Raw genomic sequence first — 89,758 nt, forward strand, 5'->3', positions numbered from 1 at the left:
CGCCTCAGCAGCACCCAGGCGAGCTTCCGGCTCCGGCTCGGCGCCCCGGTCGAGCCGCTGATCGAGACCCCGGTCGGACTCCTGTCCACCGGCGCCGCCTTCGGCGACCCCTACGCCAACCAGGGCCTGATCCGCCGTCCCCTGGTCACCCCGCAGGTCGTCGTACCCGCCTCCGCCGTCCCGGCGCTGGCCGGGGCGGCCGCCGGGGCCGGCGGCGTCGCACCGCGCCGCAAGGGCCGGGTCACCCCGGTCACCTGGACCGGCCAGGCGGACCCCGGGGACCTCGCGGCCACCCGGCTGCTGGAGGCGGTGCGGACCAACGGCTCCCCGGCGGGCACCGACCTGGACGAGGCCGACACCCAGGTGCTCCCGGCCTACGCCGGCGCCCGGACCGTCCCCCGCCAGCCGCGCGAGGGCACCGGCACCGCCACCGACGCGGGCATCGGCCCGGTCGGCGAGCCGCACGGCTGGACCCCCAGCGGCGAACTGCCCGAGGTCTCCGCCACCGACGCCGAGGGCAGGCAGCCCTGGTACCCCGGCCGCCGGGTCGACCTCGGCCTGGTGCTGCTGCCGCTGCGCGCCGTACTGGGCTCGCTCTCCGTCTACGCCGGGTTCAGCAAGCTCTGCGACCCGGTGTACTTCGACGGTGGCGAGCGCGGCTCGATGGTGCGCTGGCTCTCCTCGCTGCACCCGTGGAAGGTCGCCGAGCCGCTGCTCGCCTTCGCGATGGCGCACCCCGTCGGCTCCGGCCTGGTGGTGTCGTTCACCGAGATCGTGGTCGGCGTGCTCACCGTCCTCGGCCTCTGGCAGCGGCTCGCGGCCGGAGCGGCCATGCTGCTCTCCGCCGCGCTGCTGTTCACCGTCAGCTGGCGGTCCGTGCCGGTCTACGACACCCCCGACCTGATCTTCCTCGCGGCCTGGAGCCCGCTGCTGATCGCCGGGGCGCCCTTCGCCTCGCTCGACGGGCGGCTCAACCTGGAGGCCTGGCGGCGGATCGGCTCCGGCGCGCCGGGCGCCCTGCGCCGCCGGGTCCTGCGGCGGGGCGCGGTGGTCACCACCGTCGTGGTCGGCCTCACCCTGCTGCTCGGCTCGATGCTGGGCGCGGCCGTCCGCACCAGCGCCCGGCCGCACCAGGCACCGGGCCGGCCGGCCGGCGACTACGGCACCCCGGTCTGGCCGTCGGGCAGCCCGTCCGGTGCCCCGGGCGGACAGGGCACGTCCACCCCGCCCCCGTCCGCCGCGCCGCGCCCGGCCACCCCGACGCCGAGCGCCACCACGCCCTCCAGCGCCCCCGCCAAGCCGGCCGGGGCCTCGCCGAGCGGCAAGCACTCCGGCAAGGCCGAGACCGGCGGCTCCTCGCCGGCGGCGTCCGCCCCGTCCGCCGGGTCCGGCTCCGCGCCGACCCAGCGGACCCCGGCCCCCGGCGGCTCGGGCACGGCGCCCAAGCCCAGCCCGAGCAGCGGCTCCGGGCTGCTCGGCGGGGTGCTGGGCAGCGGACCGGTGCTGGGCAGCGGGCCGCTGGCCGACCTGTCCGGCGGGCAGTCCTCCCGTCCGGGGACGCCGACGGCCACCTGAGGCCGCCGGACGCGCTACGGCCGGGTGCTCCGTGGGGGAGCACCCGGCCGTAGCGCTTTGCCCGTTTTCCTGCCCGGGCTTTTGTCTCCGGTTGCGCCTGCGCGTCCGGCTGCGCTTGCGCCTGTGCCCTTCCATGCGCCTGCGCCCGGGCCTGTGCCCGCGCGTTCGTTACTGGGCGGCGCTTTCGCGGTAGGCGGCGAGCTCCTTGGCCGCCTCGGTGAGGTCCTTCGCCGTGTCGATGGCGCGCCAGTACACACCCAGTGCCAGCTGGTAGCCGGCGAGCCGCTTGCCGCGGGCGAGCTGGGGGAAGGTGGTCCGCTCGTGGTCTCCCACGTCCGGCAGCAGCTCGGCGAACTCCGGGCTGAACACGTACAGGCCGGCGTTGATCAGGAAGGGCGAGGGCGGGGACTCGATGAAATCCAGCACGTTGCCGAACTGGTCGGTCTCCACGGCACCCCACGGGATGCGCGGCCGGGCCAGCGCGAGCGTCGCGACGGCGTCCCGCTCGTGGTGGAAGGCGGCCATGTCGCGCAGGCTGAAGCGGGTCCAGATGTCGCCGTTGGTGGCGTACCAGGGCTCGTCCGGGCGCGGCAGCGCCTTCGCCGCGAACTTCAGGCCGCCACCGCGCCCCAGCGGCTCGGCCTCGACCACCGTGCTGACCCGCAACGGCAGGTCCGCCCGGCCGAGCCACTCCTCCAGCACGTCGGCGAGGTGGCCGCAGGACACCACGACGTCGGTGACGCCCTCGGCGGCCAGCCAGGCCAGCTGGTGGCCGAGGATCGGGATGCCCGTCCCGGGGATCTCGACCAGCGGCTTGGGGCGGTCGTCCGTGTAGGGGCGCAGCCGGGAGCCCTGGCCGCCGGCCAGGATCACGGCCTGGGTGACGGGCGTCGTGGTCGGCCGGGGCTGGTGGGGCGGGGAGGACGCGAGGTCGGCGGTGGGGCCGGAGTCAGCGGTCATGCCTGAACAATAGGACGCCAGGCGGGGGTTGACGCCGTCCGTCGCTCAGCCGCGGTCGACGGCTCGCGGTCGACGGCCGCCGCTCGACGGATCCCGGTCGACAGCACCGGGGCGACAGCACCCGGTCGGCGGCCGGCGTCACCGGCCGCCGACCGGCGGCCGTCAGCCGGTGACGCCGGCCGCGAAGGAGCCGTCGCAGACCGGGCGGGCGAAGGACCGGGCCCGCTGTACGTCGCCCTGGTACTTGCGCACCGCGGCCTTGCCCAACTCGGTGGCCAGCGAGGTGCAGTACGGCGTCAGAGAGGGCTGCTCGCGCATCGAGCGCTCCAGCAGGTCCAGCGCGGCCGACGGGTTCTTGGCGCGCAGCTCGTCCAGCAGCGCCACCCGCAGCGAGTCCTGCGGGGCGAGCCCGTCCGTCCTGGTGGTGGCGGTGGCGGAGCGCCCGATCCCGGCGCCGTCGCCGCTGGACGCCGCCACGACCTGCTGGTCGAGCCCGGTCGGTGGGGCCCACGGGACGCGGGTCACGGCGAGGGTGCCGGTGGTCACCAGGACGACCGGCAGGGTCAGGGCGACGGTCTGGCCGATACGGCGCACAAGCTGCTTCACCCTCAGGAGAGTAGCGGTGGGTACGGGCCGGATCGCCCTCGGTTACACCATCGAGTGACAGGTGTCCGGGTTCGTCCCTGCGCGGTGTTGACGTGGGGGTGTACGGACGGAGCCCGCCGGACCGGAAGGGTCCGACGGGCTCCGTCGCGGGTGTCAGCCGTCTCAGTCGCAGACGCTCAGGCGCACGCCGCTGCTGGCGGCGAAGACGTGGGTCTCCTGGGCGATCGGCACCACGTGGATGGTCTCGCCGCGGGTCGGGATCTGGCGGCCGGGCACCCGGACGACCAGGTCCTTCTCCACGCCGCCGATCTGGGTGGTGCCGTAGACGAAGCCGTCCGAGCCGAGCTCCTCGACCACGTTCACCGTCACGGCGACGCCCTCGATGCCGCCGGCGTCGACGATCTGGAAGTGCTCCGGGCGGATGCCGACGATCACCGTCTTGTCGGTGCCGGCGCCGGCCAGGTTCTCGCGCGAGATGTTGACGACGGAGCCGCCGAACTTCACCCCGCCGTCCACCAGCGGCACCTCGACCAGGTTCATGGCCGGCGAACCGATGAAGCCGGCCACGAACAGGTTGGCGGGCTTGTCGTACATGTTGCGCGGGGTGTCGACCTGCTGCAGCAGACCGTCCTTGAGCACCGCGACCCGGTCGCCCATGGTGAGCGCCTCGGTCTGGTCGTGGGTGACGTAGACGGTGGTGATGCCCAGGCGGCGCTGCAGGCCAGCGATCTGGGTGCGCGTCGAGACGCGGAGCTTGGCGTCCAGGTTCGACAGCGGCTCGTCCATCAGGAAGACCTGCGGCTGGCGGACGATCGCGCGGCCCATCGCGACGCGCTGGCGCTGACCGCCGGAGAGCGCCTTCGGCTTGCGGTCCAGGAAGTCGGTGAGGTCGAGGATCTTCGCCGCCTCCTCGACCTTGGTGCGGATGTCCGCCTTGTTCACGCCGGCGATCTTGAGCGCGAAGCCCATGTTCTCGGCGACGGTCATGTGCGGGTAGAGCGCGTAGTTCTGGAACACCATGGCGATGTCCCGGTCCTTCGGCGGCAGGTGGGTGACGTCCCGGTCACCGATCCGGATCGCGCCGCTGTTGACGTCCTCCAGGCCGGCCAGCATGCGCAGGCTGGTCGACTTGCCGCAGCCCGACGGGCCGACCAGCACGAGGAACTCGCCGTCCGCGATCTCCAAGTCCAGCGCGTCCACCGAGGGCTTGGTCGCCCCCGGGTAGATGCGGGTCGCCTGGTCGTACGTGACAGAAGCCATTGGTCGTTCTCTCCTTCACCGGCAGGAACGTGCCGGACGATCCGAGTAAAGGGGGATTGTTCGTCTCCGTCGGCCCGTCAGTGGTCTGAACCACTACCAGAACCAACTCCCGGCGACGCTACCCGCGCTCCCGTTGCTTGTCAGCCCCCCTCCGCCCGATTTCGGCATCGGTTCCATCACGCCCACCCCGCACCGACCCCCCGCCCACCCCCTGTCAACCCCCGGATATCCCCCCACCTCGCCACCCCGGCCCGGTAGACTGCCCCCGGTGCCGCCGTGATCCTTCGCGGACGGCCACCGTGCCTCCTTAGCTCAGCTGGCCAGAGCACCGCTCTTGTAAAGCGGGGGTCGTCGGTTCGAACCCGACAGGGGGCTCAGCGGAGGAAGGGCCGGCCCGATGGTGATCGGGCCGGCCCTTCGGCGTTGGTGGGGGCGGGAGTCAGTCCGGGGGGAGGGTGAGGGTGGCGAGGGCGCCGCCGGTGGGGTGGTTGGCGAACGTGAGGGTGGCGCCGATGACGCGGGTGTGGCCGGTGGCGATGGTGAGGCCGAGGCCGTGGCCGCGGCCGCGTTCCGGGGCGTTGGTGCGGAAGCGCTGGGGGCCGTGGTCGAGGAGGTCGTCCGGGTAGCCGGGGCCGTGGTCGCGGACGGTGATGCGGCGGCCGTCGACGTGGAGTTCGACCGGGCCGGCTCCGTGGCGGTGGGCGTTGAGCAGCAGGTTGCCGAGGATGCGGTCGAGGCGGCGCAGGTCGGTGCGGACCTCCTGGTCGGAGGTGATCCCGATCTCGACGTCGAGGCCGGTGAGGGTGACGGTGCGGCGCACCGCGCGTTCCAGGGGCACGGCGGAGATGTCGGGGGACTCGACGTCCGCGTCCAGGCGGGAGACCTCCAGGAGGTCCTCGACGAGCGCGCGCAGGGCCTGGACCCGGTTCTGCACCAACTGGGTGGGGCGGCCGGGCGGTAGCAGTTCGGCGGCGGTGACCAGGCCGGTGAGCGGGGTGCGCAGTTCGTGGGCGACGTCGGCGGTGAAGCGCTGTTCGTCCGCCAGGCGGCGGTGCAGGGTGCGGGACATCAGGTCGACGGCGGCGGCGAGGTCGGCGACCTCGTCCTTCCCGTCGACGAGTTCGCCGATCCGGGTGTCGGTGCCGCCGGCCGCGATGCCCCGGGCGGCGGTGGCCGCGGTGCGCAGGCGGCGGCTGATCCGGTCGGCGACGAGCACGCCGGCCAGCACGGTGGTGAAGACCGCGGCGATGACGGTGAGCAGGATGATCCGGTCCAGGTCGGCGATGGCCTGACGGTCCTGGGTGAAGTCCACCCGGACGGAGAGCACGCCGCCCTGGACCGGGGCCGCCGCCCACATGGACTCGCCCTGCCGGTCGGTCGCGAGCAGCGAGCCCTGTCGTCCGGCGGCGGCGAGGTCGTGCAGCCGGGCGGGGAGGGCCGGGTCGTCGAGGGCGCCGACGGGGTTGTCGAGGTTGCGCCCGTAGTCGGTGAGTGCGGAGTTGAGGGCGGTGAGCGCCGAGGCGCGCGCCTGGTCGACGTGCTGACGGATCATCGCCTGGTGGACCAGGAGGCCGACGGCCACCGCGACCAGGACGGAGATGGCGGCGACGGCGGTGGCGATCTGGCGGCGCAGCGTCATCCGGCGCAGCGTCAGTCGGGGGCGCGAGGGTCGGGGGCGCGGGGGTCGGGGGCGCGGGGGTCGGGGGAGGCGCACGGTCATGCGGGACGCCGCAGCTTGTAGCCGAAGCCGCGGACGGTCTCGATCCGGCCGGAGCCGATCTTGGCGCGCAGCCGTTGCACGTGGACGTCGACCACCCGGGTGTCGGCGCCCCACTCGTAGTCCCAGACGCGCTCCAGCAGCGCGGAGCGTTCCAGCACGATGCCGGGCGCCGCGGTGAACTCCAGCAGCAACCGCAGCTCGGTGGGGGTGAGCGGGACGAGGCTGCCGTCGACCCGCACCTCCATGCTGTCGGTGTCCACCTGCAGACCGTCGAAGTTGCGGACGGCGGGCGAGGGGGAGGGGGACGGGGCGGCGGGGGCTGCCGGGGCGTCGGGGGAAGGGGAGGAGGGAGTAGCAGGAGAGGCAGCGGCAGGAACCGGCGGGACGGCCGCCGGCGCCACCCGGATGCGGCGCAGCACGGTACGGATCCGGGCGACCAGGACGGCGCTCTCGAAGGGCTTGACCACGTAGTCGTCCGCGCCCGCCTCCAGACCGGAGACCACGTCAACCGGGTCGGTGCGGGCCGACATCATCAGGATCGGCAGCTGGCTCTCCTCCCGGATCCGGCGGCACAGCCCGACCCCGTCGAGCAGCGGCAGCATGACGTCCAGCAGGAGCAGGTCGGGGCGGACGGCGTGGAAGGCCTCCAGCCCCTCCAGGCCGTCGGCGGCGGTGGTGACCGGGAAGCCGTAGCGCTCCAGGGCCATCCGGGTGGCCTCCCGGATCACCTCGTCGTCCTCGACGAGCAGGATGTGCGGCTGGGCGGGGACGGTTGCGGTGGTCATCGCTTCGCTTCCGGGACGACGGCGGGGCCGGACGGCTGGACCGTCCGGGCGGGCTGGGGCTGGGGTCGGCCGGGGCGCGCGGACGGGACGGCCGCGCCGGCGCCCGGCTTCGCCTCGGCGGAGGGGCGCATCGGGAGGGGCACCGCGCCGCCGGGGCCGCCGCCGGGACCGCCGCCGGGACCGGTGCCGGTCGCCGGGTCGGCGCCCGTCTCGGTGGGCTGGAGCAGGCCGATGCCGTCCACCCGTCTCTCGACCAGGGCGAGCCTGGTCCCGTCCCATCGGTAGTGGCTGGTGGTGCGGGTGGTGACGGTGGTGGGCTCGAACAGCCACAGGTCGGAGTCGAGTGTCTCGGCGCCGAAATCGGGCTTGATCTTCACCTGCAGGATCGGCAGGACGCGGTCGCCGGAGAGGGTGTAGACGTGCAGCACGACCTGTCCGGGAGTGGTGACGGCCGTGATCAGCTCGGGCTGCCCGTCGCCGGTGAGGTCGCGGAACTCGGGGGCCCGCACCTCGCAGTCGGTGCAGGAGCCGAGCGCGCGCCGCTCCTCCGCGGTCACTGCCGGGTCCTGGGCGAGGAGACCGTGGACGTCGACCGCGCTGAGGTCGTGCCCGGGAACGGTCAGGTCGGGTACGGGCTGCGGCGGCGCCTGGGTGGTGGACCCGGTTGCGGACGTGGCGGGCGGCGGGGCGGTGGCCAGCCCGGGCCAGAGCGGTTTGGCCGACGGCGGCCGGGTGACGGCCGCGTGCGGGCCGTCGTCCCGCAGACCGCCGGGGGCGAGACGGCCGAAGGCCAGGACAGCGAGGACGGTCAGGACGGCCAGGGTGGCGAGGGCGGCCGCGGGTACGGCGCCGGGGCGGCGGCGGAGCGGAGTCGGTGGTGCCACGGTCGGTCCTCCTCCTGGTTCGCGGTGCGCGCGGTGGGGTGTGGGCTCGTCGTCCCTCCGGCCGTCCTGCTGCTGTGACCGTTGTAGCCGGTCCGTCCTGGTGGCCGGTCCGGTGGGTAGGTCGTGCGGACGGTGACCGGCGGTTCCGCCGCCGCTGTCGGCGGCCCGGTCAGGCCGGGTCCGCCAGCACGATGATGTTGTCCGTCCAGTGGCCGTCCGGGCCGATCCGGCCGCCGCAGGTGATCAGTCGCAGCGTGGGCCCGGGAGTGTCGCCGTACACCGTGTCGGTGGGGAAGCGGTCCTTGGCGGCCTGGAGCAGGCTGCGGACCCTGAAGTCCACGCTGCCGCCGTCCGAGCGCCGGATCCGGATCAGGTCGCCCGGGTGGAGTTCCGGCAGGCGCCGGAAGACCGCCGGGCCGTTCCTGGTGTCGAGGTGGCCGATCAGGACGGCGGGTCCGGTCTCGCCCGGGGTGGGGCCGTTGCGGTACCAGCCGACCTGGTCGGCGTGGTCGGCCGTGGGCACCTGGACGCTGCCGTCGGCGTTCAGGCCGAGGTCGGTCACCGGGGCGTCCACGCCGATGGAGGGGATCAGCAGCCGGGTGGGCGGCGAGGCGGCGAGCGTCCCGGCGCCGGCGGTCGGCGCGCCCACGGGAGTGGTACGGCCGGACGCGGTCGGGGCGGGCGCGGCGGCCGCCGGGTCGTGGCCGGAGGTCTCGATCCGCACCACCGGGGCGTCCCGGCCGGACAACGCGAGCGAGGTGCCGAGCACCACGCAGAGCAGGCCGGCGGCGCCGAAGACGCTCCGGCGCAGGATGCTGGGGCCGGGCCGGGCGGCGCGCCGCCGCCCACGGCCGCCCCGCTCGGCGGTCCCCGCCGCCCGGGGCGCCCCGGCGCCGCTTCCCCGCCCGGCCGGGTGCGGAGGAAGGGCGCCGGGGTGCCCGGCGGACTCGGGACCGGTGTCAGCCACGCGCACCGGAGCGGCGGCGCAGCAGGGCGAAGCCCAGCGCACCGGCGCCGACGGCCGCGACGGCGCCGCCGCCCGCCAGCATCAGGCCGTTGCCGTCGGTCTCGCCCGAGCCGTCACCGGCCTGGGCGGCACCCTTCGGCACCTCGCGCACCTGCGGCTGGGAGCCGGCGGTGGCGGGCTGCGCCGCGGGCGCGGAGCCGGCCGGGCGGGCGGGCTTGGCGGACGCGGAGGCGGAGCCGGGCGCGGCTTCGGTGGCGGGGGCGGCGGAGGGACGGACCGCGCCCGCCGGCGCTGGGTTGGCGGGGGCGTGGGCGGTGGGGGTGACGGCCTGCGGGGTTCCGTCGGCCCATGCCTGCCCGCCGGTGACGACGGTCACCAGCGCGGCGCCGGTCAGCGCGCAGACCGCCAGCATCCGGCGGGCGGGCGAACGGTGGGTACGGCTCTTGCTCATACGGTGGTGCTCCTTCGAGGACGAAGACTTCGGTGAACGAACGCGTCAGTGGCGAGACCGCGGCTCTCGCGAACACCTGCGGCCCGTACGGCCGGCCGGTGAGGCCGGGCCGTGCGATTGACCGGTGCGTCGTCGGTGACGGTAGGGGGGCCGTGTCGCGGTGCCCGCCCGGTCGCGTCACGGTCGTCCATCGGCTGGGTAACGGTCCCCGGGCCAGCGGAACGGGCCCGTGACGGAGGCCGTGACGGCGGAAGCCGTGGCGGAGGAATGCCGTGACGGAGGCCGTGACGGCGGAAGCCGTGGCGGAGGAATGCCGTGACGGAGGCCGTGACGCGCGCCGGAACACGCACGCTCGGTGACACCGGACACACCCGGTGACATGCGCGCGGAGCTGAGTACTTCCGCCTGCCCGTCCGTACATTCCGGTGGGGGACAAACCAAGAGAAAGGTGGCAGTGATGAGCATCCTCGCCAATCTCCTCCCGACCCTGCGCCGCGACCGCGGCGACGGCGGTGGCCGTGGCTACGGTCGCCGTGGTGACGGCGACCGCGGGGACTTCCGTGGCGGCCGGGACGACTTCGGCGACGGCGACTACGGCGGCCTTCGTGGCCTCCGCGGCCTGCGCCGCTGGAACCGGTGCTGACGGTCACGGACCGGTGATGGTCCCTGGCTAGGACGAACTGGTGTGGTCCCTGCGGCGGTTGACGGCCGTCGACACGGGTGACGGCGACGGCCGGGCGGACCCGGTCGTCGCCCCGGCCCCGGCCGTGCCGCTGCGGCGGACCTTCCGGCAGTTCTGGCCCTACACCCGAGGCGGGAGGCGCTGGCTGATCCTCCTGGTGGTGATCGTCCTGCTCGGCCCGGTGGTCGACGCGGCGATGATCTGGCTGTTCAAGGTCGTCGTCGATGACGTGCTGGTGCCGCGGAGACTCGGGCTGTTCCTGCCGGTGGCGCTCGGTTACGCCGGGCTGACCCTGCTGGCAGGAGGGCTGGGGTTCGCCGACGAGACGCTCTCCGCCTGGGTCAGCGAGCGCTTCCTCCTCAATCTGCGCACGGACGTGTTCCGGCACCTCCAGTGCCTCCCACTGGGCTTCTTCGAACGGCGGCGGCTCGGCGACGTGCTGTCGCGGCTGACCGCGGACGTCGAGGCGGTCGAGACCTTCCTGCTGTCGGGCGTCCTGGAAGCGGTCGCATACGTCGCCGAGCTGGCCGTCTTCCTCGGCCTGTTGTTCTACCTGCGCTGGGACCTCACGCTCACGGCCCTGGTGGTCGCCCCGCTGTTCTGGATCACCGCCCGGCGCTTCTCGGGGAAGGTGAGGGCCGCGTCCCGCGAACGGCGCCGCCGCAGCGGCTCGGTGAGCGCCCTGGCCGAGGAGACGCTCGGCAACATCGCCCTCGTTCAGGCGTACAACCGGCAGGACTGGGAGCAGCAGCGCTTCCTGGGGGAGAACCTGGCGCGGTTCCGCGCGACCATGGCGGCGACCCGGCTGCGCGCGCTGTTCGCCCCGATCGTGGAGATGCTGGAACTGGCCGGCGCGCTGATCGTGCTCGGCCTGGGAGCCTGGGAGCTGACCCAAGGCCGCCTCACTCTGGGTGAACTCCTCGTCTTCGTCGCTCTGTTGAGCCGCCTCTACGGCCCGGTCAAGGGGATCGGGCAGCTCAGCAACAGCTTCTTCTCGGCCGCGGCAGCCGCCGAGCGGATCATCGAACTCCAGGACCAGCAGCCGGACGTGGCCGATCCGCCGAAACCGCTGCGTCCGGCCCGGGTGCGTGGAGCAGTGGCTTTCGAAGGGGTTCGGTTCCGCTACCCGAACGCGTCCCGGTTGGCGCTGAACGACGTCTCCTTCCGTGCCGAACCGGGCGAGACGGTCGCGCTGGTCGGGGAGAGCGGGGCGGGCAAGTCGACCGTCGCCAAGCTGCTGCTGCGCTTCTACGACCCGGAGCGCGGTGCCGTTCGGCTGGACGGCATCGACCTGCGCGACCTGGCGCTGAGCGATCTGCGCGAGCACATCGCGGTGCTGCTTCAGGAGACCCTGGTCGTCCACGGCACCGTCCGGGACAACATCGCCTACGGCCGGCCGGGGGCCACCGACGCGCAGATCGTGGCGGCCGCCCGGGCCGCCGACGCGCACGAGTTCATCAGCCGGCTGCCGGAGGGCTACGGCACGGTGGTGGGCCAGCAGGGGCGGCTGCTGTCCGGCGGCCAACGCCAGCGGATCGCGATCGCCCGGGCGATGGTCCGGGACGCACCGGTGCTGCTGCTCGACGAGCCGACCACCGGCCTGGACTCGGAGTCGGGGCGGCGGATCCTGGAGCCGCTCGGGCGGCTGATGAGCGGGCGGACGACGATCATCATCTCGCACAACCTGCTCACCGTACGGAAGGCCGACCGGATCGTCCTGCTGCGCGGAGGCCGCGTCGTCGCCTGCGGCAGCCACCGGGAACTGCTCAGCCAGGACGTCGGCTACGCCCGGCTCGACCGGGCCGCGACCCCGACCTGGGCAACCGGTTGAACCGTCGGGAGCCGTGGCCGCGTGCCGCTCCGACAGACGACCCCTGCCACCCCTCCCACCCCTCCCGCCCCTCCCGCCCCTACCGCAGCTGCCACCCCTACCGCCCATCCCGCAGCTGCCGGAGGGTCCAGCCCGGGCCGAGGGTGCTGGTGTGCGCGGTGAAGAGTTCGGCCGCCCGGCGGTAGGAGAGGCGGGCGCGGCCGGTGTGGGGGCAGCGGTCGGCCGCGGGGGTGCCGGCCGGGGCGCGGCGGTCGGTGAGGAAGAGCGGGCCGCCGGAGCGGCCGGCGATCAGCAGCGGGAGCAGCCGGGCGGTGCCGGTGCCCCAGTGCAGCCGGGCCCGGTCGGAACGGGGGTGGGCGCAGCGGCCGGGGAGGTCCAACCGGTCGGTGTCCAGGGCCAGTACGGCCTCGATGGCGGCGCCGGACTCGTGCAGCAGGTGCCAGAGCGTCTGCTCGCGCAGGGGTGCGCGGCGGGCGAACAGGGCGCGCAACTGCTCAGCGGTCAACGGAGCGCCGGCCCCGGCCGGTTCGGGCAGCGGGGCGGGGCGCAGGCCGGCGCTCGGGTCGCCGTCGATCCAGCCCCGGGCCCGCCACCAGGCCACGGCCGCGCGCAGGGTGGAGAGTTCGCGGTTGAGCGTGCGCGGGTCGGTGGTGGCGGCGCGCCGGGCGACGGCGGTGCGCAGCCGCTCGGCGGCGTCCGGGTGGTCGAGCAGGGCGAGCGGCAGCACGGGCGGGCGGGCGCTCCGCCGTTCGGGGCCGGTGGGGGCCGGCCGGTCGGCGAGCGCCCAGGCCCAGGTGCTGAGGGCGATCCGGTAGATCCGCCGGGAGCCCTCGGCGAGCCCGGAGGCGGCCAGGTAGCGCTCGACGGCGACGCCGTACTCGACCGGGGGGAGTTCCGTCATGTCCGCCTTCTTCCGCAGTAAACGGGCCGAACCAGCACCCTGGAAATATATCCGCGCTCCGCAGTAAAAGCAGTTCAGGTGCCTTTCGGGCGGCAATTTACTGCGGCAGGTTCCATTGCCGTGGAATTGATGCCGAAGGGCTCAGGTTTTTTCCCGGAAACCCTTGAGTCCGGTTCCCCCGCGAGCGCAGACTGACTGCCCATGGCAGTGGAAACAGAACGGATCCCGGCCCCTCCGCGGCGCCTGGGAGACCGTCTCGCCGTGCTGGGCGAGCGCGAATTCACCCGCTTCTTCATCGGGTACACCACCTCCCTCCTCGGCTCCTCGATGGCGCCGGTCGCGGTCGCCTTCGCGGTGCTCGACGGCGGCGGGAGCGGCACCGAGCTCGGCTGGGTGCTGGCCGCCCGGATCCTCCCGCTGGTACTGGTCCTGCTGGCCGGCGGGGTGATCACCGACCGGCTGGGCAGCCGCCGGCTGATGCTGGGCTCGGACGTCCTGCGCGGCCTCGTCCAGGCGCTGTTCGCCGCGCTGTTGGCGGCCGGGCACGCGCCGGTCTGGGCGATGGTCGCGCTGGTGGCGGTCTGGGGGATCGGCGAGGGGCTGTTCACGCCCGCGTTCGGCGCGATCCTGCCCGACCTGGTGCGCCGCCGGGAGCTGCTGGCGGACGGCAACACCCTGCTGGGCCTGGCCCGTTCGGTGTCCACGGTGGCCGGCCCCGCGCTGGCCGGCCTGGTCACGGCGGTGCAGGGCCCGGCGGCGGTGCTGCTGATCGACGCGCTGACGTACGGCGTCGGCGCCGTGGCGCTGGTCGGCCTGCGGCTGCCCGAACGCCCGGAGGCGGGCGGCGGGGACTCGGTGTTCGGGGAGCTGCGGGCCGGCTGGGCGGAGTTCGCCGCCCGCCCGTGGCTGTGGATCACCACCGCGCAGGTGGGCCTGTTCAACCTGCTGGTCTGGGCCCCGTTCCTGGTGCTCGGCCCGCTCCTGTCGCAGCGGGAGCTCGGCGGTGCCCGGGCCTGGGGCCTGGTGATGGGCGGGTACGGGGCCGGGGCGGTGCTGGGCGGGCTGCTGATGCTCGGCCGCCGCCCGCAGCGGCCGCTCGCGGTGGCCACCGTGGCCGCCTTCGGCTGGGCGCTGCCGTCCGCCGCGCTGGCGACCGCGGCGCCACTGGTCGGAGTGGCGGCCGCCGCGTTGGTGGCGGGGGTCGGTTCGGCGGTCTGCGGGACGCTGTACGGCGCCACGATGCAGCACTGGGTCCCGCCGGAGCTGCTGGGCCGGGTGACCTCCTTCGGCTCGCTGGGCGCCTTCGTCGCCGGCCCGCTCGGCCTGGCGGCGGCCGGCCCGCTGTCGGACCGGTTCGGCGCCGGTGGCGTGCTGTTGGCCGGAGCGGTCTGGCAAGTCGTGGCCGGGGCCGTAGTGTTGGCCCTGCCGGCCGTACGGGATCGCCGCTGGGAGGAGGGCCCGGACCACTGACCCACCCCTCGGACGGCTCCGGGGCGCACCCCCGGCCGGTACCGGTGCGGCCCACCGCGCACCGCACCCGGCCGGCCCCGGAGCGCAGCCGGTCGCTCCGCCCACGCGTGCGTGCCTCCGCGGCGGGCGGGGTGGCCGGGTCGGCCGTACCGTGGACGGAGGGGGTACGGAGGAGGTGCACCATGCCCGGTTCGCTCACCATCAGCCACCACCAGGCCGCGGCCACCCTGGACCACGTGGACGCGGAGCGGCTGGCCACCGTTCTGGCCGACCTGGCGTACCTGCTGGAGATCCCGGGACCGGACCGGATCACCGACGCCCAGGTCGCCGTGCTCTGCGAGGGCCGCGCGCCGGACCGCGCCGAACTGGTGCACTTCTGCGCGTCGACCGCCCGCAGCCTGAAGGGGCAGCTCTGACCGGACCGACCGATGGCCCGCCCCGCCCGCCGTACGATGGCGCGCGGGGCGGACCGGTCCGGAGCGCCCCGCGGTCGCCGGGCTGGCCGGCGGCCGGCCCGGTGGAGGGTGGGGGCCCGAGCGTGCCGCAGTCCCGGTCGTTGTCCTGGCTGACCGTGCCGACCCCGCTGCCCAGCGGCCCCATGCACATCGCGGTGACGCCGCTGGGCGTGGCTGCCGCCGGTTACGGCGGACGGGACGGCGAGACCCCGCCGTGCACCGACCCCGCGAAGATCACCGCCGTCACCGAGCGGATCGGCGCCTACCTGGCGGGCCGCAGCCGGGAGTTGGGCCTGCCGATCGACTGGAGCCTCAGCTCCGGACCGCACCGCGCCGTGCTGCGGACGCTCTGGGAGCAGGTGCCGTACGGCCGGACCATCACCTACGGCGAACTGGCCGCCCGCAGCGGGGTGTTCGAGGACGTCACCGAGCCGGGCCTGGCCGCGCGGACGGTCGGGCAGATGATGGCCGCCAACCCGGTGGCCCTGCTGGTGCCCTGCCACCGGGTGGTGGCGGCGGACGGGATCGGCGGCTTCGGCGGCGGCCGGGTCGGGATCGACGTGAAGCGCTGGCTGCTCACCCTGGAAGGGGTGCTGGAGCCGACCCTGGACTGGAACGGCCCGCTCTAGAACAGTTCGAATGAACTGTCGAACAAATATCGACCAGGCGATCTATTCGTACTATTTGTTCGGTTATTCAGAACCACTCGAACGAGTGATTGCGGGTCGCCCCCGAACGGGCCCACCATGAAGCTGCAGCAAGAATGTGCAAGGCGACACTTCATCGGGCATGCGAAGGGCTCCCCCTATGTCGACCGAAACCAATGCCGGAATTCCTGCGCCGGGCGCGCAGCCGGAGATCCGGCAGCAGCAGTCCCTGAGCACGGCGGGCGCGCGGAACCTCGCCACGACCACCAAGTCCGCGCCCCAGATGCAGGGCATCAGCCCGCGCTGGCTGCTCAGGATGCTGCCCTGGGTGCAGGTCTCCGGCGGCACCTACCGGGTCAACCGCCGCCTGCGCCACAAGGTCGGCCGCGGCCGGGTGAGTTTCGTCAAGACCGGTTCCGAGGTGCGCATCGTGCCGCAGACGCTGGCCGAGGTGCCGGTGCTGCGCGGCTACGAGGACGAGGCGGTGCTGGAGGAGCTGGCCGGCCGCTTCGTCCAGCGGCATTTCGACGCGGGCGACGTCCTGGTCACGGCCGGCACGCCGATCAGCGAGGTCTTCCTGATCGCGCACGGCAAGCTCGAACGGCTCGGCACCGGCAAGTACGGCGAGGAGACGGTGGTCGGCACCCTGGCCGACGGTGACCACCTGGGCGACGAGGCGCTCCAGGAGGAGGACGGCAGCTGGCCGTACACCGTCCGCGCCGCCACCGCCGGCACCGTGATGGTGCTCGCCTGGCCGTCCTTCCAGGAGCTGCACGACCGCTCCGAGTCGCTGCAGCTGCAGATCATGGAGTACCTGAACGGCTTCCAGCAGGCGCAGAACAAGCACGGCGAGGCCGCGATCGACCTCTCCGCCGGCCACCAGGGCGAGTACGACCTGCCCGGCGCCTTCGTGGACTACGAGCTCAAGCCGCGCGAGTACGAGCTGAGCGTCGCCCAGACCATCCTCAAGGTGCACAGCCGCGTCGCCGACCTCTACAACAAGCCGATGAACCAGACCGAGCACCAGCTCCGGCTGACCATCGAGGCCCTGCGCGAGCGCCAGGAGCACGAACTCATCAACAACCCCGAGTTCGGCCTGCTGGAGAACGCCGAGTACGACCAGCGGATCCAGACCCACTCCGGCCCGCCCACCCCGGACGACATGGACGAGCTGCTCAGCCGCCGCCGCAGCACCAAGATGTTCCTGGCGCACCCCAGGGCCATCGCCGCCTTCGGCCGGGAGTGCAACAAGCGCGGCCTCTACCCGGGCACGGTCGTGGTCGAGGGCAAGCAGGTCAGCGCCTGGCGGGGAGTGCCGATCTTCCCGTGCAACAAGATCCCGGTCGTCGGCGGGAACACCAGCTCGATCCTCGCGATGCGCATCGGCGAGGACAACCAGGGTGTCATCGGCCTGCACCAGACCGGAATTCCGGACGAATACCAGCCGAGCCTTTCGGTGCGGTTCATGGGAATCGACGAGAAGGCCATCATTTCCTATCTGGTGAGCGCCTACTATTCGGCCGCGATCCTGGTTCCGGACGCCGTCGGCGTCCTGGAGAACGTGGACGTCGCCCAGCGCTGACGACAGCCGCCGGCTCGGCTTCCGAGCCGAAACCGCGCCGCCCGGCCGGGGAGAGCAGCCCCGGCCGGGCGGCGCGCCGCGGCGCGTACGGCCACCGGCCCGCCGCCCCGGCGCACCCGGCCGCCCCGACGGGCCGGCCGTCCCACGCACGCGCCCTACAGGGGGAGGAACCCATGACGAGCTCCACGCTGGAGCGGGACCACAAAGAGGGCCACGAGGCGGCCGACATCCTGGCCCGCGCCCGCGGGCTGGTCGACCCGGTCCTGCGGGCCGCCGTCGACTCACTGCCCGGCACGATGCGCAAGGTGGCCGGCTACCACTTCGGCTGGTGGGAGGCGGACGGCACGCCCTCCGAGGCCTCCTCCGGCAAGGCGATCCGCCCCGCCCTGGTCCTCGCCGCCACCCAGGCCCTCGGCGGCACCCCGGGCAGGGCCGTCGCCGCGGCCGCCGCGGTGGAGCTGGTGCACAACTTCACCCTGCTCCACGACGACGTCATCGACCGGGACGACACTCGCCGCCACCGGCCCACCGCATGGCGGGTGTTCGGCACCACCGAGGCCATCCTGGCCGGCGACGCGATGCACTCCCTCGCGCTGCGCCTGGTCGCCGAGGACGCCCACCCGGCCGCCCGCGGCTCGATCCGCCGGCTCGCCGACTGCGTGGTCGAACTCTGCGAGGGCCAGCAGATCGACTGCGCCTTCGAGCAGCGCAACGACGTCTCGCTCGCCGAGTGCCTGGCGATGGCCGAGGCCAAGACCGGCGCCCTGCTCGGCGCCGCCTGTGCGATGGGCGCGCTGTACGGCGGCGGCACGGAGGAGGCGGCGCAGGCGATGGACGGCTTCGGCCGCGAGATCGGCCTGGCCTTCCAGCTGATCGACGACCTGATCGGCATCTGGGGGGATCCGGCGGTCACCGGCAAGCCGGTCGGCGCCGACCTGGTCGCCCGGAAGAAGTCGCTGCCGGTGGTCAAGGCGCTCGGCTCCGGCACCGCCGAGGGTGCCCGGCTCGCCGAGCTCTACTCGCTCGAACGTCCGCTCAGCGCCGAGGAGTTGGCGCGGTGCGCGGCCGCCGTGGAGGCGGCCGGCGGGCGCGGCTGGGCGCAGGGCGAGTCCTGCGAGCGGATGGCCGCGGCGATGGCCCAACTGGCCGTGGCCGTACCGGAGCCGTCCGCGGCCGACGAACTGCTGGCCCTCGCTGAGCTGGTGACCCGCCGCAGCCACTGAACCGCGTCCGGCGCTCCCGGCCCGGAGCGGGACGCCGGCCCGGCCGACGCTCCCGCCCCGACCGGTCACCGGCCGCGCGCGGCTCATCTGAGCGCGACTCGCCGGGGCGCGTTTCACCTGCGCGCGTCTCGCCGGGACGCGCCTCGCCTGCGCGCGTCTCGCCTGCGCGCGGCCGATCTGGCGCGACTCATCCGTGCGCGGCCAACAGCCGTTGCTCCTTGGCCGGTTCGATGCCCTGCTTGAACGGTGACCCCGGCGCGCCCTTGCGCCCCTCGGCGTCGGTGTCCTCGACCGGCCCCCGGGTGCGCAGCCACTCCCAGGTGTCCCGGGCGGTCTCCGCGAACGGGCGGCAGCGCAGCCCGGCCGCCCGGGCACGGCTGCTGTCGACCTGCCAGATGTACGCCCAGTCCGGCAGGTCCGGTGCCCAGAAGGGCAGTTCGGACCAGGGCTCGACCCGGTCCGGACCTTCGGCCAGCAGCGGACCGTCGTCGATCCGGACCAGTTCGGTGCCCGGGGCGCCCGCGACCTCCCGGCAGGTCTCCAGCCACTGTCCGAAGGTGAGCCGCCCGGGCGGCGCGGTGGTGAGGTAGCGCCCCGCCGTCCCGGCCGTCAGCAGGTCGAGCCCGAACGCGGCGAAGTCCCGGACGTCGATCACCTGGATGGTCCGCCCCGGATCGCCGGGGGCGAGCACCCGCCCGCCGCGGGCCATCCGCTCCAGCCACCAGGGCAGCCGGCCGCCGACCTCGTACGGTCCGACCAGCAGCCCGCTGCTGAGCACCAGCGTGCGGTCGGCGCCGAAGCCCGCCGACGCCGCGCGCTCGCACCCCGCCTTCAGCTCGCGGCCGAAGGGCCGGCCGGGCGGGGTGTCGGCAGGGCAGGGGAGGAGCGGGGAGTCCTCGGTGATCACCTGGGTGGCCCAGTCGGCGCAGGCGTGCACCGAGGAGACGAGGGTGTAGTGGTCGGCCCGCTCGCGCAGCAGCCGTACGGAGAGTGCGACCTGTGCGGGCTGCTGGGCGGAGGTGTCGACGACGGCGTCCCAGCGGCGGCCGGTGACCAGCCGCGCCAGGTCCTCGGCGCTGTCGCGGTCGCCCCGGACGGCTTCGACCCCGGGCACGTCGGGGGCGCGGCGGCCGCGGTTGAAGGTGGTGACCTGGTGGCCGCGGGCGAGTGCCTCGACGGCGTAGGCGCGTCCGAGGAAGGACGAGCCCCCGAGCAGAAGGATCTTCATACCGCCCAGCCTGTCCCGGCGGCCCCGCCCGTACGCCCGGCTTAGCGCTGAGCAGAGCGCCGGAGCAGGCGCGTCGACCGGACCGCGGGTCGGACCGCCGGCCGGAACGCCCGCCAGGGGCTGCCCGAAATGGGGCCCGATGCCGCTCGGCGTGCCGCTCGGCGTGCTGCCCGAAGTGCCGCCCCACCCGGCCCCACTTAGCATCCGAAATGTACCGATATGAGTCGATCCATGATCTGATCCGGCCTGGGAGAGCGACAGCATGGTCAACCCGGCACTCGTCGATCCGGCCACCATCCGCGCCACCGCGGCCGAGGCCTGGATCCGCGGCCACCCCCTGCTGCGGACCTACCGCGCCCTCTACACCCAGGCCCTGGACGACGCGGACCCCGGCTACGTCGGCGGCTTCGGCGTCTTCCACCACACGACGCGCCCGGCCACCCCCGCCGACACCGACCTCGTCACCCCGGACAACGACACCCTCCCCTCCCGCGCCTGGCTCGACCTGCGCACCGAACCCTGGGTGCTCTCGGTCCCCGCCCAGGACCGCTACCACGTCCTCGCGGTGCGCGAACTCGACGCCCTGCCCGCCGGGTTGATCGGCTCCCGAACCACCGGCCAGGACGCAGGGGAGTACCTGGTGGCCGGCCCCGACTGGCAGGGCGAGCCCCCGCCCGGCCTCAAGGGCGTGATCCGCACCGCCACCCGCCTGGTCGGTCTGGTCGGCCGCACCCGCCTCACCGGGAACACCCCCGACGACCTCGCCGCCCTGCGGGCCGTCCAGGACCAGTACCGGCTGCGCCCGCTGCACGAGTACGCCGGCACCCCGGCGCCCGCCCCCGCCCCCGAACCGGTCTGGCCGGTCTGGCGCGACGAGGTCCTGGAGGGCGTCGAGTTCCTGACCTACCTGGACTTCCTGCTCGGCTTCTTCCCCCTCACCGACGGGCTCCCGCCCGCCGAGACCGAACTGCGCGGCCGCCTCACCGACCTCGGCGTCGACGGTCGCGGCGAGTTCGAGCCCGCCCTCCTCCCGCTGGAGGTCCGTGCCGAACTCGACCGCGGGATCGCCGACGGCCGCGCCCGGCTGACCCGCGCGCTCGCCGAACTCCGCGACTCCGCAGGACTGTTCGGCACCCGCGAACAGCTCGGCGGGGACTTCGTCCGCCAGGCCGTCGGCGCCGAGCTCGACCCGTACGGCCTGCCCGCCGAGGAGGTCTGGTACGGCCGCTGGGCGGCGGACAGCGAGGGCCGCCGCCCGCCGAACGCCAGCGACCGCGACCACCTGATCCGCTTCGCCCCGGACGCCCTGCCCCCGGCCCGCTTCTTCTGGTCCGCGACGATGTACGCGCTCCCGGGTCACCGGCTGGTCGACAACACCCTGGACCGCCACTCGATCGGCGGCGACACCCCCGGCCTGGTCCGCGACGGGGACGGTGGTCTCACCCTCTACGTCCAGCACAAGCGCCCCGCCGACGCCGACCACTCCGCCAACTGGCTGCCCGCCCCGGACGGGCCGTTCGCCGTCGTGCTCCGGATCCACGGCCCGGAGGCGTCCGTCCTGGACGGCCGCTGGCAGCCCCCGCCGCTCTCCCCGCACTGACCCGCTCCGCCCCGGGCACCACCCCAGCCACAGCCACAGCCCCCCGCCCCGCGCCCCGGGCCCCGACCCGATCCGACGAAGGACCCCTCGATGAACCTGCCCGAGCTGGAGGCCCTGGCCGCCGACGCCTACGTCTACGGCTACCCGCTCGTCGCCGGCCTCACCATGGTCGAGCGCTTCGCCAAGGGCGGCCTGGGCACCCTTCCGGCAGCGCCGCCCAACCACTTCAGCCACGCCACCCGGCTGGCCGGTCCCGGCGACCAGTTCGTCTCGGTCAACAACGACACGATCTACTCGATCGCCCAGCTCGACCTCTCCGAGGGCCCGCAGGTGCTCCACGTCCCGGACACCTCCGGCGCCTACTACGTGCTGCAGTTCATCGGCGCCTGGACGGACAACGTCGCCTACCTCGGCAGTCGCGCCACCGGCACCGACGCGCAGACCTGGCTGGTCGTCCCGCCCGGCTGGCACGGCACCGCCCCGCACCCGGACCGGGTGATCGAACTGCCCACCACCGTGGGCACGATCGTCGGCCGCTTCGCCTGCAACGGCCCGCGCGACCTCCCGCGGGTCAGGGCGCTGCAGGCCGGCCTCCGCCTGGAGCCGCTGGAACCCGGCGGCCTGGTCGCCGGACTGCCCGAGCCGGACCCGGACGTCCCCGAGCGGCTGGCCTTCTTCGAGCGCCTGCGGGTGTGGATGCAGGCCTTCCCGCCGGCCACCCCGGACATCGAGTACCAGCGCCGCTTCGCCCCGCTGGGCCTGCTGGACGACGGCACCTCGCCGTACCGCTCGGCCGCCGCGGAGTGGACCCTCGCGCTCGCCAAGGGTCTGGCCGCCGGACGCGAACGGGTCGAGGACGCCACCCGCCCGCCCGAGGAGCACCCACGCGGCGAGTGGCGCTGCGCGCTCCACCTCTTCGACTACAACCTCGACCACCTGGGCCCCGGCACCCTGGACGACCCCGAGTGGCGCATCCCCGACCGCCGCGCCGCCTACCTCAGCCGCGCCTCCGCCGCCCGGGCCGGTCTCTGGGGCAACCACGCCTACGAGACCTCGTACGCGGTGACCTACGACGACTCCGACGGCCGCCCGCTCAGCGGCGCCAACAGCTACACCCTCCGCTTCGAGGAGCCGCCGCCGGTCGAGGCCTTCTGGTCCGTCACGATGTACTCGGTCCCGGACTACTACCTGGTCGAGAACCCGATCAACCGCTACTCCATCGGCGACCGCACCCCCGGCCTGGTGTACGGCCCGGACGGCTCGCTGACCGTGACGCTCCAGCACGAACCGCCTGAGGACCCGACGGCCGCCGCCAACTGGCTGCCCACCCCGCTCGGCGAGTTCCGCCCGATCATCCGGCTCTACCGGCCGAAGCCCGAGGTGCTGGACGGCAGCTACCAGGTGCCCCCGATCCGCCGCACCTGACGCCCGGCCACCCGGCGGCGGCCGGGCCCCTCACCGCCCCGACCCCGTGGCCGCTCCCGTCGGGTGCGGCGACGCACCGCCCGTCGGAGTCGCCGAGGGCGCGGCCGTACCGCCCGGCGTTCCCGAGGGCGCGCCCGAACCCGACGGCGACGGCGCGCCCGTACGGCTCGGCGTCGACGAAGGTGAAGCCGTGGCGGGGGCGGTCGCCGACGGGCCCCCGCTCGGTGCCCCGCTCGATGGCGACGAAGATCCCGACGGGGGTCCCGACGGGGATCCCGACGAGGGCGCGGGGGCGGACGAGGGCACGGACGAGGACTCTGCCGAGGAGGGCGTCGACCCGCCGCGGTTCTGTGGCCCGCCCTCCAGGGTGACCACCGCCTGTGAGGGCGGCAGCGCGATCCGGGCGGTCCAGCGGGCGGTGGGCGCGAGATCCTCGTCCACGGTGACGATCACGGTGATCCGCTGCCCGGGCGCGAGGGTCCCAGAGTCGCGGCTGAGCCGGAGCCAGCCGGCGTCCGTCACGGCGTGCCAACGGATCTCCGTGGTACCGGAGTTGGTGAGGGTGAGCACCGTCCGGCTGCCGTACTCCCCGGCCTCGACGGTGAGCAGTCCGGCCGCAGCCGGGTCGCCCGCACCCGGGGCGGAGGCCCGTTCGACCATCGGGGCCGGGGCGGCGACCAGGGTCGGGCTGCCGAGCGGGGTCGACCCCCGGCCCGGTACCGGGACCACCGGCCCCTGGAAAGTGAGCCGCGGAAAGCCGGGAAGCAACGTTTCTGCACCACCCGCGCCACCCGCGCCACCCGCACTCCCTGGCCCCGCACCCGCCAGCTCCAGCACCCCCGCGCCCGCGGTCGTCTCCGCCCCGCCCGCCGCCCACGGCGGCCGCTGCCCGGCGTCCCGCCCGGCCTCCTCCACCCGCACCGCCGAGACCGAGGCCGCCGACCCGGACCCGCCGCCCCGGTGCCCGGCCCACAGCGCGACCACCGGCGCCGCCAGGACGGCCGCGAGCACCCCGGTGGTCACCACCCGCCGACGGACCGCCAGCCCCCGGCCCGCGTCCGGCGTCCGGTGCCGGGGGAAGCCGCCGTGGTCGAACCGCAGCCCCGGCTCGGCCGCCGCCGAACCCCGCCGCCCCGCCACCCCGGCCGCCGCGACCCCGGCCACCGCGACCCCGGCCACCGACGGCCGCGCCTCCCCGGACGCCGTCCCGCCCACCGGGGAGGGCGCCGTCAGCAGCGGCAGCCCCGACAGCCCCGCCGCTCCCTCGGCCGCCTCCCCGGCGGCCACCCGCTCCGCCGTCCCCCGGCAGGTCGGGCAGTCCACCACGTGCTGCACCAGCTCGCGCCGCAGGGCCGGGCCGAGCACCCAGTCCCGCCAGGACTCCGCCCCGGCCCCGCCCAGCCGGTCCAGCTCGGGGCAGCTGCCCACCCCGAGCACCAGCAGCGCGGCCCTGGTCCGGGCCACCTCGGCCTCGGCGGTGGCGAGCAGTCCGCGGGTCCGGTCGAACGGCAGTCCCAGGACGGCCGCCACCTCCAGCGGGGTCAGCCGGTGCCGCACGGACAGCTCCAGCGCCTCGCGCTGCTCCGGGTCCGTACCGGCCGCCTCCGGCCAGGCGAGCGAGGCCAGCTCGCGCCGCCGCCGGACCGCCTCGGCCTCGGTCAGCTCCGCCTCGCGCCCGGCCCCCGGCTCCGCCCCGGCTGCCACTCCGGTGTCCCCGCCCGTCCCGTCCGCCAGCCGCCGCAGGCAGCAGTACCGGGCCAGCGAGAACAGCCAGGCGCGCACCAGGCCGGGTTCGGCCAGCCGGGCGCCGTGCCGCCGGGCCAGTTCGCGGACCTCGCGCAGGGCGTCGGCGGCCGCGTCGTGCTCGCAGAGCACCGAGAGGCAGTAGGTGAACAGGCCGTCCACCTGCCGGTCGTACGCCGCGAGCACGGCGTCCGGCGCCCCCACGGGCCCAACAGTTCGCGTTGTCACCCGTCCGACGGTAGGGACAACGGGCCGCCCGTCCCCGCCATTCGCCGCGTATGTACTTCTTTCGGGTAACAACATCGCCCATCTGTGTGGACGCGCGGCGCGTCCGGTCGCGGTCCGGGACTGTCACCCCCAGGCACTACCGTGGGCCGCATGCCTCCGCGTTCCAAGACCACCGCCAAGCCGCGCCCGGCCTACCGCTGCACCGAGTGCGGCAACCAGCTGCCCAAGTGGGTCGGCCGCTGCCCGGAGTGCAACGCCTGGGGCACGGTCGAGGAGTACGGCGCGGTGCCGATCCGCACCACCGCGGCGGGTCCGGTCAGCGCGCCGGCCCGTCCGATCGCCCAGGTGGACGGCCAGGTCGCGACGGCCCGCTCGACGGGCGTGCCGGAGCTGGACCGGGTGCTCGGCGGCGGGCTGGTCCCCGGCGCGGTGGTGCTGCTGGCCGGCGAGCCCGGCGTCGGCAAGTCCACCCTGCTGCTGGACGTCGCCGCCAAGGCGGCCACCGGGCAGCACCGCACGCTCTACGTCACCGGCGAGGAGTCGGCCGGCCAGGTCCGGCTGCGCGCCGACCGGATCAACGCCCTCTCCGAGCACCTGTACCTCGCCGCCGAGCAGGACCTGGGCGCGGTGCTTGGGCACATCGAGGCGGTCAACCCCGGCCTGCTCATCCTGGACTCGGTGCAGACCATCGCCTCCGCCGAGCTGGACGGAGCCCCCGGCGGCCCGGCCCAGGTCCGCGAGGTGGCGGGCGCGCTGATTCGGGCCTCCAAGGAGCGCGGCATGGCCACCCTGCTGGTCGGCCACGTGACCAAGGACGGCCAGATCGCCGGTCCGCGCCTGCTGGAGCACCTGGTGGACGTGGTGCTGAGCTTCGAGGGCGACCGGCACGCCCGGCTGCGGCTCATCCGCGGGGTCAAGAACCGCTACGGCGCGACGGACGAGGTGGGCTGCTTCGAGCTGCACGACGAGGGCATCGTCGGCCTGGCCGACCCGTCCGGCCTCTTCCTGACCAGGCGTGACAAGCCCGTCCCCGGCACCTGCCTCACCGTCACCCTGGAGGGCAAGCGCCCGCTGGTCGCCGAGGTGCAGGCGCTGATGGTGGATTCGCAGATCCCCTCCCCGCGCCGCACCACCTCGGGCCTGGAGTCGCCCCGGATCGCGATGATCCTGGCCGTGGTCGAGCGGCACGGCGGGGTGAAGCTCGGCAAGCAGGACATCTACACCGCGACGGTCGGCGGCGTGAAGCTGACCGAGCCCTCCGCCGACCTCGCGGTCGCGCTCGCGGTGGCCAGTTCCTCCACCGACACCCCGCTGCCCAGCAACCTGGTGGCGATCGGCGAGGTCGGCCTGGCGGGCGAGGTGCGGCGGGTGACGGGTGTGCAGCGCCGGCTGGCCGAGGCGCACCGGCTGGGCTTCACCCACGCCCTGGTCCCGCCGGACCCGGGCAAGGTGCCGCCGGGCATGAAGGTGGTCGAGGTGGCCGACATCGGCGAGGCGCTGCGGGCCATCCCGGGCCGTCGCCGGGCCGCCGCCAAGCCGCGCGGCGAGGGGCGTGGTGAGACCCCGTCGGCCCCGCCGGCGCCCCGCGCGGCGAAGGTCCCGGCGTACCCGGAGGAGCTGATGGACGGCTGGGAGCCGCTCGACTCCGACGAACTGCACTGACCCAAGCCCTGCCGAAGCCGCACGCAGTTAGACTTTCCCCAGTCTCATTGGCCAGAAGGCAGTACCGAAGCGGTACTGAGCGACAGAGCAACAGACCGCGGACCGGCGCACGGCGCGAGGCGCGGCACGGGGTCGACCGGAGGAGTCACGTGGCAGCCAGCGACCGGGGGGCGGACAAGGCCTCCCGTGAGGAGGCCCTGCTGCGGGCCTCCCTCACCGCCATCGCGCCCGGTACCGCGCTTCGTGACGGCCTGGAACGGGTCCTGCGGGCCAACACCGGCGGCCTGATCGTGCTGGGGTTCGACCGGACCGTCGAGTCCCTCTGCACCGGCGGCTTCGTGCTGGACGTCGAGTTCAGCGCGACCCGGCTGCGCGAGCTGTGCAAGCTGGACGGCGCGGTGGTGCTGGACAAGGACATCACCAAGATCGTCCGGGCCGGCGTCCACCTCATGCCGGACTCCACCATCCCCACCGACGAGACCGGCACCCGCCACCGCACCGCCGAGCGGGTCAACCGGCAGACCGGCTACCCGGTGGTCGCGGTCTCGCACTCGATGCGGCTGATCGCCATGTACGTCAACGGCACCCGCCGGGTGCTGGAGGACTCCACCACCGTCCTCTCCCGCGCCAACCAGGCGCTGGCCACCCTGGAGCGCTACAAGCTGCGCCTGGACGAGGTGGCCGGCACCCTCTCCGCCCTGGAGATCGAGGACCTGGTGACGGTCCGGGACGTCACCGCCGTGGCCCAGCGCCTGGAGATGGTCCGGCTGATCGCCACCGAGATCGCCGGATACGTGCTGGAGCTCGGCATCGACGGCCGCCTGCTCTCGCTCCAGCTGGACGAGCTGATCGCGGGCGTGGAGCCGGAGCGCGAACTGGTCGCCCGGGACTACTTCCCGGAGCGCGCCGCCAAGAAGGGCCGGACGGTCACCGAGGTGCTCGGCGACCTGGAGGCGCTGACCCACGCCGAGCTGCTGGACCTGCAGACGGTCGCCAAGGCGCTCGGCTACTCCGGCTCGCCGGAGTCCCTGGACGCCGCCGTCTCGCCGCGCGGCTACCGCCTGCTGGCGAAGATCCCGCGCCTGCCCAACACGGTGATAGAGCGGCTGGTCGAGCACTTCGGCGGCCTGCAGAAGCTGCTGGCCGCCAGCATCGACGACCTGCAGACGGTCGAGGGCGTCGGCGAGACCCGGGCCCGGTCGGTCCGCGAGGGCCTGTCCCGCCTTGCCGAATCGTCCATCCTGGAACGCTACGTCTGACCGGTGCGCGGCAGACCGCGGACGGCCCCCGGCGAAACGCTTCCCCGGGGGCCCGTTCCGCGCCCCGGGGGAAGCGCGACACAACGGCCCCCGCAACGCAACGGCCCCGCAACGCAGGAGCCCCCGGCCGCGCGCTGCGGCCGGGGGCTCCGAACGAAGTGACGGCGGTTCAGCTGTCCAGGCGGATCGAGGTCCGTGCCGAGACCTTGTCCCCGGAGAGCCCGGTGAGCTCCGCGAGCACCACGTACGTGCCGCTCGCCGGTGCCGTCTGGTCGGCGGTCGCGCACTGCGGCTTGCTGCGGCTGCGGTCCCAGGTGAAGGTCTCGGTCTGGCTGCCGTTCGCCGGGATCTGCACCCAGATGCTGCCCTTGTCGGGCGGGCAGTCGCCGGAGGACCAGACCCGGTCGTTGTTGCTGCCGCTGCTGACCGTGATCACGGAGGCGGTGCGGCCCAGGTCCACCCGGCAGTTGGCGCCGGAGGAGTTCCTGACCGTCAGGGCCAGCTTCGGCTTGTCCTTTGGCTGGTAGGAGTTCTGGGTGCCCGCCAGCTCCAGGGCGACCTGCGAGGAGGAGCAGACCGGAAGCGCCATCACCTCGGGGGTGTTCACCGCCGGGGCTCCGCCGCCCGAGCCGCCGGACCCGCCGGCCGAACCCCCGCCGGATCCACCCGCCGGAGCCGGGTTGCCCCCGCCGGAGCCACCGGAGCCACCCGAGCCACCGGAGCCACCCGAGCCGCCGGAACCCCCGGAGCCACCGGCACCGCCACCGCTGAGACCGACCTCGCTGCCGCCGCCGCTGGCCACCGGCCCACCGCCGGTGCCGCCGGTGGCGGGGTGCGCCGCGGGGCCGCTCGGCGAGGCGCCGGGCGTGATCGTCTGAGCCGGCGTCTGGCTGTCGGACTGGGAGGGTGCGGCCTGGGCGGCCTTGCCCGGTGAGCCTCCGTCACCTCCGCCCTGATCGGTCATCAGCCAGGCGATCAGGGCGACGACCGCCGCGGCGGCGATGAGCACGACGACGCGCCGACGCCAGTAGATCGAGGCCGGCAGCGGTCCCACGGGTTGACGCAGAGAGGGCACGATCAAACTCTACGAGACTGTGTGTGGCGATTGACTCACCAACACCGCACAGTCGCCCCTTCTTTCACATGATCCGCCATTTGATCCGTTCGAGGGAGACCCCGAACCGGGACTTCCGGACCATTTCGCCCCAACCGGAACACGAGCCTCCACTTCGGCCGCGTCCACCGGCCGTGGGAGGATCGAAGGGCCATGACTGCCATCACCGCCACCGAAGCCCCCTCGCCGCCGATGCCCCTGCCGCTGCTGCACTCGACCGTCATCGAGTGGTACGAGTCCAGCAAGCGCGACCTGCCCTGGCGGACCCCGGACGCGACGCCCTGGGCGGTCATGGTGAGCGAGTTCATGCTCCAGCAGACCCCGGTGAAGCGGGTGCTGCCCGCCTGGCAGGCCTGGCTCACCCGCTGGCCGACCCCCGCCGACCTCGCCGCCGAGGCGCCCGGCGAGGCGGTCCGGATGTGGGGCCGGCTGGGCTATCCGCGTCGCGCCCTGCGCCTGCACGCGGCCGCCGTGGCGATCACCGAGGAGCACGGCGGCGAGGTCCCGGACGACCACGCCACGCTGCTCTCGCTGCCCGGGGTGGGGGAGTACACCGCCGCCGCGGTCGCCTCCTTCGCCTTCCGCCAGCGGCACGTGGTGCTGGACACCAACGTCCGCCGGGTGTTCGCCCGCGCGGTGACCGGCGTCGAGTACCCGGCCACCGCCACCACCGCCGCCGAGCGCCGCACCGCGACCGCGCTGCTGCCCGAGGACGCGGGGACGGCCGCCACCTGGGCGGTCGGCGTGATGGAGCTGGGCGCGCTGGTCTGCACCGCCCGCGGCCCGGAGTGCGGGGACTGCCCGCTGTTCTCCGTCTGCGCCTGGCAGCGGGCCGGCCGCCCGCCGTACGAGGGCCCGGCCCGGCGCGGCCAGACCTACGAGGGCACGGACCGCCAGGTGCGCGGCAAGCTGCTCGCGGTGCTGCGCGAGGCGCACGGCACGGTGCCGCAGGCCCGGCTGGACGCCGTCTGGCCGGATGCGGTGCAGCGCGCCCGGGCCCTGGACGGCCTGGTCGCCGACGGCCTGGTGGAGCCCGTCGAACAGGGCGTCTACCGGCTTCCCCAGTAGGCGCGGCGACGACAGCACGACGGCGCCCCCGGAAGGCTTCGAGCCTCCCGGGGGCGCCGTGCGTACGAGGGGGACCGTCAGACGGCCGCCGCCTCCAGCGAGGCCTCGGCCGGCTTCTCGCCCTTGCCGGTGCCGCGCAGCGGCACCTCGCGCAGGAACACCGCGGCGGCGATGGCGATCACGGCCACCCCCGCGCCCCACAGGAAGACGGTGTGGATGCCGTTGGACACGGCGTGGTGGAAGGCGTCCTGAACGGGTTCGGGCAGCTTGCGCAGGTCGGCCGGGCCCATCTCGCCCGGGTCCTTCCCCCCACCGGCCGAGGCCTGAGCGCCCAGCCGCGCGGTCATGGTGTCCGTGACCCGGTTGTTGAACAGCGCGCCGAACAGCGCGACACCGAAGGATCCGCCGATGGTGCGGAACAGGGTGGCGGTGGAGCTGGCCACGCCCATGTCCTTGAGCTCGACGCTGTTCTGCGCGACCAGCATGGTGATCTGCATCAGGAAGCCCATGCCCGCGCCGAGCACGACCATCCAGCAGGCCGAGGTGAAGCTGCTGGTGCCGACGCCCATAGTGGAGAGCAGGATCAGGCCGCCGGTCATCACGATGGTGCCGATGATCGGGTAGATCCGGTACTTGCCGGTCCTGGTCACGGCTTGGCCGACCACCAGCGAGACGACCAGCATGCCGAACATCAACGGCATCAGCAGCAGACCGGAGTTGGTCGCCGAGGCGCCCTGGACGATCTGCTGGTAGAACGGCAGGAAGAAGGTCGAGCCGAACATCACGAAGCCGACGATGAAGCCGATGATCGAGACCAGGGTGAAGTTCAGGTTCTTGAACAGGCTCAGCGGCAGCATCGGCTCCTCGACCCGCTGCTCCACGTAGCAGAAGCCGATCAGCGAGGCGAGGGCGAGCGCGGCCAAGCCGAGAATCTCCTTGGAGCCCCAGGCGTACTGCTGGCCGCCCCAGGTGGTCAGCAGCACGAGCGAGGTGATGCCGGTGGTGAGCAGGATTGCGCCCCAGTAGTCGATCCGGGCGGTGCTGCGGACCTTCGGCAGCTTCAGGGTGACGATGACCACGGCGAGCGCGACCACACCGAGCGGCAGGTTGATGTAGAAGGTCCAGTGCCAGTTCAGGTGGTCGGTGATGAAGCCGCCGACCAGCGGACCGCCGACGGTGGCGAGGGCCATCACGGCGGCGAACATGCCCTGGTACTTGCCGCGGTCGCGCGGCGGGACGAGCGCGCCCATGATCGACATGACGCCGACCATCAGACCGCCGGCGCCCAGGCCCTGTATGGCGCGAAAGCCGATCAGCTCGGTCATGTTCTGCGACAGGCCGGACAGTGCCGATCCCACCAGGAAGATCACGATCGAGGTCAGGAAGCTGCCCTTGCGGCCGTACAGGTCGCCGAGCTTGCCCCAGATCGGGGTGGAGGCAGCGGTGGTCAGGGTGTAGGCGGTGACCACCCAGGAACGGTGCTCGGCGCCGCCGAGGTCACCGACGATGGTCGGCATGGCGGTGCCGACGATCAGGTTGTCGAGCATGGCCAGCAGCATCGTGACGACCAAGCCGACCATCACGAGGCGGATCTCGCGGGGTGACCGCGGCTGTTCCTCCTCGGCCGACTTGTCCTCCGGTACCGGGCCGGCGGTCTTGGACTGTGACATGGGGTGGGGTCTCCCGGAGGTGGTTCGGACGAGCGTCGCGCCAGGCGGCGGCTCACTTACTTGTCGCCCGGCTAGTTTATCGATCGTCGGCACGGTAGGTTGTTTCCTAGCCGGTCGTCAAGCCAGTTTTAAGACCGGCCCCCTGGGCAGGGAGAATGGGCCCGGGGCGGACTCCCACCCTGGGGTCCGCAGCAGTCACCGACGCAGTCATGAGGCAGGCCATGGGCACTCCGCACAGCCCCCGCAGCGACACCCGGGCTCGCATCATCGAGGTGTCGCTGGAGCTCTTCTCGGAGCATGGCTACGAGCAGACCTCACTGCGCGAGATCGCCGACCGCCTGGGCGTCACCAAGGCCGCGCTCTACTACCACTTCAAGACCAAGGACGACATCGTCCTGGGCATCGTCGAGCGGATGGCCGCGCCGATCGACGAGACCATCGCGTGGGGCCGGGAACAGGAGTGGAGCCCGGAGACCCGCGACGAGCTGATCCGCCGCTTCGCGGACGGGATGGCCGAGCGGGCCCCGCTGCTGCGCTTCTTCCACGAGAACCAGCCCGCGCTGCGGGAGTCCCCGGCCGGACTGGCCTTCCGGGAGCGGATCATCACCATGATGCAGCTGGTGCACGGGCCGGAGGCGAGCTTCCAGGACCGGCTGCGCGCCGCGATGACGCTGTTCACCATCCACTCGTCGATGTTCCTGCTCCAGCAGGACGGCAAGGACCCGGTCCCCGCCGAGAACGTCTGGGGCGAGAAGGTGCCGGTGGCCGATCTGGACGAGGCGCTGGAGGCGGCCCGGACGGTCGCGCTGGAGATCGGCGGACGGATCAGCCACCCGGCCCGGGCGGCGGCCGGCTGAGGCGCCGGGCCTCGGAACGCCGTGACGACCTGCCCGGAGCGGTGGGCGACCGGGTCGACCACCGCGCCGTAGCGGTTGCTGGTGCGGATCTGGAAGTGCAGGTGCGGACCGGTCGAGCCGTCGGTGTTCCCGGGGAGTCCGACCCGCTCGCCCGCCGGCGCCCGCTCGCCCGCTAGACCGACACACCGGTCTGCTAGGGCTGGCCGTCCCGGGCGGAGCCCCTGTGACCACCGCCACCCGGCGGCGGCCTTCGAGCCCTCGCCGGGAGCCGCGCAAGGGGCGTGGAAAAGCGTCCGGCCCGCCCCCGCGGGGTGGCGGGGGCGGGCCGGACGTGGAGACTTCAGTGCCGCGCGATCACGGCCTGACCGTCAGGACGATCAGTTGTCGACCGGGCGGACCCGGATCCAGGTCTCCAGGTAGTTCGCGGACTCGTTCTCGACCTCGATGCTGGTGCCGGTCTTCGGCACGTCGACACCGGCGTACTGGTCGTCCTTGGACCACCAGGACTTCAGGTCGTTGAACTCGTCGACGCCCTTGGACTTCGGGATGACCGTCTCGACGTCAGCCTTGTGCAGCGTCAGCGCCGGGACGCGGCGCGAACCGAAGGTGGAGTCGAAGCCCTGCATGCGAGGACGCATCAGGCTGCCGTCCGACCACTTCATCGGAGCCGGGTGCGAGTCGACCGGCAGGACGAGGCCGTGGCCCGGGTGGGCGCTGACGTTGTTGTCGGTCTGCGACTCGTCCCAGTACCAGATCAGCAGACCGGGCTGGTAGGAGTAGTGCTCGACCCAGTTGGGCTTGGCGGCCGAACCGAAGTTGTACGGGCCGGTCTTCAGCGTCTGGTCGAACGACACGTACTGCTTGTTCTCCGCGATGTAGTACTGCGCGTAGTCCTTGGTGTACGAGCCGCCGAAGCGGGTGAAGCCGGCGGCGGTCCAGCCGTTGTCGCCGTTCTCCACGTCGTCGCTGAACACGGTGGCGCCGTCGGCGACCACCGAGATGTTGTCCAGCGCGAAGCCGCGGTAGTGCAGGCCGCCGTCCGTGGTGTTGCGGTAGCGGAACTGGATCTTCTTGCCCGCGTAGGCGTCCAGGTTGAAGGACAGGTCGCCCCAGGCGGCGGTGAGGCCGCTGAGGGCCGGGCGGCCGTTCTCCTTGGGCAGGGCGGCGCCGTTCCAGGTGCCGTCCACGACGGTCCAGGTCTTGCCACCGTCGGTGGAGACCTCGCCGAAGGCGTAGTCGAAGTCCTGCTCCAGCTCGTACCAGGCCTTGGCGTTGATGTTGGCCTTGGTCCTGCCGGTCAGGTCGATGTCACGGGTGAGCGTGACGTTCAGGTTGTCGGCGCTGCCGCTCCACCACTCGCTGTTGCCCGCGAAGGGCTTGTTGATGTCGGTGGTGATGCTCTTCTTCGGCAGGTCGACGATGAGCGCCTGCGGCAGGTTGGAGTTGTACTCCACCGGGCCGATGTGGTGCGTCGACTCGGTGCCCGCCTTGGCGCGGTCCACCTTCAGCCAGCCGAGCTGGTACTTGCTCCAGGCGTCGAGGTCGTTCGGCATGTCGCCGATGCTGTCCTTGCCCTCGCCGAGCCAGGAACCGGAGGACATCAGCGACCAGAAGCCGACCGAGTTGTCGATGCCCTTGCCGGCGGTGTCGTAGAGGTCCGGCAGACCGAGGTCGTGGCCGTACTCGTGGGCGAAGACGCCGAGGCCGCCGTTCTCCGGCTGCATGGTGTAGTCGCCGATCCAGAGGCCGGTGTTGCCGACCTGGACGCCGCCGAGCTTGTTGCCCTCGGGGCCGGCCTGGCCCGTCAGGTTGCCGTAGACGTACGAGCGGTGGGCCCACAGGGCCTTGCTGCCCTGCTTGCCGCCACCGGCCGACTTGTCCTCACCGGCGTGCACGATCTGGAAGTGGTCGATGTACCCGTCGGGCTGGTTGAAGTTCCCGTCGTGGTGCGAGCCGTAGCGGTCCCACTGGTCGTACTGGGCCAGGGTCGCCTTGATCTGCGCCTCGGTCTGACCCTTCGCCAGCTGGTCCTTGTACCAGATGTCGACGGCGTCGCGGATCAGGTCCTGGGCGCTGGCGCAGACGTTGGATCCGCAGTAGTCGGAGCCGTACCGGGCCTCGTTCCACGGCACCCGGACCCAGTCCGAGACCACGCCGTCGACCGAGTAGCGGCCCGAGGACTGCTTCTCGTAGAAGGTCTTCAGCGAGGGCTTGTCCTTGGAGAAGTACAGGTCCTGGTAGTGCTGCTGGTTGTAGTCGGCCTGCCAGGCGGTCGAGTTGTTCGTGGCGCGGTCGGGCGCCGCGATCTCGTTGTGCTTGGGGCCGGCCTCGCCGCCGTACTTGACCTTGCCGTCGGCGGTCTTGGTGGTGTTGTCGACCTGGTCGCCGAAGTCGACCAGGATCGTGAAGATCTTGTCCGTGCGCTCACGGGCGAGCTCGACGTACTTGTCCTTGCCGAGCTTCACGCTGGTGCTGCCGTTGTGCTGCTCGACCTGGGCGGTGCCGTTGAGCAGCTGCTCGGTGGCAGCCTTCTTCTCGGCGTCGACCTTGGCGGTCAGCGGGCCCGGGATGTTGTGCTCGGTGTTGACGGCCTGGACCGCGTCGGCCGGGTCCTTCGGAACCGGTGCCGAACCGGCCGCCACGGCGCTGCTCGGGAACAGCCCCGCGCCGAGCGTGACGATGACCGCCGCCGCGGTGGTGACCGCTGCGGCTCTCCTGGTGGTCTTCAACGTTGTGACGCCCTCCCCGACCGAGCCGACTCTTGGCCAAGGCCCGGTAAACCAATATGAAAGACAGGTGGACGTCATTTGACCGAAGTGGGGCTGGAAAAGATAGACCTTGACCCTGACATGGCCACGGCGCTATGCTCGCCGATTTTCCGTCAGTTGACGGACAGTTGGAAAACCGCAGGTCGGGGGCGTTTGCGGGGAGGCGGAACGCACCGAGCCCCCGGCGCGAACGCCGGGGGCTCAGTGGATGTGAAGTTGTCTGTTAAATGTTGCCTTTACTTCGTCAGGTCGGGACCGGACGAAGCGACCGCGGCCGGGGTGTCCGCGACGGCCGACTTCTCCTCGCCGCGGAAGGTGAACTTGGCGTCCTTGCCCTCGCCCTCCACGTCGACGACCACGATGTGGCCGGCCCGCAGCTCGCCGAAGAGGATCTTCTCGGAGAGGTGGTCCTCGATCTCGCGCTGGATGGTGCGGCGCAGCGGACGGGCACCCAGGATCGGGTCGTAGCCGCGCTTGGCCAGCAGCTTCTTGGCCTCGACGCTGAGCTCCAGGCCCATGTCCTTGTCCTTGAGCCGCTCGTCCACCTTGGCGATCATCAGGTCGACGATCTGGATGATGTCGTCCTCGGACAGCTGGTGGAACACCACGATGTCGTCGACACGGTTCAGGAACTCGGGGCGGAAGTGCTGCTTGAGCTCCTCGCCGACCTTCGCCTTCATCCGCTCGTACCCGGTCTGGGTGTCACCCGTGGCCGCGAAGCCCAGGTTGAAGCCCTTGGAGATGTCCCGGGTGCCGAGGTTGGTCGTCATGATGATGACGGTGTTCTTGAAGTCGACCACGCGGCCCTGGGAGTCGGTCAGTCGACCGTCCTCCAGGATCTGCAGCAGCGAGTTGAAGATGTCCGGGTGGGCCTTCTCGACCTCGTCGAAGAGGACGACCGAGAAGGGCTTGCGGCGGACCTTCTCGGTCAGCTGGCCGCCCTCCTCGTAGCCCACGTACCCGGGCGGGGAGCCGAACAGCCGGGAGACGGTGTGCTTCTCGGAGAACTCGGACATGTCGAGCGCGATCAGCGCGTCCTCGTCGCCGAAGAGGAACTCGGCGAGTGTCTTGGACAGCTCGGTCTTACCGACGCCGGACGGGCCGGCGAAGATGAACGAACCACCGGGGCGCTTCGGGTCCTTGAGGCCCGCACGGGTGCGCCGGATGGCCTGGGAGAGCGCCTTGATGGCGTCCTTCTGGCCGATGACGCGCTTGTGCAGCTCGTCCTCCATGCGCAGCAGCCGGGAGGTCTCCTCCTCGGTCAGCTTGAAGACCGGGATGCCGGTGGCGGTGGCCAGGACCTCGGCGATGAGCTCCTCGTTGACCTCCGCGACGACATCCATGTCGCCGGCCTTCCACTCCTTCTCGCGCTTGGCCTTGGCCTGCAGGAGCTGCTTCTCGTCGTCGCGCAGGGACGCGGCCTTCTCGAAGTCCTGCGCGTCGATCGCGCTCTCCTTCTCGCGGCGCACGTCGGCGATCTTCTCGTCGAACTCGCGCAGGTCCGGCGGCGCGGTCATCCGGCGGATGCGCATCCGGGAGCCGGCCTCGTCGATCAGGTCGATCGCCTTGTCCGGCAGGAAGCGGTCCGAGATGTACCGGTCGGCCAGGGTGGCGGCGGCGACCAGGGCGGCGTCCGTGATGGAGACCCGGTGGTGGGCCTCGTAGCGGTCGCGCAGACCCTTGAGGATCTCGATGGTGTGCGGCAGCGAGGGCTCCGCGACCTGGATCGGCTGGAAGCGGCGCTCCAGCGCGGCGTCCTTCTCCAGGTGCTTGCGGTACTCGTCCAGGGTGGTGGCACCGATGGTCTGCAGCTCGCCGCGGGCCAGCATCGGCTTGAGGATGCTGGCGGCGTCGATGGCGCCCTCGGCGGCGCCCGCGCCGACCAGGGTGTGCAGCTCGTCGATGAACAGGATGATGTCGCCGCGGGTGCGGATCTCCTTGAGCACCTTCTTCAGGCGCTCCTCGAAGTCACCGCGGTAGCGCGAGCCGGCCACCAGGGCGCCCAGGTCCAGCGTGTAGAGCTGCTTGTCCTTGAGCGTCTCCGGGACCTCGCCCTTGACGATCGCCTGCGCCAGGCCCTCGACCACGGCGGTCTTGCCGACGCCGGGCTCCCCGATCAGGACCGGGTTGTTCTTGGTGCGGCGGGACAGCACCTGCATGACCCGCTCGATCTCCTTCTCGCGCCCGATGACCGGGTCGAGCTTGGCCTCGCGGGCGGCCTGGGTCAGGTTGCGCCCGAACTGGTCCAGGACCAGCGAGGTCGACGGAGTGCCCTCGGCGGGGCCGCCGGCCGTGGCCGACTCCTTGCCGCCGCCGGTCTGGTAGCCGGAGAGCAGCTGGATGACCTGCTGGCGCACCCGGTTGAGGTCGGCACCCAGCTTGACCAGGACCTGGGCGGCGACGCCCTCGCCCTCGCGGATCAGGCCGAGCAGGATGTGCTCGGTGCCGATGTAGTTGTGGCCGAGCTGCAGGGCCTCCCGGAGCGACAGCTCCAGGACCTTCTTCGCCCGGGGGGTGAAGGGAATGTGACCGGACGGGGCCTGCTGCCCCTGGCCGATGATCTCCTCGACCTGCTGGCGTACGGCCTCAAGAGAAATCCCGAGGCTCTCCAGGGCCTTGGCGGCGACGCCCTCGCCCTCGTGGATCAGACCCAGGAGGATGTGCTCGGTGCCGATGTAGTTGTGGTTGAGCATCCGGGCTTCTTCCTGAGCCAGGACGACAACCCGCCGCGCGCGGTCGGTGAACCTCTCGAACATCGTTTATCGCTCCTCAGAGCGGTCGGGCAGTTCGGGGTCCGTCCCCGCCCTGTCCTTCCGCATGCTAGTCCCGCTCAGCGGCGCGGCCCACGGATTCACTCCCCGGTAGAGGAGCGAGATGCTGCGCGACCAGCCGACACCAATCCCAACCTGATGCTGGGAATCGGTGTTCCCACAGGTGGGCCGGATGCACCGGAAACCGCTACGCCATCGGCGAACAAGAGCCGCCGGGGCGGAGCCGGACCCTCTTCGGCCGGTCGTACATGCTGCCCCTGGACGGGTCGAAGAACCCGGCCACCTGCATTCATACCCGGTATCGGGGCGCTTCTCGCGCAGTTTCCGCGGTGGCGGTGTTCGCCTGGCGAGAAGTCGGGCCGCGGTGACGGTGGTTCGACGGCGGTCGGGTCGGTCGTACGCCGTCCCGGGGTGGCCGCGTTACCGCTTCGCTCCTACAGCGTTGCACAGCTCGTGATTGTTCCGCCGCCCGAGCCCGCCGCCCCGGCCGGTCGTTCCGGCCGGGGTCCCGGCGCCGGTGGCGCGGCCCTCCGGGCGCGCGCCGCGGGGCGCGGAGGGGTTCCCTCCGCGCCCCGCGCGTGTGTCGCCGGTGCCGTACGCGGCCGCCGGGGCCCCGCATCCGCTCCGGCGGGCCGGCGGCGCCGGGCTCAGGACGCGTTGGCGTCCTCGTAGGCCTGGCGCACGTTGCTCGGCACGCGGCCGCGGTCGTTGACGTCCATGCCCTGCTCCTTGGCCCACGCGCGGATCTTCGCGGTGTCGGGAGCGCTGCCGGACGGGCGCGCCGCCGTGCCGCGGCCCGGGCGGCGGGCACCCGCCAGCCGGCCGCTCTGCTTGCGGCCCTTCTCCACGTACGGCGCCAGCAGACCGCGCAGCTTGTCCGCGTTGGCGCTCTTCAGGTCGATCTCGTAGGCAACGCCGTCGAGCGCGAACGTCACCGTCTCGTCCGCCGAACCGCCATCGAGATCGTCTTCAAGAATGACCTGCACCCTCTGTGCCACGGGCTTCCCTTTCCGCTAAACGACCCATTGCCTAAGGAAAGGAAAGCGCCTTTCTCCGGAAAACACAAACCCTTGACCGGTCCGGACCCGCTCAGAGGTGCAGCAGCATGCGCGAGTTGCCCAGTGTGTTGGGCTTCACGCGCTCCAGGTCAAGGAACTCGGCGACACCTTCATCGTACGAGCGGAGGAGTTCTTCATAGACATCCGTAGCGATCGCCGCCGGGTCTGTCGTACCATCATCGGTTTCCTGAACCTCGCCGATCTCGACGAAACCGTGTTTCGCGAAGAACGGCACCTCGAACGTCAAGCAGAAAATCCGACGGACGCCCAGCCAGCGCGCCGTCTGCACCAGCTTCTCCAGCAGCAGGTGCCCGATCCCGAAGCCCCGGCAGGACGGATCGACCGCGAGCGTGCGGACCTCGGCGAGGTCCTCCCACATCACGTGCAGGGCGCCGCAGGCCACCACCGCGCCGTTGTCGTCGCGTTCCGCGACCCAGAACTCCTGGACGGATTCGAACAGTGTGACTGTGGGCTTGTCGAGCAGAATGCCGTCGCGCGAGTAGGCGTCGATGAGCCCGCGTACGGCCCGTACGTCCGTGGTCCGCGCGCGGCGGATGGTGACCTCCATGGCGGGACGTTATCGCGTCGCGCCAGGTGAGGTCTCCCCGGTATCCGCTCCGCCGGTATCCGGGCCGTCCTCGGCGGATTCCGCGCCCGGCGGATCGGACGGGAACAGTGCGGCCACCCGCAACGCGTCCCGCAGCGCCTCGCGTTGCTCGGGGGACATCAGGCCGAAGAAGTGCACCAGGGCCGCGGCCGGATTGTCACTGGTGGCCCAGGCGTCGTTCATCAGGGCCGCCGTGTACGCCTCGCGCGAGGACACCGGTTCATATCGATAGGCCCGGCCGGCCCGCTCGCGGCGCAGCCAGCCCTTTCGGTGCAGCTTGTCCAGGACGGTCATCACCGTGGTGTACGCGATTTCGCGTTCCGACTGCAGATCCAGGAGAACCTCGCGAACCGTCACCGGTCGGTTCCACCGCCACACCCGGGTCATGATGGCGTTCTCAAGTTCGCCGAGTTGCCGGACCATAGTGCGGCCAGGATAGGGAGTGAATGGGGCAAAACTTGTGAAGTGCGCCAAACCGGCGCGCCGCCACCCCCGGGAAACGGGAATGGCGGCGCACGGGTGGTTCGGAGCGGCGGACGGCGTCAGTCGATCAGTCGACGTCTTCCTTGGCCTTCTGGGCCCCGCCCTGGCTGCGGATGATCGCCCGCACCAGGAATCCGAAGCCGATCGCCATGACCAGCGGCGGCACGATCGCGCTGACGTAGTCCATCAGGTCACTCCTCCTCGGTCTTCTCCGCCGTCGCGGCGGCAGCCTTCGGCTCCGGCTTCACCAGCGGGAAGAGCACGGTCTCCCGGATGTTCTTGCCGGTCAGCAGCATGATCAGGCGGTCCACGCCGAGGCCGAGGCCGCCGGTCGGGGGCATCGCGTACTCCAGGGCGCGCAGGAAGTCCTCGTCCAGCTGCATCGCCTCGACGTCGCCGCCGGCGGCCAGCAGGGACTGTGCGGTGAGGCGGGCGCGCTGCTCGACCGGGTCGACCAGCTCGGAGTAGGCGGTGCCGATCTCGGTGCCGAAGATCACCAGGTCCCACTTCTCGGCCACGCCGGCGACCGAGCGGTGCTGGCGGGTCAGCGGGGACACCTCGGTCGGGTAGTCCTTGATGAAGGTCGGCCGGACGGCGTTCTCCTCCAGCAGGCGCTCGACCATCTCCAGCACGATCTGGCCGTGGCCCCAGTTCTTCTCGAACGGGATGCCGTGCTCGGCGGCCAGCTTCCGCAGTTCCTCGACGGTGGTCTCCGGGGTGACCTCGACGCCCAGGTGGGCGGAGATGCCCGGGTAGACGCTGACCTCCTCCCACGGCTCGGCCAGGTCGATCTCGTGCTCCACCCCGTGCGGGTCCAGGCCCCGGATCACGGTGGTGCCCAGGGCGTCCCGGGCGGCGTTGACGATCGTCTCGCGGATCAGCTCCGCCTGGGTGTTGTAGTCGCCGTAGGCCTCGTACGACTCCAGCGAGGTGAACTCCGGGTTGTGGGTGGAGTCCGCGCCCTCGTTGCGGAAGTTGCGGTTGATCTCGAAGACCTTCTCGGCGCCGCCGACCACCAGCCGCTTGAGGTACAGCTCGGGGGCGATGCGCATGTACAGGTCGATGTCGTACGCGTTGATGTGCGTCCTGAACGGACGGGCGTTGGCGCCGCCGTGCACCGGCTGCAGCATCGGGGTCTCGACCTCGATGTAGCCGCGGTCCTCGTAGGTGCGGCGGATCGAGCGGACGACCTTGCTGCGCAGGTGCAGGATCTCCCGGGCCTCGGGGTTCACGATCAGGTCGACGTAGCGCTGGCGGACCCGGGCCTCCGGGTCGGTCAGGCCCTTGTGCTTGTCCGGCAGCGGGCGCAGGCACTTGGCGGTGAGCTCCCAGCGGTCCACCATCACCGACAGCTCGCCGCGCTTGGAGGTGATCACCTCGCCCTCGACACCGACCTGGTCGCCGAGGTCGATGTCGGACTTCCAGGCCGCCAGCCGCTCGGCGCCGAGCTTGTCCAGGGAGAGCATCACCTGGAGGTCGCCGGTGCCGTCACGCAGGGTGGCGAAGCAGAGCTTGCCGCCGGTGCGGGAGAGGATCACCCGGCCGGTGATGCCGGCGCGCTCGCCGGTGGCGGTGTCGGGTTCGAGGTCCGGGTGCTTGGCACGCAGGTCCGCGATGGTGCTGGTGCGGGGGAAGCCGACCGGGTACGGGTCGACGCCGGCCGCCCGGAGCCGGTCCAGCTTCTCGCGCCGGACGCGCATCTGCTCGGGAAGGTCGTCGGTCGCGGGAATCACGCTCTGATCGCTCACCCCACAAGGGTAGCCAGCCGTACACCGTGCTCCGCGTCGGGATTGCCACCGGGGGGAGACCGCGACCGCGGTCTCCCCCCGGTGGGTCGACTCAGCCGTTCCGGCGGGCCCGGAACCGGCGGGCGGTGACCACGCCGGCGGCGCCGAGCACCACGGCGGCGGCACCCGTCGCCGCCAGCGGCAGGGTGGCGGAGCTGCCGGTGCTGGCCAGGCTGCCACCGGCGGCCTGGGAGCCGGTGGAGCCGCCGCCGTTGCCCGTCGAGCCGGCCGCAGCGGTCGGGGACGCGGAACCGGTCCCGTTGCCGCCGGCCGGGGTGGTGGCGGACGGCGCGGCGGTGGTGGGCTTGGTGGCGGGCGTCCCGGTGCCGGTCGGCGCGGGGGCGCCCGTGCCGCCGTCGCTCGGACCGCCCCGGAGGGTGACCTTGACCAGGTCGTTGGCCGGGTTGTGGTCCCAGGGCATGACGGCGCTGGGGTGGCCGTCCTGGAACTCGCTCTGCTCGTTCTGCAGCGAGACCGTGGCGGTGAGCGCGCCGGTGCCCGCGGGGAGCTTGAGGCCCAGCTTGTGGGCGACGGTGGCGCCGGTGGGCATGAAGCTGCTGCCGATGCCCTCGCAGGCGAACTTGTTCAGGGGCTTGTCGGACTTCTGGCCGTGGACGTAGTCGTTCGCCTTGCAGGTGGCGGGCAGGTCGGTGACGGTGACGCCCTCGGGGAACTGCACGACGACGTTGGGGGCGGCCTCGCCGCCGCTGCGGTCGAAGATCGAGGCCGGGCCCCTGCTGCCCATCCCGACGGTGAAGGTGCCGGCCGCGCCGGAGGCGCCGGGGGCCCACGCGCCGGTCGCCTCGAAGTCCGCGCCGTTGTCGGCGACGACCTCCTGCTCGGTGCTGTAGCCGTTCACGTCGAGCCCGGCCGGGATCCCCTCGCCGGTGGACTTGACCAGGGTGGCGGGCGCGCCGGTGCCGTGCTGGAACGACAGCCGCTTGCGCAGGTCCGCGCCGTCGTTGCCGTAGGCGTCCTCGGCGGCGAACACCGAGTAGCCGGCGATGTCGTAGTAGGCCTGCGATCCGATGCCGAGGTCGAGGCCCGCGAGCTTGACGGCCTGCCCGGGGGCGATCTCGCCGTCGATGGCGCAGATCGCGTGGGTGGTGGGCATCGGCTGGCCGAAGCCCTTGTTGCCCCAGTCGCCCTTGTCGAAGGCGTACTCGCAGTTGGAGGGCCAGGTGTCGACCTTGAGGCCGGGCGTCAGGTAGACGTCGACGATCGCCCGCTTGGCGGGCAGCGCGCCGTGGTTGGCGAACTCCAGGGCCGCGGGGAGCTTGCTGCCGACCTTGACGTCCTTGTTCTCGGAAGGCGCCTTGGTGCGGAACACGGCCGCACCGACGTCCACCCGGAAGTCCGCGGTCCCGTTCTGGGCACCGGGGGCGCTGAGGGTGGCGTGGACCGTCCCGCTGGCGCCCGGCTTGGTGCCGGGGAGGGCGCTCAGCCACAGGTTGCCGGTGATGTTGATCTTGTCGTGGTCCAGCCGGCCGATGTCGCAGGTGATGGTCTTGCCCGCGGTGGTGCAGCTGCCCTTGGCGCTCAGCGTGGCCACGTTGTCGAGGCCGGAGACGTCGAGCGTGAGCTTGACGCCGTCGACCGGCCCGGTGCCGGTGCGGCCGACGTTCATGAAGACGTTCTCGCCCCACTGGGGCTGCGCGACGGGCTCGGTCGACAGCTGGTAGGAACCGGCCACGAAGATCTTGAGCTGGTGGTCGGCGGCGTGCGCCGGAAGGGCGGCCGTGCCGACGGCCAGGGCGGCCACGACGGCGGCCGAGCCCGCCCCGAGTGCCCGGCGCGTGCGTGTCGAGTTCACGTGGATCCCCCGTGTCGAGTGATGTGACCACGCGACTTTTGGGGACGGATTCCCGAGCGTCAACCAGGGTGATCCCGCATCAATTCGTACAGTCCGGGACCGAACGGCCCTGCATGTGAGGGAAGGTTATGAGAATGTGACCGACATTCCGGGTTGGAATCACGGGATTGTCGATACATGGACGGCCGGGACACGGACGAGGGGAGGCCGTCGGGGCGACGGCCTCCCCTCCGGGGTCCGGCGGGGTCAGCCGGTGCCGGTGCGCAGCTCGACCTCGTCCGGGGTCTCCTCGGCCGGTTCGGCCGGGCGGGAGGGGGGCTTGGGCCGGCGGCCGAAGAGTTCGGCCGGGGTGGGCATCCGGTGCGGGCGGGGCGGGGTCGGCGCGGCGGCGGGCTGCTCCGGGCGGGAGTCCCGGGAGTCGGTGCTGCTCATCGTGGTCCGTCCTCCTACAGGGGTGGGGTGACTGCTCGGGGGTGCGGCGGGGTTCGGTACGGCCACCAGGTGGCGCGGGGGCCCGGCGGTGAGGGCGAGCCACTCGCGCACGGCTGCCTCGGCCAGCGCGTGGCAGCGCCCGGCCAGCCGGGAGCGGCGGGCCCGTTCGCCGTGGCCGCAGGGCTGGCGGGTCAGCCCGCGCAGCGCGGTGAGGTCCTCGGGCCCGGGCAGGTAGCCGTCGGTGACGGCCTCCTCCAGCCGCTCCAGGTACCCCGGGGCGCTGCCGGGCAGGGCGGAGCGGTAGCGGCCCAGGTCGGCCAGCAGGAAGGCGCGCAGCCGGCCGCCCTCCTGGACGGCCTCGTCGATCGCCTCGGTCAGGCGCAGGGCGTCCTGGACGTCCTCCGCCCACAGCTCGGCGCCCGGCCCGGCGAACGCCGTCCGGTCGGGCCCCTGGAGGTGGACGGGGACGGCGGGGTGCAGGGCTTGGGCGAGGGCTCGGCGCAGCACGCGGACTTCGTCGGCGCTGAAGGCCATGCCGCCGCGCGATCCGTGTGGCGTAGGCATGGGCTGACACTACGTGAGGAATATCCGATTTGTCGGTAACGTCGCGCGGAATTCCGCACGATCGGCCCGACGGAACGAGCCGGTCAGCTGGGCCGGTTGCGCTCGTACACCAGGCGCAGGCCGATCAGGGTCAGCCAGGGCTCGTGGACGTCGATGGTGGTGGCCTCGCCGAGGACCAGGGGCGCGAGGCCGCCGGTGGCGATCACCTGGACGTCGTCCGGGTCCTTGGCCAGCTCCCGGGCCATCCGCTCGACCAGGCCGTCGACCTGTCCGGCGAAGCCGTAGAGGATGCCGGACTGCATGCCCTCGACGGTGTTCTTGCCGATCACGTTGCGCGGGCGGGCCAGCTCGATCTTGCGCAGCTGGGCGCCGCGGACCCCGAGCGCCTCGACGGAGATCTCGATGCCGGGGGCGATCGCGCCGCCGACGTAGTCGCCGCGGGCGTTGACGGCGTCGAAGGTGGTCGCGGTGCCGAAGTCGACCACGATGCACGGGCCGCCGTACAGGTGGTTGGCGGCCAGCGCGTTGACGATCCGGTCGGCGCCGACCTCCTTGGGGTTGTCCATCAGGACGTGCACCCCGGTCTTCACGCCGGGCTCCACGATCACCGCGGGGACGTCGCCGTAGTAGCGGCGGGTCACCTCGCGGAGCTCGTGGAGCACGGCGGGGACGGACGAACAGATCGCCAGGCCCTCCACCGCGGCGTCCCGGGCCGCGGGGTGGTTGCCCATCAACCCCTGCAGCAGCACCGCCAGTTCGTCGGCCGTGCGGCGCGGATCGGTGGAGATCCGCCAGTGTTCCACCACTTCCTCGCCGTCGAACAGGCCGAGCGTGGTCTGGGTGTTGCCGACGTCGATGGTGAGGAGCACGGGGACGCTTTCTGCGAGTCGGGACGGGGCCGGGGCAGGGACTGCTCGCGACCTGACGGTCAGGCGCGCAGGTCCAGGCCGATGTCCAGGATCGGCGAGGAGTGGGTCAGCGCGCCCACGGCCAGGTAGTCGACACCAGTCTGGGCGACCTCGCGCGCGTCGGCCAGGGTCAGTCCGCCGGAGGCCTCCAGCTTCGCCCGGCCGGCCACCAGCGCGACGGCCTCCTTCAGCTGCTCGACGGTGAAGTTGTCCAGCAGGATCAGGTCCGCCCCGGCGTCCAGCACCGGCGGGATCTGCTCCAGGGCGTCCACCTCGACCTCGACCGGCAGCTCCGGGTACGCGGCCCGGACGGCCCGGAAGGCCTCGGCCACGCCGCCGGCCGCCACCACGTGGTTGTCCTTCACCAGGGCGGCGTCCGAGAGCGCCATCCGGTGGTTGGCGCCGCCGCCGCAGCGCACCGCGAACTTCTGCAGCGCGCGCAGGCCCGGGGTGGTCTTGCGGGTGTCCCGGACGACCGCACCGGTGCCCTCCAGGGCGTCCGCCCAGGCCCGGGTCGCGGTGGCGATGCCGGACAGGTGGCAGAGCAGGTTGAGTGCGCTGCGCTCGGCGGTGAGCAGGTCGCGGGTGCGCGAGCGCACGGACAGCAGCACCTGGCCGGCCTCCACCCGGTCGCCGTCCTCGACGTGCCGCTCGACCTCGAACTCCTCCTCGCAGACCAGCGAGACGACGGCCTCGGCGACCCGCAGACCGGCCACCACGCCGGCCTGGCGGGCGGTGAAGTCGGCGGTCGCGACGGCGTCGGCGGGCACGGTGGCCACCGAGGTGACGTCCTCGCCGCCGGCCAGGTCCTCGGCCAGCGCCAGGGTGGCGATGTCCTCGACCTCGATCGGGTCCAGCCCGGCCTGCTCCAGCAGCTCGGCGAGCTGCGGGTCCAGGCCGGTCTCGTAGCCCTCGCCGTCCCCGCAGGCGCAGCCGTCGCCGCAGCCGCCCTGGTCGGCCAGGGGGAGTTCCTCGTGGGAGTGGGTCATGGTTCTACTGCTCCTCAGGGGTGCTGACGGGGTCGCCGGAGGCGGCGAGGGTGGTGATCAGGTGGCGCCGCCAGTGGGCGTCGTCGCGCTCGGGGAAGTCCTCGCGCCAGTGGCAGCCGCGGGTCTCCTCGCGCTGCGCGGCGGCCGCGACCAGGGCGGTGGCGACCAGCAGCAGGTTGGCGGCCTCCCAGGTCTCCACCCGGGGGTCGGCCGGCTTCTCCTCGGCCACGTGCGAGCGGGCCTGCTCGGCGATCAGGGCGAGCCCGGCGGCGGCGTCGGCCATCGAGGCGGCCGAGCGCAGCACGCCCGCGCCGCGCGACATCAGCCGCTGGATCTCGGCCCGCGCCTCGGACGGCGGCAGCGGCACCGGCCGTGCGGCCCGGGCGGCGGCGACGTCCACCGTGCGCTCGGGCAGCTCGCCGGCCGCGTGCCGGCCGGCCAGGTCGGCGGCGATCCGCTCGGCGAAGACCAGGCCCTCCAGCAGTGAGTTGGAGGCCAGCCGGTTGGCGCCGTGCACCCCGGTGCAGGCGACCTCGCCGCAGGCGTACAGGCCCGGGACGCTGGTGCGGCCCCGCGGGTCGGTCCGCACGCCGCCGGAGGCGTAGTGCGCGGCCGGGGCGATCGGGATCGGCTCGGTGACCGGGTCGACGCCGTGCGCGCGGCAGGTGGCGAGGATGGTCGGGAAGCGGTGCTCCCACATCTCGGCGCCGAAGTGCCGCCCGTCCAGGAACATGTGGTCGGCGCCCTGCTCCTGCATGCGCCGGGTGATCGCCTTGGCGACGATGTCGCGCGGGGCCAGCTCGGCCAGCTCGTGCTGCCCGACCATGAAGCGGACGCCGTCGGCGTCCACCAGGTGGGCGCCCTCGCCGCGCACGGCCTCGGAGATCAGCGGCAGCTGGCCCTCGGCGTCCGGGCCGACCCACAGCGGGGTCGGGTGGAACTGGACGAACTCCAGGTCGGTGACGGCGGCGCCGGCCCGCAGCGCCAGTGCCACGCCGTCGCCGGTGGAGACCGCCGGGTTGGTGGTGGCGGAGAACACCTGGCCCATGCCGCCGGTGGCGAGCACCACCGCGCGGGCCCGGACGGCGCCGACGCCGTCGCGCTGGCCCTCGCCCATCACGTGCAGGGTCAGCCCGGCGGCGTGTCCCTCGGCGTCGGTCAGCAGGTCGAGGACGAGCGCGTGCTCGATCAGCTCGATGTCCGGGTCGACGCGGACGGCGGAGACCAGGGCTCGCGATATCTCGGCGCCGGTCGCGTCCCCGCCCGCGTGGGCGATCCGGTGGCGGTGGTGGCCGCCCTCGCGGGTCAGCAGGACCTCGCCGTCCTCGCCCCGGTCGAACCGGGCGCCGGTGGCGATCAGCCGGCGGACGGCGTCCGGGCCCTCGGTGACCAGGGTGCGGACGGCCTCCTCGTCACAGAGCCCGACGCCGGCCACCAGGGTGTCGTCCAGGTGCTGCTCGGGGGTGTCCCCCTCGCCCAGGGCGGCCGCGATGCCGCCCTGGGCCCAGCGGGTCGAGCCCTCGTCCAGCACCGCCTTGGTGACCACCATGGCCCGCAGGCCGGCCTTGCGGACGTTGAGGGCGACGGTGAGCCCGGCGACCCCGGAGCCGACCACGACCACGTCGGTGGTGGCGGTCCAACCGGGGGCCGGGGCAGTGAGGCGGTGCGTAACGGACATGGCTCAGTGGCTCCTTCAGCGCGTGGCCGCGGTGGCCGCGCCGTCCTCGCCACGGTACGCCTCGTCACCGCGGAGCAGTCCGGTGCCCTCCTGGGCCTCGGCCGGGTCCCCGCCGAGACCGGTGATCCGGTTGTGCTCGTCCACGAAGACCACCTTCGGCTCGTAGCCCTTGGCCTCGGCCGTGTCCATCTGCCCGTAGGCGATGAGTATGACCAGGTCGCCCGGGTGGACCAGGCGGGCGGCGGCGCCGTTGATGCCGATCACGCCGGTGCCGCGCGGACCGGCGATGGTGTAGGTCTCCAGCCGGGCGCCGTTGTTGATGTCGACGATGTGGACCAGCTCGCCGGGGAGCAGGTCGGCGGCGTCGAGCAGGTCCTCGTCCACCGTGACGGAGCCGACGTAGTGCAGGTCGGCCTGGGTCACGGTGGCCCGGTGGATCTTGGACTTGAGCATGGTGCGGAGCATGTGGTCACGCCTCCTGTGAGTGCATGCCTGAGGGGGGTGCTGACTAGCGGACGATGATGCGGACGTTGTCGATCAGGCGGGTCGAGCCCACCTTCGCGGCGACGGCCAGCACCGCCTCGCCCTGGAAGTCGTCCGCCGCCTCCGAGAAGTCGTGCGGGTCGATCAGGGCGAGGTAGTCGAGGGTGACGCCCTCGGCGCCGTCCAGGGCGGCCGAGGCGGCCTCGCGCACGGCCTTCGGGCCCTGGGCGGCGACGTCGCGGCCGGCGAACAGGGCCCGGGACAGGGCGAGGGCGTGGTCCCGCTCCTCCTCGGAGAGGTAGCGGTTGCGCGAGGACAGCGCCAGGCCGTCCTCCTCGCGGACGGTCGGCACGCCGACGATCTCGACGTCGAAGTCCAGGTCGGCGACCATCCGCTGGATGACCGCCAGCTGCTGGGCGTCCTTCTCGCCGAAGAAGGCGTAGTCCGGGTCGGTGATGTGCAGCAGCTTGGCGACGACGGTCAGCACCCCGTCGAAGTGGCCGGGGCGGGTGGCGCCCTCGAAGCGGTCGCCCATCGGGCCGGCCGCCAGGCGCACCTGCGGCTCGCCGTTCGGGTAGACCTCCTCGACGGACGGCGCGAAGACCACGTCGGCGCCGTTCTCCTCGGCCAGCTTCACGTCGGCGTCGAGGGTGCGCGGGTAGCGGTCCAGGTCCTCGGACGGGCCGAACTGCAGCGGGTTGACGAACACCGTCACCGCGACCCGGCCCTCCCGGCCGACCTGCTTGCGGGCGGCCCGGATCAGCGCGGCGTGGCCCTCGTGCAGCGCGCCCATGGTCATCACCACCGCGTTGTCCACCGGGCTCTCGTCCGGCCAGAACGCGGCCTCGAAGTCGTCCACGGTGTGGGTGACGACGGCCCGGTGGACCTTCGGCGTCGGCTGGGGCTTGCTCGGCTGCTTGCCGCGTGCCATTACTGCCTCTCCTCGTTCAGTACGTCCAGCAGCGCCGCCGCCGACACGTCGTCGATCGTTCCGTTGGCGAGCGCCCGCTGCGCGGTGGCGCGGGCCATCGCGCGGTAGGCCGCCGGGATGTCCGGGGACACCGTACTGAGCTGCGCCAGGTGGCGCCGTACGGTGCCCGCGTCGCCCCGGGCGACCGGGCCGGTGAGGGCCGCGTCGCCCGAGCGCAGGCTGTTGTCCAGGGCGGCGCCGAGCAGCGGGCCGAGCATCCGGCCGGGCTCGGCGACCCCGGCCGTGCGCAGCAGCTCGATGGCCTGGGCGACCAGGGTGACCAGGTGGTTCGCGCCGTGGGCGAGGGCGGTGTGGTAGAGCGGGCGGACCTCCTCGGGCACCCACTCGGGCTCACCGCCCATCTCCACCACCAGGGCCTCGGCGGCCGGCCGCAGCTCCTCGGGGGCGGTCACCCCGAACGGGCAGCCGGCCAGCCGGGCCAGGTCGACGGAGGTCCCGGTGAAGGTCATCGCCGGATGCAGGGCCAGCGGCAGCGCCCCGGCCCGGGTGGCGGGCTCCAGGATGCCGACGCCGTGCGCGCCGGAGGTGTGCACCAGCAGCTGGCCGGGGCGGACGGCGCCGGTGGCGGCCAGGCCGGACACCAGGTCGGCCAGCGCGTCGTCCGGGACGGTCAGCAGGACCAGGTCGGCGGCGGCCATGACCTGCGGCGGGGTGACGATCCGCACGCCCGGCAGCAGCGCGTCGGCGCGGCGCCGGGAGGTGGCGGACACCCCGGAGGCAGCGACCACGGTGTGCCCGGCGAGCTGCAGCGCGGCGCCCAGCGCCGGGCCGACCCGGCCGGTGCCGATCACGCCCACCGCGAGCCGGGCCGGACGGTTGCCGGGGTCGCCGGGATCGCCGAAGGCCCGGTCGCCGAGCGGGGCGAACTCATCGAAGTCGGCGAAGTCGGACGGACTCATGCGCCCGCCTCGCTCCGCTCGGCAGGGGCATGCGCCCACACGCACCTCTTGGTGGATCGCTCGCTGCGCTCGCTCACGCGCCCGCCTCGCTCCGCTCGGCAGGGGCATGCGCCCACACGCACCTCTTGATGGATCGCTCGCTGCGCTCGCTCACGCGCCCACCCTTGTCCTGAATGACCGTTCCGGTCCACCTTCGGGTACCGGACGTACCGCCCCAGTGTACGGGCGCGGCGGTCCGTCGCCCCGGGCCGGATCAGTCCGTCGCCCCGGCCCGGATCAGTCCGGCCTCGTACGCCAGCACCACGGCCTGGACCCGGTCGCGCAGCCCCAGCTTGGCCAGGATCCGGCCGACGTGGGTCTTCACGGTGGCCTCGGAGAGCACCAGCCGGGACGCGATCTCGCCGTTCGACAGCCCCTGGGCGACCAGCAGGAACACCTCCCGCTCGCGCTCGGTCAGCGGGCCGAGGACGTCCGATCCGGGCGCGCTCTGCGGGGTCGGCAGCACCTCGGCGAAGCGGTCGATCATCCGGCGGGTGGTGGTCGGGGCGACCACGGCGTCCCCGCCGTGCACCGCGCGGATCGCCGCCACCAGCTCGGTCGGCGGGACGTCCTTGAGCAGGAAGCCGCTGGCCCCGGCCTTCAGTGCGGCGAAGGCGTACTCGTCCAGGTCGAAGGTGGTGAGGATGAGCACGTGCGGGGCGTTCGGCAACGGGCTGCCGTCCTCGGCCAGGCAGATCCGGCGGGTCGCCTGCACCCCGTCCAGGCGCGGCATCCGGACGTCCATGAGGATCACGTCCACCGGCGTGTGCCGCAGCAGCTCCATGGCCTGGGCGCCGTCGCCGGCCTCGGCGGCGATCTCGATGTCGCCCTGCGACTGGAGGATCATCCGGAAGCCGGTGCGCAGCAGCTCCTGGTCGTCGACGAGCATCACGCGGATGGTCAAGGTGGCTCCTAACAGGGGACGGGGGGTTAGTGCGCCGCCTTGAGCGGGAGGACGGCTCGGATCCGGAAGCCGCCGCCGGGGCGGGGGCCCACGTCGAGGCTTCCGCTGACCATGCCGACCCGCTCGCGCATGCCGATCAGGCCGTGGCCCAGACCGTCCGCGCCGCCGGCGGTCAGTTGCTCGTCGGTGCTGCCGCGGCCGTCGTCCTCGACCAGGACGGCCAGCTCGCGTTCGCCGAAGTCGACCGCGACCCGGGCGTGGACGTCGGGGCCGCCGTGCTTGCGGACGTTGGTCAGCGCCTCCTGGACGATCCGGTAGACCGTCAGCTCGACGCCGCGGGGCAGCTCCCGCGGGTGGCCGGAGGTCGCGTAGTCCACCGTCAGCCCGGCGGTGCGGACCTGCTCCAGGAGGTCCGGCAGCTCCTCGACGCCCGGCTGCGGGACGTACTCCTCGGCGGTGTCGGCGGTGCGCAGCACGCCCAGCAGGCGGCGCATCTCGACCAGGGCCTGCCGTCCGGTGGAGGCGATCGTGCCGAGCGCCTCCTTCGCCTGCTTCGGGGAGTTGTCCAGTACGTACGCGGCGCCGTCGGCCTGGACGATCATCACCGAGACGTTGTGCGCCACCACGTCGTGCAGCTCGCGGGCGATCCTGGCCCGTTCGGCCGCGACCGCCACCTTGGACTGGGCGTCCCGCTCGCGCTCCAGCCGGGCCGCGCGGTCCTCCAGCTCGGTCAGGTAGGCGCGGCGCACCCTGGTCAGCCGGCCCCAGGCCCAGCAGAGGATGAACGGGGTGCTCATCAGGAGGGTGATCACCAACGCCTCGCCCAGGCCGTACGGGCGGGAGACGTAGATCCCGGTGTGGTCCGTGGAGGTCTTCACCGGGTGCATCCGCCAGTACACCAGCGGCCCGGCGCAGAGCCCGGCGACCAGCGCGAGCCGGGAGGTCCACTTCTGGCCGAAGGCGGCGCCGGTGTAGGCGAAGACCAGATAGGCGATGGAGGAGGCGCCCGGGTCGATGTCGGCGGCCACCTGGCCGAGAGCGACCCCGGTCGCGGCGGCGACGGTGACGTCGGGCTGGCGTCGGCGGAAGACCATCAGCAGCGGCAGCAGCACCGCGATCAGGATCGCGGAGTTGAGCCGCCAGCCGCTCTCGGGCAGGTTGCTGTCCGGCAGCAGGCCGAGGAAGAGCACGATCGACGCCCAGGCGGCGTCGACCACCATCGGGTGACGGCGGAGCCAGGCGTTGAGTCGATGCACCTCTCCAGCCTAGGCAGTCGGGCGAGGTGCCCAGGTCCGCCGGTAGGGCGATCCGTCCTACTCCGTAGGTCGGAGACGTGCCCGTTCCGGTTGGGAGGGGTCCTCCGAGGCCCGGTAGCGTCCCGCCCCATGACTTGGATGCGGTGGGCGCCGGCCATGGAACGGGCCCTCTACGACCCGGACGGCGGCTTCTACCACAGGCCGGAGGGCCCGGCCGGGCACTTCCGCACCTCCGTGCACGCCTCGCCCGGGTTCGCCCGAGCGGTGGCCCGACTGCTGCTGGAGGTTGACGAGGCCCTCGGCCGTCCGGAGGAGCTGGCCCTGGTCGACGTCGGGGCCGGGCGCGGCGAACTGCTGGCCGGGGTGCTGGCCGAACTGCCCGGCGAGGTGCTCGCCCGGCTGCGCCCGTACGGCGTGGAGATCGCCCGGCGGCCCGACGGCCTTCCGTCCACAGTCCTGTGGACGACGGAGCCGCCGCGCGGGGTGACCGGGCTGCTGTTCGCCAACGAATGGCTGGACAACGTGCCGCTGGACGCCGGGGAGGTGGACGGGGACGGGGTGCTGCGCTACCGGGAGGTGGACCCCGCGACCGGTCGGGAGCGCCTCGGCGAACCGGTCTCGGCGGCGGACGCGGCCTGGGCCGAGCGCTGGTGGCCGGTGACCGAGGCCGGGGAGGTGGTGGAATTCGGCGGGTCCCGGGACGCCGCCTGGGCGCGGGCCGTGTCCGGGCTGGAGCGCGGACTGGCCGTCGCCGTCGACTACGGGCACACGGCGGGGCGGCGGCCCTCGTTCGGGACCTTCACCGGCTTCCGGGACGGCCGGGAGGTGGCCCCGGTGCCGGACGGCTCGTGCGACGTGACCGCGCACGTCGCACTGGACGCGATCGCCGTGCCCGGTCTCCACAGCCTGTGGACAACCCAGCGCGAGGCCCTGCGCGCGCTCGGGATCAGCGGCGAGCGCCCGCCGCTGGCGCTCGCCTCGCTCGACCCGGCGGCGTACCTGCGGGCGCTCGGCGGGGCGGGGGAGGGGGCCGAGCTCACCGACCCGGCGGGGCTGGGCGGCTTCGGATGGGTCCTGCAGGCCGTCCGCATGCCGCCCCCTGACATCTTCAGGAGGGCGCGGAGCCTGGAGGCCCTGCCGGGATGGCAGACTCTGGGGTCATGAGGGAGACCACGGTCGGCATCGGGGCGGGAGCCGAGAACTTCACCGGCGAGGCGGGCACCACCGACATGGTGCTCAACATCGGCCCGCAGCATCCGGCCACCCACGGCGTGCTGCGGCTGCGGCTGCTGCTGGACGGCGAGCGGATCGTCACCGCCGAGCCGGTGATCGGCTACATGCACCGGGGCGCGGAGAAGCTGTTCGAGGCCCGTGACTACCGGCAGATCATCATGCTGGCCAACCGGCACGACTGGCTCTCCGCCTTCTCCAACGAACTCGGCGTCGTGCTCGGCGTCGAGCGGATGCTCGGCATGGAGGTCCCCGAGCGGGCGGTGTGGATCCGCACCCTGCTCGCCGAGCTCAACCGGGTGCTCAACCACCTGATGTTCCTCGGCTCCTACCCGCTGGAACTGGGCGGGATCACCCCGATCTTCCACGCCTTCACCGGCCGCGAGGACCTCCAGCACGTGCTGGAGGAGGCCTCCGGCGGCCGGATGCACTACATGTTCAACCGGGTCGGCGGCCTCAAGGAGGACCTCCCGGCCGGCTGGCTCGGCCGGGTCCGCACCGCCGTGGCCACCGTCCGCTCGCAGATGCCGGTCTTCGAGGACCTCGTCCTCGGCAACGAGATCTTCCGCGCCCGCACCGCCGGCGTCGGCGTCCTCACCCGGGCCCAGGCCGAGGCGTACGGGGTCAGCGGCCCGATCGCCCGGGCCAGCGGCCTCGACCTCGACCTGCGCCGCGACGAGCCCTACCTCGCGTACGGCTCCGAGGAACTGCGGCAGGTGCTCACCGTCGTCACCCGCGAGGAGGGCGACTGCCTGGCCCGCTTCGAGTGCCTGCTGGAGCAGACCCTCAACTCGCTGGACCTCGCCGACGCCTGCCTCGACAAGCTCGCCGCCCTGCCGCCCGGCCCGGTCAACCAGCGGCTGCCCAAGGTGCTCAAGGCGCCCGAGGGCAGCACCTACGCGTGGACCGAGAACCCGCTCGGGATCAACGGCTACTACCTGGTCTCGCGCGGCGACAAGACGCCGTGGCGGCTCAAGCTGCGCTCGGCGTCCTTCAACAACATCCAGGCGCTGACCGAGCTGCTGCCGGGGACGCTGGTGGCGGACATGGTGGCGATCCTCGGGTCGATGTTCTTCGTGGTCGGGGACATCGACAAGTAGGCCGGTACCGGCGGGCGGGCCGGTCCCGGCGGGCGGGCCGGTCCCGGCGGGTGGGGCGCCACCGACCGGTGGGGCGCTACTTCTTCTTCCGGGCCGGGTCCGCCGGGTGCGGGGCCACCTTGCGGTCGCCCTTGGTGGCGATCCGCTCCTCGCACAGCCGGGCCAGCACCTCGTACGCCTCGCTGCCCATCAGCTCGGTGAGCTCGGGGCGGTAGCTGACGTACACCGGCTCCGCGCCCTGGTGGGCGGCCGGGGCGCCGGTGCACCACCAGTGCAGGTCGTGGCCGCCCGGCCCCCAGCCGCGGCGGTCGTACTCGCCGATCGAGACCTGGAGGTAGCGGGTGTCGTCGGGGCGGTCGATCCAGTCGTAGGTGCGGCGGATCGGCAGCTGCCAGCAGACGTCCGGCTTGGTCTCCAGCGGCTCCCGGCCCTCCTTGAGGGCGAGCGCGTGCAGGGCGCAGCCGGCGCCGCCCGCGAAGCCGGGGCTGTTCACGAAGATGCAGGCGCCGTTGACCCGGCGGGTCTGGCGGTCGCCGTCCTCGTCCAGCATGGTGACGCCGCCGTCCGACCGGATCCGGCCCTTGGCGTCGGTGCCCTCGGCGAAGTTCTCCCACAGCTCGGGCGTCAGCCGCGCCGCGTGCCCCAGGACGCGCTTCTCGTCGTCCTCGTCCGAGTAGTGGGCGCCCAGCGTGCAGCAGCCGTCCGACTCGCCGCGGCCCTCGCGGATGCCGTGACAGCCCTGGCCGAAGACGCAGGACCAGCGGGAGGTCAGCCAGGTGAGGTCGCAGCGGAAGACCTGCTCGTCGTCGGCGGGGTCGGCGAACTCGACCCAGGCACGCGGGAAGTCGAGCGGGACCTCGTCGCGCGGGATCTCGCGGCGCAGGGTCGGCATCGCGAGGTCGACGGGGGCGGGGGAGGCCTCGGGCTTCGCCTTGGCCTTCTTCTTGGACGTTTCTGCTGGTGCCACCCGGCAAGGGTAGAGCTTCGCGGGGGCGTACGGGCCGGTGGGCGCGCTCGGGCCGGGCGTCGGGCCGGTCCCCGGTGCGGTGAAGGCGGGGTGAAGGGTCCCGCTGTCCGTGCGGGCCGGGCCGGGCGGGTGCCTAGGATGGCGGCCAGTCCGCTACGGGGAGGTACGGGGATGGCAGGCGGCAGCACCGGGGCGTCCGACGGCGGGAGTGGCGGGTTCGTCCTCAAGCCGTGGGAACTGCACGGGGAGGCGCGGGAGTTCGAGAAGCTCGGGCGTGAACTCGGCAAGGCCGTGGGCGCCCTGGAGAAGGGCCTCGCCGAGCTCGGCACGCCCTGGGGCACCGACCAGCCCGGCAGCGCCTTCGCCGCCGTCTACGGCCCCGCGCACGGCGAACTCATCGGCGGGCTGCGGGCCTTGGCCGGCCAGGTCGGACAGGTCGGTGCCGGACTGCACACGATGGCGGAACGGACCACGGACACCGACACCTCGACGGCGGACGGCTTCGGGGCGAGCCCGGCCCCCACGGCGGGCACCCCTGCTTCCGTCGCCCGGCCGGCGGTGTACCCGGGCACCGGGGCAACCCCGGGGGCGGCACCGGCCGTCCCCCAGGACATGTCGGTCTGAACGGCCCGGCTCGAAGGGGGAGAAGCGCATGTCCCGGAAACTGCCCGAGGAACTGGTCCCGCTCCTGGCCAGGACCGGCCACCCGTGGCCGCAGGCCGACGAGGACGCCCTGCGCGGAGCGGCCGCGCACTGGCGGGAGTTCGCCACCGAGGCCGACCGGATCACCCGCCGCGGCGGGGAGTCCGTCCAGCGGGTGGGCGCCGACAACTCCGGCCACGCCGTCGACGCGTTCGCGGCGTACTGGCGGACGTACAGCGACGGCGGCAAGGGCCGCCTGCAGGACGCCCACACCGCCGTCGGGCTGGTCGCCACCGCCTTCGACGGTGCCGCCCAGGCCGTCGACGGCTGCAAGGCCGAGATCATCGCCACCCTGCAGAACCTGGCCGCCGAACTCAAGCAGGCCCAGGAGCAGGCCGCCAAGGTCCAGCAGACCGCGGCCGTGGTCGCCGCCAACGCCGGGCCGAGCGCGCGGACCGGGCAGACCGGGGTCTTCGGCGGGCTGGAGAAGTCCGTGGCGGGCTTCGCCGACGGCGTGAAGAACGCGGCCGCCACCCAGGTCGCCGCGGGTGTCGAGGCCGTCGCGGTGGAGACCGCCGCGCTGAAGATCGCCGGGCTGCTCGCCGAACTCGGCCGCGGCATGAAGGACGCCCTCGCCGGCGCGCTCAAGGAGCCGGCCGCCGTCGCCCTGCTGCGGCTCGGCACCGCGTCCGGCACCGGCGTCACCACCGCCTCCTACCGCACCAAGGGCGGCTTCGACCCGCTCGCCGCCGGACTGCCCGCCGCCCTCGGCGAGCCCGGCGTGCTCGGCCGGGACGGCACGGGCCTGGTCGTCCTCTCCGGGCAGGACGGCAAGCCGCTGGTCGGCGTGCCCGGGCTCAGCGTCAAGCTCGACGGCCGGGGGCAGCCCGTCCTCGGCCCCGACGGCAAGCCGGTCATCCTGCGCTCCGACGGCACCCCGGTGGCCGACGCCGCCGGGCTGCTCGTCGTCACCGGGCCGGACGGCAAACCGGTGGTCGGAGTGGCCGACCTGGCCGTCCGGCTGGACGAGCACGGGCAGCCGGTGCTCACCGACCAGCAGGGCGAGGAGCTGAAGGGACTGCACGGGCTGCCGCTCGCCGACCTCACCGATCCGCGCGGGGCCACGGGTGATCCCAAGGCGCCGGGTGCGGTGACGGCCTCGGCCGTGGTGCCGCCGGTGGACCCGACGGCCGTCCCGTCCGTGCTCTCCGCCCCGCTCCACGGCGCGGATTCCGTCCTGGACCCACCGGCAATTCCGTCCGCGGTCTCCTCCGCCGTTCCGTCCGCGGTCCCGGTGGCCGATCCGGTGGCCGATCCGGTGGCCGCCGCCGCGCCGGCCACGACCTCCGGCCCCTCGTACGGCGGCTCGCACCGGGCCGGGACGGCCGCCGCCGACTGGTCGCCGCCCGCGCGGGACGACGGGCCGCCGGTACGGGCGGCCGCGTACCAGGGCGGCGGAGCGGTGGCGGCGAGCTGGTCCGACGGGGACTACCCGCTCCAGGCGCCCGGCCATCACGGTGGCGGCGGGGGTGGCGGCGGGCCGGTGACCGTACGGACCGACTCGGTGAGCGCGCCGCCCGCGCCCACCGCGCCGCCGGCCGCCGGCGGTCCCTCGTACGGCCCCGGATACGGGTCCGGGTACGTCCCGGCCGCGGATGCGTCGCCGGTCGTCCGGCCGGTCGGGGTGGTCGGTGTGCCCGGGCAGTTCGGGACACCGGTCTACTCGGGCGGCTACCAGGGGACGGGAACGGTCGGCAGTGTCGGGCCCGGCCCGCTGGCGGTCGGCGGTGGCGCCCCGGTGCACACGGCCGTGCCGTTCGGCAGTGGCGTCGGTGCCGGTGTCGGTGGCAGTGGCGTCGGTGGCGGTGTCGGGACGGGCGCGCCTGTCGCGGGCACGCCCGGCTCGACCGGGTCCGGCGCCGGCTCCCCGGTCGGCGGCGCCCCCGTGGCCGGCGGACCCCAGCCCGGCGCCGAGCCCCGGCCGGGCGCGCCCCGCACCCCGGTGGGCGTCGCCCCCGGCCCGGCCGCCCCGGCTCCGGCCCCGGTCGAGCCGCCGATCGTCGGCACCACCCCGGTCCTCGGCCGGCCCGAGCCCCACCACGCCGACGGCCGCCGCCGGGACAGCGCCGCCGCCCTCGCCGACCCGACCCTCGCCTGGGGCGCGGTTCCCGTCGCCACCGCCCACGCCATGGCCCTCCGCCTCGCGCTGCGCGCCCGGCGCGGCCCGCTCGCCGAGGACCCGGAACCCCGGCTGCGCACCATCGCCGACAGCCGCCCGTACGGCCTGCCCGGGGGCCTCGGCCCGGTCGACCCCGAGCACCAGGCCGAACTGGAACGCAGGGTGCCGCGCGACGACGACGGCCTGCCCCTCCGCCACCCCGACCCGGCCGTGGGCGGCTGGCCCGAGGCCCTCAACGCGGGCGGCCACCGCGAGCCGGGACGGGCCAACAACAGCCTGGAGATCGCCCTCTCCGCCGTCGACACCTACACCGGCCGCCCCACCTGCGCGGCCCCGCGCATCCCCACCGAGGGCGACGCCGGCGAACGCGGCGGACGCGACCGCGCCGAACGCGAACTCGGAGCGCCCTTCCGCGACCTCGGCGACGGCGGCCAGGCCTTCACCCGCCTCGCCGACGAACTCCGGCGGGCCGGCCACGGCGCCCAGGCCGTGCTCCTCACCCTCGACGCCTACGGCCGCCCCCACGCCTGGAACGCCGTCAACCACCAGGACACCGTCACCTACCTCGACCACCAACTCGCCCGCTGCAGCCCCACCCCCCTCCACCCCGCCACCCAGGGCCTCTGGGCCGTCGCCCTCTCCCCGGAGGGCCGGCCCCTGGACCTGATGACGGCTTGAGCCCGATGCCACCGCGGGCCGCGGAGCGGTGCCGCGACGTGCGGCACCGGGGTGACCGGCGCGAACCGACCGCGGGGGCTGGATGATGGTGGGGTCGGAGTGGGTGTTGACGGGGGTGGACGGGTGATCTCGCGGGCGCAGGCGGTGGAGGCGGGGCATCGGTGGATCAACGGGGATCTGCCGCAGGGGGCCGGGGCGGTGCGGCGGGTCTGTGCGCACGAGTTCGAGCTCGGATGGGTGGTGTGGGCGGAGCCGCCGCGGGTGGAGGTGGATCCGCGGAGCGGTGAGCGGCGGGCGCCGGGGGAGGTGGGGGCCGCGTGTGCCGTGGTGGACCGGGAGAGCGGGCGGTTCACGGTGTGGCCCTCGGTGCCGGTGGACGAGGTGGTCGGGCTCTACCGGGACTTCGTGGGCGCGGGCGGCTACGACCCGACCAGGCCGCCGGCCACCGGCCGGGGCGCCCGGGCCGAGCTGACCTACCGGGACGGCACCGGCACGACCCGTGCGCTGGCGCTGCGCTCGGCCGCCGGGCTGCCGCACCCGGCGCTGCGCGGCTGGTGGTGGCTGCGCGAGCAGGGCGTCCCGGCCGAGGACGTGCTGGCGGTGCGGACCGACCTGCGGCTGAGCGCGCTGCCCGGCGGCTACTGGTCGTACGCGCTGGCCGCCGAACTACCGCACGTCCGGCTGGAGTTCGAGCTGCCGTACGGCCCGCGCTCCGACCACCGGGCGGTCGCCGTACGGGAGCTGCCCGCCCCGCCGGACGGGCCGGGGCGCAACCGGGTGCCGTTCCCGCGCGCGGTGCCGCCGCTGCCGGGCGAGCCGGACGCCGCCCTGGCGGAGCGGCTGGTGCGGCGCTTCGGCCCGGCGGGCGTGCAGCGCTTCGATCCGGCGGACACGGCGCGCGCGCAGCTGCCCGGGGACGCGGCCGCGCTGCTGCTGTCCGCCGGGGTGCCGAAGGCGGTGGACGGGTTCTTCGCACTGCACCACCCGGGGGCGGAGGCGATCGCGGACGGTTCCCGCCCGGGCACCGTCCTGCCGCCGCTCGGCCCGCACCTCGCGGCGCTCGGCCGGGGCACCCGGGTGGCCGAACGCGAGCGGTCGGCGTTCGCCGGGCAGCTGGTGCTGGGTACGGACGGCTGGGCACTGATCACCCTGGACACCGGGTCGGGTGCCGTCCTGGCGGTCGACCCCGACTACGGGACGGTCCGCCACTGCAACGCCGACCTGCGCGTCTTCGTCCGCTGCCTGGAGCTGTTCGCCGGCTGGTGGCCCGCCCTGCGAGGGCTGGACCCGGCGGCCGCGGGCGCGGCGGTGGACGCCCTGCAGCGGGGCCTGGCCGAGCTGGACGGTACGGTCTTCGGCGATCCGGAGAACTGGTGGGCCGTCATCGTGGAACAGTTGTGGGACGGTCTGCTCTGATCCGAACCTCGGGCGGCGGTGCCGGGAACCGGACACCACCGCGGAGCTGTCAGAACGATCAGACGACCACCGAGCAGAACCGAGCAGCAGCTGGAGCACCGAGCCCGTGACCGCCCCGCCCCGCGCCGCCCGTACGGCCGTCCTCGCCGCGCTCGCGGTCCTGGCGGCCGGCTGCGCCGCGGGCGCCGGCCCCGCGCTGCAGGCCCGTTCGGTCGCCGCACCGGCGGTGTGCGCGTCGCCGGTGGTGATCGGCCACCGGGGTGCGCCGTTCAACGCGCCCGAGAACACCATGGCCTCCTTCGAGACCGCCCTCGACCAGGGCGCCGACTGGCTGGAGACCGACGTCCAGACCACCCGGGACGGCGTCCCGGTGCTGATGCACGACCCCACCGTGGACCGCACCACCAACGGCAAGGGTGCCGTCGCCGACCTGACCGCCGCCCAGGTCGCCGCCCTGCGGGTGACCGTCGGCCCCGGCCCGGCCCAGCCCGTCCCCACCCTGGAGGAACTGCTCAAGCGGCTCTCCGACAGCAGCGCCACGCTGCTGATGGAGATCAAGTGGCAGCGCCCCGAGGACGTCGCCCGGATCGCCCGGATCGCGGCCGGCAGCAAGGCGCACGTCGTCCTCTACTCCTTCTCGGTCGACCACCTGCGCCAGGCCCACGCCGTGGCGCCCGCCCTGCCGGTGGTGCTGATCCAGAGCGGCGCGATCGCCGAGGACCCGAAGGACCTGAAGCTCAACGGCATCGCCCTGGACACCGGCCTGGCCAGCGCCGCCCGGATCGCCGCCGAGCGCAAGGCCGGGCGGGAGGTCTACGTCTGGACCCTGGACGGCGAGGAGGCCTGGGAGCTGATGACCGCCCGGGACGCCGACGGCCTGATCACCGACACCCCGGGGCCGGCCCGCCGCTGGGTGGACGCCAACTGCCGCACCGAGCGCCGGGCCGGAGCCCGCGGCCACTGAACGACGGGCAGCGGACGGCGGGCGCCGGGTGACGGGCACCGGCCGGCGGCGCCGATCGCACCCGGAACGGTCGGGAACGGACGGGAACGACCTGGACCAGCGCGAATACCGGCACAACCGATCGCCTCGACGCTCGAATCGCGTAGCGTGGAGAGTTATGCGACTGGGTGTGCTCGACGTAGGTTCCAACACCGTCCACTTCCTCGTGGTGGACGCCCATCCGGGGGCCGCCCCGCTCGCCGCCTACTCGCACAAGGCCGAGCTGCGCCTCGCCGAGCTGCTGGACGAGTCCGGCGCGATAACCGAGGCCGGGGTCGAGCGGCTGATCGGGCACATCGCCTCCTCGCTGCGGGTCGCCGAGGACAAGGGCGTGGTCGACATCCTGCCGTTCGCGACCTCCGCCGTGCGCGAGGCCGCCAACGGCGAGCAGGTCCTGCGCCGGGTCGCCGACGAGACCGGGGTCGAACTGCGGGTGCTCTCCGGGCAGGACGAGGCCCGGCTCACCTTCCTCGCCGTCCGCCGCTGGTTCGGCTGGTCCTCGGGCCGGCTGCTCAACCTGGACATCGGCGGCGGCTCGCTGGAGATCGCCTGCGGCCTGGACGAGCAGCCGGACGTCGCCTGCTCCCTGCCGCTGGGCGCCGGCCGGCTGACCGCCCGCTGGCTGCCCGGGGACGTCGCCGACCCGGACGAGCTGCGCGAACTGAGACGGCACATCCGGGCCGAGATCGCCCACGTGGTCGGCGAGATCTCCCGGCTCGGGCCGCCCCGGCACGCCGTCGCCACCTCCAAGACCTTCAAGCAGCTGGCCCGGATGACCGGCGCCGCCCCCGCCGACGCCGGCCCGTACGCCGACCGCCGGCTCACCCGCAGCGGGCTCTCCGCCTGGCTGCCGCGACTGTCCGCGATGACCGTCGCCGAACGGGCGCAGATCCCCGGCGTCTCCGAGGGCCGGGCCAAGCAGTTGCTGGCCGGGGCACTGGTCGCCGACGCCGCGATGGACCTGTTCGGCCTGGAGGAGCTGGACGTCTGCCCCTGGGCGCTGCGCGAGGGCATCATCCTGCGCCAGCTGGACGCCATGAACGGCAGCCCCACCGAGCGCCGCCCCGCGCTCACCCCGTAGGGCCTGTCCGGCGGACAGGCCCCGGCCGCGGCCCACCCGGACGCCGCCGCCCCGGCGTGCCGATGGTCACTCCGCCGGGCAACCCGCCCCGTTCGGCGCGTGCTCCGCTTACGCTGTCTCCCGTGGTGCAACCAACGGGCGAGGACGGAACGCAGGAGGGCCGCGCTCCCGGAGCGGACGGGCAGTCGCGGCCGACGGTCCCGCGCGGTCGCCTCGGCAAGGCGGTCAAGGGCGCCGCGTCGGCACCGGCCGCCAAGGCGGCCAGGGCCACTCCTGCCGCCAAGGCCACCAAGGCCGTGAAGGCGGCCCAGCGCACCGCGAAGAAGGCCGTCGAGAAGACCGCCGCGAAGACGGCCGAGAAGAAGTCCGCGAAGAAGGCCGCGAAGAAGGCCGAGCACACCCGGCAGCCGCCCAGGGAGACCCGCACCGCCCGGGCCGCCGGCGCCGCCAAGGCCGCCGTCCAGTCCGTCCGCTCGGTCAAGGCCGCCAAGCGCGACGCCGCCCGCCCGCCGCTGCTGCGCACCACCGACCGGTTGGTGCTGCCCCGGCACCCGGCCCTGCACATCCCGGACACCAAGGTGGTGCTGTCCACTGCCTCGGTGTACCCGGCGAGCACCACCGTCGCCTTCGAACTCGCCGCCAAGCTCGGCTACGACGGCGTCGAGGTGATGGTCTGGAACGACCCGGTCAGCCAGGACCTGGAGGCCCTGCGCCGGCTCTCCGACGCCCACCAGCTGCCGATCCTGGCCGTGCACGCGCCCTGCCTGCTGATCACCCAGCGGGTGTGGACCACCGACCCGTGGACCAAGCTGGTCCGGGCCCGGGCCGCGGCCGAGAAGCTCGGCGCGAGCGCCGTCGTCGTCCACCCGCCGTTCCGCTGGCAGCGGCAGTACGCCCGGGAGTTCGTCGAGGGCATCAACCGCATGGCGGGCGAGACCGACGTCCGCTTCGCCGTCGAGAACATGTACCCGTGGCGCTACCGCGACCGGGAGGTGCTCGCCTACTCGCCCGGCTGGGACGTCACCGACGAGGACTACCGGCACTTCACCATCGACCTCTCGCACGTCGCCACCTCCCGCATCGACGCCTTCGCCATGGCCGAGCGGATGGGCGACCGGCTCGCCCACGTCCACCTGGCCGACGGCAGCGGCTCCGGCAAGGACGAACACCTGATCCCGGGCCGGGGCAAGCAGCCCTGCGCCGAGTTCCTGGAGCACCTCGCCCGCACCGGCTTCGACGGCCACGTGGTGCTGGAGGTCAACACCCGCCGCTCCGCGTCCCCCGCCGAACGCGAGGCCGATCTCGCCGAGGCCCTCGCCTTCACCCGCTTGCACCTCGCCACCCCCTCGCGCGTACGCTGAACGCGGGGCCCGCCAGGGCGCGAACTGCGGTACGAAGGGGGAGAGATGACGAAGGGTCCGAGCCGCCACGAGGTCGCGGTCAGCTTCGGCGCGGTCGCCGCCGAGTACGACCGGGGCCGGCCGACCTACCCCGACGAGCTGTTCGACACGGTGGAGCGGCTCTGGGGCCGGAGCCTCAAGGGCGCCAGGACCCTGGACGTCGGCGCCGGCACCGGCATCGCCACCCGGCTGCTGGCCGGCCGGGGCGCGGACGTCGTCGCGGTCGAGCCCAGCGACGGCATGGCGGCCCAGTTCCTGCTCTCCTCGCCCACCCTGCCGCTGGTCCGCGGCAACGGCGACGACCTGCCCTTCCACGACGGCTCCGCCGACCTGGTCACCTACGCCCAGGCCTTCCACTGGACCAGCCCGGAGCGTTCCGTCCCCGAGGCCGTCCGGGTGCTGCGGCCCGGCGGGGCGGTCGCCACCTGGTGGAACGTGCAGGACGAGACCGTGCCGTGGGTCCGGGCCCGGGGCGAGCGGATGGCCGCCGCCCTCCCCGACCGCTACCACGGCTACGGCGGCATCAACGCCCACACCAGCCACTTCGCCCCGGCCGGCCTCGCCGTCGAACGGGCCGTGCTGCACTGGGAGCGCCGGCTCACCGTCGACCACCTGCTCACCGACCTCACCTCCCGCTCCTACCTGGCCTCGCTCGCCCCCGAGGAGCGCGCCCCCGTACTGGCCGCCGAACGGCGCGCCATGCTCGCCGAGTTCCCGGACGGCGTGGTGGTCGAACCGTTCGTCCTGGACGTCACCGTCGCCGTCAAGCGGGGCTGACCCGCCGGCCCCCGAGGACTGCCCGCATCGCGGACGGGCCGTCCGCCGGCCGGACGTCGGGCGTAGGCTCGTAAGCCACAACGGCCCCCGCGCCCTCCCCACCGGCGGGGCGTCGGCGACAGCCCCGAAGGAGTGGAGCACAGTGCCCGAGCTGAGGTCCCGTACGGTCACCCACGGTCGCAACATGGCAGGCGCCCGGGCGCTTCTCCGGGCCGCCGGCGTAGCCCGCGAGGACTTCGGCAAGCCGATCATCGCGGTCGCCAACTCCTTCACCGAGTTCGTCCCCGGCCACACCCACCTCCAGCCGGTCGGCCGGATCGTCTCCGAGGCGATCAAGCAGGCGGGCGGCATCCCGCGCGAGTTCAACACCATCGCCGTCGACGACGGCATCGCGATGGGCCACAGCGGCATGCTCTACTCGCTGCCCTCGCGCGACCTGATCGCCGACTCGGTCGAGTACATGGTCAACGCCCACTGCGCCGACGCGCTGATCTGCATCTCCAACTGCGACAAGATCACCCCCGGCATGCTGATGGCCGCGCTGCGCCTCAACATCCCGACCGTCTTCGTCTCCGGCGGCCCGATGGAGGCCGGCAAGGCCACCCTGGTCGACGGCACCGTGCGCAAGCTGGACCTGATCGACGCGATCTCCCAGGCGGTCAACGAGAACGTCTCCGACGAGGACATCGCGATCATCGAGGAGAACGCCTGCCCCACCTGTGGCTCCTGCTCCGGCATGTTCACCGCCAACTCGATGAACTGCCTCACCGAGGCCATCGGCCTCTCGCTGCCCGGCAACGGCTCGGTGCTCGCCACCCACACCGCCCGCCGGGCCCTGTACGAGAAGGCCGGGCAGACGGTCGTCGAGATCGCCAACCGCCACTACGGCCAGGACGACGACTCGGTGCTGCCCCGCGCGATCGCGAGCCGCGCCGCCTTCGAGAACGCCATGGCCCTGGACATCGCCATGGGCGGCTCGACCAACACCATCCTCCACCTGCTCGCCGCCGCCCAGGAGGCCGAGCTGGACTTCGACATGCGGGCCATCGACGCGATCTCCCGCAAGGTGCCCTGCCTCTCCAAGGTCGCGCCCAACGGCTCGTACTACATGGAGGACGTGCACCGGGCCGGCGGCATCCCGGCCATCCTCGGCGAGCTGTACCGGGGCGGCCTGCTCAACGAGGACGTCCACACCGTCCACTCCGACTCGCTCGCCGAGTGGCTCAAGACCTGGGACGTGCGCGGCGGTTCGCCCTCGGCCGAGGCCGTCGAGCTGTGGCACGCCGCACCCGGCTGCAAGCGCTCCGCCGAGGCCTTCTCGCAGTCCGAGCGCTGGGAGTCGCTGGACACCGACGCCGCCAAGGGCTGCATCCGCAGCGTCGAGCACGCCTACTCCGTCGAGGGCGGCCTCGCCGTGCTGTACGGCAACCTCGCCGAGGACGGCTGCATCGTGAAGACCGCCGGCGTCGACGAGTCGATCTGGACCTTCAGCGGCCCGGCGGTGGTCTGCGAGTCCCAGGAGGACGCGGTCGAGGCGATCCTCGCCAAGCGGGTCAAGGAGGGCGACGTCGTCGTCATCCGCTACGAGGGACCCAAGGGCGGCCCGGGCATGCAGGAGATGCTCTACCCGACCTCCTTCCTCAAGGGCCGCGGCCTCGGCAAGGCCTGCGCGCTGATCACCGACGGCCGCTTCTCCGGCGGCACCTCGGGCCTGTCCATCGGCCACGCCTCCCCGGAGGCCGCCTCCGGCGGCACCATCGCCCTGGTCGAGGACGGCGACACCATCGCCATCGACATCCCGGCCCGGACGATCTCCCTGGAGGTGCCGGCCGAGGTCCTCGCCGAGCGCCGCCGCGCCCTGGAGGCCGGACACGGCTACCGGCCGGAGAACCGCGACCGCCAGGTCAGCCAGGCCCTGCGGGCCTACGCGGCGATGGCCACCTCGGCCGACAAGGGCGCCGTCCGGGACGTCAGCAAGCTCGGCTGAGCCCGACCACTCCCAGGAGGAGCCGTCCCGCCGACCGGGACGGCTCCTCCGTCGCATGTGCCGCTCGGGTGATAATCGACGACGTGAGCGAGCAGCCCCCCACCCCCAAGCCCGCCGGCGCCCCCGAGCCGGAGCCGATCCGCTTCTTCGGCACCACCTGGGTCAACCGGGACAACGGCTACTGGCTGCGCCGGATCGGCGTCTCGATCGGCGCCCTGGCCGCCACCGCCGCCGCCGCGCTGGTGCTGCGCTTCGGGGTCGAGGGCGTCGCGCTCTCCGACAACGGGGGCTTCCTGAACGGGCTGCTGACCGCCGCGATCGCGGTCTGCTCGATGATGTCCGTCCGGCGCACCTGGAAGGTGCTCACCGAGGGCAAGGACCAGCTCACCGGCTGGATGGCCGAGGACCGGTCGCTCGGTGCCGTCTGGCTGATCGGCGGGGCCGGCGGCCTGGCCGCCTACTTCGCCCGCAGCCTGGTCGAGGCCCCCGGCGAGGGGGTCAAGCGCGCCGCCCACGAGCGGGCCGTCGAGCAGTACGGCAAGCGCCGGACCGGCCGCAGCGGCCGACCCGGCGCGAAGCGCAGGCGCTGATCCCTTACTCGCGGCTGAGCGTCTTGCAAGCGGAACCGCCGTCCAGGTCCTTGCTGTGGTCGTACGGGTCGGCGGTCGGCCCGGTCCGCTCCGGGTGGGGGCGGTCGAACTGGGCGAAGGCGGGGTGGAAGAACCCGTCGTGGAGCGTGCAGGAGCTGTTGCCCGCGAAGCTGTTGCTCTTGCTGATGTTGATCTTCTGCGGGTCGGCCCGGTACTTGGCCGGGTCGTAGAACCGGAAGTCCGCGGTCCGGCGGATGATGGTGCGGGCGGTCCAGGTGTCGCCCGCGACGTCCGCGGCCGAGGTGACCGTCCAGCTCACCGGCTTCGCGGTGGCGCCGGCGGGGGCCGGGGACGTGCCAGGGCGCGGAGCATCGGTCGGCTCCTCGGCCGCGAGTTTCGCGGCGTCCGGGCCGGGGCGCAGCGCGTACACGAAGGTGTAGTCGGTGTGCACCAGGACGCCGCCGTTGCCGTCCTCGTCCAGCTTGGTCCAGCCCTGGACCTTGACCGTGTCGTCGACCGGGATCGCGTCACGAGCGTCGAAACGGGAGAACCACCTGGTGGGGTTGGTCTCCTCGGACGGGGTGTCCAGGCTCTGGGCGGGCTTCTCCCGTGCCTTGGTGTCCAGCATCGCGAGCGCCGCGTCTGGTCGCCCGCCGGCCGTCACCCGGGGGTCCAGGTTCGAGGCCACCAGGAAGTCCTTGACCAGCTTCAACTGGGCGGCGACCTGGTCCTCGTCGAAGACCCCGATCGCCTTCGCCCGGGGCACCTCGATGCCCGCGGCGCCGGTCGGCCAGCCCTCGGCCGGTGAACCGGCCCAGGGGTGCGCGACGGTGGGCTGCCCGGGGTCGACGGACGGCGGAGCCGTGGTCGGGCGGGCCGTCTCCGGGGCGACGGTGGGCACGGGCGCGTCGGCCTTCGAGGAGCCGTGGTCGGAGATCCACCTGCTGATCGCGTTGACGTTGAGCGAGGCGAGCAGCCCCGCCACGACCAGCAGCACCAGCAGCGGGGTGCGCCACCGGCCGCCCCGGCGCCTGGCCGGGCGCGGGTTGCCCCAGGGATCGACCACCTGGAGCTTCGGCCTGCGCCCGAACCGGCGCCTGGGCGCCGCGGGGCCGTCGTTGACCGAACGACGGCCGCCCGGGTCGACCGGCGGGGTGTGCTTCCAGCGGGCGGCCAGCATCCGGGTGCGGCCGGACTGCTCCTTGACGGTGGCGGAGCGCACGAACTCCTCGTCCAGCACGAGGTCTGCGAACGGGTCCTTCCCGCCCGCTCCGGACGGGAAGGACCCGCCCGGCTCACCGCCCTCGGAGGGGCGCGGTTCCGGATCTTCGGCGATTGGCATCGCGCCAGTATGCCGACGGGGTGTGACGATCCGTCGATCGGGGGCGCGCCTTGTGGTGAACCCGTGTGCGCGGTCGCGGGGTTCACCACCGTTTGTCCGGAAAGGCGCCGTCAGCCCTTGCCGCGGGCCTGCTTCACCCCGTGCACCACCCCGGCGATCCCCAGCAGGACGGCGGCCGGGAGCAGCGACAGGAGGAGTGCGCCGAACAGGCCCTCGTCGCCGAGGAACATCTGCGCCAGCGTGTCCAGCACCAGCAGCCCGCCGGCCGCCGGGAGTGCCGACTGCCACGGGTGTTCCCGGGCCCACCGCCTGAGCCGCCGGTCGCCGCCGTCCCCGCGCAGCTGGTTGCCGGCCCAGCCGACCAGGAAGAAGAAGAACAGGCCCCAGCCGGCCGGTCCGGCCAGCATGCTCAGCGACCAGTCGCCGGAGATCGCCTCGATCCCCAGGGCCGTCGCCCCCACCACCGCACCGACTCCCGCGGCCGTCCGCCACGGGCCCACCGTCGCCGAGGCGACGGCGAGTTGCCGGTTCTCTCGTCGGGACATTCCGTCGTGTGCCATGGCTCCACGGTGCGCCTGCCCGGCCCCGCAGGCCATAGGGGAAACCCCCGAGTTTTCTCCCTAGGGGCACCGGGGTTCCTGGCCGCCGGTCAACGGACTCCCGGCGGGCCGCCGACCACGGACCGGACGGTCCCGACGGGCCCTGCCGAGCGGTGCGAGGATGGCCGCAGTACCGAGGTGAGGAGCGGACCATGGGCAGCAGCGCAGCACACGGACAGAAGATCGCCTTCCTGGGCACCGGCAAGATCGGCGAGGCCCTGCTCTCCGGTCTGCTGCGGGCCGGCAAGGCCCCGTCGGACGTCCTGGTGACCGCCCGTCGGCCCGAGCGCGCGGTCGAACTCGCCGCCCGCTACGGCGTGGTGGCCGTCTCCAACGCCGAGGCCGCCAAGCTGGCCGACACCCTGATCCTGGCGGTCAAGCCGCAGGACATGGGCACCCTGCTGGAGGAGCTGGCCCCGCACATCAGCCCGGACCGGCTGGTGATCTCGGCGGCGGCCGGCGTGCCCACCGCCTGGTTCGAGGAGCGGCTGGCGGCCGGCACCCCGGTCGTCCGGGTGATGCCCAACACGCCGGTGCTGGTGGACGAGGGGATGAGCGTCATCTCCGGCGGCTCGCACGCGCGGGAGGAGCACCTGGCACGCGCCGAGGAGATCTTCAGCTCGGTCGGCAAGGCGCTGCGGCTGCCGGAGTCCCAGCAGGACGCGGCCACCGCGCTGTCCGGCTCCGGCCCGGCCTACTTCTACTTCCTGGTGGAGGCCATGACGGACGCGGGCATCCTGCTCGGCCTGCCCCGGCAGGTGGCGCACGACCTGATCGTGCAGTCCGCGATCGGCGCCTCGGTGATGCTGCGCGACTCCGGCGAGCACCCGGTGAAGCTGCGGGAGGCGGTCACCTCCCCGGCCGGGACGACCATCGCCGCCATCCGCGAGCTGGAGAACCACGGGGTGCGGGCCGCGCTGCTGGGTGCCCTGGAGGCGGCCCGGGACCGTTCCCGGGAGCTGGCCTCCGGCGGGAAGTGATCGCGCGCGACCCCTCCCGCAATCGCGGCGCAGCCCCTACGCTCTCGGCCACCGTCGTCCGTACCGGCCAGTAGCGAGGTTCCCGCATGAGTGCCGCGCCGTCCGTGCAGCCCGTCCCGTCCCCGATGGCGCGCGGCCTGCGCGTCGGGCGGGCGGCGCTCGCCGTCAGCTTCCTGCTCCAGGGCACCACCTTCGCGCTGCTGGTCACCTGCATCCCGGAGATCCAGCACCGGTACGGGCTGAGCGACGGGCTGCTGCCGGTCTTCCTGGCCGCGGTGCCGGTCCTGGCCGGGGTGGGTTCGATCCTCTCCGAGCAGCTGGTGAAGCGCACCGGCGCCCGGGCCGTGCTGCGGGTGGTCCAGCCGGCGGTCTGCCTCAGCCTGGCGGGCGCCGGGCTGGGCGGTTCGCTGTGGCAACTCGCCCTAGCGCTGGGCGCGTTCGGGCTGCTGGTGGGCGCTCTGGACGCCAGCATGAACATGCTGGGGGTGGGGCTGCAGCACCGCTACGGCCGCTCGATCATGATCGGGTTCCACGCCGCGTTCAGCCTCGGCGGCATCCTCGGCGCGGCGATCGCGGGCCTCGGCTCGCACTACGACCTGGGGCTGCCGGTGCTGTTCGGCACGGCCGGGGCGGTGGTCGCCCCGCTCGCGGTGCTGACCGGCACGCGGTTCGCCGGCCCGGCCGAACTCGGCGACGCCGTCCGGGAGGCCGCCGAGGCCGCCGCCCGGTCCATCCCGTGGCGCCCGCTGCTGCCGCTGTGCCTGGCGATGGCCTTCGCCTACATCGCGGACGCCTCGGTCTCCAACTACAGCGTCAAGTACCTCACCGACGGCCTGGGCAGCCGCGAGGACCTGGCCAAGCTCTCCTACCTCGGCTACATGGTCGCGATGTTGCTCGGCCGGGCCCTGGGCGACCGCGCGGTGCAGCGCTTCGGCGCCGTCGCGGTGGTGCGCGGCGGCGCGGCGCTGGCCGCGCTCGGCTTCGGACTTGCCGCGGTGGCCCCCACGGCCTGGGCGGGCATCGCCTCGTTCACCGTGCTCGGCTTCGGCATCTGCGCGGTCATCCCGCAGGTGTTCGCGGCCGGCGGGCGGCTCTTCCCGGCCGACTCGGACGCCGCCGTGGCCCGGCTCAACCTCTTCAACTACGTGGGCTTCCTGATCGGTTCACCGCTGGTGGGGGCGATCGCGGACGCCGGCTCGTACCGCTGGGCGCTGCTCGCCCCGATGCTGCTGGTGCTCGCCGTGCTGCCGCTGGCCGAGCGCTTCGCCCCGGCCCCGGTGGCGGCGCCCGCCGCGGCGTGACGGCCCGGGACCGTCCGCGAAGGGTCGGCGTGCCCTGACCGCCGCAGGTCCGCCGCCACCCACTACGGTGGAGGCCATGCCCGAAGCCGAGCGTGACACCCCCTGCGGCCTGCACCTCTTCTGGGACGAGGCCGTCACCGCCTACGACTTCGGCCCCGGCCACCCGATGGACCCGACCCGGCTGGCGCTCACCATGCGCCTGGTCGAGGCCCTCGGGCTGGACACCGGGCCGGGGGTGACCGTCCGCTCCGCGCCGGCCGCCGGGGAGTCCACCCTGCAACTGGTGCACACCCGGGAGTACGTCGAGGCGGTCAAGCACGCCGCCGCGCACCCCGAGCTGTCGGATCCCCGGCACGGGCTGGGCACCGACGACAACTGGTCCTTCCCCGCGGTCCACTCGGCCTCCGCGCTGATCGCCGGTCAGTCGGTCGCCGCCGCCGAGGCGGTCTGGCGCGGCGACACCCCGCACGCCGTCAACTTCGCCGGCGGACTGCACCACGCGATGCCCGGCAAGGCCTCCGGCTTCTGCGTCTACAACGACCCGGCCCTGGCGATCGCCCGGCTGCTCGAACTCGGCGCCGAACGGGTCGCCTACGTCGACGTGGACGTCCACCACGGCGACGGTGTCCAGGAGGCCTTCTGGAACGACCCCCGGGTGCTGACGATCTCGTTGCACGAGCACCCGGCCACCCTCTTCCCGCAGACCGGCTGGCCCACCGAGACCGGCGGCCCGGAGGCCCCCGGCTCCGCCGCCAACCTGCCGCTGCCGGCCGGCACCGGGGACGCCGGCTGGCTGCGCGCCTTCCACGCCCTGGTGCCCGAGCTGCTCGAAGCCTTCCGGCCGCAGGTCCTGGTCACCCAGCACGGCGCGGACACCCACCTGGAGGACCCGCTCGCCCACCTCGCCGTCACCGTGGACGCCCAGCGGCTGATCGCCGAGGAGCTGCACGAGCTGGCCCACCGGCACACCGGCGGCCGCTGGGTGGCCACCGGAGGCGGCGGCTACGCGGTGGTGGACGTCGTCCCGCGCACCTGGACCCACCTGGTCGCCACCGCGGCCGGCCGGCCCGTCGACCCGGCCACCGAGACCCCCGAGGGCTGGCGCGCCGAGGTCTACCGCCGCACCCGCCGCCCCGCCCCGCTGCGGATGACCGACGGCGCCCGCCCGGCCTGGCGCGACTTCGAAGCGGGTTACGATCCGGCGGACCGACTCGATCAGGCCATCCTCGCGAGCCGCCGCGCGGTGTTCCCCCACCACGGACTGCTGGCCTGAATCAGCCGCCCCGGCCAGGCACAGGGCGGGCCGTGCGTACGCCGACCGGTGCCATCCGCCGGGTGGCTACATACTGCAACGGTGCTATCTCCCACGGTACGAGGACTGCATCTCCCCTCTTCCCACTGGTACCACCCATAACTACTCTGGGGATACACGTGTGCCGGTGGAGTCACCGGAGGGGAAGCCGGTGCCTTGCACACGGGTTAAGGGTCGGGTGATGGTCATGAGTTCCGTCGAGCGTCCCCTGCAGGAAGTCGTCTTCCTGACCGTGGCCGAGGTCGCCGCGGTCATGCGGGTGTCCAAGATGACCGTGTACCGGTTGGTGCACAGCGGAGAGCTGCCGGCCATCCGGGTCGGACGGTCCTTCCGGGTGCCCCAGCAGGCGGTGCACGAGTACCTCAAGGAGTCCTACGTGCGGCTTGAGAGCGCGTAGCCGGCGGGTCGGGCGGGGGCGCGTCCGCAGCCGTGGGCGCGCCCCCGTTCGCCCCGGATTTCCCGGGAGTTTCCCGGCTGCCGGGAGTGCGATTTACAGGCCCGGCCAGGCGGACGGTAGGCTAGGCCCTCACGTCAGTCGTATGGACTCCGTCTCTCACGGACGAGAGTCTCAGTGAGCGAGGGTTGTTCCGTGGGCTCTGTCATCAAGAAGCGTCGCAAGCGTATGGCCAAGAAGAAGCACCGCAAGCTTCTCAAGCGCACGAGGGTCCAGCGTCGCAACAAGAAGTAAGCGCCCCCCGGCCGCGCCCAGCGAGCCCAGCGCTTCCACCGCCCGTCCCGGCCCGAGTGGCCAGGGGCGGGCGGTGTCGTTTCACGGCCCGGCGCGGCGGCGCGGTACGGTTCCAGCAGGCCGCTCGGGTCGAGGGAATGGGGTGCAGCACCGTGGGCGTGGTCGTGCTCGTCACCGGCGTGGCACGCCATCTCGGTGCCCGCTTCGCCGCGGAGGTCCGCCGCCGGCCGGGCGTGGACCGGGTCGTCGGCGTGGACGTGCAGCCGCCGCGGCTGCCGGTCGAGGAGCCGGACGGTCCCGCCGCGCCGTACACCTTCCACCAGCTCGACCTGCGCCGCCCCGCGGTCTCCCGGGTGATCGCCGAGCACCGGGTGGACACCGTGGTGCACCTCAGCGTCAGCGCCACCGGTCTGGGCTCCACCAACCGCTCCGCGGTGAAGGAGTCCAACGTCATCGGCACCATGCAGCTGCTCGGCGCCTGCCAGAAGGCCCCCGGGGTGCGCAGGCTGGTGGTGAAGTCCACCACCGGCGTCTACGGCTCCGCGCCCCGCGACCCGGCGGTGTTCAGTGAGCGGATGCAGCCGAAGGACCCGCCGGGCGGCGGCTTCGCCAAGGACGCGGCCGAGGTCGAGGGCTACGTGCGCGGCTTCGCCCGGCGCCGCCCGGACGTCGCGGTGACGGTGCTGCGCTTCGCCAACATCATCGGCCCGGGCGCCGACACGCCGCTCAGCGAGTACTTCGCGCTGCCGGTGCTGCCCACCGTGCTCGGCTACGACCCCAGGCTCCAGTTCGTCCACGAGGACGACGCGGTCGCGGTGCTCTGCCGGGCCGCCGGGGAACCCGCTCCGGACACCGTCAACACCGGCACCTTCAACGTGGCGGGGGAGGGCGTGCTGCTGCTGTCCCAGTGCGCCCGCCGGCTCGGCCGCCCCACCCTGCCGCTGCTGCTGCCCGCGGTCAGCTGGATGGCCGGACTGGCCCGGCAGACCCGGCTGGTGGACGTCTCGTCGGAGCAGCTGCGGCTGCTGACCCACGGCCGGGTGGTGGACACCACCCGGCTGCGGGAGGTGTTCGGCTACCGCCCGGAGTTCAGCACGCCGGAGGCCTTCGCCGACTTCGCCGCCGCCCAGGGCCCCGGCCTGCTGCCGCCCGAGCGGCTGGCCGCCGCCACCGACCGGCTGGCCGCCCTGCTCGGTCCGGAGGCCGGGGCCGCCGTTCCGAACGCCGTACCGAACCGCCCCCGCCGACCGAGGAGCTGACCCGCGATGAGTGCCGCCGCCGAGAACGTGCCGGGTGAGGCCAAGGTCATCCCGATCGAGTCCGCCCCCAGCTGGAGCTCTCCCGAGGGCCCCGGCCTGGCCGACCGGCTCGCCGGAGCCGTCGGCGGGGCGCTGTCCGGGCAGCTCGGCCCGGCGGCCACCCGGCTGTTCGGCAAGGGCTGGGAGGGGCGGGCCACCGAGGGGCTGGCCTTCCTGCGCCGCCGGATCACCGGCGACTACGAGGTGGACGAGTTCGGCTTCGACCGGGAGCTCACCGAGGAGGTGCTGCTCTCGCTGCTGCGCCCGCTGGCCGAGAAGTACTTCCGGATCGACGTCCAGGGGATCGAGAACATCCCGGCCGAGGGCGGCGCGCTGATCGTCGCCAACCACTCCGGCACCCTCCCGCTGGACGCCCTGATGACCCAGGTGGTCATCCACGACCACCACCCGCACCACCGGCACCTGAGGATGCTGGCCGCGGACCTGGTCTTCGTGCTGCCGGGCGTCAACGAACTGGCCCGCAAGGCCGGCCACACCCTGGCCTGCAACGAGGACGCCCAGGCGCTGCTGGAGCGGGGCGAGGTGGTCGGGGTCTGGCCGGAGGGCTTCAAGGGGATCGGCAAGCCGTTCTCCGAGCGCTACAAGCTCCAGCGCTTCGGCCGCGGCGGTTTCGTCTCCTCGGCGCTGCGGGCCAGGGTGCCGATCGTGCCGTGCTCGATCGTCGGGGCGGAGGAGACCTACCCGATGATCGGCAACGTGAAGACGCTGGCCCGGCTGCTCGGCCTGCCGTACGTACCGATCACGCCGACCTTCCCGTGGCTGGGGCCGCTCGGGATGCTGCCGCTGCCGACCAAGTGGACGATCCGCTTCGGCGAGCCGATCGCCACCGACGGCTACCCGGCGGAGGCGGCGGACGATCCGATGCTGGTCTTCGACCTGGCCGACGAGGTGCGCGAGACCATTCAGCACACCCTGTACCAGCTGCTGGTGCAGCGTCGGTCGGTGTTCTTCTGATCCGACGTGCCCAGGTGTGACGGTGCCCCGGCGGAGTCCGCTCCGCCGGGGCACCGTCACACCGCACCGCTCAGCTGCCGCCGAGGATCCGCAGCCCGGGCAGCAGACCCGGGATCAGCGGGGGGACGTCCACCCCCTGCTGGGCACCCGTCGGCGTGCTGGGCGGGCCGGACGGCGGCTGCGGCACCTGCGGCGGGGCCGCGTCGGCGCTCGGCGAGGGCCTGCCCGCGCCGGAGAGCCCGCTGGTGAGGTCGCCGACCAGCCCGTTGACCGCGTCCGGGGCGCTGCTGGGCAGGGTGCTCGGCAGGCCGGCGCCCTTCCCGGTGCCGGCCGTACTGCCGGGGCCCGCCGGGGCGTGGTCGGCACCGGGACGGTTGCCCGTGCTGCCCTGGGACTGCCCGGAGCCGGTCGCGGCGCCGGAGCCGTTGGCGTCGGATCCGGCCGGGGAGCCGCCGGTCGAGGAGGACGAGGCGTCGCCCGCTCCGGTGCCGGCCGGGCCACCGCTCTTGGCGGGGGGCTGGGCCAGGCGCAGGGGCGCGACGTCCTCGCTTATGTCGTCGAAGAGCTGGTCGACCAGGTGTGCCTGCTCGGTCAGTTGGACCGGCAGTCGGCCCTGGAGCTCGCTCCAGCGGCCGTCCTCGTCGTGGGCGAAGCCGGCCAGCGCGCGCATCGGGTCCAGCGAGCCGTTGCTGCGGTAGACCGAGCGCAACAGGTCGCGGCCCTTGAGGGCGTCGGCGTGCATGTCGTCCAGCGCCTGGCGGACCCGGTCGACGGTGGCCGGGCTGAGCACGGTGCTCGAACCGGTCTGGCCGACCAGGGCGTTGGCCTCGCCGAGCCGGGTGGCGGCGTTGTCGAGCAGCAGCCGGCCGCGTTCCGAGTCGGAGCCCGCGAGGTCCAGCCGGAGCCCTTCGAGGCCGCGCTTCATGCCGTACAGCGTGTCCCCGGGGAGGGCGCTGGAACTCGCGGCGGCGGCCCCGGCCAGGCTGCCGACGGCGAGCCCGGCGACCAGCCCGCCGATCGCGAAGCGGCGGCTCCACCGGCCGCGCGGCGCCGTCCGGATGGCCCGGTGGCGGCGCTGGCGGGGCACCGCGGCGCCCGGCCCGCCAGCGAAGGCCTGCTCGAACGCGGCCATCAGCTGGGCTCGTTGGACCGTCCGGACCTCCTGGTCCAGGGCCGGTCCGGGTAGCGCCACCAGTGCGTCGGCCAGGCCGACCAGTTCGGCCATCGCGACCGAACCCGCTTCGGCGGAAGCGGTGTTGGCCGAATCGGCGCCGGCCGTGCGGCGTTGCTCCGCCTGGTGGGCCTCCAGCGCCTCGGCGAAGGCCTTCGCCCGCCGGTGCTCCAGCACGTTTGCCGTCACGGGCCACACCTCCCTTCGTCGTTGTCGACACCCCGGCCTGCCGGACGGTTGCCCCGGCGGGCCAAAGCCACTCCATCGGGTGACAGGTCGCAATTCGGCTTGACCGTACGCCTGGTGGGGGCTTGCACGCTGGGCAACGAGCGGTACGGGCGGTCGGTTACGCACGGCTGATCATCGGACCGACCGTTCACCCGGACGTGTCGGTCGGGTACGCGGGGTGACGGGCCGCCGGGCCGTCGCCGGACCAGGGCCCGTCCGGGCCCTGTCTCCCCCTCGGTCACCGTCGCCTCACCGCGCGTCGGGCGGGAGGAGCCGGGCCAGGGTGCGCACGGCGCGGTACTGGAGGGTCTTGATGGCACCCTCGTTCTTGCCCATGATCCGCGCCGTCTCGGCCACCGAGAGCCCCTGGAGGAAGCGCAGCGTCACGCACTCCTGCTGCTGCGGGTTGAGCCGGCGCACCGCGTCCAGCAGGGCGGCGTTGGAGAGCGACTCCAGCACCGACTCCTCCGGGCTGCGCTCGCACTCGTTGGAGTCGAGCATCTCGCCGGTGGTGACCTCCAGCCGGAACCGGCTGGACTTGAAGTGGTCGGCGACCAGGTTGCGGGCGATGGTGACCAGCCAGGCGCCGAAGTCCCGGCCCTGCCAGGTGAAGGTGCCGATCCGGCGCAGCGCCCGCAGAAAGGTCTCGCTGGTGAGGTCCTCGGCGGTGGCCCGGCTGCCGACCCGGTAGTAGATGTAGCGGTAGACAGTGTCCGCGTAGTGGTCGTAGAGCCGGCCGAAGGCCTCGCTCTCGCCCGCCTGGGCCCGCTCGACCAGCTCCATGATCGGGTTGTGCTCGGTCTCGTAGCCGGGGCTCGGCGCGGTGCGGGTGCGGCTGCGGCCGACCCCGGTGGTGCCGGTGCGGCCGCGCGAGCCGGTGCCGGTGGAGCCGGCGGCGGTGGTGCGCAGCGCCAGGCCCGGGCCGTGCTGGTGGCCGAACGGCACGCCGGCGGGCACGAGTTGGGGTGAGGCGGCGAGCTGGCTGCGGAGCAGGGTGCGCAGCAGGTCCAGGCCGGTGGAGATCTGCCGCTCGGCGGTCGGGCGGCCGCGGAGGCCGGTGCGGGGGCGCAGGGGCGCGGACGACGGGCGGGAGGGTGCAGGCGCGTCGTTCCGGACGGGTGGGTACACGGGACTCCCAGAGGCAGAACTGTGGACGGATCACCTCCGCCTGCGCGGAGAGCACTCCCCATGGCACCCGTTCGAGCGGGATGCATGGGTGACGTGCATCCAGGAGAGAATAACGCTTTGTGCAATGACAGCTACACCGTGTGGTCGAAGTGGTCGTTTGGGATCCATTTGTTGTGCATATTCGGCTGACACTGACCGGAGATGTCATCGTTCCTCCGGCTCAACGTGACCGTTCGGGCGCCCAGGGTGACCAATTCGGGGGTACTGCGGGCGGTTTCCCAGCCTTGGGGCCCGGCAACCCCCGACTTTCCCGGACTGGCGAACAATCAGAACCGGTCATGGGGAGACAAGTTCGCGCATCGGGCTCGGGCGGCCGGGCGGCGCCGGGCAGTTCGCTCGTACGAGGGGGCAGGTCAGACCGCTGATTGACGCTCCGTCACCCACCGGGGGGAGGGGCAGAAACGGTTCCCTGGACGGGAGTCGGGAGGCCGTCCGGCCCGCTCCGGGGGTGGCTCAGCCGTGTCGGCGACGACGCCGCAGCGCCACCGCGGCCGCCGTCGCGCCGGCCGCCACCCCGAGCGCTGCCGCCGCCGGCAGCCCCACCCGGGCCGCCTTGCGGCCGGTCCGGAAGTCGCGCACCCGCCAGCCCTGCGCCCGGGCGTGCCGCCGCAGCGCGCCGTCCGGGTTCACCACGTACGGGTGGCCGACCAGCGAGAGCATCGGGATGTCGTTGGCCGAGTCGCTGTACGCGGCGCACCGGTCGAGGTCCAGCCGCTCGCACCGGGCCAGGGCGCCCACCGCGGCGGCCTTGGCCGGCCCGTGCAGCAGGTCGCCGACCAGCCGCCCGGTGTAGTGGCCGTCCCGGGCCTCGGCGACGGTGCCCAGCGCGCCGGTCATGCCGAGCCGCCGGGCGATGATCCGGGCGACCTCCAGCGGGGCGGCGGTCACCAGCCAGACCCGCTGGCCCGCGTCCAGGTGCATCTGGACCAGCGCGCGGGTGCCGGGCCAGATCTTGTCGGCGACGACCTGCTCGAAGACCTCCTCGCAGATCGCCTCCAGGTCGGCGGTGCGCTTCCCGGCGACGATGCCGAGGGCGGTGTTGCGGGCGTCCGAGATGTGGTCCGGGTCCTCGGTGCCGTGCAGCCGGAACATGGCCTGCTGCCAGGCGAAGCGGGCGATGTCGCGGCGGGTGAGGAAGCCGTGGCGGTAGAGGCCGACGCCGAGGTAGAAGATGGCCGCGCCGCGCAGGATGGTGTTGTCGCAGTCGAAGAAGGCGGCGGCGCGCGGGTCGTCCCGGTCCGGGGTGTGGTTCCCGGCCGGCGCCTTGGGGGCCTTCCCGGGCCTGCCGGTGGCGGGGGCCCCGGTGCTCACCGCCGTCGCCGGCCCGGGGGTGTCCGCGGTGGGGCCGTCCGTCGCGAGGGGGGACAGCGGCTCGGCGCGCAGCGCGGCCTCGGCGGCCGCGGCGGCGGCCTCGCCCGCCAGGGCGCTCCGCTCGGTGGAGGAGCGCCTCGCCTGGGTGAGCCTTCGGAGCACGGCCATGTCATCGAGCATATCCAGCCGGGAGGGGAGCGGCCGTGACGGAGCCGTGCCCGTGCGGTGAACAGCTCCCCCGGCCCACCCCCGGGGTGTCCCGGGGGCGGCGGGCGAGGCGCACTGGCGCACAATGACGGGGTGAGCCCACTGCTGCGACGCAAGAGCCCCGAGCCGGCGGACCGTACCGTGACCCTGGTCGCCAAGCCCGGCTGCCACCTGTGCGACGAGGCGCGGGAGGTGATCGTCCGGGTGGCGGCGGAGCTGGGAGCGGCCTTCGAGGAGAAGGACATCACCCAGGACGAGGAGCTCTACCGTCGCTACTGGGAGCAGATCCCGGTCACCCTGGTCGACGGCCGGCAGCACGACTTCTGGCGGGTCGACGAGAGCCGGCTGCGCAAGGCCCTGGGCGCCTGAGGAGCCGTTCGTCCGTGTGCCACCACCCCCGCCGACCGGCGGGGGCGGTTCGCCGAATCGTTGCCGAAGACACTCCGTTCCGGCTTGGGGCGGGGCGCCTCGGTCGGCTTACGATCGGACGCGTTTGCGCCCGTGGGGGGCTGAGCACACGAGGAGTGCCGCCATGCTTCCCCGCCCGACCCCAGCTACGCCCGAAGCCCTGCCCGGCGGCAGGGGCTTCGCCGTGGTGGACGTCGAGGCGACCGGCCGCAGCCCGTGGCGGCACCGGGTGGTCGAGGTGGCGGTGGTGCTGCTGAACGAGCGGCTCGGCCCCGAGGGGGAGTTCGCCACCCTGCTGGATCCGCTGGGCCCGGTCGGCCCGACCCATGTGCACCGGATACGCCAGGCGGACGTCGAGGGCGCCCCGCGGTTCCGGGAGATCGCGCCCCGGTTGCTGGAACTGCTGGCGGGCCGGGTGCTGGTCGGTCACCACGTCAGCTGCGACCACGCCTTCCTGGACCGCGAGTTCGCCCGGATCGGGGTGCCGCTGCCGCCCGTCCCGCTGCTGTGCACGATGCGGCTGGCCCGCGCCCACCTGCCGGAGATCCGCGGCTACGGGCTGGCGGCCTGCGCGGAGGCGGCCGGTCTGGGCTGGTACCCGGCGCACACCGCGCTCGGCGACGCCCGGGTGACCGCCGAGCTGCTGCGGCACTGCGTGGGCGCCCCGTCCTGTCCGCCGGACGACTGGGCCGGCCCGCTGCGCGAGGCCGCCCGGGTGCCCTGGCCGCGGCTGGGCCGGGCCCGCTCCCGTCCGTCCGGAGGGCCCGTGCCACTGCTGCGCCGGGAGGCGCCGCACGGCCCCTGGCTGCCCGGCTCCGCGGCCCCGGAGCTCGTCCTGACGCAGGCCGGTGCTATGTGTTCGACGGCGTGATGCGCATCACTGTGCGGGGACAAATCGGACACCATCTTTGTGCACACGTTCACAAACGCTTAGCCTGGCTGCCAAAGCCCAGCTTCACCCACAGGAGCACCGTGGCAATCGGCCGATCACCACAGAGCAGTTCGCAGACGCCTGACCAGGGCGCCGCGCGCCGACCCTCGCGTGCCCGGGGCATCCCGGAGGCGACCGTCGCCCGGCTCCCCCTCTACCTGCGGGCCCTCACCGCACTCTCCGAGCGCTCGGTGCCGACCGTCTCCTCCGAGGAACTGGCCGCCGCGGCCGGCGTGAACTCGGCCAAGCTGCGCAAGGACTTCTCCTACCTCGGCTCCTACGGCACCCGCGGCGTCGGCTACGACGTCGAGTACCTCGTCTACCAGATCTCCCGCGAGCTCGGTCTGACCCAGGACTGGCCGGTCGTCATCGTCGGCATCGGGAACCTCGGCCACGCCCTCGCCAACTACGGCGGTTTCGCCTCCCGCGGCTTCCGGGTCGCCGCCCTGTTGGACGCCGATCCGAACGTGGTCGGTTCCACCGCCGCCGGACTGCCGGTGCGCCACATGGACGAGCTGGAGTCGATCGTCGAGAGCCAGCACGTCTCGATCGGCGTGATCACCACCCCGCCCGGCGCCGCCCAGCAGGTTTGCGACCGGCTGGTCGAGGCAGGCGTGACGAGCATCCTGAACTTCGCCCCGACCGTGCTGACCGTTCCGGACGGCGTGGACGTGCGCAAGGTGGACCTCTCCATCGAGCTGCAGATCCTCGCCTTCCACGAGCAGCGCAAGGCCGGGGAGGAGCCCGACCGCACCGAGTCGGTGCTGGACCGCGCCCCCGGTCCGGTCCGGGCGGCCGCCGCCAAGCTGCGCCGGGCGGCCGGCGGCAGCGGCAAGGGCCGCGCCGGAGCCGAACCGGTGGCCAAGGACCAGGCCGAGCAGGCCGCCAAGGGCAAGGCCGCCAAGGGCGGCGAGGGCGAGCTGTCCGCGGTGATGCCCGCATGAACACCGAGAGCTGTGGGGGGCGGGCATGAGTCTTCTCGTCGTCGGACTGAGCCACCGGACGGCGCCGGTCGGCGTGCTGGAGCGCGCCGCCCTGACCGGTGAGGTGCCGACCCGGCTGCTGCACGACGCGGCCGCGTCCTCGACCGTCGCCGAGGCCGCCCTGCTCAACACCTGCAACCGGATCGAGCTGTACGCGGACGTGGACAAGTTCCACGCCGGCGTCGCCGAGCTGTCGCTGCTGCTGGCCCACCACAGCGGGGTGGACCTGGAGGAGCTGACCTCCCACCTGTACGTCCACTACGAGGACCGTGCCGTCCACCACCTGTTCTCGGTGGCCTGCGGCCTGGACTCGATGGTGGTCGGCGAGGGCCAGATCCTCGGCCAGCTGCGCGACGCGCTGGCCAAGGCCCAGGAAGAGCACACCGCCGGACGCGGTCTGAACGAGCTGTTCCAGCAGGCCCTGCGGGTCGGCAAGCGGGCGCACAGCGAGACCGGCATCGACAAGGCCGGCCAGTCGCTGGTCACCTTCGGCCTGGAGCAGGTCGCCGCGGGCGCGGGCGAGATCGCCGGCAAGCGCGCGCTGGTGGTCGGGGCCGGCTCGATGAGCTCGCTGGCCGCCGCCACCCTGGTCCGCTCCGGCGTCACCGACCTGCTGATCGCCAACCGGACGCCGGCCCGCGCCGAGCGCCTGGTGGAGATCCTCGGGCCGGACGTGGCCCGCACCCTGGACCTCGCCAAGGTGCCGGAGGCCCTGGCCGACGTCGACCTGGTGATCTCCTGCACCGGCGCGGCCGGCGTGGTGGTCCGGGCGGAGGACGTGGCCGCCGCGGTCGCCGTCCGCACCTCCCCGGAACCGCTCGCCCTGCTCGACCTCGCCATGCCGCGCGACGTCGACCACGCCGTGCACGAACTCGACGGCGCCCTGCTGGTCGACCTGGAGAGCCTCTCCCACGCGCACGCCGCCAGCCCCGGCGCCGGCGACGTCGACGAGGTCACCCGGATCGTCGCCGACGAGGTCACCGCCTTCGGCGCCGCCCAGCGGGCCGCCAGGATCGCGCCGACCGTGGTCGCGCTGCGGGCGATGGCCTCCGACGTGGTCGCCGCCGAACTGGGCCGGCTGGGCTCCCGGCTGCCCGACCTCGACGAGCGCTCCCGCGCCGAGATCACCCAGACCGTCCGCCGCGTCGTCGACAAGCTGCTGCACGCCCCGACCGTCCGGGTGAAGCAGCTGGCCGCCGAGCCCGGCGGCGCCTCCTACGCGGACGCCCTGCGCGAGCTGTTCGACCTCGACCCGGCGGCCGTGCACGCCGTGTCGGGCACGCCCGTCGGCGGCCGGCCCCAGCCCTCGGGCGGGGGCACCAGATGAACCGTCAGCCATCCCACGAGTACCACCGGGACGATCACCTCATGAATGGTCAACCGCTCACCGAGCAGGCTCCGGCCGCCGCCCTGCGGCTCGGCACCCGGCGCAGCGCGCTCGCCATGGCCCAGTCGGGCATGGTCGCCCGCGAGGTGACCAGGCTCACCGGCCGCCCCGTCGAGCTGGTCGAGATCACCACCTACGGAGACACCTCCCGGGAGGCCCTCGCGCAGATCGGCGGCACCGGCGTGTTCGTCTCCGCACTGCGGGACGCCCTGCTGGAGGGCCGGATCGACTTCGCCGTGCACTCGCTCAAGGACCTGCCGACCGCCGCGCCCGAGGGCCTGGCGCTGGCCGCCGTCCCCGAGCGCGAGGACGCCCGGGACGCCCTGGTCGCGGCCGAGGGCCTGACCCTGGACGAACTGGTGGAGAAGCTGGCCGGCGCCGGGCGCGCGGCCCGGATCGGCACCGGCTCGCCGCGCCGGATGGCCCAGCTGAACGCCTGGGTCCGGGCCCGCGGGGCGCAGCTGGAGACCGTCGCGATCCGCGGCAACGTGGACACCCGGATCGGCTACGTGTCCGGCGGCGAGCTGGACGCCGTGGTGCTGGCCACGGCCGGCCTCAACCGGTTGGGCCGCGGCGCCGAGATCTCGCAGCACCTCGACCCCGGGCTGATGGTCCCGGCCCCTGGCCAGGGCGCGCTCGCGATCGAGTGCAACTCCGCCGACGCCGGTCTGACCGCCGCGCTCGCCGCGCTGGACCACGCCCCCACCCGGGTCGCCGTGGCCGCCGAGCGCGCCCTGCTGGCCGCCCTGGAGGCCGGCTGCTCGGCCCCGGTGGCCGCACTGGCCACCTGGAGCCGGGAGAACGAACTGCAGCTGGACGGTGTGGTCGGAGACCCCGACGGCGCCGCCCTGCTGAAGATGTCCGCCAACGGTCCGATCGTCCTCGACGAGACCGCCGAGCAGCAGGCGCGGGCCCTCGGCCACGCGCTGGCCGCCCGGCTGCTCGACGCGGGCGCGGCCACCCTGATGGGGGAGCGAGCCCGATGAGCCCCACCGCCGCCACCGACGCCCTGTTCCCGGCCGGGCAGCCCACCGGACGGTGCACCTTCCTGGGGGCGGGCCCGGGGGACCCGGGCCTGCTGACCCTGCGCGCGGTCGAGGTGCTGTCCTCGGCCGACGTCCTGGTCGCCGACCCGCTGACCGCCGCGGCCGTGCGCACCCACTGCCCGGCCGGCGTGCAGGTGCACTCCCCGGCCGCCGAGGGCGCCGACTTCGACCTGGCCAAGCTGGTCGCCGAGGCCGTCCGGGCCGGCAAGCACGTGGTCCGCACCGTCGACGGCGACCCGGGCCTGGACGGCTGCGCCGCCGAGGAGATGCTCAGCTGCGCGGGTGACGGGATCCCCTTCGAGGTGATCCCGGGCGTCGCCCAGTCGGTCGGCGTCCCGGCGTACGCGGGTGTCCCGCTGCGCGGCGCGGCCGGCACCGACGTCCGCTTCGTGGACGGCGTCCAGCTGCTGTCCGGTGCCCCGGTCGACCTGGGCGCGCCGGAGACCACCCTGGTGGTGCGCACCACCCTGGGCCAGCTGCCGGCCACCGCGAGCGCGCTGGTGTCCAACGGCCGCAAGCCGGATTCGGCACTGAGCGCCACCCTGTCGGGCACCACCACCCGTCAGCGCACCTTCACCTCCACGCTGTCCTCCATCGCGGCCGACCTCAAGGCCGCCCGGGTGCTGCCCTCGCCGGTGTCCGCCCCGGTGGACCCGGCGACCTCGGTGATAGCCGTGGTGGGCGAGACGGTCGCCCACCGGGCCTCGCACTCGTGGTTCGAGACCAAGCCGCTGTTCGGCTGGAACGTCCTCGTGCCGCGCACCAAGGAGCAGGCCCACGGCCTGTCCGAGCAGTTGCGTTCGTACGGCGCGGTGCCGCAGGAGGTGCCGACCATCGCGGTCGAGCCGCCGCGCACCCCGCAGCAGATGGAGCGGGCCATCAAGGGCCTGGTCACCGGCCGGTACGAGTGGATCGCGTTCACCTCGGTGAACGCGGTGCGCGCCGTCCGGGAGAAGTTCGAGGAGTACGGCCTGGACGCCCGGGCGTTCGCCGGGATCAAGGTCGCGGCGGTCGGCGAGACCACCGCGCAGGCCCTGGTGGACTTCGGCGTGAAGCCGGACCTGGTGCCCTCCGGCGAGCAGTCCGCGGCCGGGCTGCTGGAGGACTGGCCGCCGTACGACCCGGTCTTCGACCCGATCGACCGGGTGCTGCTGCCGCGCGCCGACATCGCCACCGAGACCCTGGTGGCCGGCCTGGTCGAGCTCGGCTGGGAGGTCGACGACGTGACGGCGTACCGGACGGTGCGCGCCTCGCCGCCGCCGGCCGAGACCCGCGAGGCGATCAAGGGCGGCGGTTTCGACGCGGTGCTGTTCACCTCGTCCTCGACCGTCCGGAACCTGGTCGGCATCGCCGGGAAGCCGCACAACGTCACGGTCATCGCCTGCATCGGCCCGGCCACCGCCAAGACCGCCGAGGAGCACGGCCTGCGGGTCGACGTGATGGCCCCGGCGCCGTCGGCGGCCGCGCTGGCCCAGGCGCTGGCAGACTTCGGAGCCAAGCGCCGCGACACCGCGACGGCCGCGGGCGAGCCGGTCTACCGGCCCAGCGAGCGCCGTCCGGGATCCCGCCGCAAGGCCCGCTGAGGCCCGCTGAGGGTCGCCAACCATCCCGCAGGGGGCGGCGGTTCGCCGCCCCCAGCGCTGCACAACCGTTCGGAGAGAGAAGCCGTGTCCGCTGAATTCCCGTACGTTCGCCCCCGTCGTCTGCGGCAGAGCCCGGCGATGCGCCGACTGGTCGCCGAGACCCGGCTGCACCCGGCGGAGCTGATCCTGCCCGCCTTCGTCAGCGAGGGCATCGCCGAGCCGCGGCCGATCGCCTCGATGCCGGGCGTGCTCCAGCACACCCGGGACAGCCTGCGGAAGGCCGCGGTGGAGGCCGCCGAGGCGGGCGTGGGCGGCATCATGCTGTTCGGCCTGCCCGAGGTGAAGGACGCCGTCGGCTCCGAGGGCACCAACCCGGACGGGATCCTGCAGCAGGCCATCCGCGACGTGGTCGCGGAGGTCGGCGACCGGCTGGTGGTCATGTCGGACCTCTGCCTGGACGAGTTCACCGACCACGGCCACTGCGGTGTGCTGGCCGAGGACGGCAGCGTGGACAACGACGCGACCCTGGAGCGCTACGCCGAGATGGCCGTGGTCCAGGCCGAGGCCGGCGTCCACATGGTCGGCCCGTCGGGGATGATGGACGGTCAGATCGCCGTGATCCGGCGGGCGTTGGACGAGGCCGGGCACCAGGACGTCAGCGTCCTCGCCTACACGGCCAAGTACGCCTCCGCGCTGTACGGCCCGTTCCGCGAGGCCGTCAACTCCTCGCTCAAGGGCGACCGCAAGAGCTACCAGCAGGACCCGGCGAACGCCCGCGAGGCGCTGCGCGAGCTGGAGCTGGACCTCGCCGAGGGTGCGGACCTGGTGATGGTCAAGCCGGCCATGCTGTACCTGGACGTCCTGCGGCAGGTCGCCGACGCCTCGCCGGTGCCGGTGGCCGCGTACCAGATCTCCGGCGAGTACTCGATGGTGGAGGCCGCCGCCGCCAACGGCTGGATCGAGCGGGAGCGCACCATCCTGGAGACGCTCACCTCGATCCGCCGGGCCGGTGCCGAGCAGATCCTCACCTACTGGGCGGTCGAGGCCGCCCGGATGCTCAAGCAGCAGTAGGCACGGCGCCGTGGCGCAGACGGAAGGCCGGGCTCCCGCTCAGTGCGGGGCCCGGCCTTCCGGCGTGCCGTTACTTCCAGCCGTTGATGTGGGCGAAGCCGCCGCCACCGCCGGCCAGGTCGGTGGAGGTGGCGGCGCCGCCGACGGCACCGCCGGCGATGATGTCGGAGGTGTGGGCGACGCCCCACTCACCCCCGGCCAGGAACGGCTGGTCGGCGGTGGCGACGAAACCGCCGCCGCCCTCCAGGCCGACGTGCGCGAACGCCGGGGTTGCGGCACCCGCGAGCGCCAGCGCGGCAGTGGCGGTCAGGACGGCCTTGGCCAGCGTGCTCTTCATGGATCTGCCCTCTCTGTGGGAGCGCCCCGCGGGCGCTCTGCCTCTGACTCGTGCTCTGACTCGTGCTCTTCTTCGGTAAGCCCGGAGGGCCCGGGGAGACCTTCCTCCCCGGGCCCTCCGTCCGTGCCATGCCCCTTGATCAGCCGATCAGGTGCGAGACACCACCGTCGCCCGCGGACTGGGTGTTCTGGCCGACGTTGCAGTACTGCTTCGGGTTGACGTTCAGGACCGGCACCTCGACCGGAACCGCGACGCCGATGACGGCGACGGCGATGTTGTGGACCTCCGGCACGCAGATGTTCGGGTTGTCCAGGGCGTGGTAGTTGGCGCTGCCGTTGCCGTGGGTGCCGGTCTGGTTGGTGCCGCCGTTGCCCTGGACGGTGGTGGCCGCGCCGTCCGAGTCGGCGATGGCGGAAGCCGAGCCGGCGGACATCGCGAGGGCGGCGGCGGCGAGGCCGGCGGCGGCGATGGTCTTCTTGATCATTTCCGGTTTTCCTCTCAAGGATGAATCGGGGAGCGATTCGAGGGTGGTTCGGGGGAGCTGTGCGGGGGAGAGCTGTGGGGTCGTCAGCCGACCAGGTGGGACACGCCCCCGTCGCCGTGGCTCTGGGTGCCCTGGCCGACGGTGCAGTACTGCTTGCCGCCGCTGTTGGCGACCGGGACCTCGACCGGGACGGCCACGCCGAGCACCGCGACGGCGATGTTGTGGATCTCCGGCAGGCAGATGTTCGGGTTGTCCAGGAAGTGGAAGTTCGGGCTGTTGTTCCCGACCGTCCCGGTGAAGTTGGTACCGCCGTTGCCCTCGATGGACGCGGCGGCGCCGTCCGCGTCAGCGATGGCCGAGGCGGGCGCGGCGGCACCGGCCAGCGCGGCGACGGCCAGGCCGGCGGCGGCGAAGGACTTCTGGATCATGGGGAGATCCCTCTCTGAAATGCTTTCGGTTTCCGTGCGTAGCAACGCGTCGAACGCTCAGACCCGGTCTGCAGTCACTGACGTCCAGATCAAAGAATGACGGCACGGAAGGTTACGGGGATTTTTGAAAAGAGTCCGGGAGGCGCGTCCGGGGATGGTTTCCGGTCGGATTATTACGCCGAATCGGTTAACGCCCGCAATCCGAACTCACGGTCACTCGTTGCGCAGATTGCTTTCCGGCTGCGGCCCCGCAGCCCTCCCCGATGGATCCACAGTCCTGGATCCCCAGGACGTCCCCAGTACGGACAGGCAGAACGGTGAAAAGCATGAAGTTCTCCAAGCGGGCCGGCGCGATGCTGCTGGCGGTCGGTGCGGGCGTGCTCGCCTCCCAGGGAGCGGCCTCCGCCGCCAAGGTCACCCCCGACCAGGTCGGAGCCCTGGAGGACAAGCTGTCCACCCAGCAGGTCCCGGCGGACGTACCGCTGACGCCGCTGGGCAGCCACCTCACCGCCGGCATCCCGACCTCGCTGGTCATGCCGCCGGCGCCCGGCCGGACCACCGACAACGGGCTGGTCCCGGACCACCTGGTGCCCCAGCTGACCACCGGCAAGCTCGGCCCGAGCGCCAAGGCCCAGCTGCCGCTCCCGCTGGTCGACCAGAGCGCCGACCTCGGCGAGGTGCTGCTGGAGGCCCCGGCGGCGCCGCTGCAGGCCAGGACCCCCGGCCTGGACGTGGGCAAGCCGCTGGCGCTGGTGCAGGACGGCACCGGCCAGCTCGCCGACGGCCGGCTCCGGGTGGACGAGGTGGACCCGCGGCTGGTGCCCGCCGCCGTGCAGACCGTTCCCGGGGCCACCGCGAGCCTCGGCGGCGACCAGCAGCGGCTCTCCGCCACCGAGGCGGTGAACGACCTGGCCGACACCACCACCGCGACGGCCGCCGGCGTGCTGCAGCAGACCAACGCGACCGAGACGGCCACCGGCACCGCCGCGGGCCTGGTGCAGCAGGCCGACCTCGGCCGTCTGGCCGGCCTGGCCCGGCTCTGAGCCCGTCCCGGACGCGGGGGGGGGGGGGCCCCCCCCCCCCCCCGCCGGGGGGGGGGGGGGGGGGGGCGCCGGGGGGGCCCCCCCCCCCCCCCCCGGCCCCCCCCCCCCCCCCCGGGGGGGGCCG

78 protein-coding genes and 1 tRNA gene (1 of these 79 only partly in view) are annotated in these 89,758 nt (G+C 73.6%); 41 read left to right on the top strand and 38 right to left on the bottom strand.

What is annotated here, in order from left to right; genetic code table 11:
- Positions 1–1,575 carry the 3' portion of a DoxX family membrane protein gene (locus tag ACIRVF_RS29150; RefSeq protein ID WP_402824091.1) on the top strand. It extends 102 nt beyond the left edge of the window, so 1,575 of the gene's 1,677 nt are visible here — the last part of the coding sequence; the start codon falls outside the window, past its left edge; its stop codon occupies positions 1,573–1,575.
- 168 nt (positions 1,576–1,743) lie between these two features.
- Here ACIRVF_RS29150 and ACIRVF_RS29155 read toward each other — a convergent pair whose 3' ends face one another.
- The 3 genes from ACIRVF_RS29155 to ACIRVF_RS29165 form a co-directional block, all read right to left on the bottom strand.
- On the bottom strand, positions 1,744–2,535 hold the full coding sequence (locus tag ACIRVF_RS29155; protein WP_402824094.1) for an NDP-sugar synthase: 792 nt from the start codon (positions 2,533–2,535) through the stop codon (positions 1,744–1,746).
- A 162-nt stretch (positions 2,536–2,697) separates the two neighbouring features.
- On the bottom strand, positions 2,698–3,141 hold the full coding sequence (locus ACIRVF_RS29160; protein ID WP_402824097.1) for a hypothetical protein: 444 nt from the start codon (positions 3,139–3,141) through the stop codon (positions 2,698–2,700).
- A gap of 162 nt (positions 3,142–3,303) precedes the next feature.
- Positions 3,304–4,401, bottom strand: a complete 1,098-nt coding sequence (locus ACIRVF_RS29165; protein ID WP_402824100.1) for an ABC transporter ATP-binding protein — start codon at positions 4,399–4,401, stop codon at positions 3,304–3,306.
- A 301-nt stretch (positions 4,402–4,702) separates the two neighbouring features.
- Here ACIRVF_RS29165 and ACIRVF_RS29170 point away from each other — a divergent pair.
- Positions 4,703–4,776 (top strand) — tRNA-Thr (locus ACIRVF_RS29170).
- 64 nt (positions 4,777–4,840) lie between these two features.
- Here the strand turns inward: ACIRVF_RS29170 and ACIRVF_RS29175 are convergent.
- The 5 genes from ACIRVF_RS29175 to ACIRVF_RS29195 all read right to left on the bottom strand — a co-directional run bounded on the left by ACIRVF_RS29175 (position 4,841) and on the right by ACIRVF_RS29195 (position 9,208).
- Positions 4,841–6,040, bottom strand: a complete 1,200-nt coding sequence (locus ACIRVF_RS29175; protein WP_402824103.1) for a sensor histidine kinase — start codon at positions 6,038–6,040, stop codon at positions 4,841–4,843.
- 77 nt (positions 6,041–6,117) lie between these two features.
- Positions 6,118–6,906, bottom strand: coding sequence for a response regulator (locus tag ACIRVF_RS29180; protein WP_402824106.1), 789 nt, complete (start codon positions 6,904–6,906; stop codon positions 6,118–6,120).
- Positions 6,903–7,790: a hypothetical protein gene (locus ACIRVF_RS29185; protein ID WP_402824109.1), complete on the bottom strand. Its 888-nt coding sequence runs from the start codon at positions 7,788–7,790 to the stop codon at positions 6,903–6,905. The genes ACIRVF_RS29180 and ACIRVF_RS29185 overlap by 4 nt, the downstream gene beginning before the upstream one ends.
- Before the next feature lie 169 nt (positions 7,791–7,959).
- Entirely contained in the window at positions 7,960–8,757 is a 798-nt protein-coding gene (locus tag ACIRVF_RS29190; RefSeq protein WP_402824112.1) for a class F sortase, read from the bottom strand.
- The gene (locus ACIRVF_RS29195; RefSeq protein ID WP_402824115.1) at positions 8,750–9,208 is read right to left on the bottom strand and encodes a hypothetical protein; all 459 of its coding nucleotides are present in this window, start codon (positions 9,206–9,208) and stop codon (positions 8,750–8,752) included. Before ACIRVF_RS29195 ends, ACIRVF_RS29190 begins: the two co-directional genes overlap by 8 nt.
- Positions 9,209–9,665: 457 nt before the next feature.
- Between ACIRVF_RS29195 and ACIRVF_RS29200 the strand changes: the two genes are divergently transcribed.
- Together ACIRVF_RS29200 and ACIRVF_RS29205 are read left to right on the top strand one after the other, a co-directional pair.
- Positions 9,666–9,851 carry a hypothetical protein gene (locus ACIRVF_RS29200; protein WP_402824117.1) on the top strand — a complete coding sequence of 62 codons (186 nt, stop codon included), beginning with the start codon at positions 9,666–9,668 and terminating at the stop codon, positions 9,849–9,851.
- 40 nt (positions 9,852–9,891) lie between these two features.
- A complete protein-coding gene (locus tag ACIRVF_RS29205; RefSeq protein ID WP_402824120.1) occupies positions 9,892–11,721 on the top strand; it encodes an ABC transporter ATP-binding protein in 1,830 nt (609 codons plus the stop codon).
- 97 nt (positions 11,722–11,818) lie between these two features.
- On the opposite strand, the gene ACIRVF_RS29210 is transcribed toward ACIRVF_RS29205, so the two are convergent.
- On the bottom strand, positions 11,819–12,622 hold the full coding sequence (locus tag ACIRVF_RS29210) for a hypothetical protein (RefSeq protein ID WP_402824123.1): 804 nt from the start codon (positions 12,620–12,622) through the stop codon (positions 11,819–11,821).
- A gap of 201 nt (positions 12,623–12,823) precedes the next feature.
- Here ACIRVF_RS29210 and ACIRVF_RS29215 point away from each other — a divergent pair, with 201 nt between their 5' ends.
- The 5 genes from ACIRVF_RS29215 to ACIRVF_RS29235 all read left to right on the top strand — a co-directional run bounded on the left by ACIRVF_RS29215 (position 12,824) and on the right by ACIRVF_RS29235 (position 17,999).
- A complete protein-coding gene (locus ACIRVF_RS29215; protein ID WP_402824126.1) occupies positions 12,824–14,092 on the top strand; it encodes an MFS transporter in 1,269 nt (422 codons plus the stop codon).
- Between the two features lie 182 nt (positions 14,093–14,274).
- Positions 14,275–14,508, top strand: a complete 234-nt coding sequence (locus tag ACIRVF_RS29220; protein WP_402824129.1) for a hypothetical protein — start codon at positions 14,275–14,277, stop codon at positions 14,506–14,508.
- Between the two features lie 122 nt (positions 14,509–14,630).
- Complete coding sequence (locus tag ACIRVF_RS29225) at positions 14,631–15,176, top strand: methylated-DNA--[protein]-cysteine S-methyltransferase (protein ID WP_402824132.1); 546 nt, start codon at positions 14,631–14,633, stop codon at positions 15,174–15,176.
- Between the two features lie 178 nt (positions 15,177–15,354).
- On the top strand, positions 15,355–16,776 hold the full coding sequence (locus ACIRVF_RS29230) for a family 2B encapsulin nanocompartment shell protein (RefSeq protein ID WP_402824135.1): 1,422 nt from the start codon (positions 15,355–15,357) through the stop codon (positions 16,774–16,776).
- Positions 16,777–16,949: 173 nt separating this feature from the next.
- Positions 16,950–17,999: a family 2 encapsulin nanocompartment cargo protein polyprenyl transferase gene (locus ACIRVF_RS29235; RefSeq protein ID WP_402824138.1), complete on the top strand. Its 1,050-nt coding sequence runs from the start codon at positions 16,950–16,952 to the stop codon at positions 17,997–17,999.
- A 187-nt stretch (positions 18,000–18,186) separates the two neighbouring features.
- Here the strand turns inward: ACIRVF_RS29235 and ACIRVF_RS29240 are convergent, their stop codons facing one another.
- Positions 18,187–19,227, bottom strand: coding sequence for an NAD-dependent epimerase/dehydratase family protein (locus ACIRVF_RS29240; RefSeq protein ID WP_402824141.1), 1,041 nt, complete (start codon positions 19,225–19,227; stop codon positions 18,187–18,189).
- Positions 19,228–19,489: 262 nt separating this feature from the next.
- Between ACIRVF_RS29240 and ACIRVF_RS29245 the strand changes: the two genes are divergently transcribed.
- Positions 19,490–20,827, top strand: a complete 1,338-nt coding sequence (locus ACIRVF_RS29245; RefSeq protein ID WP_402824144.1) for a DUF1254 domain-containing protein — start codon at positions 19,490–19,492, stop codon at positions 20,825–20,827.
- A gap of 90 nt (positions 20,828–20,917) precedes the next feature.
- Positions 20,918–22,252: a DUF1254 domain-containing protein gene (locus ACIRVF_RS29250; RefSeq protein ID WP_402824147.1), complete on the top strand. Its 1,335-nt coding sequence runs from the start codon at positions 20,918–20,920 to the stop codon at positions 22,250–22,252.
- Positions 22,253–22,282: 30 nt separating this feature from the next.
- On the opposite strand, the gene ACIRVF_RS29255 is transcribed toward ACIRVF_RS29250, so the two are convergent.
- Entirely contained in the window at positions 22,283–24,199 is a 1,917-nt protein-coding gene (locus tag ACIRVF_RS29255; protein ID WP_402824150.1) for a sigma-70 family RNA polymerase sigma factor, read from the bottom strand.
- A gap of 174 nt (positions 24,200–24,373) precedes the next feature.
- On the opposite strand from ACIRVF_RS29255, the gene radA reads away from it, so the two are divergent.
- On the top strand, positions 24,374–25,885 hold the full coding sequence (radA, locus tag ACIRVF_RS29260) for a DNA repair protein RadA (protein ID WP_402824153.1): 1,512 nt from the start codon (positions 24,374–24,376) through the stop codon (positions 25,883–25,885).
- Positions 25,886–26,085: 200 nt separating this feature from the next.
- On the top strand, positions 26,086–27,144 hold the full coding sequence (gene disA / locus ACIRVF_RS29265) for a DNA integrity scanning diadenylate cyclase DisA (RefSeq protein WP_391492578.1): 1,059 nt from the start codon (positions 26,086–26,088) through the stop codon (positions 27,142–27,144).
- 169 nt (positions 27,145–27,313) lie between these two features.
- Here the strand turns inward: disA and ACIRVF_RS29270 are convergent, their stop codons facing one another.
- Positions 27,314–28,219, bottom strand: coding sequence for a hypothetical protein (locus tag ACIRVF_RS29270; RefSeq protein WP_402824156.1), 906 nt, complete (start codon positions 28,217–28,219; stop codon positions 27,314–27,316).
- A gap of 192 nt (positions 28,220–28,411) precedes the next feature.
- Here ACIRVF_RS29270 and ACIRVF_RS29275 point away from each other — a divergent pair, with 192 nt between their 5' ends.
- Positions 28,412–29,326 carry an A/G-specific adenine glycosylase gene (locus ACIRVF_RS29275; protein ID WP_402824159.1) on the top strand — a complete coding sequence of 305 codons (915 nt, stop codon included), beginning with the start codon at positions 28,412–28,414 and terminating at the stop codon, positions 29,324–29,326.
- Positions 29,327–29,403: 77 nt separating this feature from the next.
- Here the strand turns inward: ACIRVF_RS29275 and ACIRVF_RS29280 are convergent, their stop codons facing one another.
- Entirely contained in the window at positions 29,404–30,996 is a 1,593-nt protein-coding gene (locus ACIRVF_RS29280) for an MDR family MFS transporter (RefSeq protein WP_402824162.1), read from the bottom strand.
- A 221-nt stretch (positions 30,997–31,217) separates the two neighbouring features.
- Between ACIRVF_RS29280 and ACIRVF_RS29285 the strand changes: the two genes are divergently transcribed.
- Positions 31,218–31,853: a TetR/AcrR family transcriptional regulator gene (locus tag ACIRVF_RS29285; RefSeq protein WP_402824165.1), complete on the top strand. Its 636-nt coding sequence runs from the start codon at positions 31,218–31,220 to the stop codon at positions 31,851–31,853.
- A 377-nt stretch (positions 31,854–32,230) separates the two neighbouring features.
- Here the strand turns inward: ACIRVF_RS29285 and ACIRVF_RS29290 are convergent, their stop codons facing one another.
- The 16 genes from ACIRVF_RS29290 to ACIRVF_RS29365 form a co-directional block, all read right to left on the bottom strand.
- Positions 32,231–34,582, bottom strand: coding sequence for an immune inhibitor A domain-containing protein (locus ACIRVF_RS29290; RefSeq protein ID WP_402824168.1), 2,352 nt, complete (start codon positions 34,580–34,582; stop codon positions 32,231–32,233).
- A 275-nt stretch (positions 34,583–34,857) separates the two neighbouring features.
- Entirely contained in the window at positions 34,858–37,377 is a 2,520-nt protein-coding gene (locus tag ACIRVF_RS29295; protein ID WP_097237352.1) for an ATP-dependent Clp protease ATP-binding subunit, read from the bottom strand.
- 662 nt (positions 37,378–38,039) lie between these two features.
- Positions 38,040–38,390 carry an Lsr2 family protein gene (locus tag ACIRVF_RS29300; RefSeq protein WP_402824173.1) on the bottom strand — a complete coding sequence of 117 codons (351 nt, stop codon included), beginning with the start codon at positions 38,388–38,390 and terminating at the stop codon, positions 38,040–38,042.
- A gap of 91 nt (positions 38,391–38,481) precedes the next feature.
- A complete protein-coding gene (locus ACIRVF_RS29305; RefSeq protein WP_402824175.1) occupies positions 38,482–39,018 on the bottom strand; it encodes an amino-acid N-acetyltransferase in 537 nt (178 codons plus the stop codon).
- Between the two features lie 9 nt (positions 39,019–39,027).
- Entirely contained in the window at positions 39,028–39,480 is a 453-nt protein-coding gene (locus tag ACIRVF_RS29310; RefSeq protein WP_402824178.1) for a BlaI/MecI/CopY family transcriptional regulator, read from the bottom strand.
- 251 nt (positions 39,481–39,731) lie between these two features.
- Entirely contained in the window at positions 39,732–41,288 is a 1,557-nt protein-coding gene (gene lysX / locus ACIRVF_RS29315) for a bifunctional lysylphosphatidylglycerol synthetase/lysine--tRNA ligase LysX (protein ID WP_402824180.1), read from the bottom strand.
- 91 nt (positions 41,289–41,379) lie between these two features.
- The gene (locus ACIRVF_RS29320; protein WP_402824183.1) at positions 41,380–43,140 is read right to left on the bottom strand and encodes a hypothetical protein; all 1,761 of its coding nucleotides are present in this window, start codon (positions 43,138–43,140) and stop codon (positions 41,380–41,382) included.
- Between the two features lie 246 nt (positions 43,141–43,386).
- On the bottom strand, positions 43,387–44,136 hold the full coding sequence (locus ACIRVF_RS29325; RefSeq protein WP_402824186.1) for a hypothetical protein: 750 nt from the start codon (positions 44,134–44,136) through the stop codon (positions 43,387–43,389).
- An 83-nt stretch (positions 44,137–44,219) separates the two neighbouring features.
- A complete protein-coding gene (locus ACIRVF_RS29330) occupies positions 44,220–45,005 on the bottom strand; it encodes a type III pantothenate kinase (protein ID WP_402824189.1) in 786 nt (261 codons plus the stop codon).
- A 59-nt stretch (positions 45,006–45,064) separates the two neighbouring features.
- On the bottom strand, positions 45,065–46,033 hold the full coding sequence (gene nadC / locus ACIRVF_RS29335) for a carboxylating nicotinate-nucleotide diphosphorylase (protein WP_402824192.1): 969 nt from the start codon (positions 46,031–46,033) through the stop codon (positions 45,065–45,067).
- Positions 46,034–46,037: 4 nt separating this feature from the next.
- Positions 46,038–47,711: an L-aspartate oxidase gene (locus ACIRVF_RS29340; RefSeq protein WP_402824195.1), complete on the bottom strand. Its 1,674-nt coding sequence runs from the start codon at positions 47,709–47,711 to the stop codon at positions 46,038–46,040.
- Between the two features lie 15 nt (positions 47,712–47,726).
- Positions 47,727–48,176: an aspartate 1-decarboxylase gene (panD, locus tag ACIRVF_RS29345; RefSeq protein WP_402824198.1), complete on the bottom strand. Its 450-nt coding sequence runs from the start codon at positions 48,174–48,176 to the stop codon at positions 47,727–47,729.
- A 43-nt stretch (positions 48,177–48,219) separates the two neighbouring features.
- Complete coding sequence (gene panC / locus ACIRVF_RS29350; protein ID WP_402824201.1) at positions 48,220–49,125, bottom strand: pantoate--beta-alanine ligase; 906 nt, start codon at positions 49,123–49,125, stop codon at positions 48,220–48,222.
- On the bottom strand, positions 49,125–50,084 hold the full coding sequence (locus tag ACIRVF_RS29355; RefSeq protein WP_402824204.1) for a Rossmann-like and DUF2520 domain-containing protein: 960 nt from the start codon (positions 50,082–50,084) through the stop codon (positions 49,125–49,127). The genes panC and ACIRVF_RS29355 overlap by 1 nt, the downstream gene beginning before the upstream one ends.
- Positions 50,085–50,337: 253 nt before the next feature.
- Positions 50,338–51,027, bottom strand: coding sequence for a response regulator (locus ACIRVF_RS29360; protein ID WP_402824207.1), 690 nt, complete (start codon positions 51,025–51,027; stop codon positions 50,338–50,340).
- Between the two features lie 26 nt (positions 51,028–51,053).
- Complete coding sequence (locus tag ACIRVF_RS29365) at positions 51,054–52,247, bottom strand: sensor histidine kinase (protein WP_402824408.1); 1,194 nt, start codon at positions 52,245–52,247, stop codon at positions 51,054–51,056.
- Between the two features lie 165 nt (positions 52,248–52,412).
- Between ACIRVF_RS29365 and ACIRVF_RS29370 the strand changes: the two genes are divergently transcribed.
- Together ACIRVF_RS29370 and ACIRVF_RS29375 are read left to right on the top strand one after the other, a co-directional pair.
- Complete coding sequence (locus ACIRVF_RS29370; RefSeq protein ID WP_402824210.1) at positions 52,413–53,447, top strand: SAM-dependent methyltransferase; 1,035 nt, start codon at positions 52,413–52,415, stop codon at positions 53,445–53,447.
- Complete coding sequence (locus ACIRVF_RS29375) at positions 53,444–54,613, top strand: NADH-quinone oxidoreductase subunit D (RefSeq protein WP_402824213.1); 1,170 nt, start codon at positions 53,444–53,446, stop codon at positions 54,611–54,613. Before ACIRVF_RS29370 ends, ACIRVF_RS29375 begins: the two co-directional genes overlap by 4 nt.
- A gap of 76 nt (positions 54,614–54,689) precedes the next feature.
- Here ACIRVF_RS29375 and ACIRVF_RS29380 read toward each other — a convergent pair whose 3' ends face one another.
- Positions 54,690–55,505 (bottom strand): hypothetical protein, encoded by an 816-nt coding sequence (locus ACIRVF_RS29380; protein ID WP_402824411.1) that lies wholly within the window; start codon positions 55,503–55,505, stop codon positions 54,690–54,692.
- Positions 55,506–55,751: 246 nt separating this feature from the next.
- Between ACIRVF_RS29380 and ACIRVF_RS29385 the strand changes: the two genes are divergently transcribed.
- The 9 genes from ACIRVF_RS29385 (at position 55,752) to ACIRVF_RS29425 (ending at position 67,333) form a co-directional block, all read left to right on the top strand.
- The gene (locus tag ACIRVF_RS29385; RefSeq protein ID WP_402824216.1) at positions 55,752–56,204 is read left to right on the top strand and encodes a hypothetical protein; all 453 of its coding nucleotides are present in this window, start codon (positions 55,752–55,754) and stop codon (positions 56,202–56,204) included.
- 28 nt (positions 56,205–56,232) lie between these two features.
- A complete protein-coding gene (locus tag ACIRVF_RS29390) occupies positions 56,233–59,079 on the top strand; it encodes a toxin glutamine deamidase domain-containing protein (protein WP_402824219.1) in 2,847 nt (948 codons plus the stop codon).
- A 123-nt stretch (positions 59,080–59,202) separates the two neighbouring features.
- Positions 59,203–60,495 carry an SUKH-4 family immunity protein gene (locus ACIRVF_RS29395; RefSeq protein WP_402824222.1) on the top strand — a complete coding sequence of 431 codons (1,293 nt, stop codon included), beginning with the start codon at positions 59,203–59,205 and terminating at the stop codon, positions 60,493–60,495.
- Between the two features lie 106 nt (positions 60,496–60,601).
- On the top strand, positions 60,602–61,459 hold the full coding sequence (locus ACIRVF_RS29400) for a glycerophosphodiester phosphodiesterase (RefSeq protein ID WP_402824225.1): 858 nt from the start codon (positions 60,602–60,604) through the stop codon (positions 61,457–61,459).
- A gap of 157 nt (positions 61,460–61,616) precedes the next feature.
- Entirely contained in the window at positions 61,617–62,579 is a 963-nt protein-coding gene (locus ACIRVF_RS29405) for a Ppx/GppA family phosphatase (RefSeq protein WP_402824228.1), read from the top strand.
- 557 nt (positions 62,580–63,136) lie between these two features.
- Complete coding sequence (locus ACIRVF_RS29410) at positions 63,137–63,940, top strand: sugar phosphate isomerase/epimerase family protein (protein WP_402824413.1); 804 nt, start codon at positions 63,137–63,139, stop codon at positions 63,938–63,940.
- A 45-nt stretch (positions 63,941–63,985) separates the two neighbouring features.
- Positions 63,986–64,756 carry a class I SAM-dependent methyltransferase gene (locus tag ACIRVF_RS29415; protein ID WP_402824231.1) on the top strand — a complete coding sequence of 257 codons (771 nt, stop codon included), beginning with the start codon at positions 63,986–63,988 and terminating at the stop codon, positions 64,754–64,756.
- A gap of 142 nt (positions 64,757–64,898) precedes the next feature.
- Positions 64,899–66,743, top strand: a complete 1,845-nt coding sequence (gene ilvD, locus ACIRVF_RS29420) for a dihydroxy-acid dehydratase (protein WP_402824234.1) — start codon at positions 64,899–64,901, stop codon at positions 66,741–66,743.
- Positions 66,744–66,826: 83 nt separating this feature from the next.
- On the top strand, positions 66,827–67,333 hold the full coding sequence (locus ACIRVF_RS29425; RefSeq protein WP_402824237.1) for a hypothetical protein: 507 nt from the start codon (positions 66,827–66,829) through the stop codon (positions 67,331–67,333).
- Between the two features lie 4 nt (positions 67,334–67,337).
- Here the strand turns inward: ACIRVF_RS29425 and ACIRVF_RS29430 are convergent, their stop codons facing one another.
- Both ACIRVF_RS29430 and ACIRVF_RS29435 read right to left on the bottom strand, forming a co-directional pair.
- Positions 67,338–68,675, bottom strand: a complete 1,338-nt coding sequence (locus ACIRVF_RS29430) for a hypothetical protein (RefSeq protein ID WP_402824240.1) — start codon at positions 68,673–68,675, stop codon at positions 67,338–67,340.
- 110 nt (positions 68,676–68,785) lie between these two features.
- A complete protein-coding gene (locus tag ACIRVF_RS29435; protein ID WP_402824242.1) occupies positions 68,786–69,235 on the bottom strand; it encodes a hypothetical protein in 450 nt (149 codons plus the stop codon).
- Between the two features lie 191 nt (positions 69,236–69,426).
- Here ACIRVF_RS29435 and proC point away from each other — a divergent pair, with 191 nt between their 5' ends.
- From proC to ACIRVF_RS29470, 7 genes are all read left to right on the top strand, one after another.
- Entirely contained in the window at positions 69,427–70,254 is an 828-nt protein-coding gene (proC, locus tag ACIRVF_RS29440; protein WP_402824245.1) for a pyrroline-5-carboxylate reductase, read from the top strand.
- 86 nt (positions 70,255–70,340) lie between these two features.
- Complete coding sequence (locus tag ACIRVF_RS29445; protein ID WP_402824247.1) at positions 70,341–71,555, top strand: MFS transporter; 1,215 nt, start codon at positions 70,341–70,343, stop codon at positions 71,553–71,555.
- A 76-nt stretch (positions 71,556–71,631) separates the two neighbouring features.
- Positions 71,632–72,828, top strand: a complete 1,197-nt coding sequence (locus ACIRVF_RS29450; protein WP_402824250.1) for an acetoin utilization protein AcuC — start codon at positions 71,632–71,634, stop codon at positions 72,826–72,828.
- Between the two features lie 226 nt (positions 72,829–73,054).
- On the top strand, positions 73,055–73,264 hold the full coding sequence (locus ACIRVF_RS29455; protein WP_045699258.1) for a helix-turn-helix domain-containing protein: 210 nt from the start codon (positions 73,055–73,057) through the stop codon (positions 73,262–73,264).
- 192 nt (positions 73,265–73,456) lie between these two features.
- Complete coding sequence (locus ACIRVF_RS29460; protein ID WP_003948845.1) at positions 73,457–73,555, top strand: 30S ribosomal protein bS22; 99 nt, start codon at positions 73,457–73,459, stop codon at positions 73,553–73,555.
- A 152-nt stretch (positions 73,556–73,707) separates the two neighbouring features.
- Positions 73,708–74,814 carry an NAD-dependent epimerase/dehydratase family protein gene (locus tag ACIRVF_RS29465; RefSeq protein ID WP_402824416.1) on the top strand — a complete coding sequence of 369 codons (1,107 nt, stop codon included), beginning with the start codon at positions 73,708–73,710 and terminating at the stop codon, positions 74,812–74,814.
- A 6-nt stretch (positions 74,815–74,820) separates the two neighbouring features.
- Complete coding sequence (locus tag ACIRVF_RS29470; RefSeq protein ID WP_402824252.1) at positions 74,821–75,828, top strand: lysophospholipid acyltransferase family protein; 1,008 nt, start codon at positions 74,821–74,823, stop codon at positions 75,826–75,828.
- Positions 75,829–75,898: 70 nt separating this feature from the next.
- Here the strand turns inward: ACIRVF_RS29470 and ACIRVF_RS29475 are convergent, their stop codons facing one another.
- The 3 genes from ACIRVF_RS29475 to ACIRVF_RS29485 form a co-directional block, all read right to left on the bottom strand.
- Positions 75,899–77,188: a DUF5667 domain-containing protein gene (locus ACIRVF_RS29475; protein ID WP_402824255.1), complete on the bottom strand. Its 1,290-nt coding sequence runs from the start codon at positions 77,186–77,188 to the stop codon at positions 75,899–75,901.
- A 288-nt stretch (positions 77,189–77,476) separates the two neighbouring features.
- Entirely contained in the window at positions 77,477–78,298 is an 822-nt protein-coding gene (locus ACIRVF_RS29480; protein WP_402824419.1) for an ECF subfamily RNA polymerase sigma factor, BldN family, read from the bottom strand.
- A gap of 570 nt (positions 78,299–78,868) precedes the next feature.
- On the bottom strand, positions 78,869–79,894 hold the full coding sequence (locus tag ACIRVF_RS29485) for an HAD family hydrolase (protein WP_402824258.1): 1,026 nt from the start codon (positions 79,892–79,894) through the stop codon (positions 78,869–78,871).
- Between the two features lie 132 nt (positions 79,895–80,026).
- On the opposite strand from ACIRVF_RS29485, the gene ACIRVF_RS29490 reads away from it, so the two are divergent.
- The 7 genes from ACIRVF_RS29490 to hemB all read left to right on the top strand — a co-directional run bounded on the left by ACIRVF_RS29490 (position 80,027) and on the right by hemB (position 87,342).
- Positions 80,027–80,302, top strand: coding sequence for a glutaredoxin family protein (locus ACIRVF_RS29490; RefSeq protein ID WP_033352812.1), 276 nt, complete (start codon positions 80,027–80,029; stop codon positions 80,300–80,302).
- A 163-nt stretch (positions 80,303–80,465) separates the two neighbouring features.
- Positions 80,466–81,212, top strand: a complete 747-nt coding sequence (locus tag ACIRVF_RS29495) for an exonuclease domain-containing protein (RefSeq protein WP_402824262.1) — start codon at positions 80,466–80,468, stop codon at positions 81,210–81,212.
- 107 nt (positions 81,213–81,319) lie between these two features.
- Positions 81,320–82,216, top strand: coding sequence for a redox-sensing transcriptional repressor Rex (locus ACIRVF_RS29500; protein ID WP_402824422.1), 897 nt, complete (start codon positions 81,320–81,322; stop codon positions 82,214–82,216).
- A gap of 25 nt (positions 82,217–82,241) precedes the next feature.
- Positions 82,242–83,582: a glutamyl-tRNA reductase gene (locus ACIRVF_RS29505; protein ID WP_402824265.1), complete on the top strand. Its 1,341-nt coding sequence runs from the start codon at positions 82,242–82,244 to the stop codon at positions 83,580–83,582.
- A gap of 41 nt (positions 83,583–83,623) precedes the next feature.
- The gene (hemC, locus tag ACIRVF_RS29510; RefSeq protein WP_402824268.1) at positions 83,624–84,628 is read left to right on the top strand and encodes a hydroxymethylbilane synthase; all 1,005 of its coding nucleotides are present in this window, start codon (positions 83,624–83,626) and stop codon (positions 84,626–84,628) included.
- Entirely contained in the window at positions 84,625–86,271 is a 1,647-nt protein-coding gene (locus tag ACIRVF_RS29515) for a uroporphyrinogen-III synthase (protein WP_402824270.1), read from the top strand. Before hemC ends, ACIRVF_RS29515 begins: the two co-directional genes overlap by 4 nt.
- 84 nt (positions 86,272–86,355) lie before the next feature.
- The gene (hemB, locus tag ACIRVF_RS29520; RefSeq protein WP_402824273.1) at positions 86,356–87,342 is read left to right on the top strand and encodes a porphobilinogen synthase; all 987 of its coding nucleotides are present in this window, start codon (positions 86,356–86,358) and stop codon (positions 87,340–87,342) included.
- 70 nt (positions 87,343–87,412) lie between these two features.
- Here the strand turns inward: hemB and ACIRVF_RS29525 are convergent, their stop codons facing one another.
- The 3 genes from ACIRVF_RS29525 to ACIRVF_RS29535 all read right to left on the bottom strand — a co-directional run bounded on the left by ACIRVF_RS29525 (position 87,413) and on the right by ACIRVF_RS29535 (position 88,591).
- Entirely contained in the window at positions 87,413–87,679 is a 267-nt protein-coding gene (locus ACIRVF_RS29525; RefSeq protein WP_402824276.1) for a hypothetical protein, read from the bottom strand.
- A gap of 139 nt (positions 87,680–87,818) precedes the next feature.
- A complete protein-coding gene (locus ACIRVF_RS29530; RefSeq protein WP_402824279.1) occupies positions 87,819–88,163 on the bottom strand; it encodes a rodlet layer protein in 345 nt (114 codons plus the stop codon).
- An 83-nt stretch (positions 88,164–88,246) separates the two neighbouring features.
- Positions 88,247–88,591 carry a rodlet layer protein gene (locus tag ACIRVF_RS29535; RefSeq protein ID WP_402824283.1) on the bottom strand — a complete coding sequence of 115 codons (345 nt, stop codon included), beginning with the start codon at positions 88,589–88,591 and terminating at the stop codon, positions 88,247–88,249.
- 326 nt (positions 88,592–88,917) lie between these two features.
- Here ACIRVF_RS29535 and ACIRVF_RS29540 point away from each other — a divergent pair, with 326 nt between their 5' ends.
- Complete coding sequence (locus ACIRVF_RS29540; RefSeq protein ID WP_402824286.1) at positions 88,918–89,634, top strand: hypothetical protein; 717 nt, start codon at positions 88,918–88,920, stop codon at positions 89,632–89,634.
- Positions 89,635–89,758: the final 124 nt, after the last annotated feature.

Origin of the sequence: Kitasatospora sp. NPDC101157, assembly GCF_044768255.1 — a bacterium.
GTDB lineage: Bacteria > Actinomycetota > Actinomycetes > Streptomycetales > Streptomycetaceae > Kitasatospora.

Excerpts from the sequence above, each read along its gene's own strand:
- ACIRVF_RS29165 (WP_402824100.1), bottom strand. The coding sequence starts at position 4,401 with ATGGCTTCTGTCACGTACGACCAGGCGACCCGCATCTACCCGGGGGCG.
- ACIRVF_RS29405 (WP_402824228.1), top strand. The coding sequence starts at position 61,617 with ATGCGACTGGGTGTGCTCGACGTAGGTTCCAACACCGTCCACTTCCTC.
- ACIRVF_RS29375 (WP_402824213.1), top strand. The coding sequence starts at position 53,444 with ATGAGGGAGACCACGGTCGGCATCGGGGCGGGAGCCGAGAACTTCACC.
- ACIRVF_RS29540 (WP_402824286.1), top strand. The coding sequence starts at position 88,918 with ATGAAGTTCTCCAAGCGGGCCGGCGCGATGCTGCTGGCGGTCGGTGCG.
- ACIRVF_RS29505 (WP_402824265.1), top strand. The coding sequence starts at position 82,242 with ATGAGTCTTCTCGTCGTCGGACTGAGCCACCGGACGGCGCCGGTCGGC.
- ACIRVF_RS29525 (WP_402824276.1), bottom strand. The coding sequence starts at position 87,679 with ATGAAGAGCACGCTGGCCAAGGCCGTCCTGACCGCCACTGCCGCGCTG.
- ACIRVF_RS29195 (WP_402824115.1), bottom strand. The coding sequence starts at position 9,208 with ATGAGCAAGAGCCGTACCCACCGTTCGCCCGCCCGCCGGATGCTGGCG.
- ACIRVF_RS29210 (WP_402824123.1), bottom strand. The coding sequence starts at position 12,622 with ATGACGGAACTCCCCCCGGTCGAGTACGGCGTCGCCGTCGAGCGCTAC.
- ACIRVF_RS29450 (WP_402824250.1), top strand. The coding sequence starts at position 71,632 with ATGCCCGAAGCCGAGCGTGACACCCCCTGCGGCCTGCACCTCTTCTGG.
- ACIRVF_RS29155 (WP_402824094.1), bottom strand. The coding sequence starts at position 2,535 with ATGACCGCTGACTCCGGCCCCACCGCCGACCTCGCGTCCTCCCCGCCC.
- ACIRVF_RS29175 (WP_402824103.1), bottom strand. The coding sequence starts at position 6,040 with ATGACGCTGCGCCGCCAGATCGCCACCGCCGTCGCCGCCATCTCCGTC.
- ACIRVF_RS29355 (WP_402824204.1), bottom strand. The coding sequence starts at position 50,084 with ATGAGTCCGTCCGACTTCGCCGACTTCGATGAGTTCGCCCCGCTCGGC.
- proC (WP_402824245.1), top strand. The coding sequence starts at position 69,427 with ATGGGCAGCAGCGCAGCACACGGACAGAAGATCGCCTTCCTGGGCACC.
- ACIRVF_RS29295 (WP_097237352.1), bottom strand. The coding sequence starts at position 37,377 with ATGTTCGAGAGGTTCACCGACCGCGCGCGGCGGGTTGTCGTCCTGGCT.
- ACIRVF_RS29415 (WP_402824231.1), top strand. The coding sequence starts at position 63,986 with ATGACGAAGGGTCCGAGCCGCCACGAGGTCGCGGTCAGCTTCGGCGCG.
- ACIRVF_RS29200 (WP_402824117.1), top strand. The coding sequence starts at position 9,666 with ATGAGCATCCTCGCCAATCTCCTCCCGACCCTGCGCCGCGACCGCGGC.
- ACIRVF_RS29340 (WP_402824195.1), bottom strand. The coding sequence starts at position 47,711 with ATGTCCGTTACGCACCGCCTCACTGCCCCGGCCCCCGGTTGGACCGCC.
- ACIRVF_RS29515 (WP_402824270.1), top strand. The coding sequence starts at position 84,625 with ATGAGCCCCACCGCCGCCACCGACGCCCTGTTCCCGGCCGGGCAGCCC.
- radA (WP_402824153.1), top strand. The coding sequence starts at position 24,374 with ATGCCTCCGCGTTCCAAGACCACCGCCAAGCCGCGCCCGGCCTACCGC.
- ACIRVF_RS29535 (WP_402824283.1), bottom strand. The coding sequence starts at position 88,591 with ATGATCCAGAAGTCCTTCGCCGCCGCCGGCCTGGCCGTCGCCGCGCTG.
- hemC (WP_402824268.1), top strand. The coding sequence starts at position 83,624 with ATGAATGGTCAACCGCTCACCGAGCAGGCTCCGGCCGCCGCCCTGCGG.
- ACIRVF_RS29275 (WP_402824159.1), top strand. The coding sequence starts at position 28,412 with ATGACTGCCATCACCGCCACCGAAGCCCCCTCGCCGCCGATGCCCCTG.
- ACIRVF_RS29445 (WP_402824247.1), top strand. The coding sequence starts at position 70,341 with ATGAGTGCCGCGCCGTCCGTGCAGCCCGTCCCGTCCCCGATGGCGCGC.
- ACIRVF_RS29380 (WP_402824411.1), bottom strand. The coding sequence starts at position 55,505 with ATGCCGACCCTGCGCCGCGAGATCCCGCGCGACGAGGTCCCGCTCGAC.
- ACIRVF_RS29470 (WP_402824252.1), top strand. The coding sequence starts at position 74,821 with ATGAGTGCCGCCGCCGAGAACGTGCCGGGTGAGGCCAAGGTCATCCCG.
- ACIRVF_RS29365 (WP_402824408.1), bottom strand. The coding sequence starts at position 52,247 with ATGGTGGTCGACGCCGCCTGGGCGTCGATCGTGCTCTTCCTCGGCCTG.
- panD (WP_402824198.1), bottom strand. The coding sequence starts at position 48,176 with ATGCTCCGCACCATGCTCAAGTCCAAGATCCACCGGGCCACCGTGACC.
- ACIRVF_RS29325 (WP_402824186.1), bottom strand. The coding sequence starts at position 44,136 with ATGCCTACGCCACACGGATCGCGCGGCGGCATGGCCTTCAGCGCCGAC.
- ACIRVF_RS29370 (WP_402824210.1), top strand. The coding sequence starts at position 52,413 with ATGACTTGGATGCGGTGGGCGCCGGCCATGGAACGGGCCCTCTACGAC.
- nadC (WP_402824192.1), bottom strand. The coding sequence starts at position 46,033 with ATGACCCACTCCCACGAGGAACTCCCCCTGGCCGACCAGGGCGGCTGC.
- ACIRVF_RS29485 (WP_402824258.1), bottom strand. The coding sequence starts at position 79,894 with ATGGCCGTGCTCCGAAGGCTCACCCAGGCGAGGCGCTCCTCCACCGAG.
- ACIRVF_RS29530 (WP_402824279.1), bottom strand. The coding sequence starts at position 88,163 with ATGATCAAGAAGACCATCGCCGCCGCCGGCCTCGCCGCCGCCGCCCTC.
- ACIRVF_RS29220 (WP_402824129.1), top strand. The coding sequence starts at position 14,275 with ATGCCCGGTTCGCTCACCATCAGCCACCACCAGGCCGCGGCCACCCTG.
- ACIRVF_RS29495 (WP_402824262.1), top strand. The coding sequence starts at position 80,466 with ATGCTTCCCCGCCCGACCCCAGCTACGCCCGAAGCCCTGCCCGGCGGC.
- ACIRVF_RS29230 (WP_402824135.1), top strand. The coding sequence starts at position 15,355 with ATGTCGACCGAAACCAATGCCGGAATTCCTGCGCCGGGCGCGCAGCCG.
- ACIRVF_RS29245 (WP_402824144.1), top strand. The coding sequence starts at position 19,490 with ATGGTCAACCCGGCACTCGTCGATCCGGCCACCATCCGCGCCACCGCG.
- ACIRVF_RS29430 (WP_402824240.1), bottom strand. The coding sequence starts at position 68,675 with ATGCCAATCGCCGAAGATCCGGAACCGCGCCCCTCCGAGGGCGGTGAG.
- ACIRVF_RS29435 (WP_402824242.1), bottom strand. The coding sequence starts at position 69,235 with ATGGCACACGACGGAATGTCCCGACGAGAGAACCGGCAACTCGCCGTC.
- ACIRVF_RS29385 (WP_402824216.1), top strand. The coding sequence starts at position 55,752 with ATGGCAGGCGGCAGCACCGGGGCGTCCGACGGCGGGAGTGGCGGGTTC.
- ACIRVF_RS29285 (WP_402824165.1), top strand. The coding sequence starts at position 31,218 with ATGGGCACTCCGCACAGCCCCCGCAGCGACACCCGGGCTCGCATCATC.
- ACIRVF_RS29305 (WP_402824175.1), bottom strand. The coding sequence starts at position 39,018 with ATGGAGGTCACCATCCGCCGCGCGCGGACCACGGACGTACGGGCCGTA.
- ACIRVF_RS29280 (WP_402824162.1), bottom strand. The coding sequence starts at position 30,996 with ATGTCACAGTCCAAGACCGCCGGCCCGGTACCGGAGGACAAGTCGGCC.
- ACIRVF_RS29235 (WP_402824138.1), top strand. The coding sequence starts at position 16,950 with ATGACGAGCTCCACGCTGGAGCGGGACCACAAAGAGGGCCACGAGGCG.
- ACIRVF_RS29250 (WP_402824147.1), top strand. The coding sequence starts at position 20,918 with ATGAACCTGCCCGAGCTGGAGGCCCTGGCCGCCGACGCCTACGTCTAC.
- ACIRVF_RS29310 (WP_402824178.1), bottom strand. The coding sequence starts at position 39,480 with ATGGTCCGGCAACTCGGCGAACTTGAGAACGCCATCATGACCCGGGTG.
- ACIRVF_RS29455 (WP_045699258.1), top strand. The coding sequence starts at position 73,055 with ATGAGTTCCGTCGAGCGTCCCCTGCAGGAAGTCGTCTTCCTGACCGTG.
- ACIRVF_RS29180 (WP_402824106.1), bottom strand. The coding sequence starts at position 6,906 with ATGACCACCGCAACCGTCCCCGCCCAGCCGCACATCCTGCTCGTCGAG.
- ACIRVF_RS29240 (WP_402824141.1), bottom strand. The coding sequence starts at position 19,227 with ATGAAGATCCTTCTGCTCGGGGGCTCGTCCTTCCTCGGACGCGCCTAC.
- ACIRVF_RS29390 (WP_402824219.1), top strand. The coding sequence starts at position 56,233 with ATGTCCCGGAAACTGCCCGAGGAACTGGTCCCGCTCCTGGCCAGGACC.
- ACIRVF_RS29215 (WP_402824126.1), top strand. The coding sequence starts at position 12,824 with ATGGCAGTGGAAACAGAACGGATCCCGGCCCCTCCGCGGCGCCTGGGA.
- panC (WP_402824201.1), bottom strand. The coding sequence starts at position 49,125 with ATGGCACGCGGCAAGCAGCCGAGCAAGCCCCAGCCGACGCCGAAGGTC.